General features: G+C 37.8%; 103 protein-coding genes (1 of these 103 running past the window's edge). 46 read left to right on the forward strand and 57 right to left on the reverse strand.

Going from position 1 to position 115,343, the window contains the following annotated elements:
• Positions 1-255: 255 nt before the first annotated feature.
• From ACRD64_RS06130 to ACRD64_RS06240, 23 genes are all read right to left on the reverse strand, one after another.
• Positions 256-711 carry a hypothetical protein gene (locus tag ACRD64_RS06130; RefSeq protein WP_430932352.1) on the reverse strand — a complete coding sequence of 152 codons (456 nt, stop codon included), beginning with the start codon at positions 709-711 and terminating at the stop codon, positions 256-258.
• Positions 712-839: 128 nt separating this feature from the next.
• Complete coding sequence (locus ACRD64_RS06135) at positions 840-1,757, reverse strand: hypothetical protein (RefSeq protein WP_430932353.1); 918 nt, start codon at positions 1,755-1,757, stop codon at positions 840-842.
• 58 nt (positions 1,758-1,815) lie between these two features.
• Positions 1,816-4,890 carry an ATP-binding cassette domain-containing protein gene (locus ACRD64_RS06140; RefSeq protein WP_430932354.1) on the reverse strand — a complete coding sequence of 1,025 codons (3,075 nt, stop codon included), beginning with the start codon at positions 4,888-4,890 and terminating at the stop codon, positions 1,816-1,818.
• 31 nt (positions 4,891-4,921) lie between these two features.
• Positions 4,922-5,305, reverse strand: coding sequence for a DUF1987 domain-containing protein (locus tag ACRD64_RS06145; RefSeq protein ID WP_430932355.1), 384 nt, complete (start codon positions 5,303-5,305; stop codon positions 4,922-4,924).
• 21 nt (positions 5,306-5,326) lie between these two features.
• Positions 5,327-5,896 (reverse strand): SiaB family protein kinase, encoded by a 570-nt coding sequence (locus tag ACRD64_RS06150; RefSeq protein ID WP_430932356.1) that lies wholly within the window; start codon positions 5,894-5,896, stop codon positions 5,327-5,329.
• Positions 5,897-5,920: 24 nt separating this feature from the next.
• Positions 5,921-8,527 (reverse strand): PAS domain S-box protein, encoded by a 2,607-nt coding sequence (locus ACRD64_RS06155; protein ID WP_430932357.1) that lies wholly within the window; start codon positions 8,525-8,527, stop codon positions 5,921-5,923.
• 9 nt (positions 8,528-8,536) lie between these two features.
• Complete coding sequence (locus ACRD64_RS06160; protein WP_430932358.1) at positions 8,537-9,307, reverse strand: hypothetical protein; 771 nt, start codon at positions 9,305-9,307, stop codon at positions 8,537-8,539.
• 7 nt (positions 9,308-9,314) lie between these two features.
• Positions 9,315-9,881, reverse strand: coding sequence for a chemotaxis protein CheB (locus ACRD64_RS06165; RefSeq protein WP_430932359.1), 567 nt, complete (start codon positions 9,879-9,881; stop codon positions 9,315-9,317).
• Between the two features lie 20 nt (positions 9,882-9,901).
• Positions 9,902-10,714, reverse strand: coding sequence for a CheR family methyltransferase (locus ACRD64_RS06170; RefSeq protein ID WP_430932360.1), 813 nt, complete (start codon positions 10,712-10,714; stop codon positions 9,902-9,904).
• A gap of 4 nt (positions 10,715-10,718) precedes the next feature.
• A complete protein-coding gene (locus ACRD64_RS06175; protein WP_430932361.1) occupies positions 10,719-11,561 on the reverse strand; it encodes a CheR family methyltransferase in 843 nt (280 codons plus the stop codon).
• 17 nt (positions 11,562-11,578) lie between these two features.
• Complete coding sequence (locus ACRD64_RS06180; protein WP_430932362.1) at positions 11,579-13,456, reverse strand: PAS domain S-box protein; 1,878 nt, start codon at positions 13,454-13,456, stop codon at positions 11,579-11,581.
• A gap of 94 nt (positions 13,457-13,550) precedes the next feature.
• On the reverse strand, positions 13,551-14,672 hold the full coding sequence (locus ACRD64_RS06185) for a protein-glutamate methylesterase/protein-glutamine glutaminase (RefSeq protein ID WP_430932363.1): 1,122 nt from the start codon (positions 14,670-14,672) through the stop codon (positions 13,551-13,553).
• A gap of 96 nt (positions 14,673-14,768) precedes the next feature.
• Positions 14,769-15,239 carry a chemotaxis protein CheD gene (locus tag ACRD64_RS06190; protein ID WP_430932364.1) on the reverse strand — a complete coding sequence of 157 codons (471 nt, stop codon included), beginning with the start codon at positions 15,237-15,239 and terminating at the stop codon, positions 14,769-14,771.
• A gap of 10 nt (positions 15,240-15,249) precedes the next feature.
• On the reverse strand, positions 15,250-16,152 hold the full coding sequence (locus ACRD64_RS06195) for a sensor histidine kinase (RefSeq protein WP_430932365.1): 903 nt from the start codon (positions 16,150-16,152) through the stop codon (positions 15,250-15,252).
• A gap of 17 nt (positions 16,153-16,169) precedes the next feature.
• Positions 16,170-17,042, reverse strand: a complete 873-nt coding sequence (locus ACRD64_RS06200; RefSeq protein ID WP_430932366.1) for a CheR family methyltransferase — start codon at positions 17,040-17,042, stop codon at positions 16,170-16,172.
• A complete protein-coding gene (locus ACRD64_RS06205) occupies positions 17,039-17,524 on the reverse strand; it encodes a chemotaxis protein CheW (RefSeq protein WP_430932367.1) in 486 nt (161 codons plus the stop codon). The genes ACRD64_RS06200 and ACRD64_RS06205 overlap by 4 nt, the downstream gene beginning before the upstream one ends.
• A 5-nt stretch (positions 17,525-17,529) precedes the next feature.
• Positions 17,530-17,985: a chemotaxis protein CheW gene (locus ACRD64_RS06210; RefSeq protein ID WP_430932368.1), complete on the reverse strand. Its 456-nt coding sequence runs from the start codon at positions 17,983-17,985 to the stop codon at positions 17,530-17,532.
• The gene (locus ACRD64_RS06215; RefSeq protein ID WP_430932369.1) at positions 17,985-20,018 is read right to left on the reverse strand and encodes a chemotaxis protein CheA; all 2,034 of its coding nucleotides are present in this window, start codon (positions 20,016-20,018) and stop codon (positions 17,985-17,987) included. Before ACRD64_RS06215 ends, ACRD64_RS06210 begins: the two co-directional genes overlap by 1 nt.
• A gap of 14 nt (positions 20,019-20,032) precedes the next feature.
• Positions 20,033-20,404 (reverse strand): Hpt domain-containing protein, encoded by a 372-nt coding sequence (locus ACRD64_RS06220; protein ID WP_430932370.1) that lies wholly within the window; start codon positions 20,402-20,404, stop codon positions 20,033-20,035.
• Positions 20,401-20,766, reverse strand: a complete 366-nt coding sequence (locus tag ACRD64_RS06225; RefSeq protein ID WP_027472949.1) for a response regulator — start codon at positions 20,764-20,766, stop codon at positions 20,401-20,403. Before ACRD64_RS06225 ends, ACRD64_RS06220 begins: the two co-directional genes overlap by 4 nt.
• A gap of 18 nt (positions 20,767-20,784) precedes the next feature.
• The gene (locus tag ACRD64_RS06230) at positions 20,785-21,096 is read right to left on the reverse strand and encodes a hypothetical protein (RefSeq protein ID WP_430932371.1); all 312 of its coding nucleotides are present in this window, start codon (positions 21,094-21,096) and stop codon (positions 20,785-20,787) included.
• Positions 21,097-21,122: 26 nt separating this feature from the next.
• Positions 21,123-22,832, reverse strand: coding sequence for a methyl-accepting chemotaxis protein (locus ACRD64_RS06235; protein ID WP_430932372.1), 1,710 nt, complete (start codon positions 22,830-22,832; stop codon positions 21,123-21,125).
• Positions 22,833-22,838: 6 nt separating this feature from the next.
• Positions 22,839-23,351, reverse strand: a complete 513-nt coding sequence (locus tag ACRD64_RS06240; RefSeq protein ID WP_430932373.1) for a YfiR family protein — start codon at positions 23,349-23,351, stop codon at positions 22,839-22,841.
• 177 nt (positions 23,352-23,528) lie between these two features.
• Here ACRD64_RS06240 and ACRD64_RS06245 point away from each other — a divergent pair, with 177 nt between their 5' ends.
• The 7 genes from ACRD64_RS06245 to ACRD64_RS06275 all read left to right on the forward strand — a co-directional run bounded on the left by ACRD64_RS06245 (position 23,529) and on the right by ACRD64_RS06275 (position 32,323).
• Complete coding sequence (locus tag ACRD64_RS06245; RefSeq protein WP_430932374.1) at positions 23,529-24,578, forward strand: hypothetical protein; 1,050 nt, start codon at positions 23,529-23,531, stop codon at positions 24,576-24,578.
• Positions 24,579-24,675: 97 nt separating this feature from the next.
• Positions 24,676-27,078 (forward strand): efflux RND transporter permease subunit, encoded by a 2,403-nt coding sequence (locus ACRD64_RS06250; RefSeq protein ID WP_430932375.1) that lies wholly within the window; start codon positions 24,676-24,678, stop codon positions 27,076-27,078.
• A gap of 20 nt (positions 27,079-27,098) precedes the next feature.
• Entirely contained in the window at positions 27,099-28,073 is a 975-nt protein-coding gene (locus ACRD64_RS06255) for a polyprenyl synthetase family protein (RefSeq protein WP_430932376.1), read from the forward strand.
• A 125-nt stretch (positions 28,074-28,198) separates the two neighbouring features.
• Positions 28,199-29,707 carry a F0F1 ATP synthase subunit beta gene (atpD, locus tag ACRD64_RS06260; protein WP_430932377.1) on the forward strand — a complete coding sequence of 503 codons (1,509 nt, stop codon included), beginning with the start codon at positions 28,199-28,201 and terminating at the stop codon, positions 29,705-29,707.
• A 43-nt stretch (positions 29,708-29,750) separates the two neighbouring features.
• Positions 29,751-30,008, forward strand: a complete 258-nt coding sequence (gene atpC / locus ACRD64_RS06265) for an ATP synthase F1 subunit epsilon (RefSeq protein ID WP_430932378.1) — start codon at positions 29,751-29,753, stop codon at positions 30,006-30,008.
• A 212-nt stretch (positions 30,009-30,220) separates the two neighbouring features.
• On the forward strand, positions 30,221-31,243 hold the full coding sequence (locus tag ACRD64_RS06270; RefSeq protein WP_430932379.1) for a glycosyltransferase family 9 protein: 1,023 nt from the start codon (positions 30,221-30,223) through the stop codon (positions 31,241-31,243).
• Positions 31,244-31,435: 192 nt separating this feature from the next.
• Entirely contained in the window at positions 31,436-32,323 is an 888-nt protein-coding gene (locus ACRD64_RS06275; RefSeq protein ID WP_430932380.1) for a glycosyl transferase family 90, read from the forward strand.
• On the opposite strand, the gene ACRD64_RS06280 is transcribed toward ACRD64_RS06275, so the two are convergent.
• The 5 genes from ACRD64_RS06280 to ACRD64_RS06300 are packed head-to-tail and all read right to left on the reverse strand — an operon-like array spanning position 32,320 to position 37,879.
• Positions 32,320-33,498, reverse strand: a complete 1,179-nt coding sequence (locus ACRD64_RS06280; RefSeq protein ID WP_430932381.1) for a hypothetical protein — start codon at positions 33,496-33,498, stop codon at positions 32,320-32,322. The genes ACRD64_RS06275 and ACRD64_RS06280 overlap by 4 nt on opposite strands.
• A gap of 12 nt (positions 33,499-33,510) precedes the next feature.
• On the reverse strand, positions 33,511-34,692 hold the full coding sequence (locus ACRD64_RS06285) for a hypothetical protein (protein ID WP_430932382.1): 1,182 nt from the start codon (positions 34,690-34,692) through the stop codon (positions 33,511-33,513).
• Between the two features lie 6 nt (positions 34,693-34,698).
• Positions 34,699-35,562 (reverse strand): N-acetylneuraminate synthase family protein, encoded by an 864-nt coding sequence (locus ACRD64_RS06290; RefSeq protein ID WP_430932383.1) that lies wholly within the window; start codon positions 35,560-35,562, stop codon positions 34,699-34,701.
• Positions 35,563-35,580: 18 nt separating this feature from the next.
• Positions 35,581-36,753 carry a cytidylyltransferase domain-containing protein gene (locus ACRD64_RS06295; RefSeq protein WP_430932384.1) on the reverse strand — a complete coding sequence of 391 codons (1,173 nt, stop codon included), beginning with the start codon at positions 36,751-36,753 and terminating at the stop codon, positions 35,581-35,583.
• A gap of 7 nt (positions 36,754-36,760) precedes the next feature.
• Entirely contained in the window at positions 36,761-37,879 is a 1,119-nt protein-coding gene (locus tag ACRD64_RS06300; protein ID WP_430932385.1) for a glycosyltransferase family 4 protein, read from the reverse strand.
• 201 nt (positions 37,880-38,080) lie between these two features.
• Here ACRD64_RS06300 and ACRD64_RS06305 point away from each other — a divergent pair, with 201 nt between their 5' ends.
• Entirely contained in the window at positions 38,081-39,337 is a 1,257-nt protein-coding gene (locus ACRD64_RS06305; RefSeq protein ID WP_430932386.1) for a peptidase U32 family protein, read from the forward strand.
• Positions 39,338-39,410: 73 nt separating this feature from the next.
• Positions 39,411-40,208: a DUF2797 domain-containing protein gene (locus tag ACRD64_RS06310; RefSeq protein WP_430932387.1), complete on the forward strand. Its 798-nt coding sequence runs from the start codon at positions 39,411-39,413 to the stop codon at positions 40,206-40,208.
• A gap of 17 nt (positions 40,209-40,225) precedes the next feature.
• On the opposite strand, the gene ACRD64_RS06315 is transcribed toward ACRD64_RS06310, so the two are convergent.
• The 4 genes from ACRD64_RS06315 to hemW all read right to left on the reverse strand — a co-directional run bounded on the left by ACRD64_RS06315 (position 40,226) and on the right by hemW (position 43,618).
• Positions 40,226-40,906 (reverse strand): hypothetical protein, encoded by a 681-nt coding sequence (locus ACRD64_RS06315; RefSeq protein ID WP_430932388.1) that lies wholly within the window; start codon positions 40,904-40,906, stop codon positions 40,226-40,228.
• A gap of 311 nt (positions 40,907-41,217) precedes the next feature.
• Positions 41,218-42,084 carry a cation diffusion facilitator family transporter gene (locus ACRD64_RS06320; RefSeq protein ID WP_430932389.1) on the reverse strand — a complete coding sequence of 289 codons (867 nt, stop codon included), beginning with the start codon at positions 42,082-42,084 and terminating at the stop codon, positions 41,218-41,220.
• A gap of 5 nt (positions 42,085-42,089) precedes the next feature.
• Entirely contained in the window at positions 42,090-42,482 is a 393-nt protein-coding gene (locus ACRD64_RS06325) for a rhodanese-like domain-containing protein (RefSeq protein ID WP_430932391.1), read from the reverse strand.
• A gap of 11 nt (positions 42,483-42,493) precedes the next feature.
• Positions 42,494-43,618, reverse strand: coding sequence for a radical SAM family heme chaperone HemW (gene hemW, locus ACRD64_RS06330; RefSeq protein WP_430932392.1), 1,125 nt, complete (start codon positions 43,616-43,618; stop codon positions 42,494-42,496).
• 173 nt (positions 43,619-43,791) lie between these two features.
• Between hemW and ACRD64_RS06335 the strand changes: the two genes are divergently transcribed.
• Positions 43,792-44,199 (forward strand): VanZ family protein, encoded by a 408-nt coding sequence (locus ACRD64_RS06335; RefSeq protein ID WP_430932394.1) that lies wholly within the window; start codon positions 43,792-43,794, stop codon positions 44,197-44,199.
• Here the strand turns inward: ACRD64_RS06335 and ACRD64_RS06340 are convergent.
• The 3 genes from ACRD64_RS06340 to rpiB form a co-directional block, all read right to left on the reverse strand.
• Positions 44,187-44,630 carry an RrF2 family transcriptional regulator gene (locus tag ACRD64_RS06340; protein WP_430932396.1) on the reverse strand — a complete coding sequence of 148 codons (444 nt, stop codon included), beginning with the start codon at positions 44,628-44,630 and terminating at the stop codon, positions 44,187-44,189. The two genes, ACRD64_RS06335 and ACRD64_RS06340, sit on opposite strands and share 13 nt — an antisense overlap.
• Positions 44,631-44,983: 353 nt before the next feature.
• Positions 44,984-46,360: a lactate utilization protein B gene (locus tag ACRD64_RS06345; protein WP_430932398.1), complete on the reverse strand. Its 1,377-nt coding sequence runs from the start codon at positions 46,358-46,360 to the stop codon at positions 44,984-44,986.
• 12 nt (positions 46,361-46,372) lie between these two features.
• Complete coding sequence (gene rpiB, locus ACRD64_RS06350) at positions 46,373-46,810, reverse strand: ribose 5-phosphate isomerase B (RefSeq protein ID WP_430932399.1); 438 nt, start codon at positions 46,808-46,810, stop codon at positions 46,373-46,375.
• A 743-nt stretch (positions 46,811-47,553) separates the two neighbouring features.
• Here rpiB and nadA point away from each other — a divergent pair.
• From nadA to uvrC, 13 genes are all read left to right on the forward strand, one after another.
• Positions 47,554-48,549, forward strand: coding sequence for a quinolinate synthase NadA (gene nadA, locus ACRD64_RS06355; protein WP_430932401.1), 996 nt, complete (start codon positions 47,554-47,556; stop codon positions 48,547-48,549).
• 70 nt (positions 48,550-48,619) lie between these two features.
• The gene (locus ACRD64_RS06360; RefSeq protein ID WP_430932403.1) at positions 48,620-49,009 is read left to right on the forward strand and encodes a response regulator; all 390 of its coding nucleotides are present in this window, start codon (positions 48,620-48,622) and stop codon (positions 49,007-49,009) included.
• A gap of 4 nt (positions 49,010-49,013) precedes the next feature.
• Positions 49,014-50,039 carry a Holliday junction branch migration DNA helicase RuvB gene (ruvB, locus tag ACRD64_RS06365; protein ID WP_430932405.1) on the forward strand — a complete coding sequence of 342 codons (1,026 nt, stop codon included), beginning with the start codon at positions 49,014-49,016 and terminating at the stop codon, positions 50,037-50,039.
• Positions 50,040-50,051: 12 nt separating this feature from the next.
• A complete protein-coding gene (locus ACRD64_RS06370; RefSeq protein ID WP_430932407.1) occupies positions 50,052-51,533 on the forward strand; it encodes a lipopolysaccharide biosynthesis protein in 1,482 nt (493 codons plus the stop codon).
• 13 nt (positions 51,534-51,546) lie between these two features.
• Positions 51,547-51,987: a dUTP diphosphatase gene (gene dut / locus ACRD64_RS06375; RefSeq protein ID WP_430932409.1), complete on the forward strand. Its 441-nt coding sequence runs from the start codon at positions 51,547-51,549 to the stop codon at positions 51,985-51,987.
• 34 nt (positions 51,988-52,021) lie between these two features.
• Positions 52,022-53,767, forward strand: coding sequence for a tetratricopeptide repeat protein (locus ACRD64_RS06380; protein ID WP_430932411.1), 1,746 nt, complete (start codon positions 52,022-52,024; stop codon positions 53,765-53,767).
• Positions 53,754-54,587, forward strand: coding sequence for a DUF4292 domain-containing protein (locus ACRD64_RS06385; RefSeq protein ID WP_430932413.1), 834 nt, complete (start codon positions 53,754-53,756; stop codon positions 54,585-54,587). The genes ACRD64_RS06380 and ACRD64_RS06385 overlap by 14 nt, the downstream gene beginning before the upstream one ends.
• A 13-nt stretch (positions 54,588-54,600) precedes the next feature.
• Positions 54,601-55,728 carry a murein hydrolase activator EnvC family protein gene (locus ACRD64_RS06390; RefSeq protein ID WP_430932415.1) on the forward strand — a complete coding sequence of 376 codons (1,128 nt, stop codon included), beginning with the start codon at positions 54,601-54,603 and terminating at the stop codon, positions 55,726-55,728.
• 89 nt (positions 55,729-55,817) lie between these two features.
• Entirely contained in the window at positions 55,818-56,222 is a 405-nt protein-coding gene (locus tag ACRD64_RS06395) for an ATP-binding protein (protein ID WP_430932417.1), read from the forward strand.
• Positions 56,223-56,645 carry an rRNA maturation RNase YbeY gene (ybeY, locus tag ACRD64_RS06400; protein WP_430932418.1) on the forward strand — a complete coding sequence of 141 codons (423 nt, stop codon included), beginning with the start codon at positions 56,223-56,225 and terminating at the stop codon, positions 56,643-56,645. It begins immediately after the preceding gene.
• A 63-nt stretch (positions 56,646-56,708) separates the two neighbouring features.
• A complete protein-coding gene (gene mnmG, locus ACRD64_RS06405; protein ID WP_430932419.1) occupies positions 56,709-58,586 on the forward strand; it encodes a tRNA uridine-5-carboxymethylaminomethyl(34) synthesis enzyme MnmG in 1,878 nt (625 codons plus the stop codon).
• A gap of 32 nt (positions 58,587-58,618) precedes the next feature.
• Complete coding sequence (ade, locus tag ACRD64_RS06410) at positions 58,619-60,244, forward strand: adenine deaminase (RefSeq protein WP_430932421.1); 1,626 nt, start codon at positions 58,619-58,621, stop codon at positions 60,242-60,244.
• Positions 60,244-62,070, forward strand: coding sequence for an excinuclease ABC subunit UvrC (gene uvrC, locus ACRD64_RS06415; protein WP_430932423.1), 1,827 nt, complete (start codon positions 60,244-60,246; stop codon positions 62,068-62,070). The genes ade and uvrC overlap by 1 nt, the downstream gene beginning before the upstream one ends.
• 66 nt (positions 62,071-62,136) lie before the next feature.
• Here the strand turns inward: uvrC and ACRD64_RS06420 are convergent, their stop codons facing one another.
• Positions 62,137-63,111 (reverse strand): lipoate--protein ligase family protein, encoded by a 975-nt coding sequence (locus ACRD64_RS06420; protein ID WP_430932425.1) that lies wholly within the window; start codon positions 63,109-63,111, stop codon positions 62,137-62,139.
• A gap of 288 nt (positions 63,112-63,399) precedes the next feature.
• Between ACRD64_RS06420 and dtd the strand changes: the two genes are divergently transcribed.
• From dtd to ACRD64_RS06435, 3 genes are all read left to right on the forward strand, one after another.
• Positions 63,400-63,852, forward strand: coding sequence for a D-aminoacyl-tRNA deacylase (dtd, locus tag ACRD64_RS06425; protein ID WP_430932426.1), 453 nt, complete (start codon positions 63,400-63,402; stop codon positions 63,850-63,852).
• 211 nt (positions 63,853-64,063) lie between these two features.
• A complete protein-coding gene (locus ACRD64_RS06430) occupies positions 64,064-65,137 on the forward strand; it encodes an ATP-binding protein (RefSeq protein WP_430932427.1) in 1,074 nt (357 codons plus the stop codon).
• Positions 65,138-65,343: 206 nt separating this feature from the next.
• Positions 65,344-66,465 carry a carboxypeptidase-like regulatory domain-containing protein gene (locus ACRD64_RS06435; protein ID WP_430932429.1) on the forward strand — a complete coding sequence of 374 codons (1,122 nt, stop codon included), beginning with the start codon at positions 65,344-65,346 and terminating at the stop codon, positions 66,463-66,465.
• Positions 66,466-67,549: 1,084 nt separating this feature from the next.
• On the opposite strand, the gene ACRD64_RS06440 is transcribed toward ACRD64_RS06435, so the two are convergent.
• Positions 67,550-68,218: a 3-keto-disaccharide hydrolase gene (locus ACRD64_RS06440; RefSeq protein WP_430932430.1), complete on the reverse strand. Its 669-nt coding sequence runs from the start codon at positions 68,216-68,218 to the stop codon at positions 67,550-67,552.
• 390 nt (positions 68,219-68,608) lie between these two features.
• On the opposite strand from ACRD64_RS06440, the gene ACRD64_RS06445 reads away from it, so the two are divergent.
• From ACRD64_RS06445 to ACRD64_RS06475, 7 genes are all read left to right on the forward strand, one after another.
• The gene (locus ACRD64_RS06445; protein ID WP_430932431.1) at positions 68,609-69,595 is read left to right on the forward strand and encodes an ATP-binding cassette domain-containing protein; all 987 of its coding nucleotides are present in this window, start codon (positions 68,609-68,611) and stop codon (positions 69,593-69,595) included.
• A 71-nt stretch (positions 69,596-69,666) separates the two neighbouring features.
• Positions 69,667-70,392 carry an ABC transporter permease subunit gene (locus ACRD64_RS06450; RefSeq protein ID WP_430932432.1) on the forward strand — a complete coding sequence of 242 codons (726 nt, stop codon included), beginning with the start codon at positions 69,667-69,669 and terminating at the stop codon, positions 70,390-70,392.
• A 5-nt stretch (positions 70,393-70,397) separates the two neighbouring features.
• Positions 70,398-71,897, forward strand: coding sequence for a GldG family protein (locus ACRD64_RS06455; protein ID WP_430932433.1), 1,500 nt, complete (start codon positions 70,398-70,400; stop codon positions 71,895-71,897).
• Positions 71,890-72,861 carry a DUF4340 domain-containing protein gene (locus ACRD64_RS06460; RefSeq protein WP_430932434.1) on the forward strand — a complete coding sequence of 324 codons (972 nt, stop codon included), beginning with the start codon at positions 71,890-71,892 and terminating at the stop codon, positions 72,859-72,861. Before ACRD64_RS06455 ends, ACRD64_RS06460 begins: the two co-directional genes overlap by 8 nt.
• A 420-nt stretch (positions 72,862-73,281) precedes the next feature.
• Positions 73,282-74,424 (forward strand): NEW3 domain-containing protein, encoded by a 1,143-nt coding sequence (locus ACRD64_RS06465; RefSeq protein ID WP_430932435.1) that lies wholly within the window; start codon positions 73,282-73,284, stop codon positions 74,422-74,424.
• A gap of 2 nt (positions 74,425-74,426) precedes the next feature.
• Positions 74,427-75,404: an ABC transporter ATP-binding protein gene (locus ACRD64_RS06470; RefSeq protein WP_430932436.1), complete on the forward strand. Its 978-nt coding sequence runs from the start codon at positions 74,427-74,429 to the stop codon at positions 75,402-75,404.
• A gap of 28 nt (positions 75,405-75,432) precedes the next feature.
• Positions 75,433-76,404 carry an ABC transporter permease gene (locus ACRD64_RS06475; RefSeq protein ID WP_430932437.1) on the forward strand — a complete coding sequence of 324 codons (972 nt, stop codon included), beginning with the start codon at positions 75,433-75,435 and terminating at the stop codon, positions 76,402-76,404.
• Positions 76,405-76,900: 496 nt separating this feature from the next.
• Here ACRD64_RS06475 and ACRD64_RS06480 read toward each other — a convergent pair whose 3' ends face one another.
• Positions 76,901-77,686 carry a ribonuclease H family protein gene (locus ACRD64_RS06480; protein WP_430932438.1) on the reverse strand — a complete coding sequence of 262 codons (786 nt, stop codon included), beginning with the start codon at positions 77,684-77,686 and terminating at the stop codon, positions 76,901-76,903.
• A 142-nt stretch (positions 77,687-77,828) separates the two neighbouring features.
• On the opposite strand from ACRD64_RS06480, the gene asnA reads away from it, so the two are divergent.
• From asnA to ACRD64_RS06505, 5 genes are all read left to right on the forward strand, one after another.
• Positions 77,829-78,866, forward strand: coding sequence for an aspartate--ammonia ligase (gene asnA / locus ACRD64_RS06485; RefSeq protein ID WP_430932439.1), 1,038 nt, complete (start codon positions 77,829-77,831; stop codon positions 78,864-78,866).
• A gap of 129 nt (positions 78,867-78,995) precedes the next feature.
• Positions 78,996-80,240, forward strand: coding sequence for a threonine ammonia-lyase IlvA (gene ilvA, locus ACRD64_RS06490; RefSeq protein ID WP_430932440.1), 1,245 nt, complete (start codon positions 78,996-78,998; stop codon positions 80,238-80,240).
• A 211-nt stretch (positions 80,241-80,451) separates the two neighbouring features.
• Positions 80,452-80,904, forward strand: a complete 453-nt coding sequence (locus ACRD64_RS06495) for an Hsp20/alpha crystallin family protein (protein ID WP_430932441.1) — start codon at positions 80,452-80,454, stop codon at positions 80,902-80,904.
• 147 nt (positions 80,905-81,051) lie between these two features.
• Positions 81,052-81,780 (forward strand): 3-keto-disaccharide hydrolase, encoded by a 729-nt coding sequence (locus ACRD64_RS06500; protein WP_430932442.1) that lies wholly within the window; start codon positions 81,052-81,054, stop codon positions 81,778-81,780.
• Positions 81,781-81,790: 10 nt separating this feature from the next.
• On the forward strand, positions 81,791-82,165 hold the full coding sequence (locus ACRD64_RS06505) for a transposase (RefSeq protein ID WP_430932443.1): 375 nt from the start codon (positions 81,791-81,793) through the stop codon (positions 82,163-82,165).
• Positions 82,166-82,848: 683 nt separating this feature from the next.
• Here the strand turns inward: ACRD64_RS06505 and ACRD64_RS06510 are convergent.
• The 9 genes from ACRD64_RS06510 to trhA all read right to left on the reverse strand — a co-directional run bounded on the left by ACRD64_RS06510 (position 82,849) and on the right by trhA (position 96,674).
• The gene (locus tag ACRD64_RS06510; protein WP_430932444.1) at positions 82,849-84,057 is read right to left on the reverse strand and encodes a thioredoxin family protein; all 1,209 of its coding nucleotides are present in this window, start codon (positions 84,055-84,057) and stop codon (positions 82,849-82,851) included.
• Positions 84,058-84,067: 10 nt separating this feature from the next.
• A complete protein-coding gene (locus ACRD64_RS06515) occupies positions 84,068-85,480 on the reverse strand; it encodes a thioredoxin family protein (RefSeq protein WP_430932445.1) in 1,413 nt (470 codons plus the stop codon).
• A gap of 447 nt (positions 85,481-85,927) precedes the next feature.
• On the reverse strand, positions 85,928-86,983 hold the full coding sequence (locus ACRD64_RS06520) for a redoxin domain-containing protein (RefSeq protein WP_430932446.1): 1,056 nt from the start codon (positions 86,981-86,983) through the stop codon (positions 85,928-85,930).
• 203 nt (positions 86,984-87,186) lie between these two features.
• Positions 87,187-88,437 carry a hypothetical protein gene (locus ACRD64_RS06525; RefSeq protein ID WP_430932447.1) on the reverse strand — a complete coding sequence of 417 codons (1,251 nt, stop codon included), beginning with the start codon at positions 88,435-88,437 and terminating at the stop codon, positions 87,187-87,189.
• A gap of 11 nt (positions 88,438-88,448) precedes the next feature.
• On the reverse strand, positions 88,449-89,924 hold the full coding sequence (locus tag ACRD64_RS06530) for a RagB/SusD family nutrient uptake outer membrane protein (protein ID WP_430932448.1): 1,476 nt from the start codon (positions 89,922-89,924) through the stop codon (positions 88,449-88,451).
• A gap of 18 nt (positions 89,925-89,942) precedes the next feature.
• Positions 89,943-93,419 (reverse strand): SusC/RagA family TonB-linked outer membrane protein, encoded by a 3,477-nt coding sequence (locus ACRD64_RS06535; protein ID WP_430932449.1) that lies wholly within the window; start codon positions 93,417-93,419, stop codon positions 89,943-89,945.
• Positions 93,420-93,854: 435 nt separating this feature from the next.
• Positions 93,855-95,030 carry a FecR family protein gene (locus ACRD64_RS06540; RefSeq protein WP_430932450.1) on the reverse strand — a complete coding sequence of 392 codons (1,176 nt, stop codon included), beginning with the start codon at positions 95,028-95,030 and terminating at the stop codon, positions 93,855-93,857.
• Between the two features lie 249 nt (positions 95,031-95,279).
• Entirely contained in the window at positions 95,280-95,840 is a 561-nt protein-coding gene (locus ACRD64_RS06545) for an RNA polymerase sigma-70 factor (RefSeq protein WP_430932451.1), read from the reverse strand.
• 177 nt (positions 95,841-96,017) lie between these two features.
• Complete coding sequence (gene trhA / locus ACRD64_RS06550) at positions 96,018-96,674, reverse strand: PAQR family membrane homeostasis protein TrhA (RefSeq protein WP_430932452.1); 657 nt, start codon at positions 96,672-96,674, stop codon at positions 96,018-96,020.
• A 367-nt stretch (positions 96,675-97,041) separates the two neighbouring features.
• Here trhA and ACRD64_RS06555 point away from each other — a divergent pair, with 367 nt between their 5' ends.
• On the forward strand, positions 97,042-97,488 hold the full coding sequence (locus ACRD64_RS06555; protein ID WP_430932453.1) for a DUF302 domain-containing protein: 447 nt from the start codon (positions 97,042-97,044) through the stop codon (positions 97,486-97,488).
• A 57-nt stretch (positions 97,489-97,545) separates the two neighbouring features.
• Here the strand turns inward: ACRD64_RS06555 and ACRD64_RS06560 are convergent, their stop codons facing one another.
• Both ACRD64_RS06560 and ACRD64_RS06565 read right to left on the reverse strand, forming a co-directional pair.
• Complete coding sequence (locus tag ACRD64_RS06560; protein WP_430932454.1) at positions 97,546-98,253, reverse strand: response regulator transcription factor; 708 nt, start codon at positions 98,251-98,253, stop codon at positions 97,546-97,548.
• A 107-nt stretch (positions 98,254-98,360) separates the two neighbouring features.
• Complete coding sequence (locus ACRD64_RS06565; protein ID WP_430932456.1) at positions 98,361-99,839, reverse strand: sensor histidine kinase; 1,479 nt, start codon at positions 99,837-99,839, stop codon at positions 98,361-98,363.
• Between the two features lie 209 nt (positions 99,840-100,048).
• On the opposite strand from ACRD64_RS06565, the gene ACRD64_RS06570 reads away from it, so the two are divergent.
• Together ACRD64_RS06570 and ACRD64_RS06575 are read left to right on the forward strand one after the other, a co-directional pair.
• The gene (locus ACRD64_RS06570; protein ID WP_430932457.1) at positions 100,049-102,721 is read left to right on the forward strand and encodes an outer membrane beta-barrel protein; all 2,673 of its coding nucleotides are present in this window, start codon (positions 100,049-100,051) and stop codon (positions 102,719-102,721) included.
• Positions 102,722-102,972: 251 nt separating this feature from the next.
• Complete coding sequence (locus ACRD64_RS06575; RefSeq protein WP_430932458.1) at positions 102,973-103,734, forward strand: sulfite exporter TauE/SafE family protein; 762 nt, start codon at positions 102,973-102,975, stop codon at positions 103,732-103,734.
• A 96-nt stretch (positions 103,735-103,830) separates the two neighbouring features.
• On the opposite strand, the gene ACRD64_RS06580 is transcribed toward ACRD64_RS06575, so the two are convergent.
• From ACRD64_RS06580 to ACRD64_RS06590, 3 genes are all read right to left on the reverse strand, one after another.
• Positions 103,831-104,706, reverse strand: coding sequence for an aldose 1-epimerase family protein (locus ACRD64_RS06580; RefSeq protein WP_430932459.1), 876 nt, complete (start codon positions 104,704-104,706; stop codon positions 103,831-103,833).
• 138 nt (positions 104,707-104,844) lie between these two features.
• Positions 104,845-105,297, reverse strand: a complete 453-nt coding sequence (locus ACRD64_RS06585; RefSeq protein ID WP_430932460.1) for a 6-pyruvoyl trahydropterin synthase family protein — start codon at positions 105,295-105,297, stop codon at positions 104,845-104,847.
• 337 nt (positions 105,298-105,634) lie between these two features.
• A complete protein-coding gene (locus ACRD64_RS06590; RefSeq protein ID WP_430932462.1) occupies positions 105,635-105,958 on the reverse strand; it encodes an ArsR/SmtB family transcription factor in 324 nt (107 codons plus the stop codon).
• 140 nt (positions 105,959-106,098) lie between these two features.
• Between ACRD64_RS06590 and ACRD64_RS06595 the strand changes: the two genes are divergently transcribed.
• Positions 106,099-106,986 carry a class I SAM-dependent methyltransferase gene (locus tag ACRD64_RS06595; protein WP_430932463.1) on the forward strand — a complete coding sequence of 296 codons (888 nt, stop codon included), beginning with the start codon at positions 106,099-106,101 and terminating at the stop codon, positions 106,984-106,986.
• A gap of 341 nt (positions 106,987-107,327) precedes the next feature.
• On the opposite strand, the gene ACRD64_RS06600 is transcribed toward ACRD64_RS06595, so the two are convergent.
• The 5 genes from ACRD64_RS06600 to ACRD64_RS06620 form a co-directional block, all read right to left on the reverse strand.
• Positions 107,328-108,698, reverse strand: coding sequence for an aspartate kinase (locus ACRD64_RS06600; protein WP_430932464.1), 1,371 nt, complete (start codon positions 108,696-108,698; stop codon positions 107,328-107,330).
• A gap of 406 nt (positions 108,699-109,104) precedes the next feature.
• A complete protein-coding gene (locus tag ACRD64_RS06605) occupies positions 109,105-109,521 on the reverse strand; it encodes a DsrE family protein (protein ID WP_430932465.1) in 417 nt (138 codons plus the stop codon).
• Positions 109,522-109,921: 400 nt separating this feature from the next.
• On the reverse strand, positions 109,922-110,770 hold the full coding sequence (locus ACRD64_RS06610; RefSeq protein ID WP_430932466.1) for a patatin-like phospholipase family protein: 849 nt from the start codon (positions 110,768-110,770) through the stop codon (positions 109,922-109,924).
• 99 nt (positions 110,771-110,869) lie between these two features.
• Positions 110,870-111,955 (reverse strand): hypothetical protein, encoded by a 1,086-nt coding sequence (locus ACRD64_RS06615; protein WP_430932467.1) that lies wholly within the window; start codon positions 111,953-111,955, stop codon positions 110,870-110,872.
• Positions 111,956-112,059: 104 nt separating this feature from the next.
• Complete coding sequence (locus ACRD64_RS06620) at positions 112,060-112,359, reverse strand: Dabb family protein (RefSeq protein ID WP_430932468.1); 300 nt, start codon at positions 112,357-112,359, stop codon at positions 112,060-112,062.
• Positions 112,360-112,450: 91 nt separating this feature from the next.
• Here ACRD64_RS06620 and udk point away from each other — a divergent pair, with 91 nt between their 5' ends.
• The 4 genes from udk to ACRD64_RS06640 form a co-directional block, all read left to right on the forward strand.
• A complete protein-coding gene (gene udk, locus ACRD64_RS06625; protein WP_430932469.1) occupies positions 112,451-113,062 on the forward strand; it encodes a uridine kinase in 612 nt (203 codons plus the stop codon).
• Positions 113,063-113,067: 5 nt separating this feature from the next.
• Positions 113,068-113,790, forward strand: coding sequence for a 3'-5' exonuclease (locus tag ACRD64_RS06630; protein ID WP_430932470.1), 723 nt, complete (start codon positions 113,068-113,070; stop codon positions 113,788-113,790).
• Between the two features lie 359 nt (positions 113,791-114,149).
• Entirely contained in the window at positions 114,150-115,217 is a 1,068-nt protein-coding gene (locus tag ACRD64_RS06635) for a nitroreductase family protein (RefSeq protein WP_430932471.1), read from the forward strand.
• Positions 115,218-115,220: 3 nt separating this feature from the next.
• Positions 115,221-115,343 carry the beginning of a polysaccharide pyruvyl transferase family protein gene (locus tag ACRD64_RS06640; RefSeq protein WP_430932472.1) on the forward strand. 1,056 nt of this gene lie beyond the right edge of the window, so the window shows 123 of its 1,179 coding nt (coding positions 1-123); the start codon lies at positions 115,221-115,223; its stop codon lies off the right edge, out of view.

Genomic DNA, 115,343 nt, shown 5'->3' on the forward strand with positions numbered 1-115,343 from the left:
CGCAACATCAAGTGCGATGAAATTTTAATGTAATTTTTTTACCCACGATAAATTCTTTGATTACTTTCGGGAGCATCCTTCTGGTGAGTTGAAGTTGATGCAACGAAGTGTCTTGTTTTAAAGTAATTTCAATGTGTAATAGGATTTCTAACGCCTATTGCGGGTTAAACTCATTGCATTTCCTGGCAAAACAATTTATACAAAAAAAGCGTTGCCAAGGCAACGCTTTTTTTATGGTGTTATTCCAAGTATTGCTTAAAAATTCATTTCTCCTGCCGAGTATTGCTTAACCAAAGACATTACTGCTTTAGAACATCCTTCTTCGCCACCTCTAAACGAGAACACAATGTTGTAAACTTTTGACTTACGGCAAATGAACTCGAATGAATCGTACATTTTTCCGCTTTCAAAATTGCTTACCAACATTTTATCTCCATCGTACAGCTGCATAATTACCTTTTCAGGATTACCCATTCCGTTGGCTGTATTAAACTTATAGTGACTCCTGCTGTTTAAAATGACACTAAACTTCACGAATCCTGTTTTCGTATCTTTTTTTGCTTTTTTTATATCAACAGAAAAGTCTTTCATATACTGGGCGTCACCCATCTCTTTTAAAGCCTTTTTAAGCAAATCGTCGCCACACTGTGCATAATTTGTTGCCGAGAATACGGTTACAAGTAGAATTGCTAAAACTAATATTTTTTTCATCTGCTCAATTTTATTTTTCTTACCTAATAAACATTTAAACTTGACATCACCACTATTATTATGTGTCTGTTGTAAGAATATGATTTACTTGTTAATTCCGGTAAAGATAGTCTTATACATCAAATTACCTATGAAACAATAAAGTCCCTTAAACCACTTATTTCAGCAACAATTTTATCTACTTGTTCGGGCGTAATCTCCACATGGCTAATTTCATCTTGTACGATGATTAAGGTTCCATCTTTCTCGATCCTTTTCGGCTCGCCATATTCCGTTGTTATCTTAACATCGGCATACGCCTGTTTAATTTGCTCCATTCTGGTAACCATTTCCGCAAAGTTAGGATCCTGGCTATAATTCTCTAAAATGATCAATAAAATATCGATGATGTCCTTCTGTTCTGCAATTCTGTTAACTAATTCTGCATCATTGGTTTCCTTGATCACACTTCCGGAGATGTACAAACCTTCAATCCAGGCCCCCGTTACAATTAATGTACTTACATTACTTCTGTTCTGTTCTCTAAGATAAGTATCCATCTTATTGAAACTACTTACAGATACCTCCATCAAAGAGTCCAGGTTGTTGCTGTTACTCGCCATTTCCTTTAAAGCGGCGAAATCGAAAAATTGACCCACTTTAATGCCTTCAGCCAGTTCTTTTACCGATAATAAATAGGAAACTACAATATTGTTCTTGTTAAAAGTATTGATATAACCCAAATCGGCACTGAAAACACCCAGGTTAAGTGCTCTTTTAAAGGTTGTGTTGTAGTCATCCACATTTTCGGGTTTGTTCAATATTTTTTGCGAGAAGGCGGCACCAGACTTTTGGATCAACGAGGCCATCTCAACCGGAGAGGAGATGTTTTGAATCACATCGCCCATAATATCTTCCGACAACTGCAACGGTGCCTCTACATCCGATTCTGATATTGAAAAATCATCATCGCCGGCCTCCTTACTCTTTCCGGAATTACCCGAACAAGCAGAGAACAATAATATTCCACCAAATATAGCCGTTGTATAAAATAATTTCTTTAGCATGATATAGGTTGTTTAAATAATAAAAACTTCTGATTTATACTAGATACCTGTTAAAAGGTTACTTTTTTAGATACTTTAATTCTCCAAAAAACTTAAATGATTTACGAAGCAGGTCGAAATAAAGAATAACATACATTAAAACGCTAAATATCCACACCATACATATGTTAAACCAAAGGGTATCGAAATAATGACCCGCAAAATGCTTTTGGGGCGCAAAAAAGTGGGTTCGGATTGACAAGGCACTTTCCGGCTCAGGCAGTTGATAAATGGGGTCTACATTCTGAATTAGTTTGTCGCCCTCCCTAAGTATTTTATTCTTTTCGAAGACCTTACGTACAATATCAGAAATACTTTCGTTGAGATTCTGATCTCTTACCGCATTAAATTGCTCCTTTCCGTATTTAGACATCGCCAGGTTGATCATTTTTTCCTTCCTGGCGGATGCTCTTACGAATCGATTGGTATAATACTCCTTAAGTTTTTCAATATGGGCTGTTAACGACGAATACATTTTAGGGGTAAAACTCTCGGGGGTGAGCTGGTCAACATTGTCAAATTGTATTTCATTAACCCTGGTATTTTCCTTACTTATTTCGTTATACAATAATGCAAGATCCTGCTTGTAACTTTTAGCGTCCTCTTCTGGTTTATTTTTATCGATATGCTTTTTACAAGCATTTAAAATATCATCTACTTCCTGTAAGTAATGTACTATTTTGTAATCTGTAGTACTTTCTTCCTGTTCCACATCAAAAAACAACTTTTTAAACTTGTTGTTTTTGTACTGGTCCACAATAAGTCCTTCGTAAATCCAACGCGCGGGCATAAACTCTGCAATTAAAGGTACTTTGTCGGCACTTGAGATATCCCGGTTAAGTTTATCAAAAGTAAACATGGCGCCACCCAGCACCATTTGCGGAATCATGACAAGTGGAATAAGGATATAAATGGTAACAATAGAGTTAAACGAGGCTGACAATATCAGCCCTAGAATGTTGGCAAAGGCAGAAACCGAGAACAAGGCCAGCCAAAACTCAAAATACATTCCTTTTATGCCCAAAACGGTATTAGCAACGCCCACAAACAATGCCATCTGCAGGGCAGAAATAGTGAACAATATGAGCACTTTAGATACCAGATAACTCGATCGGGAAAGATTTAAGAACGATTCTCGTTTTAATATTTTGGCATCTTTAAAAATTTCTTCGGCACTAACGATCAATCCGAAGAAAAGAGCCACTACGATGCCCATAAAAATATAGGGAGGGATGTTTTCGTTATCCCTAAAAATATACATATTGGAATCGGGATCTACGATATATCGGATCAAGAAAGACAAGATAAGTCCTAATATCGGGGCTTCTAAAAGGTTAAGCAATATGTATTGCTTGTTGGCCACTTTCGAGAAGAAATCCCTGCGTGTATAAATTTTAAACTGCTTTAACCAAGCCGGTATGTTTAATGATTGTGGCGGTGCAGAATCAACCTCCTCAATTTCCGGAATTTTAATGTTTTCCTTATAAAAACCATTCCATTCCTGCGGACTCGTTTTCCGTTTGTTGGTGTAGTTTCCATATTCGTCCAACACATTGGCATCGATAATGTTAAACACCATTTCGGGATTGAGGTTACCGCATTGCGGACATTCCCCCTGATCGCTGTTAATCTGCTCATCCAATTGTTTAAAGTAGATCAGCGATTCACTGGGGTTTCCGTAATAAACCGGGTATCCTCCCGTATCCAGTATAAACATCTTATCAAACATTTTATAAATGTCGGATGATGGTTGATGGATCACTACAAATATTAATTTTCCTTTTAAGGTAAGCTCCCTCAAAAGGTTCATCACGTTTTCCGAATCCCGGGACGATAATCCAGATGTAGGCTCATCAACAAATAATATGGCAGGTTCTCGGATAAGTTCCAACGCAATGTTTAAGCGCTTTCGCTGTCCCCCGCTAATCATCTTATTCAAAGGCGAACCAACCTTTAAATTTCTACGCTCAAATAAACCCAGGCTTTGAAGCGTATCGTTCACCATTCCGGTAATTTCTTCCTCGTTTTTATCTTTAAAACACAGCTTGGCGTTGTAATAAAGATTTTCGAACACTGTTAACTCTTCGATCAACAAATCGTCCTGTGGAATTAGCCCGATTACACCTTCCAATTTATCTTTTTCGGTATGAAGATTTTGGCCATTAATTCTGACCTCACCCGCACTAGGGGATTCCGTGCCCGAAAGAACGTTCAGCAATGTTGTTTTACCCGCACCACTGGCACCCATTATCCCTACCAACCGACCGTGCTCCTCGGCCAGGTTTACATCACGTAGACCAACGCCGCCATTTTTAAAAGTAAAACCTAATTTATCGACAACATAAGAAATCTTGGCTGTAGTGGCATCGCTCATAAAATGGCCCACCACATCGGTATAATAGATTGGTGCGCCTGCCGGGAATTTCAAAAAGCTACCTTTGGGAAATAAATATATTCTTCGCTGACTTAACATAAGCCCGTTTAAGAATACTTCCTGGCTACCGGTGTACCTTAAAAAGTACAAATCGGCACTTTTTATTCTTAGGATAAGCACATTACCATCTAGCTTTCCGGTTCTGATGTGCTCCCGTTTAACCCCATGGTCTTCGCTGGAGTTAATCACCATTAAATCTTCTATATCAAGCTCTTTAAGGTTGTTGTTTACCACAAAAGCTTCAATGCCCTTTTTCTCTTCTTCGGGCATTCTAAACACATCGGCTGCCGTATTTATAATTGCCATTCGTTGGTCGGTAAACCTTCGGTCGGCATTTATTAGTTCGTACATCCTAACCAGCACTACAACTTTTTGTTCCTTGTTGAGTTGCTTGTTAATCTTTTTACAGATCCCGATTATTCGCACGGAATCCTTCATGGAGGTAAGTTTCACCTTACCAGCTTCGTCGTTGCTACGGTTAACTTTTTTATCTACAGAGTGTTTTTGAAACAAAGCAAAATACGCCTCGACAGCCTCGGCACTTAACTGGCTTTTTAAAAAGTTTTTTACATACTCTATTTCAGTATCTTGCACACCACCATCTTGTTTGGCAATTAGACCAAACAGTTGCATCAGGGCTTTTAAAATTTCTTCACTCATATATTAATGTATCAACAACTACTAGAAATAATTAGTCGGTATAGGCTTCGTACTCAAACGGTATCTCAACAATATCGGCATATTCCTCACCTGCTTCCAACATATCCTCTTCCTCTTCGTGGTAATGCCAGATAATTTTAACCTTGTTGTCGTTTTCCACAATCTCTTCAAACTTCAGTAAAATATCCAAGATAATTTTTGAGGAGGCGGTGTTAAAATATTCCAATTTAATATTGAAATTTGTTTCATCGTTCGGTCCTGCTTCTGCATAAGCGTCAATCCAATCTAAAATTGGCTGATAAAATTGGTTTACATCTTCCGGCAACGATCTTCCTGAAATTTCAAATTTCCCGTTGTCCTTATCCAGAATTACGTTAGGAGTATCATCGGTTCCCTGAATATTGATAACTTCCATTGTTAAATTTTTATTTGTTAATTACTTACTACGTTTAATTGTCGATGTCAAAATAAAAAATGAAACTTCTTCATTAAGTTTCTTAAACTGGTAGCCTAATGCACTACCTGTTTTTTTGGCAATATCGATCAGTCCTAATCCGGCACCACCTTTATCCGAAATTCTACCATCGCGCATTTGGGCCTTGTAAAGTTCCGAAAGACCTTTTTTGTCCAAAGAATTGACTTGTTCAAGGTTGTCGGTTAGTCCCGGTACTTTAGTATTTTTAATAATGTTACCGGTAATAATGTTATAAGAATCTTCGCCTTTACTCACCATAACGATACCGCGACGTTCGTCTCCATCTTCGCCCATAGAATCGGCATGCTTACTTATATTTTGCAAGCATTCAACCATTACATTGAACACTTTCCTCTGAACAGCATTGGATTCCTCGCTTTTGGCCAAATTTTTCTCGGTTAACGAGGTAAAGGTTTTTGTGATTTCTTGTGTCACTTCACCTTCGTAAACCAAGCTAATTTCATTTGTTTTCATAGTTCGGTAAAGCTGGTAAGCAAAATCCAAAAAACTATGGTTGTCAATATTTCCCATTTAACAAATATTTAAAATGCATATTTACAATTCAATACCAATCATCAATACGTCGTCCACTTGTTTTTCCTCTCCCATCCATTGGTAAAAATCTGACGAAAAATGGCGTTCAAAATGTGCCATACTCAAATCGTCGCTTTCTGTTAAGGCTTCCCTGATCCTTTTCGACTGGTATTTACGTCTTCTTTCTCCTCCTAATTGATCGGGTAATCCATCCGAGAAGATAAAAATCTTATCTCCTTCCCGGTAAGGAATTTCGTGATTTTCAAACTCCCTTTCCTTCTTCTTCAACAAAGGTTTGCCTCCAATACCTTTGCGGCTTCCTTTATACTCTGTAAGTTCTCCTTCTCGGAGCAAATACAAAGGATTATGTGCTCCGGCATACTGTATGGTCTTCTTTTCCTTATCGATCTTACACAATGCCAAATCCATTCCATCCCGACCGTTGTTGCCTTCTTCATTCTGCTTTAAAGTGGTCCTAACCCCATCGTGCAGAAGGTCCAATATTTTGGCGGCATTAAAGTTGTTGTCAATATTTACTATGTTATTCAACAAGAAATATCCGATAAAGGATAACAATGCGCCCGGAACGCCGTGACCAGTACAGTCTACGGCTGCCACGTAAAAAGTTTCATCTTTTTGCACAAACCATGGAAAATCTCCACTTACAACATCTTTGGGACGATAGAAAATAAACGAGCGTGGAAAGTGATGTCGAATGAAAGACGTATCCGGCAGAATTGAGGTTTGTATTCTTTGGGCATAATTGATACTGTCTGATATCTTCTTGTTTTTCTCCTTGATATCCTGCTCAATCCGCTTCATTTCCGTCATATCATGTGCTACAAACAATACCGATTCCAGTAAGTTCTCCTCATTCAGCTCAGGTATGGCTTTAATTTGCATTATTTTATCGCCGTGTGGCGAAGTAATTTCCAGCTCATCAATAATTTGCTCTTCGTTACGTTTGATTTCTATCAGCACTTTATTAATAAATCCGATGAACCTTTCATCAATATGCAGATCGTTGATTCTTTTCTTGGTGATCTCCTGGATAGAAAGACCAATAAAATCAGATACCGCGGGGTTGGCATAAACCAGCTTTCCTGTAGTATTTATGCGAAGAATCATATCCGGTGAATTTTCCGAAAGTGACTGCATCCTACTTTTCATCCGTTCTTCTTTCTCCGCTCGTATACGCTCTGTAATGTCCTGCGTATTAAATATGATCCCCTTTATAGCGGGGTCGTGCAAAAGGTTTTTCCCTTTGGTTTCCAGAAACAATTTCTCACCCGATTTTTTAAGATAAGCATATTGTGCCATACTCTCGCCACCCGGTGTTTGTTTTAGATATTCAAACAAGTTGTTAATCGTTCTGTAACCTTTGGGCGTCATCATTTCGGGATCCATTCCTATGATTTCTTCATCATCCCTATAGCCCAGGATTCTTTTTACCGAAGGGCTTTCAAAAACAAGTTGCTGGTTTTCGTCGTATATGGAAATAAACTCAGACGCGTTAGTTAACAAAGCGACCATACGTTTCTGCCCATGCTCTACCTCCTGGATCTTGGATTCCAACAATTCATTGGATAGTTCCAGGTCTTCCTGAGCCATCATCATTTCCCGGGCATTCTCCTTCAGTTTTTCTTCGTTCTGCCGCAGGGTAACAGTCATCTCCTGCGATTCCTTCAGAAGGACTTCCGTTTGCGCATTTATCTTTTGGGCGTAAATTGTTCTGCCAATTATGGAGCTTAGCTCCTGCGCAAATTCAAGTTTATAGACAGGAATATGGTCGTGCATAAACCCTATCTCAACGATGCCTTGCAGCTCCTCCTCCTGCATCAAAGGCAGAATGATCAAGCTCTTAGGTTTTACATCGTTTAACAAACCAGATGTTACCGTAAAATAATCATCCGGAATTTCGGTGCGATAAATCATCGCCTTTTCGTATGCAACCTGCCCCACAAGGCCTTTGCCAATCTCAAACTCCTGATTTATGAATCGCTGCCTGTTAAAGGCATAGGTGGCTCTGCTAACCAGCTTATTTCCTTCTAAAAGATAAAATGCCCCTTGAATACCATCGGTATAGTCAATGATGGCTTTTATTATTTCAATGGAAAGTTCATCAATATTACGATACCTGCGTAATACCTCATTGATGATATCCTTCCCGTTAGTAATCCATTTTAATTCCTCTTCTTTTTTGTTGGTTTCCATCAGGTCCTTAGCCAGGTTCAACAACGAAGAATTATTTTTATTTATGTGCAGGATTTTATTATAGTCGCCTTTACGAATCAGATCGGCTACTTGGTTATTATATTGAAGCTCACCCTTAAGTTTGGCCAATTCTTTTTGCTGCTTGTTTTTTAGTTTTCTGTTATGATTAATAAAAACGACAGCCCCTAACGAAACACCTATTATTAATAGGTCTACAAACCATACCAACCAGGTAGTATGTATTTTAACAATCGTATTCATCGAAAAGGGTAAACGCATAAAATCAATGAATCCAGTCCATGTCATCAAATAAACCACGATTAAAAAAGCAGCTATAAAAAAGCTTTCTTGCTCTTTGATGGATGAAAAGTTGAGATATTCCCGTATGTATTTGTTGATCCTTTTAGCAGGCATAATTTCAATTTATAAAGACATTGCGTCTGCAAGATAATTATTCAAATGTTCCCATTGGTTGTTAATGTACACATGTCCAAAGGTGGCCATTTCTATTAGGCCAATACACTGATTACCTTTGACAATAGGCAATAGGTAAATGTATTTGGGTAATGACGATCCCGAACACGATTCTATATTAAAATAGTCTTCGTCGACGTCCTCAATTAACTTACATTTTTTATCTGCGGCTACTTGACCGTTTAATCCTTCCCCCAAAACAAATTTTTTAGGGTGAATATTCGAATCGAGACCGTAAGTGGCTTTTACGCTAAAACTTTCAGAAAGTTTGTCATAAAGGTAACATATACCCAAACCAAGTTCATATTGCTTTGCCAAATTTGTTAAAACCTGCTTCGCCATTTCATCTTGACCAGCCGATTCCCTCAGTCCTGCAGTTAAGATTTGGCTTATTCTAAGGTATTCGTTTTCACCTGTTTTAAAGTGTGTGCCATCGTTCTTTATGTGCTTAATTTCTTCTTCCAGTTTAGCTATCTCCCCGGCATGTTCAGTATCTTTTGCCTTAAGCAATTCTTCGTTCATAATATTTTGACTTATGCTTTCCCTGATATGACGGTCGTAGAAATAGACGATGCTTAAAAAAAGACCAAACGAAATAAACTCTACGATAAAAAATTTGGGCATGAACATAAATTCCTGAACAAACCAATATTTAGCTAAAGCCAACAAAAATGCGCCTGCCGCAAAATAATATAACCTGTATAATACTTTTTTACTCATTGCATAATTATTCAAGGCTGTTTAAAAAATTTATGATCCCATCCGGTGATAAAATTTCGTCCGGAGTAAAAAGTTGTAAGGTAGATTTGGTCATGGTTTCCACATCACATGTTTTTGGATCCTGCACAATCGTATGCCCTTTTTTAGTATTTACTTCTTTCATTCCATTAGCACCATCCTTATTGGCTCCGGTAAGAATTATGCCAATCATTTTATCTCTGAATGCGGTTGCGGCCGATGAAAACGTATAATCAATTGAGGGTCTGCTATGGTTGCAAACGTTTTCGGTGGATAGACTGAATGTAGAATCAAATTCAATAAACATATGGTAATTCGATGGAGCCAGGTATACTTTTCCGCCTTCTATTTTGTCTTTATCGAAAGGTTCCACAACCGGTAAGTTTGATTTAAGATTCAACCCTTCGAGCAGGCCGGAACGAATATGCTTTAACCGGTGCATACAGATAATAACCGGATACTTAAAATCGGATTTTATGTTCGAAAGAATTTTTAAGACTATTGAAAAGCTTCCTGCAGACCCTCCAATAACTATTCCCTTATAAAATGTTCCCATATCTTTTATTCTAGATAAATTTATGAAACCCGGTAGATTTGCTCGCTGCTGTCGAATAGAACGAAATCGTGCTCATGTTCCTTCAATAGTTTCTCCTTAATACCCATAACAAGAAAAGCATCCTTATTTAAGCTACGCTTCAAGTGCTGTTCGGCATCCGACTGCAATTTACTATTATAGTAAAGCATTCTGTTTCGGAACAAGGTAACACCTATATTCTCTGCCGGAACAACATTGAAGAAGTTACCTTGTAGAAATTCCACCTGGTTAATCCAGTTTTCGTTGACCAATCGGATATTTCCGTTCCCCTCAACAAAGTGATTTTCGAAAACCGTTCTAAGCTCCAGACGCTTATAATTGTTTTTGTTCAGCTCTAAATTTTTATTGTTAACTTCCCCTTGCTTTATTTGGCTTATTCGCCTGTTACTGTAAACGTTACAGTATATTTTAGCCCTCTCCATGAGGTTTTCTTCTTCCAGGATAACGATCAAGGAAAACAGTTCTTCCGCAGAAACGAGTTCGGGAAACCAAAACGATAAATTTCCTTCTTCCAGGTCAGGTAGTATTTTCCCTCTCAATGTTCTCCAGAACGAAGGATCACGGAACATTTCGTTCTCCTCAACGGGAAAAAAATAACAAAAATCGTCGATTATTGTACCGTTTTTGATCTCCTGAATGAATGAACTTGCATTTTTTACCTTTAATTCGTCGAACAAAAAGGCGAACCTTCTTCTAAGGAAAGAAAACGCATAATTGCTGTAATCCATCTTAAGAATCTCGGATAGAACAGCTGTTATTTCCCTTATATCGATTATTGTAGGACCAATTGCCATTAGACTATTTGTACTTTAAATGAAAGGTGTTGCTTTTAGTGTACACCATGCCATGTTTCACAAAACGGGTTTTAAAAAATCCGTGCAGTGCCTCATGGGTACCTAAAATAAGTACACCACCATCATATAATTTATCAAAGAATTTTCTTACAATTTTAAGTTGCAACTCCGGATTGAAATAAATAAGCACATTACGGCAAAAAATAACGTCGAATTTTTGATAAAAAGGTATTTCCTCAACTACCAAATCGTGACGTGTAAACTTTGGAACCCTGTTAATGAAATCTTTAATCTTTATTTTATCATTTTCTTTGTCTACATCAAAGTAATGCTCAAAAGGTTTAGCCTTCGGTTTTATTTTATCCATCAACTTATTGTACACGTCGATGTATTGAGCGTTGAATTTTAAGTCATATTCACCTTTTTTGGCGGCCCTTAAAACCTTGTTGTTAAGGTCGGAAGCAACCACGTTGGCTTTACCCAACAAACCTAACTCATTAAACAATATCAGGTTAGAATACACTTCCTGTCCGGTGGAGCACCCGGCATGCCAAATGTTGATATTATTTTTCCATTTAAGGCCGGGAAAAACATGTTTAAACAAATATTCCCAGGTTTCCTGGTTTCGAAAAAGTTCTGTAGTATTTACCGTTATATCATCGACCAACTGCTCGCAAAAGTCCACATCGGTCTTGGCCCTGCTCAGAAGGTCGCCAATATTTGTATTTTGATCCTTCAGGATTTTATCGATACGCCGCTGGATTGAACTATCGGAATAATCGCAAAAGTTATAGGGCGTATGCACTTTAAGTTCTTGAAGAAAATCTTTAAACGTAATACTACTCACTTTACCACGGTGTAAAATTAAAACAACTCAACTTCCACGTTTTGGATAAACGCTGTAAATGCATGGTCATCTCCAACTTGCGCCTCAGATAGCAAGAACAGTACGGGTATATCGTCACCAAATTTGTTTTTAATATTTACCTCTTTACGCTCCCCTATCACCTTGTTCTCCTCGGTAGTGACATAGGCTTTTACAAAAGGATCTTTTTGGGCGGTTTCGGTGGAGAATAGCGTTGAAATATGTTGACCCAATACTTCATTTCTTTCGTAACCCCAAAGTTTTTCGGCGGCCTCATTAAAGAACTCCATTATACCCTGTTTGTTGGTAGTAATGATTGCATCAAGTGCACCTTCCAACATTTTTTCGTTTCGTATTTTAACGGCCTCTATTTCTTTAAACTGCTCCTTCATCTCGTCGCGGGCCTGTTCCAGCAAAACGCCCAGTTCTTCCTTAGAACTCTTCATCTGCTCTTCCATACGAACCTGATCGGTAACATCGTTCTCGAGACTCAATATTTTAACAATATCGCCGTTGTTATCAATAACAGGGGTATAAGTTGCCAGTAAAAATATTTCCTCGCCCAATTTGGTCCTTCGTCGAACCCTTCCTTTAAAATTATGACCGTTTTTAAGGTCGGATAATATTTTGGTAAGCTCATCAAGCTCATCTTGGAAAAAGAATATTTTCAGGTTTTGCCCCTCTATTTCCTCCGGAAGATATTTGAATGTTCGCAAGAACAGCTGATTCACCGAAATAAGTGATCCATCGGTTTCGAACTCGCAACTGATTGCGGAGTTGTCAATAGCTTCCAGGATTCCCTTCATTTCTACCTCACGTCTGTCCGACTCTTCCTGCGTGGCCTGCATTTCTTCCAGATTTTGTCGTAACTCTTCTTCTTGCTGCGACATTTTCTCGGCCTGTATTTGTGTTTCGTGCAGTAGTTTTGTGGTTTGAATATTAATTTGAACAGCAGATATTGTTGAGGCAATACTTTCTGCGGTTTTTTCTACAAACTCAATTTCAAAAGGCTGAAATTCACTGAAAGATGCGAGTTCGATTACACCATAAATTTCATCATTCACCTTAAGGGGGACAATGAGTAAGGCTTTAGGGTTGGCCTCACCAAGACCGGATGTTATGGTAACATAATCGTTCGGTAAATCGGTAATATAAATGGTCTCTTTTTCCAGTGCGCATCTGCCAATTAATCCGTCGTCCCACTTGACTTGCTTATCGGCATATTTTTTTCTGTCGAAAGCTATGCAAGCCGTGAGTTCAAAAAACTTTTCGTTTTTATTGTTTGCTTTGGACAGAAATACGCCTCCCTGGTTAATTTTTAAATAATTCACCATGTAACTGATAATATTGTATGAAAGCACCTCCAGGTTATCGTTGTCCTTGCGCAGAATCTCTGCAAACTGCGCTAATCCCTGTGTTACCCAGGTTCGTTGTTCTTCCTCAACCCTGCCTTGCTCCTGTTCCTTTTTGCTTTTTATTAAATAGTCGCGAAGTTTTAACAACGATTTGCTGAGCTGATCCTTTCTTTCCGAACCAATATTTACTGCATCCAGATTTCCGTGCCTCAGGTTATTGACAAACTTAAGGATCATATCCGATCGCTTGGCCTCGGCCTTGATAGACTTGCGCTGTTTGCGAATAATTTTTGTAAACGAAAGTGCCAAAGCATATCCTATGGTACCGGTCACAAACGGCAACAATACCAATAACCACATTCCGGGAAACAGATAAAACATATCCGCCATGCTTCCATTGGTTTGCAGTAACACTTCAGAGTTCCGGTTCATCAGGATCACCCCTATCACAACGAATAATCCGAACAAAATTCCCCTAAAAGTATATTTCCCTAAAATACGCGACAATTCAAGCTTTTTCACAATGATTGTATTAAAATTTACAGACCTTTTTATAAGGTCCGGCGAAATTATAAACTTTTTATCACAATACCACTCCAATAAATAATGGTAATGTTTATATTAACTTTAACAGGTAAGGCGCCATCTCATCCAACGACATGATTTTATCGGCAGCACCTAACCTAGCAGCTTCTTTGGGCATTCCATACACAACTGAGCTGCTTTCGTCCTGGGCAATGGTATGTGCTCCGGATTCTTTCAGCTCGAGTAGGCCTTTGGCGCCATCATTGCCCATTCCGGTCAATAATATGCCCGTGGAATTTTTGCCGGCATAGCGCGACGCGCTTCTAAAAAGTACATCTACCGAAGGGCGATGCCTGTTTACCAAAGGACCGTCCTTCACCTCTACAAAATATTCTTTACCCACCCTTTTAAGCAGCATATGATGATTCCCCGGCGCAATTAAAACTCTCCCCTGGTATAACTTATCTCCATTTTCAGCTTCTTTTACTTCCAGCTCGCAAATGTTATTGAGACTGTTTGCAAATGATTTTGTAAAACCCTCGGGCATATGCTGTACGATAGCTATTCCCGGTATTTTATCCGGCAGGTTTTTAAGGAAATGCCTGATTGCCTCAGTACCTCCTGTTGATGCTCCTAGCACAATAACCTTATCGGTAATGGCAATACGGTCTGAAACAGATCCCCGATCCAGAATTACATCTGCCGAATATTTTGGCGTAACCTCTAATGAGTGCGCCGGTGTTACCCCGGGTTTAAGTCTTGAGGGCGCTGCGCTTATCGTGGCACTACCGGACATTTTTTTGCGGGTAAGCTTGGCCTGTGCCGAAGCTTTCACAGCATCACATATCATAATTTTGGACTCATTGATAAACTTCGCCGCATTCATGGCTGGTTTACCAATTATTTCAGAAGCACCATATTCCAGGGCTCTCATGGCAACCTCGGTTCCTTCAGTAGTTAACGATGAGATAATAACCACAGGGATAGGATGTTGTGACATTATTTTTCGCAAGAAAGTCAATCCATCCATGCGCGGCATCTCGATATCCAACGTGATCACGTCAGGTATCTCTTTCATGATCTTTTTTACCGCAATAATTGGATCCGCCGCAGTCCCCATCACTTCAATTTCAGGATCAGACCCTAAAATGGAAGACAGACTCTGTCTGACCACCGCTGAATCATCAACTACTAATACCCGTATTTTATTCATCCTCATAGAACAAGGTTAACAAAAATTATTTTTATCTATTATCGCAAAGAAATATAAAAAAAATTAACGGTACATTTAATTCAAAGCTTCTTGCATTTAATCTGTTTTTTTATCCAAAAGCTTGTGCCTTACCTCACCGGTATCGGTGAAGAAAATAATCTTCCTACCCCGTTTTCCTCCTGTGGAGGAGGATACTACAGGTATCTTTCTTTCCTCAAGCATTAACTTTGCCACCCTAATATTTCTTTCGCCGATCACGGTTTTAGAAATTCCGGTTTGCAACAATTCGCCTCCGCCAAATACTTTTGCCTGCAGGTTTTCAATCTTCGATCCCAAAAAAAGCATCCTATCAATTAATTTGTCGATAGCGATATTGCCATATTTTGGTGATGCCAAATCGTTACCGTTCCAGTTGGGCAACATAAAATGGTTAATGCCTCCAATTTTTAATTTAGAGTCCCATAAGCAAACCGCCACACACGAACCTAATATGGTTTTTACCAGGTACGGCTCCTTACTTACAAACAAAGAGGAAGGATATAAAAAATGTTGTAAATATTGACTCATCTATTCATCCTTAAAAAATCTCGTCCTCTTCATCAAAGAATATATCGTTCCCATCACCGCTAAATCCATCCACAATATTTCTGGCTTCTGGCACGCTAATGGTAAAGGTAGACCCTTCTCCTTTTTGGCTCGAAATTTCGATCGAACCGCTCAACACGTCCAGTAAAGCCTTAGTAATGGATAAGCCTAAACCATGACCGCGATTAATTGAGTTAATTCCGGTATCCAACCTTTTAAAACGCTGGAAAATTGTATGTTGATTCTTTTCGGATATGCCCGTACCAAAATCCTGAACTGAAATTTTCAATACATCATCCTCGTCCAACCAAACCGAGATTACCACTTTGCTATCTTTGTAACTATATTTTAACGCGTTGTTAATTAGGTTACTTAAAATAAGTTTTAGTTTTTCCGAATCGGTTTTAAAATAAAAGTTTTTACCAAAACCATGATCGATATTGAACTGCATATCGAATGAAATACCCATTTTTCGACTGATGATGTTGAATGAATCCACCACTGTTTGAAGCAAGCTTCTGATATTTACCTTGGCAATGTTTGGTGCTATTTCACCGGCTTCTATTTTGGCTGCCACGAAAATATTCTTTAACTGGAAGTCGAGGTTAAATGCTTCCGAGTGAATTAGCGCTACCATGGAAACCACCTTCTTCCAATCGTGTTTTTCAACAGACAATATGGCTTTCGACAACCCAAGAATAGAAGTAAAAGGATTCACTATTTCGTTTGATATATTGGATATAAAGTGACTTTTTAGCGCTTCAGAATCTTTCAGTTGTTTTGAAACACTCTGTAATTCCATTGTAAGTTCCTTTATTTCCTTTTCGCTACTTTTACCATTGTCAAGGCGCTGTCTGAGCTCCTTAAGCAATTGTCTGTCTGATAAGTTATTCATGGTTATCGTTTTGTGCTTTATTTTTTTCTGAAAATTGTTGGTTTAATATGTTCCAGTGGTACGTTCATTCCGGTCAACGACTCTGAATGTCCGATAAAAAAAATGCCGCCGGTTTTTAGGTGCGAACTCAATTTATTGATCACACTTTCTTGTGTGGCTCGGTCGAAATATATTAAAACGTTTCGGCAAAATACCACATCAAACTTCTGGTTTATATTTGTGTAATTCGAATCCATTAAGTTTAAATACTTCAAACTCAAATTACTTTGTAACTCTGGTCTTACTTTAACAGTAGGGTTTTGCTGATCCTTACTTTTTAATAAATATCTTTTTTTAAGTTCCAAGGGAACAATGTCTACTTTATTACTTGCATAAATGCCTTTGGCTGCTTTACTTAATACATTCTGCGAAATATCGGTTCCTAACATTTGGTACGTAAAAGAGGGATGCTCTCTCTGGTACTCGCTCAACGTTATTGCCACGGTATAAAGTTCCTCGCCGCTGGAACAACCAGCACTCCAAACTTTAAACGGCTCCCTTGTTTGTGTGCCGGTATACTCAGGCAAAACATTGTTCTTCAAAAAATCAAAGTGAACCGGTTCTCTGAAAAAATCCGTTTTGTTGGTGGTTACAACGTTTAAAAAATTAAATATTTCCTCTTTTTGTCCGCCGTTACTAAACAAATAGTCTTTATACTCGCTATACGACTTCATGCTCAGCTGCCTGATCCTTTTCAGCAACCTTCCTTGCAACATCACCCTTTTAACCGGTGGCATTTTTATACCAAACTCGTTATATATGAAGTTGCTAAACGCCTCAAAGTCCTTTTCGGACAGTTCTGCCTTAAAACAGTCAAGCTCCTTTTCGTATATTTTACCCCGGTCTGTCACTGCTTCTTAATCTCCTCAACCTCCTTACACAAACTAATAATTTCGTTAACGCTGAATACCTCATCCGAATTCAGGATTAGATAAAAGTGTTCGTTTATGTTGATGGTAGCCTGGATATAATTTGGGCTATAATCATTGTGGATATTCTTAAAATCTTCTTCAACTGCTTCAAAAACATCGGTTACTGCATCGGCAAGAATCCCCATCCTGAAGGAAGAGATATCATCCTTTCGTTTTACATCGATGATAATAATGCAGGTCAACGGCGTTACCTCAATAGGATTCATGCCAAACTTTACACCTGTATCGATAACAGGGATTACCTCATCTCTGTGATCGATTACACCAGCCATAAAAGAGATGGACTCCGGCATGTTACGTGGTGCTTCGTATTCGCGTATTTCGTTTACCCTTCCAACATGAATAGCAAAGGTTTCTGATCCCACTTTAAATGACAGATATGAATTATTAATATCTTCCATATCAATTAGTTTTTACTTTCTATTTGTGATAAAACATGCTTTAAGTCTATCAGGTGGACAAATTCTTCCTTTTCCTGAACGGTACCTTCAAAGGATTCTATTAAACCCATTCTATTTTCGAACGCGGCCGGTTTTATTTTTTCCGATGGAACTTCGAATACTTCCTTTACCAGATCGACCAAAATACCGAACTGCGATTCCTGCTTATCCTCAGGCGACACAATAATGATGGATGTATCCTTTGTACGTTCAACTTCTTCCAATGCCATAATCTTGCGCATATCGGTTACAGGAACAATATTGCCATGCAGGTTAATAACACCCAAAATAAACTCGCGGGTATTAGGTACCCTGGTCACGTTTCCTTCGTAAGGAAGTATATTACGTACCTTAAGGCTATCGAAAGCAAAGGTTTGTTCTCCCAGCCCGAAGGAAATTAATGTTTTAAATTCACCTTCCATTATTTGTGTAATTTTTGGTTCCAATGAAAATGAACGAGTCTGTTGGTATCTACAACCATAGAAATGGAACCGTCGCCCATGATCGAAGCTCCTGAAATCACTTCCTGGTCTTTCAGCAGTTTCCCGAATGGCTTTACCACGGTTTGGTATTCTCCTATAACCTCATCAACAATTAACCCAATTTGCTTATCTTCATATTTGATTTGAATGATATGTTCCTTTTCGCTTGTTTCTGGTTCGTTAAAAATACTCCTCATCCCAATTACAGGAAACTGCTCTCCATCCAAAGTAATCACATCATTAAATATGCTTTTTCTGTCCTTGTTTTCCAGCGGGTATATTTTTTCGATGGCCGAAACCGGAATTACATATTGCGACTGGGCCACGGTAACCAGCAATCCATCGATAATGGATAAGGTTAAAGGTAACTCCAGGGTTAAAGTTGTTCCTTTATCCACTTCAGAATCGATGGAAACCTCGCCCCTTATTTCACCAATCTTTCTTTTAACAACATCCATACCCACGCCTCTCCCGGATAGGTCGGAAACCTGTTCTTTGGTAGAAAACCCGCTCATGAATACTAAATCAAGGATTTCTTTTTTACTAAGTTCAACGCCTTCGTCAACTATTCCTTTATGAATGGCCTTATTTAAAATAAAGTTAGGGTCGATTCCCTTTCCGTCGTCAATAATTTTAATAATCACATTGGCACCTTCGTAATAGGCCTTAAATATGATATTACCTTTTGGGTTTTTGCCTTTTTTAATTCGTTCATCGGGCATTTCAATGGCATGATCCACACAATTCCTGATCATATGTAACAGGGGATCGGTAAGGTGCTCAATAATATTTTTATCCAACTCAATGTCGCCGCCCTCGATAATAAAATCTATTTCCTTGTTTAACTCCTTTGATAAATCACGCACCAGACGCTGGAATCTCATCAAATCGCTCTGGATAGGGATCAGACTAATTTCAAATGCGCTATCTCTTAATTGCCGTGTTAGTTTTTGAATGTTTTCCGAAAGGGAAATAATTTGTGGTTCTCCACTTTTTTCGGCATATAAGTTAAGTTGTGCCTGAATGGTTACCAACTCGCTAACCAGGTTCACCAGTTCGTCAATTTTGGAGGAAGCTACCCTGATACTGGAAATTTTATGCTCTTTTAGTTGTGCTTTCTTTTTTTCCGGGGATACCTTTTTTTGTTCACCTGACCAAGTTATTCCCTTGAGCAATTCGGCCGTTAGTTTTTCCTCGTTACGCCGGCATTTTGCCATTATCTCTTCGAACAAGGCGTTTTCGGTAATATTGCCATCAAAAATTTCATGGATGGTTAAATCGCATTCATCTTCAACAAAGATAAACACATCCTGTATCTCGTTAAGCGCTTCGGATGTGTTTAAAACAATGTCCCAGGTAACAAAACATTCCTGCGGATTCATGTCCGCCAATTCAGGAACCTTTTCATCGTTGAACAAAACCACTGCTTTGCCCAACGCATGCAAGTCATCCAACAAAAACATTACGTTAGTCCCGTTTTGAAGAATGTTTGTATGGGGCTTAAAGTTTATCAGATATGTTTTGGAACCATCCGGCTCTATTTTTACCGCGGCATCGGCATCGCTGTTTTTTTGACTCTGATCATCATCCTGGGGTTTGGAAACCAATTCTTGAACTTTACGGGTTAAGCCTGCCAGTTCCTGCTTTTCCGATTCATCCGTTAAATCACCAACATCCAATAAGTGTTTAATCTGGTCGATAGCATTAAACGTTACAGAGATTATTTCATCCGAAATAACCAGTTTTCCGTTACGAACCTCATCAAAAACAGTTTCCAGATGGTGCGTGAATTCGCTCAAATCATTAAATCCGAACATGGCGCCACCGCCCTTAAGCGAGTGCATGGCTCTAAATATCCGTTCAATTATTTCCTTGTCTGTCCTATCATCTTCGAGAAGCAACAAGGCCTCTTCGAGGTCGTGCACATTGTCGAGAGATTCTTCAACAAATTTGGCTCTAAACTTATCAATCATGCGCCTGCATTTTACTAGATTAGAGACTCAAAAAAACGCAAAGATTTACTAACGTCTTCCGAATCAAGGTTTCTCTGTTGGTTATTACCCAGCTCCGCTTTTAACGCAGGTATGAGCTTAATGGTATTGGATACAATTTCGTTTGATAAAGAGAGGTTTCCGTTTTTGATAGCATCATAGACACGCTCCATTGGTATGGCAATATCATCCAGCCCATAAATACCCAACATTGGCGCAGTACCCTTTATTTTGTGCACTGCCGTAAATATTTTTTCAGCAACACAATCTAAAGGGTTACCGAGGGATTCGGCACCTAAATCCATCTCGATGGAATCGAGATCATGTAGCGTATCGCTGATAAAACCTTCTTTTATCTTTTCTATCATCTTAAAACTCTGGATATCGCACTTAAAAGTTTGGCAGGAACAAAAGGTTTGATAATCCACCCCGTGGCACCGGCTTGTTTTGCTTCCATCTTTTTAGCTGCTTGCGATTCTGTTGTCAGAAATAAAATAGGAATATGCTTGTAGGCATCAATTTCGCGCACTTTGCGAATCAAACCTAAACCATCCAGGTTAGGCATGTGTAAATCGGTAATGATAATGTCGATGGTTCTTCCATCTAAAAATTGAAGTGCATCCTCCCCGTCAATACCTACCAATACTTCGTACCCTTCGTTTTGTAGGGTAAAATTAACAACTTCCCTGATGCTTTCAGAATCGTCAACAATAAGAACTGTCTTAGCCATAATTAGTAAATGTTTATTCTATAGTTTAAATAGGTCATTAAAACCTGCGTTGGCAACCAAGGTACACGCTTCATCGTTAAATGTACCCTCTAAATTAAAATCGAGCCTCTTGTTTTTATAAGCCATTTTAATAGCGAGAACAAGTTGAATAAATGTGATATCGATTCTCGTTGGATTGTCGACCTTTATATGTAGTTTTTTTGAAAAGTCAAGCGTTTTAAGCAACTCTTCTTTTATGGTATCGGCATGATTAATGATTAAATCACCGGAAATGATCATTTCCTGTATATCACTATCATCCTTCATTTCAACTGAAAATGGTTTATCCATAACTTGCAGGTTTATTACAATACGTTCTAAAATTTTTCGTAATTATCCAAGTCCATTTCTCTTTCCAGGTTGATCAAATCACCTATTTCCGGAGAAACTTTGGTTTTTTTCGGTTTTCGTTCCACGCCTGGTTCAGATAGCTTTTTTTCTGTTTTCTTTACGAAGGACTTTGGGATGGATGTGCCAGTCTGCATCATATTTTCGTCACCAATGGTAAAGAAACTCACCGATTCTTTCAACCTGTCTGCCAAAACCGCCAGCTGCTCCGCACTCTGCGTTAACTCATCCGACGAGGAAGCATTTTCCTGTGTGATCATGTTTAACTGTTGCATGGCCATATTAATTTGCTCTGCACCTGTTTTTTGTTCCAAACTGGCTGCCGAAATTTCTTTAATGAGCTGTGTTGTTTTTTGAATATCGGGTACCAGCAATCGCGATTTCTCGCCAGCTTCCTGCGATACCTTTAAACCACCATTTACCAAACTATGAATTTCATCGGCTGCTACTTTACTTCGCTCGGCCAGCTTACGTACTTCGGATGCCACTACCGAGAATCCTTTTCCATGTTCTCCTGCACGGGCGGCTTCTACGGCTGCATTCAATGCCAATATATTGGTTTGAAAGGCAATATCTCCAATAATCGTAATCTTTTCTGCCACACTTTTCATCGAGTCCGCAGCTTCCGAAGACAGTTTATCTGCCACATTAACATCTTGTGCCGTTTCAACCGTAATTTTTTCCGTCTGCACCGCATTTTCCGTGTTCTGATCGATATTGGCTACCATCTCCTCAATGGAAGTGGATACTTCTTCGGCAGATGCAGCCTGATCGGCAGATCCCTTGGAAAGCTGCAAAGAACTATCTTTCACGTTCTTGCCACTGGACACCAAGTCATTTGCGTTTTCTTTAATTGAAATCACAATGTTTTTGATATTAGTGGCCATCGCCTTAAGCGCATCTGCAAGCTTACCTATTTCATCGTCTTGCTCTATCTTAAGTTCTGCCGTTAAATCACCATTCCCAATGGCCTGGGCGAATTCAACTCCTTTAGTTAATGGCAAAACAATACTTTTATACAACCAGTATGCAATAACCACCGAAACCACAACCAATAGCAATATCATTACGACCACAAATCCATTGAACCAGGCAAATGAAGCATCCATTTTATTAAGCGATGCAGTGTTTAAACCGTTAAACTTGTCTACTAATACGGTAAGTTCCTCCACAATCTTATTACTTAATTTAATTATCTCTCCGTCTTCCTGAACCATTGGTTCCACCTCAAATATTACCATAACATCATCATAAGCCTCAAACGAATTTAAACTGTTCATTACATATTGATGTTTTGTGAACAGTGAGTCTGTTTTGCGCTTAATTGCGTCAAAGGCAGCTTGATCCGACTTTTCCCAGTTGATTTTATTGTTTGTAAGCCTTTCTATTAACTCAGGATAATCAGTGGTATGTAAATTTTCAAGCACCACTTTATCCGCGGTACCCGGTTGCCTGTCAATAAAAACCCAGCTTTTAATTAAAGCCTTCGAACTGATAACCATATCTTTAAGTTGCTGTATATTATGTTCAGAAGGACTATATACACCTGTAATCTGATCACTTAAAGCCCGACTACTATTTAAGGTAAAATAAGTAGAAACACCGTTTATAATAATTGCCAATAGCAAAATACTAAAACCAGCAATCAGTTTTTGAGCAATATTTAATTTTATCTTCATTTAGTTTTACTTTTTTATAGCGGCTGTCATATTTGTGAGTTTAGAGCTTACACTCAATCCGAGGTTTTGCGCATTTGAATGGTGAATCTCAAACTTTAAATTGTTTTCTCTCACCACAAAATTGATAACAGCTCCATGCTTAGTAGCTCCTTCCGTTTCCGCAATTAACAATGAACTTTTACCAATTTTGGAAAAAAGGTTTTCGGAATGACGGGGAAAATTAACACTGGAGGCAACATACAGCACCTGGCAATCAGTCACTTCATCAACTGATTTAAACTGTTTTACAACAACATTCTGGTAACCAAACTTTTTGCCAGCTGATTGCTTTATTAAGTATTCTGCAATTTTTACATTTTTTAAAACGCCAATTACAAAATCTCCTTGTTTAGCATCATCGGGCCATCCGATATACCGGATGAAATTTAAAGTAAATACAGATTTGTATTTTTCAACTTGACTAAAACCTAGCTTTGGAACAGTAAAGGTAAGTATTAAAAGCAACAAGATTTTTTTCATATCACAACACCATTTATTGTTTGTTTTACTCCACCCTGTTACGGTCAGTATTGTAAATAGGTTACTTTTTTTGTTTATAAAATGTTGAAAAATACCATGCGTACTAAAAAATAACTTCTTCAAATGATACCTTAATCAATAAAACGAATAAATTTGCGCCAAATTAATTTTTTAGGGATGAGAATTGTAAATCTTATTAGCGCACAAGCGGGTAATTCATTTAAAAACAGGGTTAAAAACACCCTTCATCATATATTAAAAAGCAGCGACGGTACTTCTATTGTTAAGTTAGATTTTATCGTCAATAATTCCGATCCGGATCATTTTAACAAAGAATATGAATGTATTGAAAATGCGTTAAAAAATGTTTTCAAAGATAAAATACCAGCCTTTTCAATCATTTTCCAGAATATTTGTAACAACGAGGAATTTGTAATACAGTACCAATTGTATGATAAGGCCGAAGTACAATATAAAAAACTCCTCAACCATTATTATGTAACGGTAAAACATGGCGCCGGATTAGAAGTATTTTCCGGGGCTATCTCATTCAAAGAAGATTCACTTTTGTTCTCGGCACAGCGATGTTTTGATTTTGCGGAACAAATTTTGATGGCTGAAGATTTAAATTTTGGTCATATTTACCGCCAGTGGAATTATATACCTGAATTGAATGGCTCCTCGGATTATGATCATCATGAAAGAGGAAACCTTCACATTTTCAACGAAATCAAGAACTTTTTTTATGAAGAAGCCTTATTTGTTAACGGGAAGCCTCTTGTAAATAATATTCATAATTTAGGCGATACGCTGGTAATTGAATTTAATGCGTTTGCCAAATTTCGAGAAGCCGCAAGTTCAAAGTTAAATCTGGATGATAATACTTTGATAGAGGATAAGGGTATAAAAAGCAAGTTTATTTACAATGGTAACAATGAATTCTGGTATACAAGTATTTCTGATTTGAACCAGATTCCGGCAGATATTGAACAACAAACGATACAAACGCTAAAGAATATTTTCTCGCATAAAGATATTTGTAAGTTGGCGTTAAACGTTCAAAATCATTTTAAGTTTATTAGGGTTAATATTAAAAATAACGAAGACTATAACAGGGTGGAAGAAATAGTGCGTGGTTTATTACCGGATGTTGAAACGGTTATTACCAGCCGCGAATTTCATCAACACAATTCATTGATAGAAATAGAGGGATTAATTTCCTGCTAGGGTTCTACCCTGTCTGCCCCGATTGGCAGGATACAACACTATTGCTGAAGTATTTCAAATTAGCTTACATATAACAGTCAAATACCATTTAAATAACATGTGGATTTTTATCGCTCGCACCATATTAAAAAACAGGATTCTGCTTTTAACCATATTATCCCTGGTCACCGTTTTCATGGCCTACAAAGCCGCCGATGTTCAAATGTCGTACCAATATGCGCCTTTGTTACCCGAAGATGACCCGGCTTATCTGGAATATGAAGCCTTTAAGGAAGTATTTGGAAATGAAGGAAATCTAATGGTTATTGGCGTAAAAGACAAAGATTTCTTTCAACTAGCCAATTACATGAACTGGACTAAGTTAAGTTCCGATATTGATTCCATTAAAGGCGTCAGTTCTGTTTTTTCGGTATCGGAATCATATAATCTTGTCAAAAACATAAAAGAAAAGCGGTTTGAAATTGAACCCTTATTTAAAGGTAAGGTGTCATCGCAGCATGAGCTTGACTCCATTAAAAACAAGTTTTATCAACTTCCATTTTACCAAAGTAATATTTACAATAAAAGTAAGGATTCTTACTTAATGGCCATCACCCTTGAACCCCATATTTTGCAAAGTCCCGAGCGTGTTGAACTCATTGAACAGATTGTTAAAATGGGAGCGGATTATACGGCCAAAACCAAAATAGATTTGCATTATTCCGGATTGCCGTTTATCAGGGTAACGACTGCCGAAATGGTCAAAAAAGAACTGAATATGTTCATTTTTATGGCCTTAGGAATCACTGCCGTTATCCTTTTTTTATTTTTCAGGTCGTTTAAGGTAATGATATTCTCAATGCTAGTAGTAGGAATGGCTGTTATATGGGCATTAGGTACACAGTCCTTGTTTGGATTCAAAATCACCATTTTAACCGGGATGATCCCTCCGCTCATTATAGTTATCGGAATTCCCAACTCTGTATTTCTGCTCAACAAATACCACCAGGAGTACCGTAAGCACGGAAACAAAATAAAAGCTTTACAACGTGTAATCTGTAAAATAGGTAATGCCACGTTTTTAACCAATCTTACCACTGCTTCGGGCTTTGCAACCTTTATATTTACCAGTAGCCGGATATTGGTTGAGTTTGGTATAATAGCGGCCATAAATATTATTGGTGTGTTTATTCTGTCGTTGCTGTTGATCCCGATTATGTTTAGCTTTTTGTCGGTTCCAAAACAAAGGCACTTAAACCATCTCGATAATAAGGCGGTGAATAATATAGTAGACAAACTGGTGCATATCTCTTTAAATCATCGAAACACTGTTTATATAACAACCGGCATAATTTTAATATTCGGCATTATCGGAATCACCAACATTAAAACAACAGGTTATATGCTGGACGATATTCCACATGAAGATCCGCTTTATCTTGACCTGAAGTTCTTCGAAGAGAACTTTGACGGGTTGATGCCGTTGGAAATCATGATCGATACCCAAAAACCCAACGGTGTACTCAGGACAAGCAATCTTAAAAAAATGGACTTGCTCAACAAAAAACTTTCGTCGCATCCCGAAATTTCTAATGCCCTATCCCTTACCGAAGTGGTTAAGTTTGCCCGCCAGGGGTTTTACAATGGAAATCCGAAATACTACGATATCCCAAGTAACCAGGAACGTAACTTTTTGTTATCCTATGTTTCAAAAGGAGGAGGCGAACAACAACAGGTTATCAATACATTTATCGACTCCTTGAAACAAAAAACAAGACTGAGTTACAGGTTAAAAGATATTGGTACCACAAAAATGACAGCGCTCAACAAATTGGTGATTGAACTTATGGGTGAATTATTTCCGGAGGAGAGGTACAGCACTTCGGTTACCGGGGCCAGTGTACTCTTTTTTAAAGGAACCAAATATTTGATTCGTAATTTGTTTATAAGCTTGTTTTTGGCCATTGTTTTAATAGCCTCTTTTATGGCCTGGATGTTTTCGTCTAAACGTATGGTGATCGTGTCGCTGATACCGAACTTGATTCCGTTACTCATGACGGCCGCCCTGATGGGGTACTTTGGAATTCCTATAAAACCTTCCACAATATTGGTTTTTAGCATCGCTTTCGGTATTTCCGTTGACGATACGATACACTATCTGGCCAAATACCGTCAGGAATTAGGCGAAACAAACTGGAGTATTAAGGCCGCAGTTGTATTGGCACTCAAAGAAACAGGTGTGAGTATGATATACACTTCTATTATCTTGTTTTTTGGCTTCGGAATATTCGGTTTTTCAGAATTTGGGGGCACCGTAGCATTGGGTATTTTAGTTGCTGTGACATTATTAATAGCCCTTGTTTCGAACTTAATCTTGCTACCGTCGTTATTGTTATCGTTAGAGAAACAAATTACGAACGAATCCTTCAGGGAACCGTTACTTCATATTTATAACGAAGACGAAGATATTGAAATTGAAGATTTGAAAATTGAAAAAGTACCTGTTGACAGAACAGAGTAAAACTAAACAGACCGAACAAAATGCTCAACATAAAAGAAACCCAGCAACTTGTTAATGCCGAACTTGAAAAGATAAATTTTGTAACTGAGCCTCAGGAATTATATACTCCGATAGCATATACCTTGGCACAAGGTGGAAAACGAATCCGGCCTGTATTGTGTTTGATGGCCGCCCAATTGTTCGGGCATCAGCCCGAAAAAATATTGTACCCGGCATTAGGATTGGAGGTGTTTCATAATTTTACTTTGCTACACGACGATATAATGGACAATGCAGAAGTCCGACGAAATAATCCTACGGTTCATAAAAAATGGAACACCAATGCGGCCATTTTGTCGGGCGATGCCATGATGATAAAGGCACATCAGTTTGTTTGCCAGTGCGATCCCGATAAATTGCCCAAAGTCATTGCGCTTTTTAACGCTGTGGCACTGGGAGTTTGCGAAGGCCAGCAGTACGATATGGAGTTTGAAACCCGGAACGATGTAACGGTAGAGGAGTACCTTGAAATGATCAGGTTAAAGACAGCTATTTTGTTGGCAGGAAGTTTAAAAATGGGCGCTATTTTGGCAAATGCATCCGTGCACGAAGCCGAACTCATCTATCATTTCGGAATAAATATAGGATTGGCATTCCAGTTACAAGACGACTTTTTGGACACTTTTGGAAATCAGGATACCTTCGGAAAGAAAATTGGAGGCGACATTATTGCCAACAAAAAAACTTTTTTACTGCTTACGGCATTAAAAAAAGCGGAAAAAGAGGATAAAAGAAACTTAATGGATTGGATTACCGTAGAAGATTTCGATTATAATGAAAAAATTGAGGCGGTAAAAAAGATATATGTAAAGCTGTCGGTAGATACGGCCTCGAAAAACAAAATGAAAGAGTATTATGAAAAGGCCATTCATTGCTTATCCCAAATCGATGGAGATTACTCGGTAAAAAATGAACTGGAAAACTTTGCTTCCAAATTAATGCAAAGAATTAATTAGTACTTATTCAACAATCTTGTTATTTTTAGCATTTGTTATTTTAACAATTTGATTAATATCTCTATATCTCATTAAGCCATCATTAACGTTAGTGTTAATGGTTGCCATAAAGGTAAACTTGTATTATGAAACAATTAGAAGGGAAAATCATTCAAGTAGTGGGACCTGTTATTGATGTTAGTTTTGATTTAGTAGATCAGGAACTTCCTAGTATCTTAGATGCACTTGAGATAACCCGCGATAATGGTGAGATTATTACCATTGAATGTCAACAACATATTGGCGAGCAAACGATTAGATGTATTTCTATGGATGCTACCGACGGACTTGTTCGCGGAATGAAGGTAGTGGCAACGGGACAGCCGATTTTGATGCCTCCTGCCGATTATGTAAAGGGACGATTGCTGAGTGTGACCGGAAAAGCGATTGACGGTATTGGAGATATTACAAAAGAAAATGGAACGCCTATTCACAGGGAACCGCCCAAATTTGAAGAATTATCCACCGAATCAGAGATTCTTTTTACGGGAATTAAGGTCATTGACTTGATTGAACCCTATGCCAAAGGGGGTAAAATTGGCCTTTTCGGAGGTGCCGGAGTAGGAAAAACGGTTCTAATCCAGGAGTTGATCAATAATATTGCCAAGGGCTACGACGGTCTATCCGTATTTGCAGGGGTAGGCGAACGTACCCGTGAAGGTAACGATTTGCTTCGCGAGATGATTGAAGCGGGCATTGTAAACTATGGCGAAGAGTTTAAAAAGAGTATGGAAGAAGGTGGCTGGGATTTATCCAAAGTAGATAAAAAAGCCCTGGACAAATCGCAGGTAACCATGGTATTCGGCCAGATGAATGAGCCTCCGGGTGCCCGTGCCCGAGTAGCACTGTCCGGGTTAAGTATTGCCGAGAGTTTCCGCGACGGAGACGGTTCCGGTACAGGTAAGGATATCCTTTTGTTTGTAGATAACATCTTCCGATTCACGCAAGCCGGCTCCGAGGTGTCCGCCCTTTTGGGACGTATGCCATCCGCTGTGGGGTACCAACCAACGCTATCCTCCGAAATGGGTGAGTTACAGGAACGTATCACATCTACCAAAAGTGGCTCTATCACCTCGGTACAAGCTGTGTATGTACCTGCCGATGACTTGACAGACCCGGCTCCCGCAACTACCTTTACACACCTGGATGCCACAACCGTACTAAGCCGTAAAATTGCAGAGCTGGGTATTTATCCGGCCGTAGACCCATTGGATTCTACATCAAGGATTTTATCCCCTGATATTGTTGGGGACAAACATTACAATACGGCCCAAAGAGTAAAGGAAATTCTTCAACGCTATAAAGAATTGCAGGATATTATTGCTATTCTTGGTATGGAAGAACTGTCGGAAGAAGATAAACAAGTGGTGCACAGGGCACGTAGGGTACAACGTTTCCTATCACAACCATTCCATGTTGCCGAACAGTTTACCGGTTTAAAAGGTACTTTTGTTAGCATTGAAGATACCATTAAAGGTTTCAACATGATTATTGACGGTGAGGTGGACAAATATCCCGAGGCTGCATTTAACCTGGTGGGAACCATAGAAGAAGCCATTGAAAAAGGCGAAAGACTATTGGCCGAAGCGAAATAGATAATCAGTCAATGGTGATGAGTGGTAATACAATTCAGAAATTATGAATGATTTAAAATTACAGATCATAACGCCCGAAAAAATATTGTTTTCGGCCGATGTGGGTTTTATTCAATTACCTGGCATTGACGGCAGTTTTACCGTTTTAAAAAACCACGCCCCCATTGTTTCTACATTGACTTCAGGAAAAATAAGGGTGTTTAGTAAAGATGGTAAAGAGCATTTTTTTAATTGCGACGGCGGTGTTTTTGAATGTAAAAACAATAATGCTACGGTATTAATTGGATCTATAAAAAAATAAATAAGAATATTTTAATGAAAACCGATACCACTCATGGTATCGGTTTTTTTGTTATTATCAAAAAACAGCATTTGCCAAAACATGATTACTTATAGTATCTTGTTTACAAACCCAACCCCCTAACTATTCTAATAATTCAATACAAACCATTACATTTGCATACCATTTAATAAAAAACAGTACTGTACTATTCTGTTTAATCTGAAAATTCCGTGGACAAGAAGAAGATATTAATCATCAGGCTAAGTTCAATTGGCGACATCATTCAATGTATGTCGGTTACCGGAGGGTTTAAAAACCATCACCCAAATTGCGAAATCCACTGGGTTGTGCGGAAAGATTTAGCATCCTTATTAAAAATTGATCCCCGTATTGATCAATTAATCGAGTTCGACAGAAAAGAGGGGATGGGTGGATTAATAAAATTAGCCACTCAACTGAAAAAAGAAGGCTACACGCATGTTTACGATGCACACAGTAATATCCGCTCCAATATATTAAAAACCATTATTTGCCCCTTTGGAGTTGGAAGCAAATTAATCACCCGAAGAAAAGACAGGCTGAAAAGAATGCTCTTGTTTAATTTCAGGATAAACCTGCTCCCGAAACCGTTCAGAGCTTTTGAATCGTTCCGAAATCCCCTAAAAAAGTGGGGTATCCACGATTTCTTTACCCCACACGATAATTGGGTATTTCCAGAAGAAACAGAAATCAAATGTAAGGGACTGTTACAGGACCAACCATCCAAAACAATAACATTGGTTCCCTCCGCTGCCTGGGAGTTAAAAAGATGGCCTGTTGAATACTGGAAAAAACTGGTGACCTTGCTCCCCGATTTCCATTTTAATATACTGGCCGGACCACAGGATGATTTTTGCCGTGAAATTGCGGATGCTGCTCCGGATAGGGTAATCAATTTAGCAGGAAAGACATCTTTGTTAGAGAGCTTTTGTGTGACTTCTAAATCGAGGTATGTGGTGAGTGGCGACACCGGATTTTTACATGCCGCCGACTTGTTTAATGTTCCGGGCTGCGCCATTATCGGACCAACGGCTTTTGGTTATCCCACCGGTGAAAAAATGAAGATTTTTGATTTAAACCTGCCTTGTCAGCCTTGCAGTAAACACGGTAATACCAAGTGTAAACTGAAGGAAATTAAAAAGTGCCTGGTGGATATTACACCCAAACAAATTGTTCAGGAAATTAAACGACATTCATATGTCTTCGCTGACTAAAAACATTTCAATGTTGAAAATATACTTTTAATATATAATCCAATTAAGCTCGTTTTTTCAAAATTACTTTTAACTTGGTACACCCCAAAAGGTAACGGAAGGATGGTTGGTTTAAATAAATTACATTCAATGCTTTTAACCGTTAAGCACAAAAATTTTAAGCCTGCATATTATTTAAAAAATTTTGTGAGGTTGAAATTTCTATCTCCATTTTCTAAAAATGGATTGCGTAAAAAAATTAAACGGTTAAAAGATTTTGATCAGGCATACATTGAAAAAAGGGTACATTACTATAATAAACTCCATGACAGGGTTACCTTTAAAAAGCCTGTAAAACCTTTGGCCGATTTTGTTTTTACCGGCAAGGATTCCACCTATTTTTTTGATACCTGGCAGTATACCCGATATTTCAAGCCGGAATACAAGTTTGCCTACGAGTTTGGTGATGTAACGCAAATACCGGACGACCCATCCATTGTAAAAAGCAGACCTATAGGTGACTACAATGCCAATTCGGTGCTTCTCAACCTCAATAAAATTCGTCATTTTATTTTCATAAGCGAAAATTTACCTTTTACAAAAAAGAAGAACCAACTCGTTTGGAGAGGTAATATTTGGAAACATCAGCCACAGAGAATCGAGTTTTTAGAAAAACATTTCAATAATCCTCTTTGTGATGTGGGGCATGTAAATAATGCGGATGTTGAAACGGAATGGTTGGTGGACAAATTGAATATTGCGGAACAACTGAAATATAAATTTATCCTTTCGTTGGAAGGAAACGACGTGGCTTCCAATTTAAAATGGATCATGTCGTCCAATTCGGTGGCCATAATGCCAACCCCAAAATACGAAACATGGTTTATGGAAGGCACCCTGAAACCCGATTACCATTATATCCATATTAAGGACGATTATTCCGATTTAAACCAGAAATTGGAATACTACATCAATCATCCTGAAAAAGCCGTTGAGATACGTTTAAATGCGAATAAATACGTAAATCAGTTTAAAAACAAAAAAAGGGAAGATTTGATTTCGGTATTGGTATTACAGAAGTATTTTGAAAAAACAAATTAGCTTTTCAAATCACTGTATATATAAAATAGCTGGTCTCTAAAGGTCTCATTTGTTGCTTTGGGATGTCTGATAAATTTTTCTAAAAATTCGTCGTATTTATCCTCATCTACCAAATCTAACTGACTACTTACCAGCTCGCTATTTACATCACTCATATTAATAGTTTCTTTGTTAAAAAAGGTAGAAAACATCATAATCCCAGTCAACACATTGCTGTTATTGAACATATCTGAGTTAAGTAATAAAAATGGTTTTTTGAAGATAACGGCAAAATTTATTGCGGTGGAAAAATGTAACAATACAATCTTTGACTTTTTAATTAATTCGGCTGTCTTGTTAAAAAGTAAATCAAACTCCGGTAAAAAGTCATCGGTATGCGCATCTCTTCTTCTTGGATGAGAAGCTATCACAACTTTTAAACCTGTTTGCTTTTTAAAAGCTACTAAAAAGCCATTTATTTCGCTATAATATTGATTTTCCGTAAAATCATGAATAATGTGGTGCGTTTTAAAATCAGGATGATGAACGAAATATTGATCCACAAATACTGCAAATTCTTCTCCAATATCAATAGTATCGTCAACCTCCATGGCTACCTTATAGTCCGGAGACAATGAATACTTTATGGTAGTATCTTGCCCCACCAATTTATCAAAAATAGATTTAGTGTTAATTTTAGAAGTAATTATCATATGCGCAGATTTTAGATAAAGCAACGACGCATAATAATGATACACTTCCATTGGTTTGCTTAATACTTTTTTAAAGTTAAGTTTTTTAAAAAACTTAATATACCTGTTCCGTAAATCTTCTAGTTTAGTTTTTGAATTAATAGATGGAAAGGAAGTATGTTCAATTATCACATAGGGTATCTTACTTTTAAAAATTTTATAGTACATCCAACCGCTGCTTGCAACATAAGGCACCCTCGATAAAATTACGGAATCGTTAATATGGTTAAGAATAAATTCACCAAACTCCTTTTTTGAAGAAAATCGTAAAACGAATTTTTCATATTCTTTGGGCAAGGTGCATTCAATTTTTTGACGTTTAAGAAACTTCGTAATATCCAAAAATTTTACATTGAATCCATTTTCTTCCAAAAAATCAAATTCGTTTCTGATATAAAACTCCTTATTAAAAGGAAAACGATCTATAAAATAAACATTTTTCATACCATTACACAGTTAACTATCCAACTTCAATAAAATGCCCTCGATCTGCTCCTTAAAAGTTTCATTTTCTGCCTTGGGATGTTTGATATAAGTATTAAAAAACTCTTCGTATTTAGTATCGTCAACCTCATTTATCCCATTTTTAAAATCCTCAATTTTATTTTGATAATCAGAAGTATAAATGGGTTGTTTATTAAAATAATTACAAAACATCATCACCTCTTCGTCCACACTACTGTTTTTAAATAAGGCAGAGTTTAACAGCATAAACGGCTTTTTAAAGATTACCGCATAATTAATAGCCGTTGAAAAGTGTATCAAAGCTATTTTACTGTTCTTAACGAGTTCTGCCGTTTTATTGTAATAAACATCAAATTCCGGGTTAAAATCCTTTGTTTGTTCCTCGCTTCTTCGTGGATGTGAAGCTATAACCACCTTTAGCCCGGTTTCAATTGAAAAATCACGTAAAAACTTATTAAGCTCGCTATAATATTCATCCGCCGTAAAAAAGTGTACAATATGATTTGTTTTAAAATCGGGATGATGCACAAAATACTGATCTACAAAAACGGCATAAGGCTCTTTTACCGTCCCTTCCTTTCCAACATCCATGGCCACTTTATAATCGAGCGACATGGAATATTTCATAAGGGTTTTTTCTCCTTTTAAGCCTCGTTTTTCAGCGCTTAACCTGGGTTTGGATGTAATAATCATCTGGGCCGGATAAAGCATTAATTTAGCAATCGTATGAGTAATAATCTCTACCGGCTTTTTATATATTTTGCTGTAATTAAAACGCTTAAAAAATTTAAACAATCCGGCCTTACTCATTTTAGTTCCTGATCTGTTAATCCTGGGTAAGACTGAATTCTCGAATAGTATGTAAGGTATCCTAGCCTTAAAAATAGCTACATACATCCATGCGCTATTGGCCAATAATCCTACATCCGTAATGATTACAGAACCTGTTCTATTTTCGTATAAGAAATTTCGAAATTCTTTTTTACTGTCAAAAGGAATTACATGCTCTTTTAAAGAATCCGGGCATGCTGCTCCCAACTCTTTTTTCTTTAACAGATTAGAAATATCAAGATACTTCACACGATACCCTTTCGAGATAAAGTATTGAAACTCGTCCCTGATAAAAGCTTCTTTGTTAAAAGGAAATCGATGAATATAAAACAGGTTTTTCATTACATATTACTTACGATACTTTAATTTATCGCGTTGTACCTTTTCTATATCCAGGATATCTTTTTCTTTATAGGTCAATGCCTTATTCACCGCTTTTAAATCCCTGCAAAGTCTGCGCAAGCCATCCGGTTCCAGGGACGCTGAATGATCGGTACCCTTCCAGGTCCTGTCCAGGGTATAATGTCTTTCAATGTAAGTGGCTCCAAGGGTATATGCGGCAATATCCACCGATATTCCCAGATGATGGCCTGAAAAACCTATTTCCTTTACCAAATGGCCGTATTTTTCTTTCAGGTTGGTAATTTCCAGCAACGAGATATCTTCGAAAGGAACGGGATATCCGGAAGTACAACTGTAAATCACCAAATCTTTGTTCCTGTCAAATTTCTGGAAGAAAGTAATAATATCTTCTATCTCCTGCTTGGTGGTCATTCCGGTAGAGACATGAATTTCGCCTTTATAGTTTAAAGCCAGCCATTCCAGCATTTCAAAGTTGTTGTTGCAAGCCGAAGGAATTTTTAACAGTTTAGGTTCGAAGGATGCCATCTCTTTTGCCGACGTCAGATCCCAAACCGAAGTTGAATACTCGATACCTATCTCGTCACAAAACTGTTTCAGTTCCCTGTGCTGATCTACCTCAAACTCCAGAAATTCCCTGTGTTCGCCATACGTATCTCCATATGAATGCATAGGATTAGGATGCGGTGCGTTATATTGCTCCTCGGTTAGCAATTCTTTGTTGGCTCTTTTCTGAAACTTAACAATATCCGCCTTACAAAATACCTTAGCCATTTGAATTAACTCTTTGGCAATTTCCATATCACCTTTGTGATTACATCCTATCTCGGCAATAACTTTTGCTTCCTTCATAACTATATGCTTGTATTTTTATATTCTTTTATTAAAACTTATTAAAAACTCCACCAACTCGCGGATAGCCCCCTTGCCGCCATTGGCCGATAGTTTAATATCCGCATTGTTGGCCACTTGCCCGGTCGCATTTATGGGACAAGCGCCCCAGCCTACCGATAATATATTCGATAAATCGTTGATATCGTCTCCCAGGTAAGCGATTTGGTTTCGTAGCACCCCTAGCTCGGGCAAAATACTATTCAATAAGGCGTACTTGTCTTTTACACCCAGATAACAACGCTTAATCTGGAGCTTTTCCATACGTTTCTTTACCAAATCACTGTTCTCCGAGGTCATAATGATGGGTTCAATGCTATTATCCCTTAACACTTCAAGCCCCATTCCGTCCACGAAGCTAAAGTTTTTGGAAAATTCGCCATCCTGAGTATATGATACGGTTGCATCGGTAAAAACACCATCCACATCCAACACCAGATATCTAATACTACCCAGTGGTTTTTTACTTTGTAAAAGCCGCTTTTTTAATAATTGTTCAATAATGATCAGGTCGGCCGGTTCATCAATCTCTGTCAGGGTGTCTTCTTCCATTTCAACCACCTGAATATTTCCTCCCAGGCGGTTGTTGGTATTTTTAAAAGTTTCCGCAGTACAACCATACACTGCTCCGTTTTCGATGATCAAACCTTCAAAATCCTGTCGTCGCGGACGGTTCAGGTAATCGTAGTTTAAACTTTCCCCTTTACTGTTCCAGATAAAACGATGTGTTTTCACCGCCGTCAAAACAGAATCAACACCCTCTTTTTTTAAGGTATCGATGCATTTGTCGATATCGGCAGCCGTTGTAAGGGGAGAGGTTGCCTGCAACAAAAAGTAATGACTGAATTGATAGTCCAGCTTCTCGGCCAGCTCCACCATACCAGCCTCGGTAGAAGCTGTATCCGAGGCACTTTCGGCACTCCGCTCCACCACAGTAACCTTGTTTGTCCAGGTATATTCTTTTTCTATGTATGATTTTATTACCGTATCATCGGTAAATACATACACTTGATCCAGTTTACTTTGAATAGCCTCAGTTAGCACCCATGCAAACAAAGGACGTCCGAATATCTTTTTCCTGTTTTTATTGACTATTCCCTTAGAACCCGCTCTTAAAGGAATGATGGCTATTTTATTTTCTTTTTGTGACATCACAATCTTATAAAAGTTTTTTATAAACACGAATCATATCCGCAACCAACTTATCTTCTCTAAACTTTAGAGCCTGGTTGTATCCCTTGCTAATCATTTCTTTTCTTAAATCCACTGAGCTTGCCACCTTTTTTAAAACTTCAATCATCTCTTCCTTATTTCCATACTCCACATATTGCGCACCATTTCCTCCAACCTCGGGAAAACAACTTCCTTTTGAAGTGATTACTGGTGTTCCTGAGTTTAAAGCTTCCAGAATTGGAATCCCAAATCCCTCGAAAAGGCTGGGATAGACAAACGCCAAAGATAACTGATATAAAGCAGGTAAATCTCGGGTAGGTACTCCATGTAAAAACGTGACTTGTGATTGTATATTGTTTTTAGAAATATAGGCTTCAATTTCTTTTTTATAATCGGTTGGCCTACCAATAATAATTAATGGTAAATCTAAATTGCCATCATGCAAGGCTTCAATAATTCCAAGCGCATTTTTTCGTTTTTCAATAGTACCCACATAAAGTATAAATTGCTTGGGCAAATTATACTTGGTTATCATTTTTTCCTTATACGGAGTGGATACCTGATCGTAATAAATGGGATTACAACCCTGATAAACCACTTTAATTTTTTCTTCGGCCACATTAAAATACTTGATGACATCCATCTTAGACTGTTCACTAATAGCAACAATATCATCCGCATTTTGACAGGCGTGCTTGTATTTATTTGTGAATATATATCTATATGACGGTGAAAATAATTCGGGAAATCGCAAAAAAATGACATCGTGCATCGTAACCACCGATTTGACATTTGCTTTTTTTATTCCAACCGGAAGTTCGTGGCTTAAACCATGATAAACATCTATTTTATTTTTGCTAATATCACTTGATTTTCCATATGTTCTCCAAAGGGAATGAAATCTTTTATAAAAGCCTGATTGAGGAGTTATCACTCTCGTATTACTTCCAAATGTAAAATCTATACCCTTCTTATCCTGATTTTTAAATAAAACGTACTCGTTTTCAGGCGCAAATTTACTCAAATTACTGATCAGGTTTCGGCTATAATTGCCTAAACCGCTGGTGTTAAAAAAAGCCCTTTTGGCATCGAATCCAATTCTCATTTTTAAGAAAAGTAAGATTTAAATAATACGCAAAGGAAGTAAAATGAATCACATTAAAAAAGAACTGAAAAGCATAATTTTGCTGTCTCAGTATATGAACCATTTACATACTGTTTAGTTTGATAATAACAAAAAAAGATTCAAAAACCTAATTCCACATAAATTGAGTACTTTTGCTTTCGCTTAACAGGTATGGTTACAATGAATAGAGAAGAATTTGAAATAATGGCACCGGTAGGTTCGTACGAATCGCTAAGGGCCGCCATTCAGGGAGGAGCCAATTCGGTATATTTTGGCATTGAGGGATTGAATATGCGTTCCCGGTCATCGAACAACTTTACGGTAGACGACTTGCACGAGATTGTTAAAATAGCACAAGAACACCAGGTGAAAACATATCTCACGGTGAATACTGTTCTATACGATCGGGATTTGAACTTGATGCGTAAAGTTATTCTGGCAGCAAAAGAAGCTAATATTTCTGCCGTTATTGCCTCAGATGTTTCCGCTATTTCCTTTGCACGAGAAATAGGGGTAGAGGTGCACTTGAGCACCCAACTTAATATTTCGAATACGGAGGCGTTGAAATTTTATGCCCGGTATGCAGATGTAGTGGTATTGGCGCGTGAACTTGATTTAGACCAGGTAGCCCAAATTTATCGCGAAATACAGCTGCAACAAATTAAAGGTCCCAAAGGCGAATTGATTCAAATTGAAATGTTCAGTCACGGGGCGCTCTGCATGGCTGTTTCGGGAAAGTGCTATTTGAGCCTGCACAACACCACTTCCTCAGCAAATAGAGGTGCTTGCCTGCAAACTTGCAGAAGAAGTTATATTGTTACCGACAAGGAAACAGGACAGGAGCTGGAAGTAGACAATGAATACATCATGTCGCCCAAAGATTTAAAGACCATCCACTTTTTAAATAAGATGGTAGATGCCGGGGTTCGCGTGTTTAAAATTGAGGGTAGGGCAAGAGGTCCCGAATATGTACATACCGTTGTAAAAGCATATAATGAGGCTTTAAATGCCATCCTGGATGGAAGTTTTGATCAGGATAAAATCGATGGCTGGAACAAAGAACTCGAAACAGTTTTCAACCGCGGATTTTGGGATGGTTATTATCTGGGACAAAAGCTGGGAGAGTGGAGTCATAATTATGGAAACAGGGCTTCGAAACGTAAAATATATATAGGTAAAGGCACCAACTATTTCCCGAAAATTGGCGTAGCCGAATTTCTGATGGAAACGCAAAACCTGAAAGTAGGTGATGAAATTCTGATTACAGGCCCAACAACGGGCGTAGTAAAAATGATAGTACCCGAAATAAGGGTTGATTTAAATCCCGTGGAAGAAACCGTTAAAGGCGACAGGTTTTCCATTCCAATAGAAGAAAAGATCAGGAGATCGGATAAATTGTATAAACTGGTGGATGCACATCCATCTATTAGTCAATAGTGCAATAGTCACTGGTCATTAGTGGGTTACTACTTACAAAAAGCAATTACTATTGACCAATAAACCAAATTAAATGAAACATCAAGGCAATATAATTAAAATGAAAAGCAACTTAGCTGAGAAAGTTGAATATGCTTTACCTGTGGGAGATGAACTTGTTGCGTTAAATGAATTTATCAACCAAAAGATTGTTTTAACCTATTTGCATCAAATCAATTGTATAGCCTGCGGTAAAAAAACCCAGAAATCGTTCGGACAAGGATTTTGCTATAAGTGTTTTATGGAAGCCCCCGAGGCCAGTGAGTGTATTCTGCATCCCGATACGTGCAAAGCACATTTAGGTATATCACGAGACCAGGAATGGGCCAATAATCACTGTCTAACACCCCACGTGGTATATTTGGCTGTATCCTCCAATTTAAAGGTTGGTATCACCCGCAAAACACAAATACCGACGCGATGGATAGATCAAGGCGCATCCAAAGCCATTATTTTAGCCGAGACCCCCAACCGCCATATTGCCGGTACCATCGAAAAGTTTTTGATGCAATATTACGCTGATAAAACAAACTGGCAAGCTATGCTAAAAGGAAAAACGCAAGAGACAGACTTGTTATTCGAAAAAGAAAAAGCCTGCAACTATTTACCAAAAGAACTAAAACAATATTGCATTGCCGACAATACCGTAACAGAAATCGATTTTCCTGTGGAGCAATTTCCTACTAAAATTAGTAGTTTAAGTTTTGATAAATCAGAAAAGGTAGAGGGCACCTTAACCGGAATAAAAGGACAGTATCTAATACTGGATAATTATAACGTAATTAATATACGAAAACACAATGGGTATAAGATTGAAATAGAAACTCCTTAAAAAGTGTATCTTTCAACTTATTCCGGTAAACTCTCTCCAGTAGTATTTCTGGAAATCCTATCTGTGTTAACCATAAAATTAATCACCACATTATTTACTATTGAATCATTGGTTCTTCTGCTTGAAGAACCTTTAATTTTCAAGAAATCATTTACCAGAAAATCAGAACCGTCGTTAAGGGTTTTCACCTCGCTTAAGGGATAGGTATTTTTCCAATTATCTGTCAATAAGTTTTTGATGATGATATTATTATTACCAAAATCACCAAGTAGTATCACCGGAACACCCGCACTTATCTTATCAATCTTTTTCAATAAATCAAAGCCAATTAATTCTGATTGGTAGGTGTTCAAATCCTTCTGTAGTTCAAGACTAAACAGGTAAAAAATATGACCTGAACTCTTGTTTTTTAACTGATACCATGAAATCACATTTTCACCTCGCTTCAAGGTATCATCATCATACATACTAAAGGATGAAGCCAAAAACTCAAAAGAGGTATTTTTAAAAGCAACCGGTGAAACCAAGTTTAAGTTAGAATCCTGGCCTGTATTCAAAGGCATAAAACTATATCCTTTCGAATTAATATGATCTGCACATTCCTTGCTAAAGATAGTTCCTTTAAAACTAATTAAATCCGGATTCGATTTATCTATAAAAACCTGTAAAGTGTCAAAATAAGGCTGATTTATTGCCATCGTATCATTTGTATACCGACAATTAAATTTCATGGTGGTTACGGATACATTTTTACCCTTCCGATTACAACCGGTAAAAAGGATCAACACGAAGAATAGAATGATATAAATCAACTTCATTATAAACTATTTGCACTAAATATACACGGTTAAAAAGCACAAACACCTTAATTTACACGTGAAGCCCTTAATACTTGATAATAAACCCTAATTTGTTGATGATTACCAAAAGCTTTAATGCATTTATTGGATAAAGGGATACGGACAATTCTCGTTTTAAAATACAAAACAACAATGCTTTAAAATTACTGCTAATCCAAAGAATCGATATGGATAGTGACACCAATTTTAAACTTTTTCTTTACTTCATTTTCATATTTTGTGGCAATTCTGTGTGCTTCTGTTAAACTCATGTTTCCCGGTAACGAAATATGGAACGTGAGTTCGGAGTGATGACCGTATTTGTGTATTAAAAAATGATGCGGATCCAGGTCCTTCATAAAGGAATCGAACCCTATCTTTTGAATCTTCTCTTTCAGTTCTTCTTCAATTCTTTCACCCAAAAATAGCGACATTGCCTCTTTCAAAATTTTATACGTCGTATAAAAAATCATTAAGGAAACAATCAGCCCGAGCACCCCGTCCATCCACCAAAAATATTTTCCTACAAAAATACCCGTCAGGATAACAATGCTCGAAATTGCATCGCTTCTATGGTGCCACCCATCTGCAATCAGCGAAGTTGAAGCCGTCTTTTTACCAAAAATGATTGAATATTGCGCCATTATTTCTTTCACAATTATAGAAACCACAGTCACAATAATTGCCCATTTACCGTATTCTACCGATTCGTGGGAAGTTAGCTTTAAAATGGATTCGTACGTAAAATTTGCGCCAACAATGGCCAACAGAATACCTACAAATATGGTGGCAATGAGTTCGGCCCTTCCATGTCCAAACGGATGATCTTCGTCGGCGGGTTTCAGGGACACTTTAATACCAATCAGAACCGCAAAAGAGGAAATTGAGTCGGTTAATGTATGCCATGCATCGGCTATTAACGCCACCGAATTATATAAGATACCCACCCAAAATTTAATTCCAAAAAGTATAATATTTAAAACGATAGACAACCACGATATAATTAATCCTGTAGTGTATTTTTTGTTTGTGCTCATTTATTTCAGTCTTTTATCACGGAATTATCCATTGGGTAACCATTCTTTTTCCATTCTTTTATTCCGCCCTTGAGCTCGAATACTTTTTTATATCCTAATAGAACCAGCAATTTAGAGCAATCCTTACTTCTTTTTCCGATATCACAGTACAAAAAGATAGATGTTTCTTTTTTCAAATCACCCAAAAAAGAATGTAAACTGTCCTTGGTTCCTGCCCAGAGCGCATCTTTAATTCTATTTTGCCGGTATTCCCCCAATACCCTGATATCAAAAATTGCGATATCTTCTGTCGAAGATATCCTTTTATAAAACTCATCACATTCAATAATTTTTGGCTTTTGCGAAAAACTGTTGAATGGTAAAACAAGTAACAACAATATATTAAAAAACAACTTCATTCACCTATACATTAAGCCATAAAAAAATCCGAAATAATCCGATCCGTCAATATTTTTTTATCCTTGCACATCTTTAAATAACCATCTTGTTCAAACGTATTTTTTAAAATTATATTTTTCGACTTTGTTTCTTTAAAAAGATCCACAAACCGGGTATTCATTTTATATATTGAATTTAAATCAACCCCTTTGTTTGTTCGTAAACCAAGCATTATTGTTTCGTTATATATATCTTTTTCCGATAATGTTTCCTCTTCGTAACAGATTTCATCATTTTGTACCCGCCCAATATATTCCTTTAAGTCTGATATATTCCATCTTCTGGTAGTACCTGAATAAGAATGTGCCGAAGGCCCAAATCCTAAATAACTGCTACCGCTCCAATAGCTCGAATTATGTTTCGATTCAAAGCCGGGTTTGCAAAAATTGGAAATTTCGTAATCCTGAAAACCACCTTTTTCCAGTTTATGAATTAATTTAGAATATTGTTCGGCACTTATTTTATCATCTACTTCTTTGATTCTATTTTTTTTCAATTTTTTATAAAACACCGTACCAGGTTCAAAAGTAAGATGATAAGCAGAGATGTGCTGAACATGAAGACTTAATGATTTGTCAATACTGTTTTCCCATTCTTCGGCAGACATATCGGGTATACCATAAATCAAATCTATACTAATATTGTCGAACCCGGAATTTTGGGACAACTGAACCGCCTGAACCGCTTCCTCGGCATTATGTCTGCGGTTCATAAAGGCAAGTATCCTGTCATTAAAGCTCTGCACGCCCAAACTCAAGCGATTAAAACCAAGTTCACTTAAATCCTCTACATATTCCTTGTTAATATCGTCTGGATTTACTTCAACGGTAAACTCTTCCAGTTTGGATAAATCGTAATTGATAGAAAGCGTATTTATTATTTTTTCAAAATCTTTTTTTTGAAGTAAACTAGGCGTCCCTCCACCAAAATAAATGGTCTGTATGGCTTCCCCATTTAATTCGTTTTTTCTTTCTCTGATTTCCTTGCACAACGCGGATACAAAGTCTGATTTATCCGTTAAACGGACAAGGCTATAAAAATCGCAGTAGCCGCATTTTTGAATACAAAAGGGAATATGGATATAAATTCCAGCCATTAATAAATTGTTTTATACTGTAACTGTTGATTGATGCTATGGTTTAAAAAAAATTAACATGAACGTTTCACGTGAAACATTTGTTTAATACTTTAATATGGTACATTTGTTGATGACTATCATACTCAAATGAATCATAAAAACTGAAACCATTAAATTACAAAAAACTGAATATGATTATTTTAAAAAATTTTTGGAGGAGTATTTTATTATTTCTGACTATTTTTTTTCTCAGTATCATGAACGTTGGTAATATCGTACCTAATAATGTACCCCTATTTAATCATTTTGACAAATTCGCACATTTCTCCATGTATTTGTCCCTAAGTTTTGTTTTTTTTATTGAAAACCACAAAAGCGTAAAACCCATCAGAAAAAGATGGATTGTACTGGACACTATTATTTTAGGAGTTTTAATAGAGTTTATACAGTTATTATTTACAAACAACAGAAGCGGTAACTTTTACGACGCTGTTTTTAATACCATCGGAGTTATTTCAGGAAGTATCTTATATTTTTCGTTAAGAAACTATCCGTTTATTTACAAGTTAATGCTTTTCAAAAAAGCTTACAGTAAATAATAATCTTCCTTGCTTCCAATACGTTCCGTAATATCTCCTATTGTTTCATTTTTAAAAAGCTGGTACATCTGGCTACGTGCCTCACAAAACTGATCGTGAACCGGACAAGGGCGATTGTTTTCATGTGCCGATTTACAGGTATTCATACCAATCAAACAATTCTCAAATACATCTAATCCGTCAATGATAGTAACGATATCCAATAAGGTGATTTCTTTTGCCTCAAGCGCCAACGAAAATCCGCCATGAGGGCCTTTATTGGACAATAACATTTTTTGTTTGGCCAGCGTTTGAAGAATTTTACCCAAAAAAGGTGTGGGTATATCCAGGTCTTTCGAAATTTGTTTAATCCCGATTTTCTTACCGTCCTCCTGGTTCAAGGCCAGGTATATTACCGAACGTACTGCGTACTTACATGTATTAGATAGCATAATAAAAGATTTACAAATGCTAAATTACACAAATATGCTAAAACACAAATAACTTATTGTAACTTACTGTTAATATTCCGGCAAAAAAGTGCTAACAAATAAATACCAAGTTAGCCTAATAGAAATCAGCTCAAACTGTTGCCGTATTATAGGTCAAACTCCGTTTTAGAGTATTAGGCAAAAGAAGAGATAAGTGAAATTTGATAAACATGTATTCATCAATTTTTGCGGCCTGTGAGGACAATAGCATGCTTCCCTACACAAAAGAAAGAACCAATAATTATATAATACATTAAACTATAACAGAACCAAATTCATTTGATCCATGCTAGTTAACCTTAATTTAGTTTAAGTTAGGTTCTAATGTTCTTCCATTGCGAACTGAAGGATTTGCTGGCCAAATCGGGCAGTTTCCTGCTGTTACCGATAAGCTTTTTCTGCAATACCCTTTTACCAAAATTTTTGATGGACCCAGGTAGCATATCTAAATAAGCCCTGGACGACATGACGTAAGACATAGTATTGGTAGATAAGTTTTCCGACAAGCCTGGCAAATTTAGTTCAACGGATTCTTTACGATTATACAACAATAGTTTTGGCAACGGTATTTTTACGGGACATACTTCCTCGCACCTACCACATAGCGAACAAGCGAAACTCAAGTGTTTAAAATCTTTGAAATCCTTGAAATGTGGTGTTATTATACTGCCAATCGGACCGCTATAAGTAGCGTTATATGCATGTCCTCCCACATTTTTATAAATAGGACAAGCATTTAAACATGCACCGCATCGAATACAAGCAAGCGATTCTGCCTCCATTTTATTTGCATACAAATCTGTCCTGCCATTGTCCAATAAAATCACATACATTTTTTCCGGACCATCTGTTTCCCATTCCTTCTTAGGTCCCGAATAAATACTGTTATAAACCGTCATTTGCTGCCCCGTTCCGTGAGCAGCCAATAATGGCCAATACAAACCTAAATCTTTATTGGAAGGAATCACTTTTTCAATACCCGATATGGCAATATGTACCTTAGGAAAGGAAGCCGACATGATTGCGTTACCTTCGTTCTCGGTAACAGCTACCGCACCTTTGTCGGCAATTAAAAAGTTAGCTCCCGTTACTCCCACCTCAGCATCCTGAAAATTCTCTCGTAAGTTTTCTCTAACATAGTTGGTCAGGTATTCAGGGGTACTGTTTTCCGGGGTATTAAACTTTTCATGAAACAAGGCCGCAATATCTTCCTTTGATTTATGCATGGCAGGGGTAACAATATGGTAAGGTTTTTCCCCGGCTATTTGAACTATATATTCACCCAAATCTGTTTCAACCGATTTTACGCCCATACTTTCAACACCACTGTTAAATTCAATTTCTTCGGTGGTCATGGATTTGCTTTTAACCACCAACTTGCAGTTACTTTCCTTCAGAATTTCTATTACATAATGTATAGCCTCCTCTGCATCCTTAGCCCACCATACCGTGCAACCATTATCAATGGCATTTTTTTCGAACTGTAATAAATAATCAGGTAGCTTAGCTAAAACATTTCTTTTTATTTGGGCGGCCCTCAACCTTGCCAACTCAATATTAGCATATCTCTTTTCACCTTTATCTACAGCCTCATCGTATCTGGATATATTAAATTTTATTTTGCTGCGATGCTGTAAATCAAAGGCTACTTCGTCCGACTTTTTTAAAAATTGCTTAGCTTTCCTACTCACGGCAATATTATATTAACATGGTATTTTTTTAATCCTACGCTCATGTCTTCCACCTTCAAATTCCGACTCCAAAAAAGCATTGACAATATCCTTCGCTTCATCCACAGTAATAAACCTCGCCGGTAGAGAGCATATATTAGCATTATTATGAGCTCTTGCCAGTTTCGATATTTGCTTATTCCAGCATAACCCGGCACGGATACCAACATGTTTATTAACAGTCATATTTATCCCGTTTCCACTGCCGCACACCGAGATACCTATCTCTACCTCCTTGTTTTCAACAGCTGTTGCTAAAGGGTGGGCAAAGTCTGCATAATCGCAACTCTCGTTTGAGTCCGTACCAAAATCAACACATTGAATACCTTTTTCAGACAAAAATAACTTTAGTAACTCCTTAAGTTCATAACCAGCATGATCCGAAGCTATACCTACAGTAGTATAATTCATTTTTTTTGTTCAAAGATAGAAAGAAACTTGAACATCTAATTGGCAATATATCTAACTTGTGCAAATCAAACCAGACGATCCTGTAAAATATTTATGGTATCACTGTCCGGGTTAGTCCAAGTTAGTTGCCTGTCGTAAAAAGAGCTATATTTTTAACACAAACAGGCATATCCTACTAGGTATATTGCCGTTAACATTGCATATGCTAAATGCTTCGCAGTAGGTATTTCAGGTTATTCACGGATTTATTTGTGTTGCAATTCCTGTTTTGGTGAGAATTACCTTTTAAAAGCGATTTTCCCGTATTACCAGGATAAATTCATATCATGTGAATAACTCTTAATTTCATGTTAATAAGTTGTGAAACCAGAATTAACAAAATTCAGAAAATAAATTTGCAATTATTTCATTTTTGTATAAGTCACCGTTTGAATGATTGAGTCAAGTATTAAAGCTATAATTTAAACATGTATTTCAAACAGTATTTTAACAGCTCTTTTATGTTTTCAACGGATAATCTTATTAAATTTGTTCATTATTAACAACTTGTTGAAAAGATATATTAATGTTTTGTTTTTTAATAACTAAGCACGTTTTTCAATTGTTAATGAAATATGAATAACCGACTAACAAATGTTGAATTAATATTAAAGCAAGGATTTTTTTACAATTTTATAAACTGTTTTAACAGGATATTATCATCATCATATAATTTAGAAATCTCTCTTTATTTAAACATAATAATGGAATTAAAAGAAAATTGGTTGAAAAAGGGATTCGTTGACGAATCTGTTAAGGGTATTGAGAATTTAGAAGATGCATTTTTAAAACTTAAAAAGAAAAAAAATGCCGTGCTAATGGCACACTTTTATCAGGAGGATAGGATACAGGATATAGCCGATTTTGTTGGGGACAGCTTGGCTTTGGCTCAGTTTGCAGCTAAAACGGACGCGGATATTATTATAGTAGCGGGCGTTCATTTTATGGGAGAAAGTGCCAAAATATTGGCTCCGGAAAGAACGGTTATTGTACCGGATTTAAATGCCGGATGTAGTTTGGCAGATAGTTGTCCACCGGATGCTTTCGCTGAATTTATTAAGCTGTATCCGGATTACAAGGTGGTAACCTATGTAAATACTTCGGCGGAAATAAAAGCATTATCGGACATAGTGGTTACAAGTACAAATGCAAAAGCTATTATAGATAGTTTTCCGGCGGACGAAAAATTAATTTTTGGTCCTGACAGAAACCTGGGCAATTATATCAACAGTATTACAGGCAGGGAAATGATATTATGGGATGGCGCCTGTCATGTACACGAAAAATTTTCTCTGGAAAAAATACTGGAGATCAAAGAGGAGAATTCAGATGCCGAAATATTGGCGCATCCGGAGTGTAAAAAGCAGTTGCTGATGGTTGCGGACCAAATTGGTTCTACCGCTGCGCTTTTAAAATATTCAGCAACCAGCGAAAGTCAAAAATTTATCGTGGCCACGGAATCCGGAATTATTCATCAGATGAAGTTAAAAAGCCCAAATAAGACTTTTATTCCTGCCCCGCCTAATGATTCCACTTGTGCCTGTAACGACTGCGAATTTATGCGTTTAAACACCATGGATAAACTTTACAATGCACTTAAATATGAGTGGCCTACCATTAACGTGGAAGAAAGTATTAGAATTAAAGCAGTTAAACCTATTGAAAGAATGTTGGATATTTCTAATAAATTAAATCTTTAATTTGATGAATTGTTTAAAATTGTGGTAATATTTTACTTTTTTTGTAACTAGACTTCAATATTTGTGTTAAATGGAAAATTCTAGTTCATTGGCTGTATTATTGGTAGAGGATAATATTTTAAATCAAAAGCTTATTTTTTTAAATTTATCTAAGTTTGGATATAAAATAGATATCGCCAATAATGGGAAAGAGGCTCTGGATATGATTAAAAGGGGTAAGTACGATTTGGTCATTATGGATTTAATGATGCCCGTTATGGATGGATTACAGGCTACAACTGAAATTCGAAAGTATGAAAAGCGCATGTCATATTCAACGCCTATTATTGGTTTAACCGCCAATACGTTCGATGCGGATAGGGAAAAATGTTTGGCACATGGAATGAACGAATATATGTCAAAGCCATTTGAACTGGATTTATTTATGACCTTGATTAAGAAATTGGGAATTATTAATTAGATGGATGGAAGATAACTTTGATATACGCGAAGAAGGTTACCAAAATATTGAAAAAGAGGTTGATAATAAGTTACGGCCTTTAAGTTTTAAAGATTTTAAAGGTCAGGATAAAATAGTTGAAAATCTTAAAATTTTTGTCCAGGCAGCTTCGATGCGGGAAGAAGCCCTGGATCATGTATTGTTGCATGGCCCTCCTGGTCTGGGCAAAACAACGCTTTCAAATATAATAGCTAACGAGTTAGGGGTGGGTTTTAAGCTTACCAGTGGTCCTGTATTGGATAAACCCGGTGACTTGGCCGGAATACTTACAAATTTAGAAACTAACGATGTTCTTTTCATTGATGAGATACATCGTTTAAGTCCTGTTGTGGAGGAGTATCTTTATTCTGCGATGGAAGATTACAGAATAGATATATTAATAGACAAAGGTCCTGGAGCGAGAAGTATTCAAATAGATTTGAACCCTTTTACGTTGGTAGGTGCCACAACCAGAAGCGGTTTACTAACCAGTCCGCTAAGAGCCCGTTTTGGCATTAATTGCCATTTAGAATATTATGATAATAAAGTATTGGCTGGTATTATAAACCGATCTTCAGGTATTTTGGATACCAGTATTAGCAAAGAAGCTTGTATTGAAATATCGGGAAGGAGCAGGGGAACACCTCGTATTGCAAATGCTTTATTAAGGAGAGTAAGGGATTTTGCACAGGTAAAAGGCAATGGTGATATCGATATTAACATTTCTAAGTTTTCGTTGGAGGCACTTAATATTGACCAGCACGGATTGGACGAAATGGACCATAAGATATTAAACACGCTGATCGATAAATTTCAGGGAGGCCCTGTAGGAATCAGTACCATTGCCACAGCCATTGGCGAAGACGGAGGCACCATAGAAGAAGTATATGAACCTTTCCTGATTAAGGAAGGATTTATAAAGCGTACACCTCGAGGGCGGATGGCAACTGCACTGGCATATAGTCATTTGGGTAAAGATTCTTTTAATAAGGAACAGTATTCACTGTTTTAAAATCCGAAAAATTTGGGAAAGTTTAAAACACTGGCCGGCGATACGGTTATTTATGGAGGAAGTACCATATTAGTGCGTTTACTAAATTGGTTATTGATGCCATATTATATTCGTACTATGGACGGTGTGCAATATGGTATAGTTACCCAAATGTATGGGTATATCGCAATTTTGCTGGTAATTTTAACGTATGGTTTTGAAACCAGTTTTTTCCGTTTTGCCAAAAGTAAAAATTATTCCGGTGTTTTTACTACGGCGATCAGCAGTGTTACGTCAACAAGTCTGCTTTTCCTGCTTATCGTATGGATATTTAAAGATAATTTTAGTGTTTGGTTTAATAATGGTGTGCCAAGTCAGTTAGTGGTTATTGTGGCATTAATTGTTATTATAGATGCTATATCTGCTCTTATTTTCGCTAAAATACGGTACGAAGGTAAAAGTGTACGCTTTGGTCTTTTAAAACTGTTAAATGTCATTATACTTATCTCTTTTAACCTTTATTTTTTGTATTGGTGTCCGCAAAACTACGGTTCCAATTATTTTAGGTTAATTGATTGGTATGCACTTGCGGATAATCAAGCACTTTACGTACTATTGTCTAATTTAATCGCTTCATTTTCTATTTTGGTAATCCTTCTACCGGATGTTTTTAAAAGTCTGGGTAAATTTGATTATCATTTACTATGGAATATGTACAAATATTCATTTCCTATTTTAATAGTAGGAATAACAGGAATGATCAATATTCAAATAGATAAAATTTTAATTCCTGAACTCATTGGTGGAGATGAAGGTTTGAGACAATTAGCTATTTATGGTGCCAATTTTAAAATTGGGGTTTTAATGGCCATGTTTACGCAATCGTTTCGATTGGCTTTTGAACCCTTTTTTTTTAAAAATCATGCGGAGAACAAAAGCCCTAAAATGTATGCCACCATTTTAAAGTTTTTTACGTTGTTCGGTCTACTTATTTTCCTTGGCGTTACGTTTTTTATGGATATCATAAACGTGGTTTTAACCGAAGAATATAAGCAGGGAAATGTTGTAATACCTATTGTTTTGATAGCACAACTTTTAAGCGGTGTTTATTTTACTTTGTCAGTATGGTATAAAGTAACAGACAAAACTGTTTACGGTGCTTATATGGGTATTGTTGGAAGCATCATCACCATAACGTTAAATTTGGTTTTAATACCATTAATAGGGTATGTTGGTGCAGCCATTGGTGGTCTTGTTTGTTTCGCTGTAATGGTTGGTCTAAGCATTTTCTGGGGTAATAGAAATTCTGATATTCGTTACGATTGGTTAACCATAATTCATTATGTGGTTGTGGTAGCTATCATTTATGTTTTAGGAGTATACTTGATCCCGGTACTAAGTGGTTATATCACAAAACCTTTCGGGTTATGGTACGATATTTCAAACTATGTAACGCGGATTGGCTTAATAATTGTATTTTTAGGGCTTGTTTATTTTAAAGAGTTTAAAAAGTAGCTGGTATAAGATTATGGCATTAAAAGTTAAATTAATAAATAAAAGCACAAACGAACTTCCTGCGCACGCAACGGAACTATCAGCCGGTGTTGATTTAAGAGCAAATTTAAAGGACGATATTATTCTAAAACCATTACAGCGTGTTTTAGTGCCCACTGGTTTGTTTATTGAATTGCCGGAAGGATATGAAGCACAAATTAGGCCACGTAGTGGATTGGCTTATAAGTATGGAATATCGGTTTTAAACAGCCCGGGTACAATTGATGCAGATTACAGAGGTGAGATAAAAGTGATTCTGGTGAACCTGTCAAACGATGATTTTGTGGTAAAAAATGGTGAAAGAATTTGCCAGATGGTGGTGGCGAAGCATGAATCTGTTAAGTTTGTTTTGGTGGATGAACTGGAGCAGTCGGTGCGGGGTGCTGGTGGCTTTGGCCATACCGGCAAAAAATAGAAGTATTATTTATTCGGAAATAGAGTTTAATTAGATGAGAAATTTATACTTGCTTTTGGTTCTGATTATCGGTATAGTTGGATGTAAAAGTGTAAAAGAAGCGGGCACGGTAGAACTGGTTACAAGCACCAAAGGGTCTGTGTTAAGTGCGCAAAACAAACGGAAATTCGATTATTTCTTTTACGAGGGTCAGCGACTGAAGATGAATGGGGATCTGAATAAGGCAAAAAACTATTTTGTGGAATGTTTAAAAATTGATTCGCTCAGTGCAACCTGTTATTTTGAATTGGCCAATATTGCCATTGCTGCCAAAAATTACAAGGCGGCTCAGGATCTTTTAAGCAATTCTGTACGACTATCGCCTAACAATAAATGGTATCAAATATTATTGGGCGATTTGTATCAACAGAATAAAGAAATCCCGAAAGCGATTGCAACGTACGAAAAGCTGGTGGAGAGATTCCCTGATAGTGATGAATTTACCTATATATTGGCGCAGCTGTATCAAAATAATAAACAGTTTCAAAACGCCATTGATGCCTACAACAAACTGCAAAATAGTATTGGCATTAACGAAGCAATATCTACGGAGAAGGAAAAGATTTATCTGGAGATGGGCAAAGAGGGTATGGCTTTAAAAGAAATTAATAGGTTGATAGACGAAAATCCTTATGAACCAAGATATTATGGTTTTCTCGGTGATTTATACATGTATAACAAAAACTACTCAAAAGCGGAGCAAAGTTATAACAAAATATTAGAGGTCGATGCGGGTAATGGTATGGGATTCTTTTCTTTGGCGAATGTTAAATTACAACAGGCGGATACGATTTCTTTTTTTAATTATTTTGGAAAAGCCTTAGAAGATGAAGATTTGGCCCTGGAAGTTAAGTTTCAGCAATTGTTGCCATTGTTAATGGGGAAGGATTTTAAAGAATACAACGATACTACGGTGGTTATAGGTCTGTTTAATAAGCTTACCGATGTGCATAACGATGATGCCAGAAGTTATATTTACTATGCCAATTATCTGCAAAACAACAATAAGAAGAAGGCCGCATTAGTTGAATATAAAAAAGCGTTAAGTATTGATAAAAGTAATCCTTCGGTCTGGCAGGACATGTTTTTCTTGGAAATAGATCTGGCTAAGTTTGACGATTTATATGAAGATGCGAGGGAAGTATTAGTTATATTCCCGGAGGTACCTTTGTTTAATCTTTTTTACGCTATGGGCGCTATGCAGAAAGAAGAATATCACAATGCAAGGGAAAAACTGTTAAACGGATTAAAGTTTGTCGGAGAAAATGCTGCTTTAAAAGGACAGTTCCATGCTTATCTTGGGGATGTAGAACATAGTTTGGGTAAACCGAATGAAGCTTTTAAACACTACGAAAACGCGCTTAAAATTGATGAAAATAATGTGGTTGTTTTAAATAATTACAGTTATTATTTATCGGTTGAGAATAAAGAATTGGAAAAGGCCGAGAAAATGATTTCCAGGTGTATTGAGCTCGAATCGGGTAATGCTACGTACCTGGATACTTATGCTTGGGTGTTGTTTAAAAGAGGTAGATTTTTCGAAGCTAAATATATCATTGAAAGAGCTATGGATAATGGGGGTGATAGTAGTGAGGTGATTGTAGAACATTATGGCGATATTTTATTCATGAATAATAAAGTAAATGAAGCTATTGTTCAATGGAAAAAGTCGCTAGAGATGGGAAATAAGTCTGAAGTGTTAAAAAGGAAGATTGAGTTAAAGGAATATGTGGAGGAATAGGATTTTAGGTATTGTTGTAGGTATTATCTTCATTACTAGTTGTAAAACTACGGAGAAGATAACCGTGGGAGAGGTTTCGAATATTACGGATGCGAAATTACGTAATCAACTGAAAGATAATCAGCTATATTTTGATAAATTATATTTGAAAAAGGTACAGTTCAGTTATAATGACGGTAACAATAAGAAATCTTTCAAGGGTAGTTTTGTTATTCAAAAGGATAGTCAGATTATTGTCTCGATATACGCTTTAATGGGTATTGAATTGGTTAGAGCAAAACTTACAAAGTCTGAAGTAATTATTTTAGACAAACATAATAAAGTCGCTTTATTAACCGGATATAATTATTTTAACGAAAAATACGGTCTCGATCTGGATTTTAATGCGCTGCAAGCCATTTTAAGCAATTCTTTGTTTTTGTATCCAAGTGAGGAGGATTATTTTGATGGTCTTAAAAAATATAAACATCATGTAAACGACAAATATTATTCTTTTAAGTCGTTAAAAGACAAAAAACTGGGAAGATTAAGCAGAAGAAGTAAAAATAATATTATTGTCCACGAAATAGATATCTATCCCGAGTTATATCGGATTTTTAGCGTATTTATCAAGGATTTTGCATCAAATCAATCTGTTAATGTGGATTATAAATATTTTAAAACTTTCGATAATATATTGTTTCCTGAAAAAATTGAGATAAAAGCTGTGCAAGGTGCTCAGTTTTTTCATGTTGATTTAAAAGTAAATTATTTAGAAATAAACGATGGTGGTAGCCTTCATTTCAAAATACCTGCGAGTTATCAATCAAAAGAGTTGTAAAATTACGCTGCTGTTGTTCGTATTTACTGCTTGTGTTTGTGCGCAAAATAATAATATTGAATCTCTTAAAAACCAAAGGGAGCAGTATGAAAAGGATATCAGTAATGCCAAAAATTTATTGATAAAGAAGGGAAATACACGTAAAAGTTATTTGAGTGAACTAAAGTTGGTTAATGCGCAAATCAATGCGCAAAACGAGGTTATTACGTCCTACCGGAAGGAGATAGACGCGATAAATGAGCAGATAGCAATAAACAGGGAGGTAGTTCATTCATTGGAACAGGAAATAGAAAGCTTAAGAAACGGTTATAAAAAATTGATATTGGCGGCACACAAGCAACTTGGTTCTAATTATAACGAGTTCATGTTGGTTTTCAGTGCAAAATCTTTTTCAGAGGCATACAGAAGGTTTCATCTTATGAAGCAATATGCGTCCTACCGTAAAAAACAAGGTCTGGCTTTATTGGATACTAAATCGAAGCACGATAGCATTGTTAAACAAAATGAATTAATTCTGGAACAGAAACAAAGGAGCTATACCGCATTGGTAAATGAGATGGAAAACTTGAAAATTACTGTTTCAAAAAAAGAAGAATATATAGCAGATTTAAAAAAAGATGAAAATTGGTTACGTCGCGAAATTGAAACAAAACAAAAAGCAGCCGATAAATTGCAGGCAAGTATCGAAAAATTAATTCGAGAAGCCTCGTCGGTTTCAAATTATGCTTTTTCAAATTTTAAAAGTGCCAAGGGCAAATTAAGGTGGCCTGTGTTACACGGAATTGTCACAAGCCGATTTGGTGAACATAATCACGCCGTTTTAAAGGGAGTAAAAGTAAAGAACAATGGTATTGATATTACAGCCTCAAAAGAAAACAGTGTTAAAAGCGTTTACGAGGGCACTGTAAGCCGCGTTATTGCTATCCCAGGGTATAATAAAGCGGTGATTATACGCCATGGTAAATATCTCACGGTTTATGCCAATCTGGCAAAGGTAGATGTAAAAAATGGACAAGTTGTTAAAAGTAATGAAAGCATCGGTCAAATTTTTGCGGATACTAATGATAAGAATGGTATATTACATTTTGAGATATGGGAGGAGAGTAAAAAAATCAATCCCTTGGAATGGTTGCAGAAATAGAACTTTATTATTAAAGTAAAAATATTTACATTTGAGTAACTATTTGTGTAATTTATAGTATAAAGTAAATGTAAATTACTAAGAGATAAATGGATTTAACTGTGGAAAAAGTCGTTATAAGTTCTGACATCAAAAATATTAGTTTGATCGAAAAATTGGTCGATGATATTTCAAGTCAATACGATATACAGTCGGATGTATACGGAAAGTTGTTACTGGCTGTTGTTGAAGGTGTTAACAATGCAATTGTTCACGGCAACAAGCTGGATTCGTCTAAAAACGTAGAATTGGAGTATCAGATATCGGACAAGGATATACAGGTTGTTATAAGGGATGAAGGAAATGGATTTGATTACACGAAAGTTCCGGATCCGACTTTACCTGAAAATGTCGAGAAAACACATGGAAGGGGAATTTTTTTAATGAACCACTTAGCTGATGAGATTGACTTCGAAGACGACGGAAGTAAGGTTAAGTTAACCTTTAATTTGTAAGTGATTACTTTCGACTATGAAGATGTATCCGAGTTGCGTTTGGATACGGAGATATTAACAAAATGGATTAACGCTATCATTAAAAAATATAGGGGTATCTCCAAGGAGATATCTTTTCTTTTTTGCTCTGACGAATATATTTTAAAAGTGAATCGTGAATACTTGAATCACGATTATTATACCGATATCATCACATTCGATTATTGCGAGGGCAATGTAATTAGTGGCGATATTTTAATTAGCATAGATACGGTACGTTCAAATGCTACCGACTACAATACTACTTTCACAAAAGAATTGAACCGTGTGATCATTCACGGAATACTTCATTTACTGGGTTTTAAGGATAATACACCAGAGCGAGATGCCGAAATGCATAAACTGGAGGACAAGGCATTAGAACTTCTTGAAACAATTTTATAATTTTGCTGTTTTTTTAGTGTAAATTCTTGGATGCATGTACCTTTGCATCTTTATTAAATAGATATGGATTTTAATTACGATATAATTGTAGTCGGGGCCGGACATGCCGGTAGTGAGGCTGCCGCTGCTGCTGCCAATTTAGGTTCTAAAACATTGTTAATAACAATGGATATGAACAAGATAGCCCAAATGAGCTGTAATCCTGCTATTGGCGGAATTGCCAAAGGACAAATTGTGCGCGAAATTGATGCTTTGGGTGGTTATGCGGGGATAGTTACCGATAGGTCGTCGATTCAATTCAGATTATTAAATAGGTCGAAGGGACCTGCCATGTGGAGCCCGAGAGCGCAATGTGATAGAATGGTTTTTTCTGCGCAATGGCGTTCTATTTTAGAACAAACGGATAATCTTTCTTTTTGGCAGGATACGGTGGTAGATGTTAATTTCGATGGTAATCGTGTTAAATCTGTAATAACCAAATTGGGTGTAGAGTTTACGTGTAAGTCATTAATTCTTACCAACGGTACCTTTTTGAATGGACTCATGCATATTGGACAGGTGCAAATGGAAGGAGGAAGAATTAGCGAACCCAGTTCTTATGGCTTGACAAAAAAAATGAGTGATTTCGGTTTTGTTACGGATAGGATGAAAACCGGTACGCCGGTAAGAATAGATGGAAGAACCATTGATTTTTCAAAGTGTGAGGAGCAAGGGGGGGACGAAACATTTTATAAATTCTCATATCTACCGGAGGAAAAATCAAAGCTGAAGCAAAAAAGTTGCTGGCTTACCTACACCAATGAAGTCGTACATGATGAATTAAGATCTGGTTTGGATAAATCTCCTTTGTACGACGGTACCATTCAAAGTATTGGCCCTCGTTATTGCCCAAGTATAGAAACCAAGATTGTTACTTTTGCCGATAAAGATAAACACCAATTGCATCTTGAACCTGAAGGGGAAACCACAATCGAATATTATTTGAATGGATTTAGTAGCTCATTGCCGCTAGAGGTTCAATTAGATGCGATGAAGAATATACCCGGATTGGAAAACGCGAAAATATTCCGTCCCGGATATGCCATTGAATATGATTTTTTTGACCCTACCCAATTGAAGCACACTCTTGAAACAAAACTCGTATCCAATCTGTATTTTGCCGGGCAAATTAATGGTACAACGGGATATGAAGAAGCGGGAGCACAAGGACTGATGGCAGGTATAAACGCACATCTTAAGTTAAATAATCAAGATGAGTTTGTGTTGGGTAGAGACGAGGCTTACATAGGTGTTTTAATTGATGACCTGGTAACAAAGGGAGTGGATGAGCCATACCGTATGTTTACTTCGAGAGCGGAATATAGAATTTTATTAAGACAGGATGATGCGGACATACGATTGACAAAAAAGAGTTTTGATATTGGGCTAGCCCAAAAATATAGAGTCGATTTGTTGGAAGAAAAACTTAAGTGTAGAAATTCGATCATTGACTTTGTGGAAAAGTTTAGTATCAAACCTATGTTCATAAATGGATATTTGGAATCTGTAGGTACATCCGTTCTAAAACAAGCGGTCAAATTAAAGGATATACTCCTTCGTCCGCAAGTTAAAATATTCGAACTTATAGAGGCAATAGAACCGTTCAAAAAGCATTGTGAGGATATTCCTGAAACCAGGCGAGAGGAAATCATAGAGTCTGCAGAAATATTTATTAAGTATCAGGGGTATATTAATCGTGAAAAATTAATGGCAGATAAATTATCCAGATTAGAAAATTTGGATATACAAGGCAGGTTCGAGTATGAAAAGCTAAAAAGTATCTCGACTGAAGCACGCCAAAAACTATCAAAAATAGATCCAAAAACAATAGGACAGGCTAGCAGGATTTCAGGTGTAAGCCCGAGTGATATCAATGTCCTTTTAGTTTTAATGGGGAGGTAACATTGTTCCACGTGGAACAAAAATATTAAAATATGCACTTGAAAGGTAGGATCGTAGATATAATAAATAGAGAAATATTTAATGGGATAATCACACTAAAAAATGGTCAGGTTGAAAACATCGAAAAGGTAGGAGAGGAATTTAGTCAATATATATTGCCAGGACTAGTGGATAGTCATGTGCATATTGAAAGTTCGATGCTGACGCCGAGCCAATTTTCGAAGTTGGTTGTTCCACGTGGAACGGTGGCGGTGGTATCGGATCCACACGAAATTGCCAACGTAATGGGGGTAAAAGGCGTGGATTATATGATCCGGGATTCCAACAATACGCCTTTAAAATGTTTCTTTGGAGCGCCTTCGTGCGTACCCGCCACATCATTTGAAACCAGCGGAGCAGCCATCGGATCGGACGAAGTTGAGGGGTTGTTGCAACGGGAGGATATCTGGTTTCTTTCGGAAATGATGAATTTCCCTGGTGTGATTTATAAAGACCAAGAGGTGTGGAACAAGATAGATGCGGCACATAAATACCGAAAGAAAATAGATGGTCATGCACCCGGACTGATGGGCGAGGATCTGAAAAAATATACGGATGCTGGTATTACTTCCGACCATGAATGTGTGTCCGTGGAAGAGGCCATTCAAAAGATAGACCAAGGAGTAACTGTTCAAATTAGGGAAGGAAGTGCCGCAAAAAACTTTCATGTGCTGGCTCCACTTTTTAAAAGCCATCCCGATCATATCATGCTCTGTACCGACGATTCCCATCCCGATGAACTCATCCACAAAGGGCATATCGATAAGATTATTCGCCTGGGTATATCGCTGGGTATTGATATTTTTGACTTATTACGGGCTGCCATATTAAAACCGGTGGAGCACTATAATTTACCGGTCGGTTTGTTACGTGAAGGTGATCCTGCGGATTTGATCGTGGTGGATAACTTATCTGATTTTAAGGTACAGGAAACTTATATAAACGGAAAACAGGTGTATGCAAACGAGCAATTGTTGTTCGATGTTCCTGCTTCAAAAGCTATCAATAACTTTAATATTTCGCCAATATCAGTGAACGAGATTAAGGTGGAATATAAAAAAGATTGTAATATTCGGGTCATAAAAGCTATGGACGGAGACCTGTTTACGGATGAACTGATATGGACTCCGACCAATACATCGGGTTATATTGAATCCGATATAGATGAAGATATACTTAAAATTGTGGTATTAAATCGCTATAAAGCTGCACCGCCTGTTGTTGGATTCATTAAAAACATAGGTCTAAAAAAAGGTGCCATAGCTTGCAGCGTGGCTCATGATAGTCATAATTTAATTGCTGTTGGTATATCAGACAAGGATATTGTAAATGCGCTGAACGAAATTATCGCTCACAAAGGAGGAATGGGGTATGCTTTAAATGAAGAAAAGGATTGTCTGCCTTTGGAAGTAGCAGGATTAATGACAGGCAAATCGGGTAGGGAAGTGGCCGAGAAATATCAAAGTTTAAATACCAAAGCCCAAAAAATGGGTTCTACTTTGGGTGCACCATTTATGACTTTATCGTTTATGAGTCTATTGGTGATACCAAAAATTAAGATTGGGGATAAGGGATTGTTTGATGTAAATACCTTTTCTTTTACTAATTTATATGCCTAATGGATAAATCTATTAATCCAAAAATAGAGTTCATCAAAGAAAAAATTGCGGTTTTACCTTCCAACCCCGGCGTATACCAATACTATAATAAGGAGGGTAAAATTATCTATGTAGGTAAAGCCAAGAACTTAAAAAAAAGGGTTTCGTCTTATTTTGTGGGCAAACCTGACAATGGTAAGACTGCCCTTTTAATAAGAAATATTGCCAACATTGAGCATATTGTGGTCAATTCGGAGGAGGATGCTTTACTGCTCGAAAATAACCTTATTAAAAAATATCAGCCCAGGTATAATGTACTTTTAAAAGATGATAAATCCTTTCCTTGGATTGTGGTGAAGAACGAACCCTATCCCCGTGTATTCTCCACTAGGCATATAATCAAGGATGGGAGCCTCTATTTTGGTCCGTATACGTCCGTTGGTATGGTTCGTACCTTACTCGACCTTTTTAAATCTACTTATCCTTTACGCAACTGTAAGCTTAATTTAGCCCCGGAAAAAATTTCTGAAGGTAAATACAAGGTATGTCTCGAATATCATTTGGGCAATTGTAAAGGACCATGTGTGGGAGAATATAAGGAAGAGAAATACAGGGAAAATATTGAGGCAATAAAAAATATATTGCGTGGAAATATAAATTCTGTGATTAGATACCTAAAGGAATTGATGCTTCAATTTGCAGCGGAATTTAAGTTTGAGGAAGCGGAAGAGGTTAAACAAAAAATAAAACAGTTAGATACCTATCAGAGTAAATCAACAGTAGTAAGTTCCAGTATCAATAATGTAGATGTTTATTCCATTATTGAAGATGAAGAATCGGGCTATGTTAATTTCCTGAAAGTGGTAAATGGTGCCATTATTCAAGCGCATACCATTGAACTGAAAAAGAAATTAAATGAGTCAATACCCGAACTTCTGTCCCTGGCCATAACAGAAATAAGGGAAAGATTGCATAGTACATCGCGTGAAATTATTGTTCCAATCAAACCCGATACTGTGTTCGAGACAGTAAAATTCATCATACCTCAAAAAGGAGAGAAGAAGAAGTTGTTGGAACTGTCTGAAAGAAACGTAAAGTACTATCGCCTAGAAAAACTCAAACAGCAGTCCATACGAAAAAAAGAAACTCGTGAGGATCGCATCCTGAACACCATGCAAAAGGATTTAAGGTTAAAGGAACAGCCAAAGCATATTGAGTGTTTCGATAACTCCAATATTCAAGGAAACTTTCCTGTGGCGGCCTGTGTGGTTTTTAAAAATTCCAAGCCGAGCAAAAAGGACTATCGCCATTATAACGTAAAAACAGTCGTTGGCCCCGATGATTTTGCCAGTATGGAGGAGATTATCGAACGTAGATATACACGTTTAATTAATGAAAACGAATCCTTGCCAAACCTGGTAATCATCGATGGGGGTAAAGGGCAGCTGGGAGCAGCCATAAAGATTCTACGTAGACTCGAAATAGACGATAAAGTGGCCGTAATAGGTATTGCAAAACGGTTGGAAGAGATATTTTTTCCCGGTGATCCGGTACCTTTGTATCTCGATAAAAACTCGGAAACCTTAAAAATAATTCAACATGCCCGTAACGAAGCGCACCGCTTTGGTATTACGTTTCACCGTAATCAGCGCTCCAGGGACTTTGTAAAGTCTGAGTTGGATCATATCAAAGGGATAGGGGCGAAAACCGCTCAAAAACTGCTGTCAGAGTTTAAATCGGTGGAGCAAATTAAAAAACTGAATCTGGAAGAAATTGAACAATCCATTGGCAAAGCAAAAGCCAAAGTTGTTTGGGAGTATTTTACCGCTCGGACCGAACAGCCATAATACTCACCAGTTGAATATTTACATCTTATAAATGTTCAACTGGCAAATTAACGTTGGTTTATTGGCTTAAAACAACGCCTCAATTAATTCTTGCTGCCTTAGCTCTTGCCAATTCTTAAATACCTCATTGGTATTAGTGGTAATGTGGCTTATTTCATGTATACAATTAGCAAGAGAATTCTTGAGCTGTTTTACTTTATCCAAATCAATTGCATTGGTTCTAATAGCTACTTCTGTTATGTTGCCCTTGTTAACATGAAGTATAATCTCGAACCGTTTGCCCGATTCAGACTTCAACCGTTTTTTAAGCTCAAATTTTGGACTATAGCCAAAGTTCCATTCCCAGGTGTTAAACTTAGTTTCTACTAACTCATTTATCTTTTCATTATCTCTTTCTGTCAGTGTATAGGCATCGCAATTGTAATTTAGGATTATATATTCCGATAGTTCCCGGACAAATACATCTACATCTCTTGGTTGACCTAAATGATCATGAATATTGGTTACTTTACTTCTGACCGATTTAACGGCTTTATCTTTAAATTTTAGTGGATCGTTTTTTAATGATTGTGTAAGGGAACCTAGTTGACTGTTGAATAAAAGTGTACCATGGTGCATAACCTTGTTTTTAAAAACATGGCAAGCATTACCACTAATTTTACAACCTTCAATTAAAATATCGTTTCTTCCACCAAAGTGTGCATCTACGCCAATTGATTTTAAAAACTCAACAATTGGTGTGGTGTATTTTTTAAAGTTGACCAACTCTCCTTTTACGCCGGATGTAATAAAACAAAAATTGATATTTCCGGGATCATGAAAAACGGTTCCACCTCCACTTAATCTTCTGACCACCGGAATTTCATTTTCAGTAACGAACTTAAAATTAACTTCGGCAAGCGCGTTTTGATGTTTTCCTACGATAATGGATTTTGAATTTATGTAAAGGAAAAAAATGTCTTCACTAAAATTTTTAAGCAAATATTCTTCTGTGGCTAAATTTTGAAAAGGATCGGTTTTTTGACTCAATATTATGCGCATATAGCTGTATCGTTTATAAGGAAAATAATTTTATCGAATTCTCAAGGGCTTAAAAGTTGTTTATATGAATGTTTTATGACTTGTAATAAGCAATAAATCAGTGTTTAGTATGTTTTTTGTATAGTAAAAACATTTTTTTTAAAAACAGACCATCTAGAGAAATTTATGGCAATTTATTCTATTTTTACCCAATACAACAAAAATTATCGTACAAATGTTTATATCTAAAAATATAAAGTTGTAAATATGAATATATAAATATTGTAATATATTTCAATTTAACAAAAAATGCGAGTAGTAATTCAAAGAGTATCTGAAGCATCAGTGAATATAAATAATAATATAAAAAGTAAGATAAAAAATGGACTTTTAGTTTTATTGGGAATCGTAAACGACGATGACAATAACGATATTGAATGGCTCTGCAACAAAATTGCCAATCTAAGAATTTTCCCGGATGAAAATGATGTGATGAACAAATCGCTTTTGGATGTAGATGGGGAAATGATAGTAGTCAGCCAATTCACCCTACATGCCAAAACCAAAAAAGGAAACCGGCCATCTTATATCGATGCGGCCAAACCTGACGTTTCTGTGCCCTTATACGAGGCTTTTGTTAGTTGTATGGAGCAAGTACTAAGTAAGAAGGTACAAACGGGCGAATTTGGCGCTCATATGCAAGTTTCGCTAATCAATGATGGCCCTGTAACCATTATTATCGATTCAAAGAATAAGGAATAGACTTCGAGTGCGACTCCAAGTCGCGCCTGGAGTATAAATTAATTATGCACTGCTACAAAGCGATAATTATTGCATTATTTAAGTGCATTTATATCTTTGTAGGAAACAGCAAATTAGGGATAAGTTATTTGAGTATTTTTATAAATTACTGAAAGATACGGATACGCAATTTTACAGATACCTATATTCCAAGATTAACTGGAACAACAGAATGCTTGGCTTAATTGGCCCTCGTGGAGTTGGCAAAACTACTTTGATTATTCAGTATACAAAGAACAATTTAGATTTAAAAGAAACATTGTATGTTACAGCTGAAGACTTTTATTTTTCTGATAATACAATCCTAGACCTCGCCGACTTATTTGTAAAGCAAGGAGGGAAATATCTTTTTATTGATGAAATTCAAAAATATAAAGATTGGTCAAAAGAGCTCAAACTTTTGTATGATTATTATCCGGGATTAAAAGTTGTGTTTTCAGGCTCTTCAGTTTTAGATATAAAGAAAGGTGTTACCGATTTAAGCCGTCGAGCTGTAATGTATAACCTACAGGGCTTATCTTTTAGGGAGTATTTGCATTTGTTTCATAATATAAAATTGGAAACCTTTACTTTAAAAAATATTATTGAACATCAAATAGATATTCCCGGATTGGAGCATCCTTTACGCCATTTCAAAAATTATTTAAAACAAGGTTATTACCCTTTTGCTCTTGAAGACGATTTTGAATGGAGGTTGAGGCAAATAGTTAATCAAACATTAGAATCTGACATTCCATTATATGCCGAAATGAATGTGTCGACCGGGCGCAAGTTAAAACAACTAATGGCCATAATTTCTAAGAGTACACCTTTTAAGCCTAATTTCAGTAGCATTGCTACCATGTTATCGGCCAGTAGAAATAATATTGCCGACTATTGCATGTACATTGAAGAAGCAGGCATGGTAGCACAGTTGAGGAATTCTAAAGGAGATATAAGGTCGTTAGGTAAGGTAAGTAACATATATCTTGAGAACACCAACCTGGTTTATAACCTTGCAGAAGATACACCTAATATAGGTAATATAAGGGAGGCATTCTTCTTTAATCAAACCAAGTTGAATTATACAGTTTGTGCTTCACCAATTGCCGACTTTTTAATCGGAGAGATTACGTTTGAGGTAGGTGGTAAAAATAAAAAGCAGAAGCAGATTAAGGAATTAGAAAACGGATATATTGTAAAAGACGATATAGAAATTGGTTTTGGCAATACGGTTCCATTATGGCATTTGGGGATGCTGTATTAACCTTGCCGAGTGCCACTCCGGGCGCGACTCGTAGTCGCACTCGGAGTAGTTAAGCATAAACAACTTGAATATGTGCTGGTTTTTTCATAATTTAAAAGCAAAACCAATAACCATCTCATGCATACTTCATTGTTTAAATCGTACTGTACAAATTACAATACATAGGTATTCAGCCAACTTTTAATTACGCTAAGCCCAAGCAAAACTTGAATAAATATGTATGTTATATTGATAGAGGTGATTACAAGCAAGCTTTTTATAGCAATGATAATGCACTGTTGAACTGGACAGAATATACGGTATACTTGATGGAAAAGGCCTGTTTGTTACATAAAACAGGTTATAAAAACGAAGCGTTAAAGTTATACCAACAAACCGTTGAATTCGAAATAAGTAAAAAATACGTTCTTCGGGAACATATAGAAGATACTGGTTTTGTATTAAATAATCGTCGGCAAAATGTTTCTGTGTATAACACAAAACCCAAACTTAAAAAAAGAGCTAAACTCAGTTGTATAAAAATTCTTGTTCGATCAGTCTTGGTACCTGTTGTTTTTACTTTGACTTCGGCCGTAGCTACTGCTCAAAGCATAGAGGGCTATGTACGAAATACTAACGGGCAGGGAATAGAAAATATAGAGCTTGAATTAGCACCGCAGGACGACCCAATATATACCCATTCCACAAATACTGATGCCAACGGGTACTATTATATCGCCAATATCGTAACCGTAATCGAAGAAACGGGTATGAAGGAACCCATGCTAAAAATAATACATAATGGTACTACTATAATAGCAGAGTTTTTTTCATTTAAACCGGTAAAAAATGCGAGCTTGTTTTCTATTGATGGTAGGCTTTTGTTGCAAAGCAAATTTATGACCATGGGTAAGCATATTTACCGTGCCGAGTTTAATTTAACTGGTATTGAGGGACTGGTGGCTATTCTTAAAGTTGGGGATAAAAGTGGCGTTAAGCTATTATTATCACCTAATACTACCTCAGAGAATACCCATATCTCAAGCGCTTTAAAAGATGCTCAAATAGACTTAAGAAGCTATCTTTTTAAATTAAGCGACCCCAATGGAATATACCAAAGCCAGGAATACATTAAAAGTGTTGATACCGAGGCGCAGAATACCTTCGATTTTGAGATGTTGAACAACTATCAAAAAAAAGTAAACTTAGATGCAACCAGCAGCAGAAGCGGAAAAACACCAGCAAGCTTCAGAGGAGCACTCCTACTCAACGGAGACACTTTGAAACTAGCAAAATTCACAGGAGACACAGGACAACTTAGCTACGAAACAACAAATGCGACAGGGTAAACCCAAACGACACAGCAGTAAACATAACAGCAAACCTACTAGACGACTACTACTTAAGATTATCAATAGTAGAAAACTCAGAAATAACAGAGATCATAGAATTCGCACTAAAAGACGGAACAGGAAAATACGAAGCAATCAAGTAGTAGAAACAGCAACAACATAAACATCTAAATCAGCAATAGGACAATCAGACAAATCATCATAATCAGTGTAACTGTCAAAGTCCTCATTGAAACCTCCGGGCGAGACTTGCAGTCGCACTTGGAGTAGCACACATTGAATTTCGAATAGCACCCGGAGTTGGTTAAGGAGTAAATACCATGCCATACTCTTCAATCACCCTCTTGTTTATTAGCTTTCCATTTCTTAAACCGGTAACATCCTTTGCGGAAGAAAATTCCCAATCGCTTGCTTTTGATACCAACCTTGCACTTAACGGGGTTATTCAAAATATAATTATAACATATTTGAGGATATTGACGCTCGGGTGTTTCAGAGAGAAAGATTGTACCGTTTTTAGTATTAAAAAAAGATGGAGTAACACCATCCGAGCAAGTAATGCACTCCGCTTTTGTTTCTTGTCGGAACAAACTACCGCTAAGTTTTTTCTTTTTGTTGACGCTCGGGTGTACGATGCCAGCATTATACCCAATGATTTCTGCAGGGTATCAGTCCTTGTTTTTTCACTCCGAGTGCGACTGCGAGTCGCGCCCGGAGTAGTAGAATCACACTTCGAATTACTAGTCGCTCCCGGAGTATAATAAGCAAACTTGGCTTCTAAGCTATTCACCAACACCATCAAGTGAAAATGATTAGGCATTAAACACCAGGCTAAAATATCGCAAAAAGGTAAAATATTTGTGGCTATCTTTTTTAAAAAGAACAGGTAATTATCCTGGTTAAAGAAAATATTATTCTTGTTGTTACTTTGATTGTAAATGTGATAAAGGTGTCCGGTTTGGAAATCCATGATTAAATATTTAAAGAACACCTTTCAAATTAAGCAATTTTAGTCCTGGATGCAAGTATTTTATCTGGTTAAACCACTCCGGGCGCGACTCGGAGTCCCGCCCGGAATGGTTTACAACTCCTTCAAATAGATATTTCTAATGGCACCTGTGGTTTTCCAGGTGGTGATACCAAAAGGACAGGATAACCGTACCTCGGGGCGTATACCCAATTGTCTTCCTTCGTAGGCAAAGTCAATAGCCTTACTCCCGTTAATCCAGGCCTCAATTTTTTCTGAAGTTACTTTGAGTCTGATTTTATACCACTCATTCGTGTTGAAGGTCATCATCGAGGTGGTTTCGTTTTCGGATCCATCTAATCCATCTATGGTACTGAGTCCTAATACCACACCCGCCCATCCTCCTACAATAAACGAGCAAAAATCATCGTTAACAGGGAATGTCAACCCACAAAAGAAATCGTTCCCGGCAATGCGGATCGCCTCCAAACTTACCTCGTAATTAACCTTAGGAAAGTCGTTTTTCCAGGTAATACCGGTGCAACCATCACCCATTCCCAAAACTATTTTTCCACCTGATATATAAACTTCGCCCTGGGGCCCAAAATTGGTGATATCCCAGTTGGTTAGCCCTTTACCGTCAAAAAGCCGAACACTTCCGGGAATTTCCAGGTTGATATCCGGGTTAGTCGCTTGTTCACTTGTGCCTTTATCGGTTTTCTGTTTGCAGTTGGCAATTACCAGAGCTACAGAAAACACTAATAATATTTTAAGTATATTCATCTTGAGTATTTTAAACCTGGTTTTATGTTTGTTAGCTAATGAATTTATTCGAAGATACAAATCATAAATATGTGCTGTTTCTAGCATCAATAACCACTTACTGATTACATGATCATCCTCATCGAACGTCTCATGATCTCCCTGTATTCAGCAGTATAATAAAATTAACGAATATTATTCACTTTTATATTTCTTATTGTTTTTTCATTCTAGATCAGTTTTATTATACATACCCAGGATATCGGAATACGACCCCGCGGATGTTTATGCTAAACATAATTGGAGTTAAAAAATAGTTAAACCTCTTCTCCCTTTTTTCAGTTTTTTTCCCATTTTTTATTTTTGGTGTCGCTTTAATATCGCTATCAAACACATACAATACGATAAAAAATGGACATACACGTTAAAGGAATTACCAAAACGTATGGTCCGCAAAAAGCTTTGGACGATCTCTCGTTTGAAGTGAGGACCGGCGAAATCCTGGGTTTTCTTGGACCAAATGGCGCAGGTAAAACAACTACCATGAAAGCCATCACCTGTTTTATTTCTCCAAACCATGGAGATATTACGGTTGGTGGAAACTCGGTACTTGAAAAACCGGATGAGGTAAAGAAGAACATTGGTTATTTACCTGAGAACAATCCACTTTATCTGGACATGCCTATTATAGATTACCTGCGGTTTATTGGTGAGCTACAGGGCGTTTCCAAGGCCAATCTGGATATACGGGTAAAGGAAATGGTGGCCAAATGCGGTTTAAATGATGAGAAGCACAAAAAAATCGGAGAACTCTCCAAAGGGTACCGCCAGCGTGTTGGACTGGCCCAGGCGCTAATTCACGATCCGGAAGTGCTTATTCTGGACGAGCCTACCACAGGTCTGGATCCTAACCAGATTATTGAGATTCGCGAGCTCATAAAAGAAATCGGACGGGAAAAAACCGTTATTCTTAGTTCCCATATTTTGGCAGAGGTAGAAGCCACGTGTGACAGGGTGCTCATCATCAACAAAGGTAAGATTGTGGCCGACGGTACTCCAAATGAACTTCGCCATAAAGCGCAAGGCAACGAAGTGTTGAAAGTGGCTGTTGAAGGCGGAACAACTAATGAGGTGTATGAAGTGCTAAAGGCTTTACCTGAAACGGAAGTGATTTCTTTTGGCGACGACAATCAGAACTTTTTCGAGGTGGAATCCAAACCGGGATTATCCTCGTGCAGGGCTATTTTTAAGGCTTGTGCCGACAAAGGATGGTATCTCACCCAACTTACGCCACAAGAGAAAAACCTCGAAGATATCTTCCGCGAACTAACCCATGCGACTGGAGCGACCCATGCAGTTGAAGCGACCAACACGGTTGGAGCAAATTGGGAGAACTAATTAAAATCAACAAATACATTACGTATCAATTTTATTGATACTTGTGTCTTAATACTTGATACTCATTTATCATGAAACAAATATGGATTATCACCAAAAGAGAGCTGAAAGGTTACTTTGATTCCCTGATGGCTTATATTCTCATTGTCGTTTTCCTGGGTTTAAGTGGATTTTTTACCTGGCTCTACGGAAACAACGATGTGTTTTTTATTAACCGTGCCACTATGCAACCATTCTTTGGGATTGCATACTGGACGCTGTTTATTTTTATTCCGGCACTAACCATGAAACAGATTGCCGAAGAATACAAAACAGGAACGATAGAATTGATGCTGACCAAACCGGTTTCGGACTGGCAAGTGGTTACAGGAAAGTTTCTTTCTACATTTCTACTGATTGTAATTACACTGGCGTTAACTATACCCTATTATATCTCTATTGCATCTATTGGCCCAATCGACCATGGTTCGGTATGGACGGGATATTTAGGATTACTGTTGATGAGCGCTGCTTATATCAGTCTGGGTATTTTTGCCAGTAGTATTACGTCCAACCAAATTGTGGCCTTTTTACTGGCCTTGATCATAGGCATCTTCTTTCAGATTCTTTTCAGCATCATATCCAGGGCCTTTTCCGGATTTGCGGGAGAGGTAATGGCCTATATGGATATGCAGTACCATTATCGGAGTATCATTAGAGGAGTGGTTGACAGTAAAAACCTGATTTATTTCGGATCGATTATTATGTTGGGATTGATGGCATCTGAACTATCCCTGGTTAAACGAAATTTAAACTAAGCGCTATGTTTAAAAAGAGTCAATTAAAATACTATATTCTGTTGTCGCTGGGTATTATTGTGTTGATTAACATCCTGGCCAACAGGTTCTTTTTACGCCTGGATTTTACCGAAGATCAGCGATATACCTTGAGCGAAACGACGAAGGATGTATTGGAAGGGATTACGGAGCCTGTAACCGTTACCGCTTATTTTTCGGAGGGACTTCAACCTCAGTTCGATCAACTAAGAAACGATTTCAGGGATATTCTTTCGGAATATTCTTCTATTTCCGGAAGACAAGTTGTTTATGAGTTTGTGAATCCAAATGAGGATCAGCAAATGGAACAAAAAGCGGTGGAAGCAGGAATCCAAACAGTGATGATCGAAGCACGCGAAAAAGATCAGTCTATTACTAAGAAAGCCTATATGGGAGCAGTTATTCAAATTGGTGAGGAATCAGAGACCATACCATTTATCCAGCCCGGCGCTCAAATGGAATATGCCTTGACGACTGCCATCAAAAAAATGACCGTACCGGAAAAAGCGGCCATTGGTTTTATTAGTGGACATGGCGAAGCCGGCTTGCAGGAAATGATGCAGGTTACGCAAGGTTTGGATGTGTTATATGTTTCGGAAGAAGTTGAGTTGTCCGACAGTGTTAACCTCAGCAAATACAAAACCATTGCATGGATAAATCCCCAGGATACCGTACCGGAAGAACATCTGGCCATTGTGGATGAATACCTGGCACAAGGCGGAAATATTTTTGTTTCGGTAAACAAAGTGGATGCACAACTCAACCAGGGGATTGGGTTCTCAAAGTATACCGGCCTGGGCAAATGGTTAGAGAAAAAAGGAATTAAAGTGGAAGAAAATTTTGTGATGGATGTAAACTGCGGTTCTGTAAACGTTCAGCAGCGTCAGGGGATATTCACCGTTAACAGACCAATTAATTTCCCTTACCTGCCCATTCTTTCAAACTTTGCGGAACACCCCATAACAGAGGGGCTGGGAACGATGGTACTGCAATTTGGAAGTACCGTTAGCTTCTCGGGCGATAGCACTCAAACATATACACCCCTGGTATTTACTTCGGAAAAATCAACCACCCAGCCAACACCGGTTTATTTCAATATTGAAAGACAATGGGACGAAAATGACTTCCCCATGTCGAAACTTCCCGTGGCCGCTATGGTTGAAACGAATAAAAATAAATTAGTGGTGGTGGCAGACGGCGATTTGGCGATCAATGGTTCAGGACAGGAAATGCGACAGGTGCAACCCGATAACGCCAATTTTGTGGTTAATGCCATCGACTTTATGAGTGATGATACAGGCTTGATTCAACTGCGCTCAAAACAGGTTAAAATGCGCCCGCTGGATCAAATTGACGATGCAGACAAGCAAGTACTGAAATGGGCCAACTTTGGGCTGCCCATCCTGATAATACTGGGCATAGGAATTTACAGAAACCAAAGAAGAAAACTGATCAGATTAAAAAGAAAGGGGGAAAGCTATGTTTAGAAAATCCAACCTTAAAACATTAGGCATTACTTTTGGAGTGCTGCTGGCCATGGTGGTCATTACTCATTTTGTAGATCAATCCAAAGGGGTGAATACCTTAAAAAGCGTACTTTTCGAAGTAAATACCGGGGATGTAAATACGGTTGTCGTTTATCCTAAAATGCTTGACGGTGAAAAGATAGAACTAAAAAAGGAAGGTGATAACTGGAGGGTGCTCGCCGACGGCAAAAACTATAACGGAGATGCCGGGGTGATAACCGGATTAATCAATCAGGTAAATGCGCTTAAACCACTTCGTTTAGCTTCACGAAGCAAGGACAACTGGGAGAAGTTTGAGCTAACCGATTCTCTTTCATCCAAAGTTCAACTGATGAACAACGGTGAAGAGCTCGCCTCTATTTATATTGGAAAATTCTCGTACCGTCAGGCTAATCAGAATGCCATGATGATGCAGCAAAACCCGTATTACAGGGGGCCGCAGGGTACGATGACCACCTATGTGAGATCGGGAGATGATACGGAGGTGTATGCCGTGGAGGGATTTCTGGGAAGTTCCATCAACCGCGATGTAAATGCTTTTAGAAATAAGCAACTCCTCAAAGTGGATAAAAGCAATTTGAGCAAGATAACCTTTACCTATCTCGCAGACAGTTCTTTTACCATGGTTAAAAACGAGGATACATGGATGTGTGACGGAGTTGCATTGGATTCAGCCAAAGTAGCCGATTATTTGGGTAGGATTACTTCATTGCGAGGATCTTCCTTTACGGATGAAATCCCTGGAATGTATACCCATACCGTGCAGATTCAGGATAAACAAATGGCTATTTCCGAGATTAAAGCTTTGGTTCAAAGCGATGAGGTTACGATGACATCAAATCAGAACCAAGGCAGCTTATTCAAAGAAAACAAGGATGCTAACTTTTCCAAGTTGTTTGTGTCCAAGTCAGAATTAGAGGAGTAATCAATTTTTCTATCATCATATATGTAAAACGATTCTTCCCTTAGCCCTGAGGCCGGGGGAAGTACCCCATCTACTACTTCGCCGTAGGATGCGGCAGCCGGAAATAGATGTGGGGATAGGGGATATTAAGTCGATAATCATTAGTTAAACCCGCCATATGTATCAGAAATACTGTTACGCAATTATACTATTTCAAAACAAGGCGTTTCCCTGAGTTGTTTCAACTCGCCATAGCGGTGCTGTGCCTCGTTTCAGCAGCTCCTTGTTTTATGGTATTTTAAATGCTCATTATCTACCGGTAATACATTATGCAGGTTAAAGAGCAAACTGCTTAACGATTTCGATAAAAAGCTGTCTTTTTCAAACCAAACCCTTTAACGAGTTCATTTGACATTTTGTAAACTTTTAAGATAGGTAATCATGAGAATAAAATATTCTTTTTTGTTGTTGTTATCTGTTTTCGGGATGATGACAATGTTAAACCAGCCAATATTGGCAGCCGGAGAGGTTGAAGTATATACCACCAACACCAAAATTTCTGTTCCGCCCGGCGAATCTATTAATTACGATTTAAAAATCATCAATCACTCCGAACAAACGCAGCTCTGCAATTTATCGGTTCGGGGAATACCCGGTAGCTGGGATTATAGCTTAAATTCAGGCGCTTACAACATTAAGCAGATAGCCGTGTTACCAGACAATAAGCAAACCCTCAAATTGAAGGTTGAAGTTCCTTTAAAGGTGAACAAAGGCAATTATCCCATAACGGTTTATGCCGGATCGGCCAAGCTGCAACTGGTGGTAAATGTAGCTCAGCAAGGAAGCAACAAAACCGAATTCACCACCGAACAGGCCAATATGCAAGGCCATTCAAAAGCGGATTTTAATTTTAAAACAAGCCTACGAAACCGAACCGGGGAAAAACAACTTTATGCTTTGCGCAGTGCTGCTCCGCGTGGCTGGCGTGTTACCTTTAAGCCCAATTACAAACAAGCTACATCGGTTGAAATTGAGCCCAATGCGTCAAAAGATGTCAGCATTGAGGTTAAGCCCCCACACAGCATCAGTGCCGGAACCTATAAGATACCCGTAAAAGCGGTCAATAACTTTAGTAGTGCCGATTTAGAACTGGAAGTGGTAATTGAAGGTACCTACGAAATGGAGTTAACCACGCCCACCGGTTTGTTAAGCAGCAATATAACCGCAGGAAGTACCGAAACGGTGGAACTCCTGGTAAAAAACACGGGCTCAGGTTCTTTGAACAAAGTGGCTTTAAGCGCATCAAAACCCTCGGGTTGGGAGGTTACATTTAATCCTTCGGAAATTGAAAGTATTGCTGCGGGGAAAAGCGCAAAAGTACAAGCTACTATAAAAGCGGCAAAAAAATCCATTGCGGGCGACTATGTATGCAATATATCAGCTAAGATACCCGAAGTAACAGAAAAGATCTCCTTTAGGATGGGTGTAAAAACACCGGCTATCTGGGGCTGGATGGGAATCCTGGTGATTTTCCTTGCGTTAGGGAGTATCGCGTTTTTGTTTCGTAAATACGGAAGGAGGTAAGCATGGCTGTTCCTGTTGTTAAAATTGAAGCACTCACCAAAAAATATAAACAAGCAACCGTAGTCGATAACCTGAATCTGCAAATCGAAAAGGGTGAGATATTCGGGTTGCTGGGGCCGAATGGTGCAGGAAAATCAACCACAATCCGCATGATGATGGGGATGACCCAGCCCTCGGCAGGAAGTGTGCAGGTTTGTGGGCATTCTTCCCAGCATGAACCTATTCGGGTTAAAAGGCGAGTAGGTTACCTGCCCGAGGATGTTGGGTTTTATAACCATATGACGGGTTTTGAAAACCTGATGCTTACAGCCCGGCTGAACCAAATACCTGATCAGCAAGCCAAAGAAAGGGTGGAGGAGTTACTTGGAATGGTGGGTTTAGCCCAGGAAGGAGATAAAAAAGCGGGAGCTTATTCGCGAGGCATGAAACAGCGCCTGGGATTGGCCGATGTACTGGTTAAAAAACCACAGGTGATTATTCTTGATGAACCCACTCTGGGGCTGGACCCAAGGGGAATGAGTGAATTATTGGAACAAATTCGCGATTTAAGCAAAAACCAGGGGATTACGGTATTGTTCTCGTCTCACCACTTGCACCAGGTGCAGCATATATGCGACAGGGTAGGTTTGTTTGTGAAAGGAAAACTGATTGCCTCTGGTGATATAGAAAGCCTATCTTCCCAGTTGTTTTCTGAAAGCCCTGTGGAAATTCAAGCCGGGGTGCAGTGGCGTTCGAACCACGAAACATGGGCCGAAAACATACGGAAACTCAGGGCTTCGATCCAAAATATAGATGGAGTTGCAGAAGTAAAATATAACGATGATTTGTTGACCTTAGCATGCGTGCAGGATGTGAGTGCCTCAGTGGCTAAAATGATTATAGATGCCAGCTTTGATTTAACTTTTTTACGGAAAAAGGAATATGGCTTAAACGATATTTACAACAAATATTTTGAGGGAGGTGATGATGATAAAAACTAACGAAATCTTCAATCAACGATCAGCCGAGATGAATTGGTTTAAACGGAACAAAAAGGAATCTGCGCCGGATGCATTTAAGGTTTTGGTGCACAAAGAAATGGCTGACCATATAAAAAGCTGGCGGTTTATTATCCTGGTCGCGCTAATAGCCCTCACTTGTTTAGGTTCCATGTACACGGCTCTGGCCAATATAGCTGAAGCCATAAAAACCAGTAAGGCGGATGATGTTTTTGTCTTTTTAAAGCTGTATACGGTATCGGACGGAACACTGCCTTCGTTTTTTGTTTTTGTGGGTTTTCTAGGGCCGTTACTGGGCATAGGTATGGGGTTTGACGCAGTTAATTCAGAGATGAACAAAGGTACGGTTAGCCGGATATTGTCTCAGCCCATTCCTAGAGACTACTTTATCAATGCCAAATTTACCGCCTCGTTGGGCATCATTAGCCTACTGTTTTTTACACTGAGCTTTTTGGTGATGGGAATTGGCTTGTTAGCCATTGGTATTCCGCCAACACCCGAGGAGTTTATGCGAATCGTCCTGTTCACGCTGGCCGCCATTGTTTACGTGGCTTTTTGGCTGAATTTATCTATTTTGTTCTCCATTAAGTTTGTTCAGCCGGCTACCTCCGCTTTGACCGGGATATCCGTATGGCTGTTTTTTTCCATATTTTATAATATGCTGGTGGGTGTTGTGTTTAAGATGCTCGTTCCTGCCGGCAGAAACCTGTCCGTTGCTGGCGAAAGAATGAAACTGAATATATCCCAGCTGGCACCCAACCAGTTATTTAACGAAATCACCAATGTGCTTTTGACTCCCACGGTAAGAAGTGTGGGACCCTTAACCATGGAACAGGTTAGGGGAGCCATTCCGGGCCCAATACCTGTATGGCAAAGCATGATGCTGGTATGGCCTCAAATCATAGGTATTATCGCCTTAACAGTTATCTGTTTTGTGATATCCTATTTGCTGTTTGTGAAGAGGGAAATAAGAAGTACATAAAAAAGGGGCTAACAGGCCTCTTTTTTTAAACCCGGATTATGTATTGGAGGTTCGTCATGAGCATGGCAACTACAATAAAATAAGGCATTACTGAAACGAGGCATAGCATCGTTCTGGAGAGTTGAAGTGATGCAACGAAGTGCCTTGTTTTAAAGTAATTTCAATGGGTAATAGAATTTCTAATGCATATTGCGGGTTAAATCAAGTTCTCTTAAATGACGTTAGTATTATTATCCGGGAACTGCCATTAGGAATTTGAAAAATTCCATAATGGCGGCAGGCATCAGCCGTATCGGGGAAAGCCCGATTGAAAAGATCTTACATTACTGTGTTTAAGTAAGCTTTATAAATTATTAATCGAATTGGCATTGGGATGAGTTCCGATGACCAATTGGAGATTATTTCATACAGCAACCAATCACAATTGACCTTCCGTCCGAAATAAGATACGGGTAGCAGGATGCTGCTTTGCTACAACCGACAAAAACACCACTGACTATTGGCCCTTTAGCGCCACCTTTTTGGCCAGCTGATGGCAAAAGTCCTGCTCCTTATGCCCGGAATGTCCTTTGATCCACTTTAATTCCATCAGTTTTCCTTCACAAAGCTGATCGATATGCTGCCAGTGTTCCGCAAACTTTATGACTTTACCGTGTGCAGTTTGCCAATTGTTATGCTTCCAGAAGTGAACCCATTGCACCAGTCCACGAATAACAAACCGACTATCCGTGTTTACCTGTATTTTATCTGATGAATTTAAAAGTTCGAGGCCTTTAATTACCGCCAATAATTCCATGAGGTTGCTGCTACCGTTGGCGAAAGAACGGCTGTATACTTTTCGCTTACCCTGATGTTTTTCTATAAATCCGCCATAACCCGACTGTCCGGTTTCGCTAAGAAAACATCCATCAGCATATAGTTTGTGGAAACCATCCGTTTCTGTGTCTTGCGCTGTGATAACCAATTTATGGCTACGCCGGTCAATGACTAAGTACCTTTTCGAAAAATCATCTTCACTTAAAAAGTTAAAACCTTCAATAAAAACGCAGCTAATCAACTGACCCACTTCCATATCGCCACTGATCGCTGAATTGAGCACTTTATAAAATTGAAACTTGTTGGCGCTAAGCACCTGTGATAGATGGTTATCCTGCAGAAATGACATTGTACCGTCATCCGCTGAATATGATAGTCTTATATTTTCATCCTCACCGGAAACCAAACATCCTATATAACTGTTTTGGATGGATTCAATGATTATATTGAGTTTAACGATTTTCAAGTTAATTAGAATTGATGTTTGAAGTTAGCAAAAACTTTGGAGTAGTTATGTGGTTTCTTTTGTTACGTATTGAATTTATATCAATGAAATGAATAGTGTTGTAATATCAATAACTATCTTTAGCTATCAAATTATTTAAGCCATGGCAAAACTATTTATACCGCAGAATTATAAATCCTTTTTGGATTTAAAACAGACCGAACATGCAATAAAAGAGGTGAAAGATTTTTTTCAAAGTTCACTAGCTTCGGAATTAAGGTTGAGAAGAGTTACCGCTCCCTTGTTTGTGATGAAGGGAACCGGTATTAACGATGATTTAAACGGCACGGAGCGTCCGGTAGCTTTCCCGATAAAGGAATTTAACGACCAGGTGGCAGAAGTGGTTCATTCCCTGGCTAAATGGAAGCGTATGATGCTGGCCGATTATAACATTGAAAAAGGCTACGGTTTGTACACCGATATGAACGCCATCCGACCCGATGAAGAATTAACAAACATACATTCCCTATATGTTGATCAATGGGATTGGGAACGACATATAGAACCGGGCGAATACAATATCGACTTCCTGAAACACATCGTTAAAAAAATATATGAGGTGATGAAACGGGCCGAGTTTATTGTCTTTGAGCGGTATCCCGATATCAAACCTATTTTACCCGAAGAAATCACTTTTATTCACACGCAGGATTTATTGGACAAATACCCTGATCTTACGCCAAAAGAAAGAGAGGATGCAGTTGCAAAAGAGCATGGTGCAGTATTTATATTGGGCATTGGGGGAAAACTATCGAATGGAGAAAAACATGATGGCCGGGCACCGGATTACGATGACTGGACATCCGATTCTGAAAATGGTAACAAAGGGTTAAACGGCGATATTTTGGTTTGGAATACGGTTCTGGAACGTTCCTTTGAGTTATCCTCCATGGGCATCAGGGTGAGCCCTGAGGTACTTGTAAAACAGTTGGAAATTGAAGGATGCCCTGAACGTAAAGAATTACTTTTTCATAAGAGACTGCTTAAAGGAGAGTTGCCGCTTTCTATTGGAGGAGGAATAGGACAATCCCGCTTGTGTATGTTTTATTTAAAGAAAGCACATATTGGTGAAATACAATCCAGCATCTGGCCCGATACGATGCGAAAGGAATGCGCCGAGAACGGGATTTTCTTGGTATAAACCCATGCATCCGATTAAATAAATACATCGTAAGAACCCCCTTTAGGACGGGTTAATTGAAGAAGATCCAAAAATATCGTCTGCCGGATAACAGACAATCAATGAATGATGATGAGCAAGAAAAAGACAATGTACATACCACAATTACAAGATATACAAGATGCAGCTACTCGTTTAAAGGAAGTAATTAAAAGAATTCCGTTGGAATATAATCATACCTATTCGGAGAAGTATGAGGCTGATATTTACTTTAAGCGTGAAGATCAACAGGTGGTACGTTCCTATAAAATACGGGGGGCCTACAACAAAATGGCCTCTTTGCCAAAAAAAGAGATTAACGGAGGTGTGGTTTGTGCCAGTGCCGGAAACCATGCACAGGGAGTGGCATTGTCCTGTTTTTTACTAAAAGTGAAAGGTATTATTTTTATGCCTACAACCACACCCCGGCAAAAAATTAAAAGGGTAAAAACGTTAGGTAAAGAATGGGTTGAAGTGATGCTGGCGGGAGATACTTTTGATGATGCCAACCGGGAAGCACTCACGTTCAGCAAAGATAATAACTTGACCCTCATTCCCCCTTTCGATGATCCCAAAGTAATTGAAGGACAAGGAACAATTGGTATTGAAATACTGGAAGATTTACCTGATGTCGATTTTGTATTTATACCCGTAGGAGGAGGCGGGCTGACGGCCGGGTTAAGTGCTTACATTAAACTGAACAGACCCGATGTTCAGCTTATTGGTGTAGAACCGGAAGGAGCGCCTGCCATGTATCAATCTATCAAGGCCGGTAAAATAGTAACCTTGCCCGAAATAGATAAGTTTGTGGATGGAGCCGCAGTTCAAAGGGTAGGTGATTATACCTTTCCGGTGTGCCAAAGGAACCTGGACGATATGCTCTTGGTACCCGAAGGAAAAGTATGTACCAAGATTTTGGAGATGTACAACAATGAAGCTATCGTGGCTGAGCCTGCAGGGGCTTTATCGGTGGCTGCTTTGGAGCAATACCAGCAGCAGATCAAAGGTAAAAAAGTGGTTTGCATTATCAGTGGCGGCAACAACGATATTACCCGAACCGAGGAAATTAAAGAACGCTCCATGCTTTACGAGGGGTTGAAACATTACTTTATCGTTCGTTTTCCGCAACGGCCAGGAGCTTTAAAAGAGTTTGTAAACGATATCCTGGGACCTACCGACAACATTGTTCTGTTCGAATACGCCAAAAAAATCAACCGCGAAAAGGGACCTGCCCTGGTCGGTATCGAATTAAAAGACAAATCGGATTTTGAGCCCTTATTGGAGCGGATGAGAACCAAAAACTTTTTTGGCGAGTACTTGAATAACAAACATGATTTATTTGCTTATTTGATTTGATCCTCGCTTAAACCGAGACTTCGCTTTGAGCAAAACCCTCGACACGTAATCATTTTGTACAAAAAGTCAGTCAAACTGAATAAATGACAGTTTAAAATGTTGGTATTCAGACAATATGACTGATTTTTAGCTTAATATTGAAATGGTATACTCTTTGAAAAAATCATAGTTGAAATTAAATGTTTAACTAAAATTTTTGGAGGATTTAATCATGACACTTGCAAAATTAAGTAACAACTGGTTTCCATCATTTCCTTCAATCTTTGATAGATTTATTGAGAATGATTTGATGGATTGGAATAGTGCAAACTATTCTAGCACACGTACTACCGTCCCTGCAGTTAACGTAACAGAAAACGACAATGAGTTTATCATTGAAGTAGCAGCACCGGGAATGAACAAGAATGATTTTAAAGTGAATTACGACAATGGCAGGTTGACTATTTCATCGGAACATAAAGATGAAAAGGAAGAAAAAAGACGGGGCAAAGTGACCAGACAGGAGTACAGCTATCAAGCATTCCAAAGGTCATTTACCGTGGCAGAGAATACGGTAAACGTGGATAAAATTAAAGCCAACTACAAGGACGGTATTCTTCACATTACATTGCCCAAGCGCGATGAGGTGAAGCCTAAACCTGCCAAGATGATTGCTATATCGTAAATGATGTTTAAAAAATCGTACCGAGGGCTTCGTTTAATACGAAGCCCTCGGTTGTTTTTAGGGTATGCAGGTTTATCAATAAAAATGCATTAAAATATTAGTTTAATCCTTTGTATTTGATTCGTATCTTTGAATAAAACACTCGCGATGCGTTTCCTTAATGTAATGCTAATTCTTTCTGTTGCCTTTGAATTTATGAATTGCAAACAGAAACCCACCAAGACTAAAACTGAACAGAAAAATAACCCGGACATCAACCTGGAAATTCCCGGAAGTGTTCGGCTTTTTGACGGTAACGGGCTAACCAACTGGGATATCACCAATTTTGGGCCCCAGGGCGAAGTTTATATATCAGGTGGAAAAATAGTTTTAGGAATGGGTGATGGTTGCACCGGTATTACCTGGAAAAACGACTTTCCTAAGGTTAATTACGAGGTAAGTTTGGAGGCGATCCGCATTGCCGGGAACGATTTCTTTTGTGGGTTGACATTCCCTGTTAACGATGATTTTTGCTCGTTTATTGTAGGAGGATGGGCGGGTGTGGTATTAGGACTCAGTACCATAGATGGATTAGATGGATCCGAAAACGAAACCACCTCGATGATGACCTTCAACACGAATGAGTGGTATAAAATCAGACTCAAAGTAACTTCAGAAAAAATTCAGGCCTGGATTAACGGGAGTATGGCTATTGACTTTGCCTACGAAGGAAGACAATTGGATATACGCCCCGAGGTACGGTTATCCTGTCCTTTTGGTATCACCACCTGGAAAACCACAGGTGCCATTAGAAATATCTATTTGAAGGAGTGGTGTAACCAGATAAAATACTTGCATCCAGGACTAAAATTGCTTAATTTGAAAGGTGTTCTTTAAATATTTAATCATGGATTTCCAAACCGGACACCTTTATCACATTTACAATCAAGGTAACAACAAGAATAATATTTTCTTTAACCGGGATAATTACCGGTTCTTTTTAAAAAAGATAGCCACAAATATTTTACCTTTTTGCGATATTTTAGCCTGGTGTTTAATGCCTAATCATTTTCACTTGATGGTGTTGGTGAATAGCTTAGAAGCCGAGCTTGCTTATTATACTCCGGGAGCGACTAGTAATTCGAAGTGTGATTCTACTACTCCGGGCGCGACTCGCAGTCGCACTCGGAGTGAAAAAACAAGGACTGATACCCTGCAGAAATCATTGGGTATAATGCTGGCATCGTACACCCGAGCGTCAATATCCTCAAATATGTTATAATTATATTTTGAATAACCCCGTTAAGTGCAAGGTTGGTATCAAAAGCAAGCGATTGGGAATTTTCTTCCGCAATGGATGTTACCGGTTTAAGAAATGGAAAGCTAATAAACAAATCACTATAAGGATGATCTTAGTATTCGAAATAAAAAAAGAACCTTTCGCCAATTTTTTTATTTAATACAACAAAGATAAGATCATTAACATATCGGTATAAGTTTTCTTAGGAACGCTATATTGACCCATTGATTTTACTAGCCCCGAGGCAGGTTATACCCTCCCATCGGGGCATTTTTATATCTCAACCGGCTCAGCTATCCCTTCCATCACCATACATGCCTCTTCCTTTGGGATACTTTATTGGCTCAATTGGGTAATTGAAGTCAACAATTGGCTAGTGTTACCTTTCCATCGCTCAATAAGCTAAGTCAATTGCCTTGGTGAGCTATTTAATTGGGAACGATGACTCTTCCATTGGCGGATTGAAGCCATTCATTTTATCTTTTCCAAAGTTTAAAACCTTGGAAAAAGTTTATACTACTAAAATTTTACCATTTACCAGATGACTATTGGCCAAGTCGTGACGCAACTTTTAGGATAACGGTTATAGTTGCACTCCGACTAACAAAAAATCCCCGACATTGCTGCCAGGGATTTTCGCTTTTTAAATACACATATTTGTTTTATTACAAACTTTCTATTGCTGTTTTTAGATTACCAACAGAAGGATGCGTATTATTACCCCCTGCTTTACCGTTTTCTTCGAAGAAGAGATTAAAACAAGCTAATGCTTTTTCTTTTTCTTTAGCATGAAGATAAAGCTTAGCCAACATTAAATTACCCATGATAATTCCAATTTCTTTATCGGCAGCAAAGCCTTGTGCCCTTTTAGTAAAATCTGCTACAATATCTTTTGATTCTGCCAACTTAGGAGTTCTTAATATCTCGTCGCAAATACTGTGGTAATTGTAAATATATTTTTCTTCACCTTTTAATGCTTCGGCTTCCTTAATTTTTACGTCATACCAGGTTTGTATTTGGTTGTTGGCAATGTAAAAACTATACTTCAGGATTTCCTTTGTTCCTTTTATATAATCGTCAGGAAATTCATTATAGCATCTTTCAATTTCGGTATTAAGCTCTTCCAAACTCATGCATTTGGTTGAAAACTGTTGGAGATGTGTCATATAAGCACCAACAAATAACATTGCATATCCGTAATCATCTGATACTTCTTTTACCTTGTCTTTATTCTTCAACAAATATTTGAACTCTTTTGAGGCATATGGATAATTTGCAGACGAAATAACAAAAAACTGTTCTTTGTTCATGTACTTTTCAAGAGACGTTTGTTTGATAATATCTCTAGCCACCTTCTCCATAGACTCTTTATCGTACTGTGCTTTTACAGCCTTTAGGTAGGTCATCAGAAACTCAAGATCACGATTCCCGCTTTCGTACTTTGCTTTCAATGTTCCAATTCGTTTTGAAGGATCTAAGGCTGCTTTACCACCCGCAATTAAATCTTCGGCCGGCATACCACCAACCAGTTTGTGAACAGCGTTTCCATTTCCATCTATAAATAGCAATGTTGGATATGAATTTACACCATATTTCTTAGCTAGAGCCGGACCTTCACCTTTTTCGCAATCCATTTTAACGTTTACAAACTCTTTATTATAGAAATCGCCAACTTCTTTTTGGGTGAAAATGTTTTTTGCCAAATGCTTACATGGCCCGCACCAGGTAGTGTAACAGTCCATAAAAATTAGTTTGTTTTCATTTTTTGCTTTTGCCAAAGCTTCGGAGAATGTTCCGTGTTCGAATTCAATTCCTTGTCCGAATACCATAATTGCCAGCATTAACATGCTAAGCGTTGATAAAATCTTTTTCATTTTAAATTATTTATTTGTTGGTGCCGTTAACATAGGTATATAGAGACTTTACATAGTTTTTCTCCATATCGTTTTTAGCCATTTTTTCTAATTTTTCGTAGGCCTTTTTAAGCTCATCTTGTTTTTCATTTACACTCAATGCTGAAAACAAAATAGTATTATTAATAAATGAATCATCCGATTTTATAGCTTCCTTAATCCATTCTTCTGCTTTTTGACCTGCTTCAGGAATCTTGCCCAAATCTCCTCTTATAAAAGCTCTTGCACAGGTTACCATTGCGTTGGCTTTATTTGAAGATGCCTCAATTTCTTTATCAGCCTTTGGTAAAAGTTCAAGAAGCAGTTTTCTTGCCTCAGCGTTTTTACCTTGCTTTATAAGAATATCGATATACTTGGCATGCCAAGTTATATTATCCTCCAATTCAATACCCCTTTTACACCATTTAGCAGCATATTTTAATTCCTCAGGGATATCTGCAGGATTTTTTTCGTAAAGCATAATATTGATATACTTATCTATTTCCCAGGCCGTTGAATAAGCCATTATATTACTATCGGCAATTTTACGGAAGTCTTCTTTACCCCAATCGTTACCTAAAGCGGTTGCAAAGTAGTTTGAAATATGTGTATGCATTGTTTCACCTGTTATTTTTGCGGCTTCTTTAATTTCATCCACTATTTCCTTACCTTCAGTGTTGAACCTTTTTATAAAATTCATTTTGAAAACGGTAAAAATCGCCAGGTCAATATCAGCTTTGCTTGCATGTTTTTCGTAAGTAGTTTTGTTTTTTACGAAATATTCGAAGGCAGGAAGTTTATAATCATCCAGGTATTTTGAAACAATTTCATAAACTACTTTTGAATCCCACTTTTTCTCTCCAATCTCGTTAAGATATTCAGCAACTACCTTAGTGTGGTCTTTGTATGCCTCTTTTAAAGCAGCAATATAAGCGAGAACTGTTTTTTTATCGCGATTTCCTTGATTATATAACTTCTCTAAACTAGAAAGTTGTTTGGCCGGATCAAGAGCTGTTTTTGCCATGGCAATAAACTCTTCACTGTTTTTTCCACCTACCGATTTATAAACAACCTCTCCATCACCATTTATAAAAAGTAAAGTTGGAAATGCTTTAGCTTCATATTCTTTAGCAAAATCAACACCTTCGCCTTTTTCAGCATCAATTTTCAATGAAATAAAGTTGCTGTTCATATACTCACCAACTTTTGAATCTTTGAAAACACTGGCAGCCATACGCATACATGGCCCACACCAATCGGTATAAACATCAACAAAAATGAGTTTGTTTTCTGCTTTTGCCTTCGCTTTTGCTTCTGCCCAGGTTCCGTGTTCGAAATCTATTCCTTGTGCGAATAATTGGCCACTAAATATGACAGCAGCAATTATTAATAGTGCTTTCTTCATTGCCTTTTGTGTTAATACGAATTATAAATCTTCAATCTATTTTTAACTTTTCTCTATTAGATTTTTAGGTTGGTCATTATTCGCGGAAGAACATTCGCGGATAACACATATCTACAGTTTTATTACCTGCTAAGTAATTGAATTATTGTAGGAAACTAGGTTAGCGTTTGGTTAATAATGCAGCTCCCCAGGTTAATTAAGGTTAATGAAAAATCAAGTTTTAAAACTCCTTGCTAATACCCTAAAAGCCCCTGCCATTGCAGAGGCTTTACAATAAAAATAAATACACAAACTAATACCTGGTTTTATGTAGTAAATATGCTTCAAACCTAATCGTTAATTCCATTCGTTATTTTTCAAACGTTTATCTAATATATATGTTAATATTTTGTCTGTATGGCATTTACATCTTGATAAAGCACTCAATACTCACCACTGGGTTACTGCTTACTGCAATCCTGCTTCCTTTAACGCCTCCCTAATCTTCTCGGCTCCATGCATTTGTTTGGCCAATATTTTTCCTTCTGGCGAGATTAATAGGATATGCGGAATAGCTGTTACATTGTATTTTTCCGAAACACCATTTGTATCCCTTACCTGGGTCCATGGCATTTGCTCTTGCTCAACGGCTTTGAGCCACGCTTTTTTTTCAGCATCCGTTGAAATGTTTACTATCTCCAAACCTTTTGTATGATACTCTTCATAAACTTCTTTAACACCTGGAATTGCTTTACGGCATGGTCCACACCAGGAGGCCCAAAAATCAATGAGCAAGTATTTACCTTTGTATTTGCTAATAGATATTTCTTCTCCATCTAGCGATGTTAAATTAAACTCAGGTGCTGGCTGACCCACTGCTGTTTTCAACTCCGTTTTATAACGTTCGTTTAAATCGTTCAGGTAATAGCTGTTATGAATATCCTTAGAGAAAGTATTCAATACTTTTTTAAGGGTTGTTACGTCAGCTCCCCAATATTTTTGAAAGAAAAAGTACGTTAATGGAATACTCTTGGGGTAAGCTTTTGCTGCTTTCCAAAGTTTAGCTTCAAAACCATCCTTAACCTTTTTCTCATCAGGAGATAATTGTTTTTTATACTGAATATTTTGGTAAGTAGAATAATCAAGCTCTTCCATGATATTCTGGTAGTTATCGTTTACCTTAGAACCTTCCGCTACCAGATTACCATCCTTTTCTGAGACGGTAATAATTCCAGGCTCCGAAAAGAAAGCTAACCGCTTAAAGTTTTTTCCCTGCGTAACATACATGTTTCTGTTTGCTATTTCAGCATCCAGCTCAAGTTCAAACTTACCATCTACAATCGTAGTTTTAAAACTTAAACTGTCAGCCTCTTCTTTAGAATGGACTTGTTGGTATGGATAGATAACTAATTCACCATCACCACCAGTAAGTTGACCTTTTATAATGCATGTATTGGGTTTGGGAGTGCATGAAAAAAGCACGGCAAGTGTTATAACAGCAAGTGTTTTAATATAATTTGACATAGTATTTTTTAGATTTTTAGTTGTGGTTGTGGAAAACTTATAAATCCCCATCCCACCACCTTTGGTGGTGTACTTCCCCTTGCTCTCCGGAGCAAAGGGAAGAACCAATGGTATTAATTTATAATTATGTTTTAATAAGAATTAATTCGAGCCAACAAGAAAACTGTGATTCTTGTATGTTCGTGATTCGAAAAGGTCAAGTACTAATTTCCCCAACTTCTTAGGGGGCAGTATTCAAGTACATTTCTTACCCTTTGCCCCTGGTGGTATGAAACAACACTACCGATGGTTTCTTCATCCATAATATTAACCGACTTAATGGTTAAATCATTAGGGTAGGTAGTTTTCCAGATATCAATGGCATCTCTATGCGTATAAGTATCTGCACAATAATCCACATCATCATCCACAATAATCAATGGAGGCTCCCACCAATTGGGCACAAAATACCTTGTAGGCAGTAATCCCAAAAACTTACCAATTGATGTAATAATTACTTCTCCTTCGCTAAAATGCTGAGGAGCATACATAATACCTATATCAGCTGGATCGGTTACTTCAATAGGATCACCTTCTGCTACCTGAACCATATTTAAACCTGGTAGTATAGTTGGATCGGTTGTGATATGCGACGGTGAAGATGTTAACGGATCTTCCCAATATGCCCAATCATTCCATTGGCAAATCCAAATGTTTAAATAGGAGTTGTGATCCCACATTAAATTTTCTTTTACATATGTATATGCTTCATCCGTTGCTACATCCCCCAGTTGAACCCAGTTGATACCTGCCTCTTCAAGCTCTTTACCGAGAGGGTTAATTGTTGCCAACTCAAAACGCACTTTTAAATCAACTGAGTGCGGAGCGTTTGCTTTGGCTGTATTACTAAAAGCACTGTTTAGTTGGTTTATTATTCCTGCAACTTTTTCTTGATCGAAAGATTTAAACATGGATTTGTAATCATCTGTTTCTACCATGTGAAATACAATAGGAATTACCACCTCTTCAAAATCTTCGCTTGGCGCTTCTTCTACAATTACAGATACCGCAGGACTCTCAATATCTAAAGCTTTAGCATAAAACTCCATGGAGCCAGTACTTACATCCGTAGTTGAAAATGTAAAATCCTCTATTTTTTCTCCATCAGCCGAGAATATCTCTATCCCTTCTGGAATATTCCTGGTTTTATATTTTACTTCACTATCCTTATAAATAGTGTCAACCACTTCGGTACCAACTACGGTCTTTACGCTTAAATCCTTTGTAAAATAAGCATCAATTGTAAACTCAACCTCAGCTGTACCATTTGCAAACAAGTGCGTGGTATTCGTACTCAATACCAATCTTGTAATATCCTCTGCCGAATATTCGTTTGTAAACCTATCGTATGGTTCTTTCTCACACCCAACAAGAACCACGAGCATAACTGCTATGTATATAATTATTTGCTTCATCTTTGTAAGTTTTAATTAAAGTTCCAACCTGGGTTTTGTTCAATCCTGTTTTCTTCCAGTTCCGCAACCAAAGGTATAGGCTGTGTTAAACGATAATCATTATCTTCTAACGTATACGTTGTTCCTTCTTCGGTTAAGTCAACAGCAGGGCGGGTAAATCCTTTTCCTGTCCTTACCATATCTAACCACACTTTATCGTACTCAAAACAAAATTCTTTAGTTCGTTCGTCCAGGATATCTTGTAAAACATCACTTCCTGTATAACTCACGTAACCATTATAACGGTTCATTTGAAACTTCTCAAGTTCACTAACAGCACTTGCATTATCACCTTTACGGGCATACGATTCAGCAATAATTAATTGTAAATCGGCAATACGGAAAAAGAAAAATGAAGTAAATGATTGCCCTTGTAAATTCGAGAACTTATTTATGGCACCCAATTTAGGCGCAAAAAAATCAGCAGGATCACCAGGAATACTATTAACCCATGCATTTCTAACATCATCGCTAGAATAAAGACTATATAAACGTTCACTGGCAAAATTATTCATCCCATAAGCAGCATATCCACAAACTACCTCTGTAAATAAAGACGAGTGCGTATAACCAAAGGGAGTACAAACCAACAATGCATTCGAGTTATCTTTACTTGTACCATTATCATCTATTTTAAACATATTACCAAATTCCGATAAAGAAGCTAACTCTTCTCCTAGCATGGCTGTTTGAGCATATTTAATGGCATTGTCGTAATCGCTTTCCATGCCTGCTCCAGAACCACCTTTAAACCAATAAACCTGAGCTAATAGCGCATTGACCATTTGTTTATCGTAGAAAAGGCTGAAACTAGTAGGTTCAGTGCTATATGTTAAAATCTCTTCCAGCTCGCTTATGATAATAGCATAAACTTCTTCTTGTGTTTTTCTGCTTGCATCGTACGACAACACATCTTCGGCATTTAAATTTACAGGGATGCCCAAATTATTATTGCCATAAGGAGAGAAATACTGCATTAGTTTATATAAATACCAGGCTCTTAAAAACTTTGCTTCCCCTTTTATCAAGTTAGCTTCATCTTCTGTTACATCTACTTCACCTAAATCGTATAATACATTATTGAAAAAACCAATACCAGAATATAGGTTAGTCCATAACTCCGGATGAAGGCTCTCATTATACCATTGTAATGAAGAATGAAAAGTACTGCGATGATTGGTACCCCACCAATTACTCAAGTATTTTGTATCATCCAGCACTCCTGAATAATAAGTAAAAATCCTATAATTATCAGGGTCTGAATAAAATGGTTGTCCATACCCAAAATCATTTCCTTTTGTATAAATTGCCAAACATGACCCCATCGTAGCTTTTACATCGTTGTAAGTGCTTACTACAACCTGATTTTTGGGTTCTACCTCTAAATAGTCTTCACACGAAGATAATCCCCATGCAAACACCAATAATATATATAATATCTTCTTCATTTTTTTAGCTTTAATTAATTAAAATCCAATATTTAACGAAAGCGTATACTTACGGGTATTAGGATATCCCAATTCACCATTTAAAACAGGATCGATTCCTTTGTATTTTGAGAATGATGCCACATTACGAACGTTGAAATTTATCCGGGCACTCTGCATACCAATTCTGTTTACAAAATCGGTTTTAAACAGATATCCCAGGCTAATCATATTTATTCTAAAGTAATCTCCATCTTCCAACTCGGTATCAAACATATATTCATCAAGAGGATTCGTAAAAATATCAAGACCTGGGTAATTTGTTACATCACCAATTTGTCCCCAGATATCACTTAGGTATTCAGGTTTATTTCGTGGGTTGGTATATACATCGTTCGATCCAAAAGACAGTATTTTATGTCCTCCTTTAAAATCACCGGAAGCTCTTAAAGTAAGTTGCTTATATCTGACAGAGGTTGTAACTCCACCATAATAACTTGGTGTTAAATCTCCCAAATAAGAAGCCTTAGGCAAGTCAACAGGCGAGCCTCCATATTGTCCAACCTCTAAATCAAAAGGCTCTCCATCATCTCCAATGGCATATACATGTCCATCATCGGGATTGATGCTATGAAATTTATAACCATACCAGGCATTAACAGGGTAACCTACCACGTAGGCATGTGCCGAACTAGCCGATATTTCATCTATACTTGGGTAATAAGAATCTGTAATCTCATCATCCAAAATACTTACGTTAGCAGATACCATCCAGTTAAAATTGTTTCTGCTTAAAAGGGTTGCCGTAACATCAAACTCATAACCTTTGTTGGAAATAGAAGCCACATTAGCCATCATGGTTGTACGACCTGATGATGCTGCCAGCTTTTTGTTTTCCAAAATATCTTCGGTTGAGTTATCAAAGTAGTTAAAACCTACTTGCACTTTATTCTTCCAAAGCCCAGCTTCAATTCCAATATTTTTATCCTCTTTAGTTTGCCATTTCAGGTTCATACTAGGATAAGCCAGCGAACTCGGAGTCAACTCATCATCATATCTTTTACCTCCTGAAGAATAGTAAAGAATTGAATATGGTGAAGCACTGTTATCGATGCTTCCTGTATAACCATAACCAACTTTTAATGCCAATAACGATAAAATACTTCCGCTCATAAAGCCTTCATTATGTACGTTCCATCGACCCGAGACGTTCCACAGCGGCGTAAACTGGTTATCGGAACCTATAATGGTTGAACCATCGTAACGGATACTCCCACTTACCACATAGCGGTCGTTATACGAATAAGTACCATTGGCAAAGAACGATGATAACTTGTTTTCGTACTCACCAGTACCCCCCAAAGCAGCCAAACTTAATATATCTGCCTCATAACCATCTAAATCGGGATATTGTCCCAGGCGGTGATCAGCATCATAATTCGGGAAAAAGTTGTAGAAAGTATTTTGTAAGGTTTTTCTTATTTCCTGCCCTCCAAACAAACTTACATAATGCCCTCCATTAAATTCTCTCATATACTGCAAGGTATTACGGAAAGTATACTCGTGCCCTTTACTGCTTGACTCACGTAGATTACCCCCTAACAAATCGTAAGTAAATTCAGTTGATACCGCAGGGTGCCAGCTTTGTTTATAGTCAGTCCACGTTCCAGGAATAACATACCGCGAAGTATTGTTAGAGTTGATATTGTAAGCTCCCTGAAGATTATAAGTTAATCCTGGCAGAAACTCATATTCAAACTTCAAATTCATATCAGAACTCATATAACGAGAATCCTGCGTGTTTTCATTTAAATCCTGTAATATGTTGAACTGTCTGAAATAATCATCACCTGCTGCGGTAGAGATTGTTCCGTTATACGTAATATCATATGCATACGACCCATCCTCGTTATAAGGCTTTTCATAAGGATTGGCATAAATGGCATACTGTAATGGGTTGATAATACTTGCTGTTTCGGTAGTGTTACGTAAATTACTGGTTAAACCAAAAGTGATTCTGATTTTATCGGATGGGTTATGGGTAATTTTCATATTCAACCCTAACTTGTCGTATTGGTTGTTTGGCTCTATACCTTCTTCCGTTAAAAAGTTACCTGACACGTAATACTGCGTTTTTTCATTTCCCCCACTCATGCTCAATGAATGCTGTTGACTAATAGCCGAAGAGAAAATTTCCTTAAACCAATCAGTATTTGTGTTTCGCAATTCATTTAACATCAAGTTAGCTTCTGCCTGACTAATACTCTCACGATCTAAGGCTCTGTAAATATCTGCTGCACGACCACTAGAAGCCCAGGTGCCATAGTCCTCGTTATATCCACGCTCAAAATCAACCTTCTCGGCTGAGTTCATCATATACAGTTCCGGATCTGGCGCTTCGGTAACCGTCATGTTGGAGGTAATATTGAAGAAGGTTTTACCTGAGTGACCCGATTTGGTAGTAATTACAATTACACCATTAGCAGCTTGAGCTCCGTAAATAGCAGCAGCGGCAGCATCTTTCAGTACGGTTATCGACTCAATATCCTCAGGTGCAATATTACCAATACCCGAAGTCAAAGCTTCAGCTCTTAAGGAGTTACCATCACTCACCTCAGGAACACTACCCATCATAGGCATCCCATCTACAATCCACAGGGGGTTGGTATTACCTGTAAAAGAGTTTACACCACGTATTTGAATATCGGCATCTTCACCAGGTCTACCTGAAGCAACAATGTTCATACCTGCAATGCTTCCGTCCAAAGCATCTTCTATAGAGGTAAAACCCACATTACTCATTTTATCAGCGGTAATAGCTACTGCACTACCTGTCATTTTTTCTCTGTCGATAGTTTGATAACCTGTAACCACTACCTCATCTAAATCGGCAATATCGCCTTTTAGCATCAGGTTGATTTCTGTACGTCCAGACACCTCAAACTCACGGCTTACAAATCCAATAAATGAAGCTACCAAAACCATACCTTGTTTTTCCTCTACCTCTATAGCGTATTTACCATCCTTGTCGGTAATTACTCCTTTGGTATCTCCTTTAATATAAATGTTTACAAAGGGTAATGGCTTTCCTTTTTCATCGGTTACTTTTCCTTTGATGGTAATGGTATTAGGTTGTTGAGGAACAGCAGGTACAGGAGCTGCTTTTTTAATAACATACACATCATTTTTTTTCTCGTATGTTAAACCTTTATCGGCAAGTATTTGAGTCAATACTTCATCCAGTTCCCCGTTTAGGTTCACATTTAGGTTGGTGTGCTCCTTTACATGTTCCTGGCTAAATACAAATACGAAGTCTGATTTATCCTGGATTTTCCAAAGAAGTTGTTCCAAACTAATATCGGATTCCGAAATACTTACCGTGTTTCCTTGCGAAACTACAGTAGCATGAATTTGTAAGAAACCGAACAATAACAAGAGTGAGGTAATTTTCATAACTCTAATCCATTTTTTCCCTTTCCGCATAAGCGGAGAGAGTTGATCTCGTGTTTTTTTCATACTTTTACTATTGCTTAGATTAATATTAAGGCCAACTGGTAATTGGTCTTGATTTAGTTTATTTTGGGAGGTGCTGGTAACACCTCCTTTTTCTTTTTTATGTTGAATCAATCCTATATAATTTCCGACGCAAAGCAATTTTGTATATATTCTTACTTTGGTAATGCGTCGGTTATATTTCTGCCTTCTACCTAGGGCTGCGCTGTGCTTCACCCTAGGCTATTACAACACGCTCCGTTGGAGCTCTATGTGCATCTTCGGTTAAATTTTGATCCCAGCATTAATAACTCTTGGTTCTGCACGGATCCTATACCGAATTCTTATCAAATCTCACCTCTCATCTCTTAGTCCACTATTGCCTTCCCGTCAATATATAAATTACTTATTTGTGCCGGGATGTCTCTTCGCTCCAACTGCCAACTGAGAACTGCCTACTTAACTCGGGCTGATAATAATATTATTGCCTTCGATATTAAAGCTTACTTCTTCTGTTGCTTCCAACATTTCAAGTACGTCTTTTATATTTTCTTGTCGGTTCATATATAATGAAAACTCTGTGTTTTTAATATCCATATTGGTATAAAACAGGTTGGCATTATACCATCTTGACAAGTCGTTCATAACCTTATCCAGTTTTGCTTTCCGGAACATAAACATACCATCTTTCCAGGCTGTATAGAGTTTCGAATCTACTTGTTGTATAACTACTTCCTGTGATGTAGCATTAATAATAGCTTGTTGGTCGGGCGTGAGAATGTTTTGAGCGTTTTTCGTATTTAACTGTATGCTACCCTCACATAAAGTGATGCGTGTATCTGCATCCTCGGGATACGAACGTACGTTAAACTCTGTTCCTAATACCTTTACTGTGTTAATTCCCGAACGCACAAAAAACGGTTTATTTTTGTACTTTGCTACCTCAAAATAGGCTTCACCTTCCATGTAAACCGTTCTGTTATCTGCCGTAAAGCTTTCAGGGTAACGAAGTTTAGAATCGGCGTTTAACCATACTTTGGTACCATCGGCTAAGGTTAGGTTGTACTCCCCTCCACGTGGTGTTTGTAAAGTATGGTAGACTAATGGTTGGTTAGCAGTTTTACTATCTGCCGTATATAAAACCTTGCTGGCACTAATATTGATTCCTCCGCCGGAAACATTTATGGTGGTATCCAGTTTGTTAAGTTCAATTTGCTTTCCATCTGCCAGGGTTAAAATGGCTTGATTGGTTCCCGGCTTTATGTTTTCGTATGCTGTTACAGACGGTTGTTCTGATGTGGGCATATTAAAAACTAAAAATAGTCCGACCAGTAAAATGATAGAAGCTGCCACACCGGCATATTGCCAAAATTGAGGAGGAAGAATTCGACGTTGTTTTGGCTCTATCTCTTTTAATACAGACGTCCAGGCCTCCTTAGCATCAAATTGGTTAATCGTATCTCTTCTTTGCTTTTTATACTCCTCGGAATAAAGCTTTTCGTATAGTGCCTTGTTTTCAGGCGAAGCATTAATCCAGTCGTTAAGTTGTTCAACTTCATGCACACTCAAACCTTCAGATATTTCTTTTATCAGAAGTTGAATGATTTGTTTGCTATCTATATTGTAGTTGTCCATTATAGTGCCATTTGTTTATATGTACAAGTTAAAAATAAAAGTGGGTGAGTACAGGTGTAAAAAATGTTTAAATATTTAGCGGATAACTATTAGTTTTCAACTTTTAGCTAATGATATTTGGTAAGTTGTATTCTAATGCGAAGTTTCTATTTCGAATTGTAAATGCTGCCCCGGGATGTTTCCTTATTAAATGTTAAACCAATATTTTAATTTGTCTCTTTACCATTTAACCATGCACATTAACCCAAATCATCCAAACAAATGAAAATACAATATTAATAAAGCAAATACGCGGTCTTTCAACAGCTCCCGTAAACTTTTATAGGCCGATTTCTTTAAGGTTTTAACGGTATTAACAGTTATATCTAGTTCTTCGGCGATTTCATTATTTTTTAAACCTTTTAGGGCTAAACGGATGATATTCTGTGATTGTCCAGGAAGCTTGCTAACCGCCGACTCCAGAATATCGAATACCTCATCTTCGATATAACTATTGAGGATAAATGTTGTATTTTCGGAGTATTTGAACTGATGTTCCTCAACAACCTGATTATGCTTAATTTGGTTAATGCAGTCGTTACGAGCAATGGTATAAAGATAGACCTTGGCCTGTTTGATACTTTTCTGTGTTTCTCGGTTACGCCAGAATTTAATCATAGCATCCTGGGCAATGTCCGCCGCAACATCAGTAGATTTAAGGAAATCGAAGCAAAACTTGCATAACGAAGGATAAAAAGCCTCAAAGAATTGCTGGAAGACATTTATATCTCCCTTCGCTATTTTTTGAATATGTTTATCCCCAATTATCATTATTAGATTGCATGCAGTTTGTGCAATAATAACGATAAATTGAAAAATTCAAGTAGTTTTTTATACCAAATTGTTTTTTAATGGATGTGTTGAGATTAACTTTGAGATTACTAGGTTCATTACATTTTTAATAGTTAGTATAAAAAATACGTCTGAAACAATACGCATATAATTTTTTCAAATCACATAAAAATAAATACAAATAAAATGGCAAGCACTCGCTAATAAAACGAATAGGTGGAATATGGCATGATTATACGCAATTTTTTTGATGGCATATAAAACAGCACCTAAAGTGTAGGCTACGCCTCCGCCTATTAACCACCAAAAACCTTCAACATGCATATTGTTGTATAATGGCTTAATGGCGAATATTACCATCCATCCCATTAACACATACATAATGGTCGATAATAGTCGAAATTTACCGGTAAAGAAAAACTTTAAGGTGATTCCTAAAATGGCCGCAAACCATACTCCTCCAAAAATTAATAATCCTATATTTCCTTTTAAGACTATTAGCGTAAATGGTGTGTAGGTGCCTGCTATTAATAAAAATATGGCACAATGATCTAATATATTTAACCTATACCTGCGTTTAGGTGTGGTTGAGCTATGAAACAATGTAGATGCCGAGTAGAGCGTAATCAAGCTTAAGCCATAGGTTAATACGGAAAACAAATATAAACCGTTATTCAGGGGAGCAATTTTTACAAGCATTAATACAAGTGCAACTATACATCCTACAGTCCCTAAAGCGTGAGAACCGATGTTAATTTTCTCCTCTAATGGTGAATATGTTTTAAGCGGATATTCTTTATTTGAAACTGCCATTTTGTTTTTATTTATAAACCGGAACAAAATTACAAACAATTCGAAATTAATCTTGAAAGCTAAAGAACATAAATTGCTTAAGCTTGTTGTAATCAATGTTCAACTCATTAATTATAATATTTTATGAAACCGGCATGGCCGGAGCAAATAATCAGTCCACACAGTGGAATAGCCTGCTCCGAACTTGATTCGGAGATTGAAAATTGTACTGGATATAAAGGTTTTGCTAATTTTTAAGCATATGAAACGACCATTAACTTTATTCATCATAAAGAACACACAGGGTGATGATTAAAAAAGTTAATGCGAGTTCCTGAATGTGCAGAAATTTTTGGCACATTTTATTAACGACAAAAATTTTAAACAGATGAAAACTTCTTTTTTATTCCTTTTTTTAATGATGTTTACGGTATTGGTAAACGCGCAAGAAAAATACTATTTCAGCAAAACAGTAGACTTATCGTTTGAAGAAGCCACAACAAAAACTAAAGCATCGTTAAAAGAACAAGGTTTTGGCATTGTAGCAGAATCGAATATGGATCAGATGTTAAAAGAGAAAATAAATGTCGATTTAAAGCCGTACAGGGTTATGGGAGCCTGTAATCCAAAGATTGCATATAAAGCCCTTCAAACAGAAGAAAATGTGGGGATTTTCTTGCCCTGTAAGGTTATTATCAAATTTGTTTCTGAAAATAAAACAGAAATAGTCATGGTAAACCCGACGGTTGCCATGCAAGCAGTTAACAACGCTGATGCTAAAAAGCTGTTTGATGAAGTTTCCGTATTGATGAAGAAAGCGTTAGATGGGATTTAAGCCTGCGATGGTAGTGATTAAATAATGTAAAGATTAGCTACTGGCTACAACCTGATCTTACCTCTTCACTAAAAACAAATAGCCTTTACCTCTCAATGTCTGGATTTCGATATTAGAATCCTCCTTAAAATAATTACGCAGTTTTTTAATGTACACATCCAGGTTTCGGGAGTTAAAAAAGGAATCGTCGCCCCATACGTTCATCAGTATTTCTTTGCGTTCGATAATCTGGCTTCCCTTGCCAGCCATCATTTGCAGCAATTCCCCTTCCCGGTTGGATAGCCTGATGGTGCCCGACGGTGCAAGTAATTCATATCGCCGGGGAAAATATTTATAAAGCCCTATGGCAATTTCATCATGTACTTTTGTGGAGGTATTTTCCTGACCTTCTTTGTTCTGCTGGTGAATATTTATTTGGTTGTTGATTCGGACAATAAGCTCTTCAATGCTAAATGGTTTACGTATGTAATCGGTTCCGCCTGCTTCAAATCCTTTTACCAGGTCTTCGGTGTTTATTTTGGCCGTTAAAAATATAATAGGCAGTGTTGGATACTTGACCCTTATTTTTTTACAAAGCTGGTAGCCATCTATATTAGGAAGCATAATGTCGAGCACACAAACATCAGGGATAAAATCGTCGAAGTAAGACATGACAAAGGCTCCATCTGTTTCCCATTGCACCTCAAAACCTTGCAGGCGAAGAGTGTCGTTAACAATCTTGCCTAAATTGGGCTCATCTTCTACGTAAAGTATTTTTGATTTCATCGGACTATTTAATAATAGTCCCAATATATAAATTTTCCACTTAAGGACTACCCAAAAGTTAATTAGGTATTTATTCCGAATAGAATTAGTAGCTAACAGCTAATGAGCTAAACAGGAAACCTCAAGGTAAATTTACAGCCGCCCCCCTTTAAGTTTTCGGCTTTAATAGAGCCGTTGTGTTGTTGCATCACCAAATGCGCAAAGCTCAATCCAAGGCCATATCCTTTTACGTTATGCTGATCGCCTTTGGGCACCCTGAAGAACTTGTCGAATACCTTGTTAAGGTATTCTTTCGGGATGCCAGGCCCATTATCGCTCACTGCAATACATGCACGCCCGTTTTCCTGCCATAGCTCGAGTTGGATGGAAACATTATCGCCACCGTATTTGATGCTGTTGTCCATTAAGTTTTTAATTACTCCCTCCACATATACTTCATCAATTTTTGCAAGCAAAGGATCCTTTGAAAGTACTAATTTTACTTGTATTCCGCGCGATTGATTTATAAGATTCATCGAACGTGCCATGTCTTTTGCAAAGAGGTTTAAATCCAGCATATCCATATTGGTGTTTTGTGGCTGTTTTTCCATTTTGGCATGTTCCAGAACTCTGGTTGTCAGACTGTCTAATCGGTTCATCTCTTTCGATACCATCTCAAGGTATTCTTCGGTGGTTTGCGCATCGGCTTTCAGACCAAAACTTCGGAGTGCTTCCAGCGCAACTTTCGCCGTGGCAACAGGAATCTTAAGCTCATGGGTGATATTGTTGATAAAATCGCTTCTTAGGATGTTTAACCTCATCTGTTTGAGGTAGCCCCTATAGGTAAAAATCAATGCAAAGGCGGTCAGGCTTAGCAGTACAAAAGCAAAAATAATTTGCGGAAGTATAACTTTTAACAGATACCAGATGAAGTCCTCTACAAGCAAGGCCAATTCATGATCTTTGGTATTATAATTATACCTGTCAACATATATAGTTTCAGGATCGGGTTCAATTTCATTTTTTGCATCAAACCACACAGATGTTACTTTTATTCCTTTTTTATCTAAACGTTTTTGATACAGTTCTTTAAAGTAGGCTTTGTTGTATGGTAGGTGATATTTTTGAACTTGAATGGCAGGATAATGATAATATCCTGTCAATCCTCTGCGGTGAACGATGCTCCGCAGTGTATTTAAAGCCAACTGAAAGTTTTCTTCTTTATTTTCACGTGGATATTCCGAACTGTAATGGTTCTGTAGTTTGGTGGGAATTTCCTCATTTGTTTTCAGGAACTCCAAAATATCGTTCACAACCATTTTTTTGTGGGCATCTTCAAGTTCTATGTTTTCGAAACAAATGGTTTCGGGGTGAATGCTATCGGGGTTTTGAATAATGGGCAGAACAATACATTCATATATCTTAATATCCATCATATCGTAATTTGCAGCATAATAAGCATCCCGAATATCCTTCCGCAATTTATCCTTCTCGCCATCGAACTGTGAAACCAACCAATAACCAACAAACAGGGTGAGCAGAAGTTGGCTGCTAATCATTAGAATTATATTGCGTAACCTGTTTTTGAATAACGAATCTCTTGCCATTGGAAATTAAACTGTCAATGAAAAATGTATCTGATTGATATAATGGCAAAAATAGAAGCTTTTATGTTGGCTGGGTTCATTCATTAACCTTAATTAACCTAGATTAGCCTGATGTTAATCTTGCATTTGCAATTCATTTTGTTATTTCGCAGTGCAAATTGTTTCGAACCTATAATTTAAGGTTCGGATCATGTGGATTAAAAATCAGAATGAGCTGGATTAAATTAACGGTTATATTTTTGTTGGCTTCACTAACCATTCTCTCGCAAAACAAAGTGAACGTGAGCGGGAGGGTGATTGACGAGAAACAACAACTAGCCTTACCCGGAGCCACAGTTGTAGCAACAATTCCCGGCGATACCACGTTTAGGGAAGGAACCATCGCAGGTAAGGATGGCACTTTTTCGCTGGATTTAACAGAGCAGAAATATTTTATTTCTGTTTCGTTTTTGGGATTTAATAAGTTTACGGACACAGTTACCGTTGCCAACAATAATATGAATCTGGGCGAGATTAAGTTACGTGAGGAAAAATCCATACTCAACGAAGTAAAAGTGGTGAGCACCTTGGCCCCAACTTTTCAAAAAGGGGATACCACATTATTTAATCCTGATGCTTTTAGGGTGAGCCTGGATGCTACTGCTAACGATCTGCTATTAAAAATGCCCGGGTTTTATGCGGAAGAAGGCAAGTTGATGGCCATGGGCGATACCATTAGGGAAGTACTGTTAGATGGTAAAAAGCTTTTTGGGGCAGATGTTACCCAAGCATTGAAAGTCATTCCACCAAAGATTATTAGAAGTATTGAAGTGTACCAATATAAGAGCGAGGGAACCAAACATTCGGGGTTTGAAGAAAGTACTGAAGGAAGAACCGTGAATATTGTTACAAACCTCGATACCGACGCATTTGTGAGAAGTGAGTTATCAGCAGGAATAGGAAAAGAAGACCGTTTTGCCACAGAAGGGTATTATAGCAGGTTTTTGGAGAGTAACCGGTTAAATGTGAATGCTAACCGAAATAATGTGCAAGTGCCGTTGCGGATAAACAGGGGAGGTGCACAAAATTCTATTTCGGGCGATGAGGTGGAAAACAGCAGGGTAGGAGCCAATTTTGGATTAAGCGGCAAAACCGATCTAAACGTGAACTACACGTTAAGTGATACAGAATCGGATAGTCATAGCAGCAGTAACCGTGAGTATGTGGCAGGAGCCTTGTTAGGTCAGACCTTCCTGCAAGACAATAATTCCATAAGCGAGTCGAACGGGCATAATATTGGATTAAGCCTTGGGAATGGCAAGAGTAAGAAAAAGGGTTACAATATTCATTTAAGCTTTGGTAAGAATAAATCGAAAAGAGAAAACGAAACGGAATCAGAAACGCGTTTAAACAAGGAGGTAATTAACGCAAGTACGAACAAAAACTTATCCCATAACGACAGGATAAACGTGAGTGGTGATTTTAATTACATGCACAAACTTAACGATAAAGGCCGGGCCCTTTCGGTTCAGATGGGGTATTCGTATAACGATAGCGAAGGCAATAATAAACAAGTGTCGCAAACACGAAATGGAGATGGGGATGTAAGCCAGAGCATTAACCAGTTTTCGGAAAGTAAGAGCAAAAACACCGACATTACTCTTGCTATATCTTTTAATGAGAAATTGGGTAAAAATGGACTGCTTTCCCTTGGGTATAAATACCGAAATTATAACCAGGAATCCGATAAAAGAACGATGAATTTTGATGAAGCCAGCAATGAATATGCAATATTGGATTCATTAACCTCAAGTAATTTCGATAATTTATCGGATGTACATATTGCCAAGTTGGGTTTTAGACACGATAAAGGAAAGATTAAAACGTATGCGGGCATTGACATAAAAAATACGACTATGGAAAGCATAGAGGTCTTCCCGGATGTACAAAAGTTTAAGGAAGAGTTTATTTCTATTCGGCCCAATGCCAAGTTTTCGTACACCACAAAATCGAAGCGTAACTATACTTTAAACTATGGCTTAAGACAAAGTATTCCATCATTAAATTACCTACAGGAAATCGTAAACAATTCCAACCCTTTATATATTTCAACAGGCAATCCAAACCTTAAGTTATCTTCAACTCATCAGGTAACTTTTTCTATGTCAAAATCAGATATGAAAAAGGCTTCGTTTATCACCCTACAATTAAGGGGAGGAATAACCAATAATATGGTGACGCAAGATAGGGTGGTAGCCCATAATGACACGGTTGTTTTGGGTTCCTATTTTTTACCGGCAGGAGGACAGTTGAGCAGTCCCGTAAATTTGGACGGTCAATATAGCTTGGGAATGAATGGAATCTATAGCTTACCGATTAAAAAACTGAAGTCGAAACTTAATTCAAGGACTGGGGTTTCATACAACAGAACACCCAATATTTTAAATGGTGTAAAAAACAATTCCAGTCGAATAAGCTTATCTCAAAGTTTTACGATGGCATCCAATATCCACGAAAAAATTGACTTTACCTTAACGTCACGTACCAATTACTCCTTCGTTGAAAACAACATAAGTACGTCAAGTCAATCGGGTACCTTTTCGCAGCGAACAGGGATAAACCTATACTATAATTTTTACAAGAAGTTTATTTTCAAATCGAATACAAGTCAATCCTTTACAGGAGCTTATGGGAGTTTAAAGAGTAAAAACAGATGGTTTGTTAACCTGGGGTTAAGCAAGAAACTATTTGCAGATAACCAGGGGGAGATCAGTTTTTCGATGTATGATTTGGCCAACGACCAAAGCGATGTAACCCGTGATGTGAGCGACCTTTATATTTCAGAATCCTATAATCCAACTTTAAACAAATTTTACATGTTAAGTTTTTCATACAGTTTGTAATGTTGTAGCAAATGTGTTGGTCTGTTACAAACGGGATTACTCGTTCCCCATCCGGGTTTAATGAACGTTCTTCTCACTAAAGGGGGGCTTTTTTATATTCTTTAGGGCTTTGGCTACTTCACATCTTTTTTGTCATATCGTGCTATTTTCGTTTATCAAGAATAATAGGTTACAATAAGAACTCCTTTACCTCAAACCTTAAAAAATACTAATCCTTAGGTAGTACGGTAAAATAAACCTTCCTTTGTTTTATGATAGAATCTATTATCAACCCTTTACAAACCGATTGGACTATCTGGGGAATAACTGCTTTTTGTGCTCTGGTATCCGGAATGAGCAAAAGCGGGCTAAAAGGTTTTGCCATGATAAACATTCCTATTTTGGCTAATTTATATGGGGGTATGGCCTCGGTGGGGATTCTTCTCCCGTTTCTTATTTTCGGAGATGTATTCGCAGTAATTTACTACAGACGGAGTGCAGAATGGAAATACATCAAAAAACTATTTCCCTGGGCTCTGTGCGGTGTAGTTTTAGCCACGTTCTTTGGCAAGTATATCAACGACGAACAGTTTAGGATTAGTATTGGAATTGCCATTATAATTTGTTTGGCACTTATCGTTTATAAAGATATTTCAGGAGGTAAGGAAATAATTACCGATAAAAAATGGTTTTCATCTTCGCTAGGTCTCTCGGGCGGTTTTGCCACCATGATAGGGAATGCAGCCGGCCCCATTTTTAACCTTTACCTCATGAGTATGCGTATGCCAAAAAACGCTTTTATCGGAACCGGGGCAATATTCTATTTGATACTCAACACCATCAAGCTACCTATTCATTTCTTTTATTGGGATTCCATATCGATGAAAACATTACAGCTTAATTTTGTTTTGTTGCCGATATTGTTGATAGGGGCATTTACCGGAAAACTAATTGTAAAACACATTCCCGAAAAGGCCTACCGTTATTTTGTGATTGGTGTGATTTCTGTTTCTGCCGTGCTGTTGTTTTTTTAATTGAAGGGTATAGCCGTAAAACACAACAGTAATTAAACAGTAGTTAACACGACGTTTCCGTTTTCAACGACAACCTTTATATTTTGGTCTACTGTACTACCTCAACTCCACTACAAACCCAGCCTCAAACATTTCTTTAGCCTTTACCTTGATTACACCTTCCTTTTCTACAAAATTGCCATTGGAATCTTCACTATCTGCTATGCCTAGCCAAGGCTCAATGCAAACAAAAGGAGCTTTGGGTTTGGCCCATATGCCCAGGTAATTAAAATCTGGAAACGACAAGGTCAGTGTGGTGTCGTTATTTTTATTTTTTAAGCTGACCAAACGGGATTTTAGGTTTTTAAATATTAAGGCATCCTTATCGAACAATGTGTCGGTAAGTGGTAAGATGTTCGTATTGTCCAGCACAAGTTCTGCCTCTCCACTGATAAGTCCCTCCTTTGAAACATTCCAGGTATGGTCGGTTTCGGAATGTTCAAACTCCAGGTAATAGTCACTGTACTTTTCACCTTCTTTTAATGGGCAGTTAAAGCCGGGATGTGCACCTAGCGAAAATAACATTTCATTATCCCCCAAATTAACCACCTTGTGATCAACAATTAATTTAGATTCAACGAGTTTAAACGTGATATAAAATTCAAATTCAAACGGAAACATCTTCAGCGAATGCGCATCATAAGTATACTTTAAGGTCAACGAGTCCTTGGAGATGCTTTCCAGTTCCAGGTTTTCGTTGTTTCGGAGAATACCATGCTTCGGGATAGAATATTCTTTACCCTTGTAGTTGTATTTGCCATCTTTTAGGCAACCGATGATAGGAAACAAAACCGGGGCATGACTGCCCCAAATGTCTGGATTTGCATTCCACATAAATTCTTGCCCAGTTTTTAAGGACTTTAGGCTGCTTATTTCTGCTCCCTTATGCAGCACAGAAACCGATAAAAAGTTGTTTTGAATAGTATGGATCATATTGCTATTATACTAAAATGGATTAACAACAGTTAGGTTGTTTTCAATAATCGGCCCATTCTGCAAATCTCCGGAATATTATGTATTAACATCACAGGAAAGTGCTGAAGCCATAATCAACAAATCATAAAAAGATATTTACCCGTTATCCTCGGCATACCACTCCGCAAACGAGTTGGCGGTTTCATTGAGTCTTAGGCTATGCAGAACCGCCTCTTGTGGGAGACGCGATTTGATTCGTTCAGCCATCTCAATCAGCATATTTTCGCAGGTGGGTTGATAATCGGTCAATATCACCCGCTCGCCCAATTCGGGTAACGATAACAGTGCCTGGTGTTCTGAATCTTTGTTCAATACCAAAGCGTGGTCTAACCTGTCCACCACTTCTTCGTTAACAATTTGCTTAAGCTGGCCAAAATCCATTACCATCCCGTATTTTGGATCTTTTTTGTCTGCATTGGGCTCTCCTATCACCGTTACCCTTAAAATGTATGAATGCCCATGAAAATGTTTGCACAAGCCATTATAATTCAACAAGGCATGTGCCATCTCAAACCTGAACTCTTTGGTAAGTCGAATCTTCTTCCCCATCTTTAATAACTCTTCTTAGTAAAAAAACTTTTTGGCCAAGCAGAAAAAAATATCAACTACCCAGACACAAGTATCATTTAATTTATGCCTTTTCGTTATCAATACCACGGCACTTTATGTATAACGCAGAGGATTATTTTTACTATTGTTACAGCTGTAGCATTCCTTTGTTTAGCGCGTGAGCCTCCCCAACGATGAACTGCTTAGCGCACATAGAATTTTAACTGTGCCAAACCTGCCGGGACAAAAAAACTTACACATTAACAAACCGGCAATAATCCAGCACGAACCAGTAAAGTATCAATTATACTATATTTTATAACGAAAGTACAAGGTATTATAGGTTAACCGTACACTTGCTCACGCAATTAACAATGTTTTGTAAGCTTTCGTGTTTTAAAGAATAATACGTATTCTTACCTTCGCGCTGCGATACTAAAACTCCTTTGTCTTTTAAAATTCCAAGGTGGTGCGAAGTGGTGGATTGTTCAATATCCAGCAACTTATGAATCTCGGTAACCGTCAGTCTGGTTCCTTCTTCTAGATGACTTAAAATAGCGATTCGCATGGGATGGGCTATCGCTTTTAGCATGCTGGCGGCACGTTCCAGTTGAGCCGCATCTAAATCTTGTATCTTCATCTCTTTTACATATTCCTTCATAGCTGGCACATTTATAGTTGTAGACAGCAAACAATTACTAATGCAAATATATAAATATGTTGGCTAACAACCTTAACATATCGACAATATTTACATATTTAGATGCGTTTTTATATATTTGACATCAAGAAAAATAATAAATGGCAAACCTCGATTTTAAAGAGCAAAGTTACACCGCTCACGAACAGCACTACCAAGGAAACGAAAAGGTTTTTCGACGACTGGAAAATAAGGACAGTATTGACTTTTGGCGGCACGAAAGGATGTATAAAACACTTGCTCCTTTTATAACGGATAAAAACGACAGCTGGCTTACCGTTGGTGATGGTATTGGAACAGATGCTAACTGGCTGCAGGACCATGGTTTAAACGTGGTAGCCTCAGATATTTCGGAGGTGGTATTAACTAAGGCGTTTGAAAAGGGTTTTGTAAATAAATTTAGTAAAGAAAACGCTGAACATTTAAGTTTCGACGACCAATCTTTTGACTATATATTTTGCAAGGAAGCGTATCATCATTTCCCACGCCCGTATTTGGCTTTATATGAAATGATACGCGTATCAACAAAAGCAGTTATACTTATCGAACCTGAAGATATTGGGATTCAGATGTCATTCATCGTATTTATTAAAAACATTCTCGACAGAATTTCACCTACGTTGATCAATAAAGTCTGGAAAAACCGTTTTTCGTTTGAAGAGGTAGGCAATTACGTCTATAAAATCTCCGAAAGGGAATTGGAAAAAGTAGCCATGGGAATCAACCTTCCCTGTATTGCGTTTAAAGGAATCAATGATTACTACACTAATTCATTAGACCTCTCCCAACCTACCAGTAATAAAAAGATCCTAAATAAAGTTAAGGCTAAAATAAGGACTAAGAATGTATTGTGCAAACTTGGCCTGATTCCGTATCAATTGAAGACCTGCGTGGTTTTCAAGACGACCCCAACACCTGAAGTGAAAGCAAAAATGCAAGAACAGGGCTTTAAGTTTGTTGAAATGGCCAGGAATCCTTATTTAAAATAAGATTCATTCATGGATTCCTCAATTTTGCACGGGTTTTTCGTTGAACACGGAAATAACGTAGTTTTTTATAATTGCAGAAACAACGTGGTGTTATAGTATTTTAGAAGCTAACTTGTATACATTGGAATATGTATGACCATGCTTATGGATCTTTTCTATGGTATTATATACAATGCAAACTTTTCTGAATATCAAGGCTAAAGCCAACCATCATACCGCCTCACTCACCACCTTAAAAACTGGTAAAGTGGGATGTCACATAACCACTAAACTCATTATCCTGAAGTATAGTTATTAATTCAATAAAGAAGCACTTAATCTGATTAATCTGTGGACGAATCTCAATCAAAAAACTCTTGATGAATTGCTTCTATGGCGGCGTCCCTGTCGGTATTGGCTACCATAAAGTAGCTGGCCACAACGGATGCGCCGGAAACAATCATCCGAACATTGATTTCCTTTTGAGCCAAAGCCATAAACATACGCCCTGCCACCCCAGGTTGGTCCAATATGCCTTCTCCAACCACCGCAATTGTTGAGAGTTGCTCGGTAGCAGTCAATTCGGTAACAGCAGAAAGCTCCAGTTTTTCAACAATATCAAAAGCTTTTTTAATATCCTTTGCTGATAATAACAAATTAATGACTACCTGAGAGGTAATTACCGACTTGATATTGATTCCGGCCCTATCCAAAGCTACCGTAATCTTAGCCAATACACCCTTTTTAAGACCTACTCCTGCTCCTCGAAGTTTTAAAATGCAGAAGTCATCGCTGTAGGTCACACTTTTAATAATCTGTTCGGTCACTGTTTCCGTTGCCTGAACAACTGTTCGTGGCTCAATAATTCCATCAAAGGCATCAATATTTCCAATATGAATAGGAATACCCACTTCTTTTAGCGGCTCAACTGTACGCGGATGCAAGATACTGGCACCAAAATAAGAAAGCTCTGCCGCTTCGGCATAGGAAAGTTGAGTAACCCGTTTAGCAGAGGGAACCAGTTTGGGATTGGCACTCATAAAACCATCCACATCTTTCCATACATCCAGTGATTCTGCTCCGAGACACCGGGCTATGGCCGCGGCAGAATAATCACTTCCTCCCCGTCCCAGTAAAGTTACTTTGCCGTTTTCAGACACACCATAAAAACCGGGAACCACATAAATTTTATTTTCTTTCAATCGTTCTTGCACATGAGGTGCGGCTTTATCATAATCAACCGTTGCATTTCCAAACTCGCCATCGGTTAGCAGGGGCATATCTTCGGGCAGAGCTTCTTCGGCATCAATTCCCTGACTTTGCAAAATAGCGGCCAGCACCAGTGAACTTAAACGCTCCCCATAACTCAGTATTACATCTTCCACAAATTCGGGTACATCACCAATGTAATGGATTCCTGTCAGGTAGCGGCTTAGCTCACGAATCCTGCTTTCAACCGCCTTCATGGTTTTATCCTGCCACTCTTTACTTTCAAAATTCTCTTCGATGGCTTCGGCTTTGAGTTGTCTTAAAAAGTGGACAAGCGTTTCAATATGCGATTCATCCTTTTTCACTTCTACCATTGATTTTATCAGATGGTTGGTGATTCCATAGAATGCAGAAACCACAATGACCATGGGCTTGTCATAGGCTTTAATCACGCGTACCAGCTTTTGTATATCTTCTTTCTTTTTCAGGTTCGATCCTCCGAACTTGGCGACTATTTTGTTCATATTTTTTTAGACAATACACTTTTAGACATGAGATAAGAGACTTTAACTTTTAGATAATAAACAGCACTTTAAGCATAGACACAATACGTCTATTATCTAAAGGCCTGTAAATATTTACGACCGGCAGGGCATTCGAAAGTAACGTATCTGTTTCATAATTGATAGTTTATTATTTTCGATTGACGAATCAGGTATTGACGCCTTCCGATAATACCTGATACTAATATCCTGGTATTTGTTGTTGGCATATAAGTATAACGTTAGGTGGTTGCCATAGTTTCAACGAGCCTGTCGCGTCCCTTTTCCAAATAAATTCGTTTTGTTAGGTTAGCAAAACATTACAAACATAGAAGTAATCAAATGATTGATGAAAGATATTTGTCATGTTGCCAACCTGCAGAATATCTCAGTAATTCAACTGGCACCAACCTTCTTTCAATCGTTTTGTGAGCGGTTTTCCCATGCCTTTCACATCAATACCGAATTCTTTCAGTTCGTCTGCCACATTGTACATTTTGGCACAATGGATACAGGCTTCCACTATCACGCCATCTTGTTTCATTTGTTTTACCTTAGCTTGTAAATCTTCATTTTCCGAAAGGAGTTTTGCCGAAGGCCCCCACACGATTAGGTTCACTTGCTGAAACCATCCATATTTCTTTGCGGCATGCGTATACATCAAGCAAACCTTTTCGGCGACTTCCGGATCACCACTACTCCAAATAACCATTAGCTTTTCTTTTTCGGCCGGTTCTTTTTCCTGCGCGTTTGTCAACTTCGGATTACATAGCAACATCACAGCCATTATTAGTAAAATTCTCATAACCAATTATTTTAATATTCATAATGTATTATTTCTTATATATCATAATAGAGAGAAAATTAAATCTCACGATGTCGGAAAACCAATGTTTCTTCCGGGGCAAATTTGCCGAAGTCCCCAGCGATTGGGAGCGGATTAGGACATCCAACTCACATAAATGATTGTTAACACCCTCAAGAATACTGAACAGGCCTTGCGATGATAACCATACGACGGCAAAGGTCGAACGAAGTCAACGATTAATGACCTTGAGACAGCATAACAGTAGCAGATTTGAAGCTACAGCCTGATTTTCAATTACCATGTTTGGTACTCTGGGTTCAAAGTTAAGTCGGTATCGGAGATTTTCATAATTTACCGCCAATATCCTACTATTTTTTTTAATATTTTAGGTTAGCCACTAATCAATAAAATCCAATAAAGATCTCAGCATGTCATCGCTTTGTTGATACCCTATGTTAAAAGCTTCTTTTAACTTTTCCTTTTTCTTCTCTGTCCTGTTTACGGGAAGTTTCGTGTCAGGTCTAAAAACAAAGGCTTTGCCTTCCTCTTCTAACCTTTCTATCATCTCCAATTGTTGGTTATAAACTATATGTCTGTTCAGGATTATATCTACCAATTTCGGGTATTTATGGTACATCAATTTGATCAGTCGTTTTGATTGTATGGGGCTTTTTAGGTATCCCTTGGGTTGGGTTAAAACAACGACCACTTTTTCGCATCCATCTGAAAATGCTTTTTCAACAGGTATGGGATCACTGATACCTCCATCCAATAGCAATCTGCCGTTCAAATGTACCATTTTTGAGGCGAAAGGTAAACTGGTTGAAGCTTCCAGCGCCTTAAAAGATTCTTCATGGTTACTATTTGAAATATAATAGGGTTTCCCCAACTGGCAATCGGTGGTTACATAAATCAGTTTCTGCCTGGATGAAGCAAAGGCATTAAAATCAAATGGGATAAGTTTATTTGGTACATCCCCAAAAATAAAATCCATACCAAACAACTCTCCTTTGGTGAATAAACGAGCGTAACTCATATACCTTTTATCGTTAACAAAGGTGTAGGGAACTTCCAGGTTTCTTTTGGTTTGCTTTGCCAGGTAATTGGTGGCATTGCTGGCTCCCATCGAAACCGCAACAATGTATGGAAACTCAAGTCCATTTTTATGAAAATGGTGTAAAATCCCGGCTGTATACAACCCGCGAAACCCTCCTCCTTCCAACACCAAACCTGTTTTATTATTCATACTCGTTAATTGATAGTTAGATTTTAGATTAAAGAGCTGTACATCAACACGCATTGTTATCGCACCGCCTGTACATTATTATATGTGGTCATCGCATGACTACCAATCGGTATTTTTCTCGATAAAAGCAATTAAACTTGCAGCCATATTTTTGTTATCATCTACCCTGGGGTGCCCGTTTTTATTGATGTAGGGGAAAAAGTGGGTGAGAATCTTATCATCTTCCAAAGCGTCGACTGCACTTTTCACATATCCCGGCCATGGCGAACCTGCCCTGGTTGCATCCATGCTTCCCAATGCACAAATAATATAACTTTTGGGATAGGCAGTTCTAATTTTGCTTACAAAATCTGCGTAGGATGAAATAATCTTTTCTTCGGACGGTTTCTGATCCCCGAATCTATATTTGAATGCTTCGTGATCGGGTAAATTTACCAACCAGCTGTCGTTTTGCATTAGGTTGATCACGACTATGTCAGGTACTTTTTGTGTAAAATCCCAAAGACTTGTCGCGTCGGCTGGGTTTAATCGGTTATATATCTCGGGCATGATAACACCATGCCAGCTGACCTGAATACCGATACCGGAACGAACCGTACAGTGCAGATCTGCTTTGAAGTGGCGAGCTGTAATCGCCGCATAGGATTTGTAGTTATTGGTAAAAGTACTATCAGGGGAATCGCCACCCGTATTGTTCTCAATGGCATACCCTGCTGTAATGCTGTTGCCAAAGAACTCAATCAATCTTCCGTTTTTTTCTGATGCTTTTAAAACCTCACCATTAACAATGGTATATCCGGCAAACTGTGTACTTCCCGTATGCCATTCATTTCGTTTTATTAGGGAAATGGAATGTTCGGTGTCCAATGCCAGACTATCCGCCAAAAGATAGGTCTTTTCTCCCTTGTCTAGCTTTAACGGAAATTCAGGTTGGCCGTCAACTACTATGTTGAAGTAGTTGAGCCCGTTTTCATCATGTAAGGTAGCTGAAACCGAAGTTCCTTTAAAATTCATGCTTACACTTGAACCACTCCAATACATCTCAACCGAATCCGGGTTTTCAAAGTTGATTCTGCCCACATAATCCAATTCGGGATTTGTGGGTTTGACTTGTATAAACGAAGACCTATTGCATCCTGCCAAAATTACGAGCAGGAATAGTAGATGGCGAATGTATAATTTCATGTTGAATAATTTTCTAAAAACTGATAATCAGTTTGGTTATTAATGGTTTACAAATAATCCGATTTTTGGATTCAGCCATAACGGCAATCTTTATACAGGATGGTTTACATGATGTAATCAACACACGATCTGGAGGTAAGTACGGGACGTAATATTTTGCTCACGGCAACGTGCTCGGGATGCTGATTGTAAATGTCAAGGGTTTCTAAGGAATCCACATCAACCATTAATGCAATATCAAATTCTTCAGCGGGGTTGATGTTTAAACCCACCTCTAAACGTTTGATAACATCAATTTTTGCCGGCAATGCTTCTAAAGCAGATTTTAGCTCGTTCATCTTGTCATTTTTTGCAGCATTAGATTCAAATTCCTGCAGTTTAAATAAAACGGCGTGTCTGATCATAGTGTTTCTATTTTAAAGTTTATTTTTGTTACAATTATCTTCACAAAGATATAAGAAAGGAAGATTAAGCATCAGAGATAAATAAAAAAGCATGTTAATAATTGGAATTGCGGGAGGAACCGGTTCGGGAAAAACAACAGTAGTCAGGCGAATTATCGAGCAGCTCCCGCAGGGAGAAGTAACAGTTCTGCCGCAAGATTCATACTATCGCGACAACAGCGATATACCTTTGGAAGAACGCCAGAAAATAAATTTTGACCATCCCGATAGTTTAGAGTTTGAATTATTGGTAGATCACTTAACAGCCTTAAAAAAAGGTGAAACCATTCAATTGCCGACGTATTCGTATGTAACTTGTACCCGGGGAGAGGAAACTATCGCGGTACAGCCGACACATGTGGTTATTGTGGAAGGTATTTTAATATTGGGAAACAAGGAACTAAGAGAGTTAATGGATTTGAAGATTTTTGTGGATGCCGATGCTGACGATAGACTTTCGAGGGTAATAACGAGAGATATTATTGAACGCGGCAGAGATGTGGCCCAGGTATTGGATCGCTACAAAAAAACGGTAAAACCCAGTCACCTGCAATTTATAGAACCCACAAAGCGATATGCCAACCTGATTGTTCCGCAAGGCGGCAATAATGTTGTTGCGATCAACCTATTAAAACAGTATATTGAGCAAAACCTTAATAAATAAACGTCATGCTGGATAACTTAAAGCCCGAAAATATTCTTTTCATCGATATTGAAACCGTTCCGCAACATTCAAGTTACCAGGAAGTGGACGAAAACCTTCAAAAGCTTTGGGACAAGAAAGCAGAATACTTTTTGAAGGAGGAAGAATCGCCTGCCGATATTTATCAAAGGGCAGGTATTTATGCCGAGTTTGGAAAGGTTGTTTGTATTTCGGCTGGGGTTATCCATTATGTGAAGGGTGAAATGCATTTTAAGGTAAAGAGCTTTGCCAACGACGATGAAAAGGTGCTCTTGCGTGAGTTCGCTGATATGTTGGAAAATTTCATGCGCAAAAGTCCTGACAGGAATTTGTGCGGGCATAATGCCAAAGAATTTGACTTCCCATATATCGCCCGTAGGATGCTTATCAACGGGCTCAAGCTCCCCCAGGCCTTAAACATAGCAGGTAAAAAACCCTGGGAAATAAAATTTATTGACACCCTGGATTTATGGAAGTTTGGGGATTATAAGCACTATACTTCGTTAAACCTGCTGACAACCATTTTTAATATACCTTCGCCCAAAGACGATATTGATGGCAGCCAGGTGGCTGATGTTTATTACAAGGAGAAAGACCTTGAAAGAATAGCCGTTTATTGCGAAAAAGACGTGTTGGCAACTGCTCAATTGCTATTGCGCTTTATGGGCAAACCGTTGATTGAGCAAGACTATTTTGAAAGGGTGATATAGTGCAGTGACAGTGGTCTGAGTGGTTATGTAGTGTCTTTTTTAAAGCAGTTTCAATGGGTAATATCTGTCAGGCATCTGGCCATTCAACAACAGCAAAGCTTGCAAGGTAAACACCATCCGGATGATGAAATTTCCAACCTCAACTCATACAGATATCTTTAGCATTAATGATTAAATATAACAGAAACTGCACTTTTTCTAATGCAGCTTTGGGTATTTTGTATCTCTTAATCACACAATAAAATTTTGTGACAGCGTTGAGGCAGATTGGGGAGTAAGTTGTCTCTAACAATTATATATTTTGGTGTTTATTCTTCTCCTTTTTGCCTATTTTTACCTGCTCATTGCAAATTCATTAAATGAAAGCATTAATTCGCAATATATTAGGGGAGGAGTTTATCAACGATATCTTCCAAAAGTATTTTAGGTGGAAAGAAAAGGTACAGTATGGAATTATATATCCAATATTGTTGAAAATCCCTTTTGCTCCAAATTTTTATTTTTTATTTTCCAAGTCGTTCGGATCTGAAATGAAGATGTTTGTTGGTGCAAGAATGGATTACATAAAAAAACAACATCATAAAACAGAAAACCTGTTTTTGCTGAGGAGAAACATTCATCGCCTTGAAAAAGGTTTGATAATGAAGAACCGCCGAAAGATATTCGCATTGGATTATATAGAGGAAACGGTTACGTTGCTTAAAAGCTTAATAGCCAGCAAAAACGATAACGACCAGATAAATTGGGCGTGTGACATTTTGAACCAATACTTTGAGGTGACAGATGCGCATCCTAAAAGAGATAATGCTTTAAAGATATTTAGTACCATATCGGCCAATAGAAATTCAGATAGGAGTTTTGGGCCGTTTATAGTGCCAGAAAACAATAAAGAAGATCAATATTCCTTTGCTGTGTTGGCAAAAAAAAGAAAGTCTGTAAGGTTTTTTGAACCCAATAATATCCCTGAAAGATCTTTGATGGATAAAGCGGTTGAACTGGCAGCACTGGCACCCAGTAGTTGTAACCGTCAGCCTTTTAGTTTTAGGATTGTGGATAACCCAGAATTGGTAAAAAAAATGGCGGTGCTACCAGGAGGTACCAAAGGTTTTTCTGATGAGATAGTTGCTATGGTGGCGGTAGTTGGCCAAATGAACGTCTCTCCATCTATTTCCGACCGGCATTTAATGTATATTGATGGTAGTCTGGCATCCATGAATTTTATGTTGGCGTTGGAAAGTTTGGGTATCGCATCATGCCCCTTAAACTGGCCAGAGGATAAAAATAAAGATAATAAAGTTAGAGCATTGTTATCGTTGGGTGATTTTGAACGACCAATTCTGATGATAGCGTATGGTTATGCAGCGAAGGATGGAAAGTTAGCTTATTCGGTTCGAAAGCCATTAGATCAACTAAGGAGATACAATTAGGGCATGCAAAAGATATTGATTACCGGAGGTAATTTCATCAATAAAGGAGCTCAATCCATGCTGTTTTGTTTGGTGGATGGTTTAAAGAAAAAATACCCGCAAGCGGATTTAGTCATGATAGACATT

It is taken from the genome of Saccharicrinis sp. 156, assembly GCF_050589685.1.
Lineage (GTDB): Bacteria > Bacteroidota > Bacteroidia > Bacteroidales > Marinilabiliaceae > Saccharicrinis.

Bases quoted from the DNA above. Each gene is read 5' to 3' on its own strand.
- ACRD64_RS06300 (WP_430932385.1), bottom strand. From the start codon at position 37,879: ATGAGAATTGGATTCGATGCCAAAAGGGCTTTTTTTAACACCAGCGGT.
- mnmG (WP_430932419.1), top strand. From the start codon at position 56,709: ATGGATTTTAATTACGATATAATTGTAGTCGGGGCCGGACATGCCGGT.
- rpiB (WP_430932399.1), bottom strand. From the start codon at position 46,810: ATGAATTATACTACTGTAGGTATAGCTTCGGATCATGCTGGTTATGAA.
- ACRD64_RS06575 (WP_430932458.1), top strand. From the start codon at position 102,973: ATGATAGAATCTATTATCAACCCTTTACAAACCGATTGGACTATCTGG.
- ACRD64_RS06475 (WP_430932437.1), top strand. From the start codon at position 75,433: ATGAATTGGTTTAAACGGAACAAAAAGGAATCTGCGCCGGATGCATTT.
- ACRD64_RS06325 (WP_430932391.1), bottom strand. From the start codon at position 42,482: ATGAAGTTGTTTTTTAATATATTGTTGTTACTTGTTTTACCATTCAAC.
- ACRD64_RS06290 (WP_430932383.1), bottom strand. From the start codon at position 35,562: ATGAAGGAAGCAAAAGTTATTGCCGAGATAGGATGTAATCACAAAGGT.
- ACRD64_RS06615 (WP_430932467.1), bottom strand. From the start codon at position 111,955: ATGAAATTATACATTCGCCATCTACTATTCCTGCTCGTAATTTTGGCA.
- ACRD64_RS06145 (WP_430932355.1), bottom strand. From the start codon at position 5,305: ATGGAAGTTATCAATATTCAGGGAACCGATGATACTCCTAACGTAATT.
- ACRD64_RS06130 (WP_430932352.1), bottom strand. From the start codon at position 711: ATGAAAAAAATATTAGTTTTAGCAATTCTACTTGTAACCGTATTCTCG.
- ACRD64_RS06170 (WP_430932360.1), bottom strand. From the start codon at position 10,714: ATGGCAATTGGTCCTACAATAATCGATATAAGGGAAATAACAGCTGTT.
- ACRD64_RS06225 (WP_027472949.1), bottom strand. From the start codon at position 20,766: ATGGCTAAGACAGTTCTTATTGTTGACGATTCTGAAAGCATCAGGGAA.
- uvrC (WP_430932423.1), top strand. From the start codon at position 60,244: ATGGATAAATCTATTAATCCAAAAATAGAGTTCATCAAAGAAAAAATT.
- atpC (WP_430932378.1), top strand. From the start codon at position 29,751: ATGAATGATTTAAAATTACAGATCATAACGCCCGAAAAAATATTGTTT.
- dut (WP_430932409.1), top strand. From the start codon at position 51,547: ATGGCATTAAAAGTTAAATTAATAAATAAAAGCACAAACGAACTTCCT.
- ACRD64_RS06335 (WP_430932394.1), top strand. From the start codon at position 43,792: ATGATTATTTTAAAAAATTTTTGGAGGAGTATTTTATTATTTCTGACT.
- asnA (WP_430932439.1), top strand. From the start codon at position 77,829: ATGGCAAAACTATTTATACCGCAGAATTATAAATCCTTTTTGGATTTA.
- ACRD64_RS06320 (WP_430932389.1), bottom strand. From the start codon at position 42,084: ATGAGCACAAACAAAAAATACACTACAGGATTAATTATATCGTGGTTG.
- ACRD64_RS06540 (WP_430932450.1), bottom strand. From the start codon at position 95,030: ATGGACAACTACAATATAGATAGCAAACAAATCATTCAACTTCTGATA.
- ilvA (WP_430932440.1), top strand. From the start codon at position 78,996: ATGTACATACCACAATTACAAGATATACAAGATGCAGCTACTCGTTTA.
- ACRD64_RS06445 (WP_430932431.1), top strand. From the start codon at position 68,609: ATGGACATACACGTTAAAGGAATTACCAAAACGTATGGTCCGCAAAAA.
- ACRD64_RS06420 (WP_430932425.1), bottom strand. From the start codon at position 63,111: ATGCGCATAATATTGAGTCAAAAAACCGATCCTTTTCAAAATTTAGCC.
- ACRD64_RS06160 (WP_430932358.1), bottom strand. From the start codon at position 9,307: ATGAGTAAAAAAGTATTATACAGGTTATATTATTTTGCGGCAGGCGCA.
- ACRD64_RS06360 (WP_430932403.1), top strand. From the start codon at position 48,620: ATGGAAAATTCTAGTTCATTGGCTGTATTATTGGTAGAGGATAATATT.
- ACRD64_RS06380 (WP_430932411.1), top strand. From the start codon at position 52,022: ATGAGAAATTTATACTTGCTTTTGGTTCTGATTATCGGTATAGTTGGA.
- ACRD64_RS06155 (WP_430932357.1), bottom strand. From the start codon at position 8,527: ATGCCTGCTAAAAGGATCAACAAATACATACGGGAATATCTCAACTTT.
- ACRD64_RS06530 (WP_430932448.1), bottom strand. From the start codon at position 89,924: ATGAAGAAGATATTATATATATTATTGGTGTTTGCATGGGGATTATCT.
- ACRD64_RS06495 (WP_430932441.1), top strand. From the start codon at position 80,452: ATGACACTTGCAAAATTAAGTAACAACTGGTTTCCATCATTTCCTTCA.
- ACRD64_RS06150 (WP_430932356.1), bottom strand. From the start codon at position 5,896: ATGGGAAATATTGACAACCATAGTTTTTTGGATTTTGCTTACCAGCTT.
- ACRD64_RS06580 (WP_430932459.1), bottom strand. From the start codon at position 104,706: ATGATCCATACTATTCAAAACAACTTTTTATCGGTTTCTGTGCTGCAT.
- ACRD64_RS06585 (WP_430932460.1), bottom strand. From the start codon at position 105,297: ATGGGGAAGAAGATTCGACTTACCAAAGAGTTCAGGTTTGAGATGGCA.
- ACRD64_RS06520 (WP_430932446.1), bottom strand. From the start codon at position 86,983: ATGTCAAATTATATTAAAACACTTGCTGTTATAACACTTGCCGTGCTT.
- ACRD64_RS06610 (WP_430932466.1), bottom strand. From the start codon at position 110,770: ATGAATAATAAAACAGGTTTGGTGTTGGAAGGAGGAGGGTTTCGCGGG.
- ACRD64_RS06450 (WP_430932432.1), top strand. From the start codon at position 69,667: ATGAAACAAATATGGATTATCACCAAAAGAGAGCTGAAAGGTTACTTT.
- ACRD64_RS06385 (WP_430932413.1), top strand. From the start codon at position 53,754: ATGTGGAGGAATAGGATTTTAGGTATTGTTGTAGGTATTATCTTCATT.
- nadA (WP_430932401.1), top strand. From the start codon at position 47,554: ATGGAATTAAAAGAAAATTGGTTGAAAAAGGGATTCGTTGACGAATCT.
- ACRD64_RS06140 (WP_430932354.1), bottom strand. From the start codon at position 4,890: ATGAGTGAAGAAATTTTAAAAGCCCTGATGCAACTGTTTGGTCTAATT.
- trhA (WP_430932452.1), bottom strand. From the start codon at position 96,674: ATGGCAGTTTCAAATAAAGAATATCCGCTTAAAACATATTCACCATTA.
- ACRD64_RS06310 (WP_430932387.1), top strand. From the start codon at position 39,411: ATGAAACATCAAGGCAATATAATTAAAATGAAAAGCAACTTAGCTGAG.
- ACRD64_RS06600 (WP_430932464.1), bottom strand. From the start codon at position 108,698: ATGAACAAAATAGTCGCCAAGTTCGGAGGATCGAACCTGAAAAAGAAA.
- ACRD64_RS06555 (WP_430932453.1), top strand. From the start codon at position 97,042: ATGAAAACTTCTTTTTTATTCCTTTTTTTAATGATGTTTACGGTATTG.
- atpD (WP_430932377.1), top strand. From the start codon at position 28,199: ATGAAACAATTAGAAGGGAAAATCATTCAAGTAGTGGGACCTGTTATT.
- ACRD64_RS06195 (WP_430932365.1), bottom strand. From the start codon at position 16,152: ATGAATAACTTATCAGACAGACAATTGCTTAAGGAGCTCAGACAGCGC.
- ACRD64_RS06525 (WP_430932447.1), bottom strand. From the start codon at position 88,437: ATGAAGCAAATAATTATATACATAGCAGTTATGCTCGTGGTTCTTGTT.
- ACRD64_RS06535 (WP_430932449.1), bottom strand. From the start codon at position 93,419: ATGAAAAAAACACGAGATCAACTCTCTCCGCTTATGCGGAAAGGGAAA.
- ACRD64_RS06590 (WP_430932462.1), bottom strand. From the start codon at position 105,958: ATGAAGGAATATGTAAAAGAGATGAAGATACAAGATTTAGATGCGGCT.
- ACRD64_RS06210 (WP_430932368.1), bottom strand. From the start codon at position 17,985: ATGGAAGGTGAATTTAAAACATTAATTTCCTTCGGGCTGGGAGAACAA.
- ACRD64_RS06395 (WP_430932417.1), top strand. From the start codon at position 55,818: ATGGATTTAACTGTGGAAAAAGTCGTTATAAGTTCTGACATCAAAAAT.
- ACRD64_RS06545 (WP_430932451.1), bottom strand. From the start codon at position 95,840: ATGATAATTGGGGATAAACATATTCAAAAAATAGCGAAGGGAGATATA.
- ACRD64_RS06570 (WP_430932457.1), top strand. From the start codon at position 100,049: ATGAGCTGGATTAAATTAACGGTTATATTTTTGTTGGCTTCACTAACC.
- ACRD64_RS06620 (WP_430932468.1), bottom strand. From the start codon at position 112,359: ATGATCAGACACGCCGTTTTATTTAAACTGCAGGAATTTGAATCTAAT.
- hemW (WP_430932392.1), bottom strand. From the start codon at position 43,618: ATGGCTGGAATTTATATCCATATTCCCTTTTGTATTCAAAAATGCGGC.
- ACRD64_RS06235 (WP_430932372.1), bottom strand. From the start codon at position 22,832: ATGAAGATAAAATTAAATATTGCTCAAAAACTGATTGCTGGTTTTAGT.
- ACRD64_RS06205 (WP_430932367.1), bottom strand. From the start codon at position 17,524: ATGGAAGATATTAATAATTCATATCTGTCATTTAAAGTGGGATCAGAA.
- ACRD64_RS06220 (WP_430932370.1), bottom strand. From the start codon at position 20,404: ATGATAGAAAAGATAAAAGAAGGTTTTATCAGCGATACGCTACATGAT.
- ACRD64_RS06595 (WP_430932463.1), top strand. From the start codon at position 106,099: ATGGCAAACCTCGATTTTAAAGAGCAAAGTTACACCGCTCACGAACAG.
- ACRD64_RS06635 (WP_430932471.1), top strand. From the start codon at position 114,150: ATGAAAGCATTAATTCGCAATATATTAGGGGAGGAGTTTATCAACGAT.
- ACRD64_RS06255 (WP_430932376.1), top strand. From the start codon at position 27,099: ATGCTCAACATAAAAGAAACCCAGCAACTTGTTAATGCCGAACTTGAA.
- ACRD64_RS06500 (WP_430932442.1), top strand. From the start codon at position 81,052: ATGCGTTTCCTTAATGTAATGCTAATTCTTTCTGTTGCCTTTGAATTT.
- ACRD64_RS06440 (WP_430932430.1), bottom strand. From the start codon at position 68,218: ATGAATATACTTAAAATATTATTAGTGTTTTCTGTAGCTCTGGTAATT.
- ACRD64_RS06565 (WP_430932456.1), bottom strand. From the start codon at position 99,839: ATGGCAAGAGATTCGTTATTCAAAAACAGGTTACGCAATATAATTCTA.
- ACRD64_RS06630 (WP_430932470.1), top strand. From the start codon at position 113,068: ATGCTGGATAACTTAAAGCCCGAAAATATTCTTTTCATCGATATTGAA.
- ACRD64_RS06460 (WP_430932434.1), top strand. From the start codon at position 71,890: ATGTTTAGAAAATCCAACCTTAAAACATTAGGCATTACTTTTGGAGTG.
- dtd (WP_430932426.1), top strand. From the start codon at position 63,400: ATGCGAGTAGTAATTCAAAGAGTATCTGAAGCATCAGTGAATATAAAT.
- ACRD64_RS06340 (WP_430932396.1), bottom strand. From the start codon at position 44,630: ATGCTATCTAATACATGTAAGTACGCAGTACGTTCGGTAATATACCTG.
- ACRD64_RS06135 (WP_430932353.1), bottom strand. From the start codon at position 1,757: ATGCTAAAGAAATTATTTTATACAACGGCTATATTTGGTGGAATATTA.
- ACRD64_RS06605 (WP_430932465.1), bottom strand. From the start codon at position 109,521: ATGAGAATTTTACTAATAATGGCTGTGATGTTGCTATGTAATCCGAAG.
- ACRD64_RS06280 (WP_430932381.1), bottom strand. From the start codon at position 33,498: ATGAAAAATGTTTATTTTATAGATCGTTTTCCTTTTAATAAGGAGTTT.
- ACRD64_RS06165 (WP_430932359.1), bottom strand. From the start codon at position 9,881: ATGGGAACATTTTATAAGGGAATAGTTATTGGAGGGTCTGCAGGAAGC.
- ACRD64_RS06315 (WP_430932388.1), bottom strand. From the start codon at position 40,906: ATGGCAATAAATCAGCCTTATTTTGACACTTTACAGGTTTTTATAGAT.
- ACRD64_RS06185 (WP_430932363.1), bottom strand. From the start codon at position 14,672: ATGAATAAAATACGGGTATTAGTAGTTGATGATTCAGCGGTGGTCAGA.
- ACRD64_RS06250 (WP_430932375.1), top strand. From the start codon at position 24,676: ATGTGGATTTTTATCGCTCGCACCATATTAAAAAACAGGATTCTGCTT.
- ACRD64_RS06240 (WP_430932373.1), bottom strand. From the start codon at position 23,351: ATGAAAAAAATCTTGTTGCTTTTAATACTTACCTTTACTGTTCCAAAG.
- ACRD64_RS06465 (WP_430932435.1), top strand. From the start codon at position 73,282: ATGAGAATAAAATATTCTTTTTTGTTGTTGTTATCTGTTTTCGGGATG.
- ACRD64_RS06230 (WP_430932371.1), bottom strand. From the start codon at position 21,096: ATGGATAAACCATTTTCAGTTGAAATGAAGGATGATAGTGATATACAG.
- ACRD64_RS06245 (WP_430932374.1), top strand. From the start codon at position 23,529: ATGAGAATTGTAAATCTTATTAGCGCACAAGCGGGTAATTCATTTAAA.
- ACRD64_RS06455 (WP_430932433.1), top strand. From the start codon at position 70,398: ATGTTTAAAAAGAGTCAATTAAAATACTATATTCTGTTGTCGCTGGGT.
- ACRD64_RS06430 (WP_430932427.1), top strand. From the start codon at position 64,064: ATGCTTGGCTTAATTGGCCCTCGTGGAGTTGGCAAAACTACTTTGATT.
- ACRD64_RS06215 (WP_430932369.1), bottom strand. From the start codon at position 20,018: ATGATTGATAAGTTTAGAGCCAAATTTGTTGAAGAATCTCTCGACAAT.
- ACRD64_RS06560 (WP_430932454.1), bottom strand. From the start codon at position 98,253: ATGAAATCAAAAATACTTTACGTAGAAGATGAGCCCAATTTAGGCAAG.
- ACRD64_RS06295 (WP_430932384.1), bottom strand. From the start codon at position 36,753: ATGTCACAAAAAGAAAATAAAATAGCCATCATTCCTTTAAGAGCGGGT.
- ACRD64_RS06510 (WP_430932444.1), bottom strand. From the start codon at position 84,057: ATGAAAAAGATTTTATCAACGCTTAGCATGTTAATGCTGGCAATTATG.
- ACRD64_RS06470 (WP_430932436.1), top strand. From the start codon at position 74,427: ATGGCTGTTCCTGTTGTTAAAATTGAAGCACTCACCAAAAAATATAAA.
- ACRD64_RS06190 (WP_430932364.1), bottom strand. From the start codon at position 15,239: ATGAGTCAATATTTACAACATTTTTTATATCCTTCCTCTTTGTTTGTA.
- ruvB (WP_430932405.1), top strand. From the start codon at position 49,014: ATGGAAGATAACTTTGATATACGCGAAGAAGGTTACCAAAATATTGAA.
- ACRD64_RS06515 (WP_430932445.1), bottom strand. From the start codon at position 85,480: ATGAAGAAAGCACTATTAATAATTGCTGCTGTCATATTTAGTGGCCAA.
- ACRD64_RS06305 (WP_430932386.1), top strand. From the start codon at position 38,081: ATGAATAGAGAAGAATTTGAAATAATGGCACCGGTAGGTTCGTACGAA.
- udk (WP_430932469.1), top strand. From the start codon at position 112,451: ATGTTAATAATTGGAATTGCGGGAGGAACCGGTTCGGGAAAAACAACA.
- ade (WP_430932421.1), top strand. From the start codon at position 58,619: ATGCACTTGAAAGGTAGGATCGTAGATATAATAAATAGAGAAATATTT.
- ACRD64_RS06285 (WP_430932382.1), bottom strand. From the start codon at position 34,692: ATGAAAAACCTGTTTTATATTCATCGATTTCCTTTTAACAAAGAAGCT.
- ACRD64_RS06505 (WP_430932443.1), top strand. From the start codon at position 81,791: ATGGATTTCCAAACCGGACACCTTTATCACATTTACAATCAAGGTAAC.